Origin of the sequence: Candidatus Mycobacterium wuenschmannii, from assembly GCF_030252325.1 — a bacterium.
GTDB classification, from domain to species: Bacteria; Actinomycetota; Actinomycetes; order Mycobacteriales; family Mycobacteriaceae; genus Mycobacterium; species Mycobacterium wuenschmannii.
The window spans coordinates 567,309-681,599 of record NZ_CP126981.1 but is presented as its reverse complement, the minus strand read 5'-3'; the positions used below and the strand labels follow the sequence as shown (position 1 = coordinate 681,599).

General features: G+C 66.7%; 112 protein-coding genes and 4 tRNA genes (2 of these 116 running past the window's edge). 48 read left to right on the top strand and 68 right to left on the bottom strand.

Features of this window, described 5'->3' with window-relative positions:
* The 5 genes from PT015_RS03470 to PT015_RS03450 form a co-directional block, all read right to left on the bottom strand.
* Window positions 1–356, bottom strand: the beginning of a protein-coding gene (locus tag PT015_RS03470; RefSeq protein WP_285190906.1) for a shikimate dehydrogenase. The gene continues 451 nt to the left of window position 1, outside the view; 356 of the gene's 807 nt are visible here — the first part of the coding sequence; the start codon lies at window positions 354–356; the stop codon falls past the left edge of the window.
* On the bottom strand, window positions 346–1,542 hold the full coding sequence (gene mltG / locus PT015_RS03465) for an endolytic transglycosylase MltG (RefSeq protein WP_285190905.1): 1,197 nt from the start codon (window positions 1,540–1,542) through the stop codon (window positions 346–348). The genes PT015_RS03470 and mltG overlap by 11 nt, the downstream gene beginning before the upstream one ends.
* A gap of 148 nt (window positions 1,543–1,690) precedes the next feature.
* Window positions 1,691–2,188 (bottom strand): Holliday junction resolvase RuvX, encoded by a 498-nt coding sequence (gene ruvX, locus PT015_RS03460; RefSeq protein ID WP_285188824.1) that lies wholly within the window; start codon window positions 2,186–2,188, stop codon window positions 1,691–1,693.
* Window positions 2,189–4,891 (bottom strand): alanine--tRNA ligase, encoded by a 2,703-nt coding sequence (gene alaS, locus PT015_RS03455; RefSeq protein ID WP_285188823.1) that lies wholly within the window; start codon window positions 4,889–4,891, stop codon window positions 2,189–2,191. It lies immediately after the preceding gene.
* A gap of 96 nt (window positions 4,892–4,987) precedes the next feature.
* The gene (locus tag PT015_RS03450; RefSeq protein WP_285190904.1) at window positions 4,988–5,377 is read right to left on the bottom strand and encodes a secondary thiamine-phosphate synthase enzyme YjbQ; all 390 of its coding nucleotides are present in this window, start codon (window positions 5,375–5,377) and stop codon (window positions 4,988–4,990) included.
* Window positions 5,378–5,506: 129 nt separating this feature from the next.
* On the opposite strand from PT015_RS03450, the gene PT015_RS03445 reads away from it, so the two are divergent.
* Complete coding sequence (locus PT015_RS03445; protein WP_285188821.1) at window positions 5,507–7,252, top strand: potassium channel family protein; 1,746 nt, start codon at window positions 5,507–5,509, stop codon at window positions 7,250–7,252.
* 66 nt (window positions 7,253–7,318) lie between these two features.
* Window positions 7,319–8,902: a sensor domain-containing protein gene (locus PT015_RS03440; protein ID WP_285188820.1), complete on the top strand. Its 1,584-nt coding sequence runs from the start codon at window positions 7,319–7,321 to the stop codon at window positions 8,900–8,902.
* A 10-nt stretch (window positions 8,903–8,912) separates the two neighbouring features.
* On the opposite strand, the gene PT015_RS03435 is transcribed toward PT015_RS03440, so the two are convergent.
* From PT015_RS03435 to PT015_RS03425, 3 genes are read right to left on the bottom strand one after another with little or no spacing between them, the layout of a single operon-like run.
* Window positions 8,913–9,821, bottom strand: a complete 909-nt coding sequence (locus tag PT015_RS03435; RefSeq protein ID WP_285188818.1) for an HpcH/HpaI aldolase/citrate lyase family protein — start codon at window positions 9,819–9,821, stop codon at window positions 8,913–8,915.
* A gap of 14 nt (window positions 9,822–9,835) precedes the next feature.
* Window positions 9,836–11,020 (bottom strand): CaiB/BaiF CoA transferase family protein, encoded by a 1,185-nt coding sequence (locus PT015_RS03430; RefSeq protein WP_285188817.1) that lies wholly within the window; start codon window positions 11,018–11,020, stop codon window positions 9,836–9,838.
* Window positions 11,020–12,369: an LLM class flavin-dependent oxidoreductase gene (locus PT015_RS03425; protein WP_285188815.1), complete on the bottom strand. Its 1,350-nt coding sequence runs from the start codon at window positions 12,367–12,369 to the stop codon at window positions 11,020–11,022. The genes PT015_RS03430 and PT015_RS03425 overlap by 1 nt, the downstream gene beginning before the upstream one ends.
* Before the next feature lie 233 nt (window positions 12,370–12,602).
* Here PT015_RS03425 and PT015_RS03420 point away from each other — a divergent pair, with 233 nt between their 5' ends.
* On the top strand, window positions 12,603–13,205 hold the full coding sequence (locus PT015_RS03420; RefSeq protein ID WP_285188813.1) for a hypothetical protein: 603 nt from the start codon (window positions 12,603–12,605) through the stop codon (window positions 13,203–13,205).
* A 43-nt stretch (window positions 13,206–13,248) separates the two neighbouring features.
* A complete protein-coding gene (locus tag PT015_RS03415; protein WP_285188812.1) occupies window positions 13,249–13,782 on the top strand; it encodes a hypothetical protein in 534 nt (177 codons plus the stop codon).
* A 21-nt stretch (window positions 13,783–13,803) separates the two neighbouring features.
* Here PT015_RS03415 and PT015_RS03410 read toward each other — a convergent pair whose 3' ends face one another.
* Window positions 13,804–15,138: a replication-associated recombination protein A gene (locus tag PT015_RS03410; protein WP_390887923.1), complete on the bottom strand. Its 1,335-nt coding sequence runs from the start codon at window positions 15,136–15,138 to the stop codon at window positions 13,804–13,806.
* A 96-nt stretch (window positions 15,139–15,234) separates the two neighbouring features.
* A complete protein-coding gene (locus tag PT015_RS03405) occupies window positions 15,235–15,543 on the bottom strand; it encodes a DUF732 domain-containing protein (protein WP_285188809.1) in 309 nt (102 codons plus the stop codon).
* Window positions 15,544–15,726: 183 nt separating this feature from the next.
* On the opposite strand from PT015_RS03405, the gene PT015_RS03400 reads away from it, so the two are divergent.
* A complete protein-coding gene (locus tag PT015_RS03400) occupies window positions 15,727–16,740 on the top strand; it encodes a DUF2189 domain-containing protein (protein WP_285188808.1) in 1,014 nt (337 codons plus the stop codon).
* A 3-nt stretch (window positions 16,741–16,743) separates the two neighbouring features.
* Here the strand turns inward: PT015_RS03400 and PT015_RS03395 are convergent, their stop codons facing one another.
* Together PT015_RS03395 and PT015_RS03390 are read right to left on the bottom strand one after the other, a co-directional pair.
* A complete protein-coding gene (locus PT015_RS03395) occupies window positions 16,744–17,580 on the bottom strand; it encodes a DUF3097 domain-containing protein (RefSeq protein WP_285188807.1) in 837 nt (278 codons plus the stop codon).
* Window positions 17,581–17,646: 66 nt separating this feature from the next.
* Window positions 17,647–18,036 (bottom strand): NINE protein, encoded by a 390-nt coding sequence (locus PT015_RS03390; protein ID WP_285188806.1) that lies wholly within the window; start codon window positions 18,034–18,036, stop codon window positions 17,647–17,649.
* Between the two features lie 105 nt (window positions 18,037–18,141).
* Here PT015_RS03390 and PT015_RS03385 point away from each other — a divergent pair, with 105 nt between their 5' ends.
* Window positions 18,142–21,480 (top strand): transglutaminase family protein, encoded by a 3,339-nt coding sequence (locus PT015_RS03385; RefSeq protein ID WP_285188805.1) that lies wholly within the window; start codon window positions 18,142–18,144, stop codon window positions 21,478–21,480.
* A gap of 14 nt (window positions 21,481–21,494) precedes the next feature.
* Window positions 21,495–24,152: a circularly permuted type 2 ATP-grasp protein gene (locus tag PT015_RS03380; RefSeq protein ID WP_285190903.1), complete on the top strand. Its 2,658-nt coding sequence runs from the start codon at window positions 21,495–21,497 to the stop codon at window positions 24,150–24,152.
* 3 nt (window positions 24,153–24,155) lie between these two features.
* Here the strand turns inward: PT015_RS03380 and PT015_RS03375 are convergent, their stop codons facing one another.
* Window positions 24,156–25,211 carry a zinc-binding metallopeptidase family protein gene (locus PT015_RS03375; protein ID WP_285190902.1) on the bottom strand — a complete coding sequence of 352 codons (1,056 nt, stop codon included), beginning with the start codon at window positions 25,209–25,211 and terminating at the stop codon, window positions 24,156–24,158.
* Window positions 25,204–26,148 (bottom strand): transglutaminase family protein, encoded by a 945-nt coding sequence (locus tag PT015_RS03370; protein ID WP_285188804.1) that lies wholly within the window; start codon window positions 26,146–26,148, stop codon window positions 25,204–25,206. Before PT015_RS03370 ends, PT015_RS03375 begins: the two co-directional genes overlap by 8 nt.
* A gap of 86 nt (window positions 26,149–26,234) precedes the next feature.
* Between PT015_RS03370 and PT015_RS03365 the strand changes: the two genes are divergently transcribed.
* Both PT015_RS03365 and PT015_RS03360 read left to right on the top strand, forming a co-directional pair.
* Entirely contained in the window at window positions 26,235–26,624 is a 390-nt protein-coding gene (locus PT015_RS03365; protein ID WP_285188803.1) for an MmcQ/YjbR family DNA-binding protein, read from the top strand.
* A gap of 315 nt (window positions 26,625–26,939) precedes the next feature.
* Complete coding sequence (locus tag PT015_RS03360) at window positions 26,940–27,296, top strand: transglycosylase family protein (RefSeq protein WP_313825878.1); 357 nt, start codon at window positions 26,940–26,942, stop codon at window positions 27,294–27,296.
* A 99-nt stretch (window positions 27,297–27,395) separates the two neighbouring features.
* Here the strand turns inward: PT015_RS03360 and PT015_RS03355 are convergent, their stop codons facing one another.
* Together PT015_RS03355 and aspS are read right to left on the bottom strand one after the other, a co-directional pair.
* Complete coding sequence (locus PT015_RS03355) at window positions 27,396–27,833, bottom strand: nitroreductase family deazaflavin-dependent oxidoreductase (protein WP_285188802.1); 438 nt, start codon at window positions 27,831–27,833, stop codon at window positions 27,396–27,398.
* 50 nt (window positions 27,834–27,883) lie between these two features.
* Entirely contained in the window at window positions 27,884–29,668 is a 1,785-nt protein-coding gene (aspS, locus tag PT015_RS03350) for an aspartate--tRNA ligase (protein ID WP_285188800.1), read from the bottom strand.
* Between the two features lie 65 nt (window positions 29,669–29,733).
* Between aspS and PT015_RS03345 the strand changes: the two genes are divergently transcribed.
* Window positions 29,734–30,615 (top strand): oxidoreductase, encoded by an 882-nt coding sequence (locus PT015_RS03345; protein ID WP_285188798.1) that lies wholly within the window; start codon window positions 29,734–29,736, stop codon window positions 30,613–30,615.
* A 23-nt stretch (window positions 30,616–30,638) separates the two neighbouring features.
* Here PT015_RS03345 and PT015_RS03340 read toward each other — a convergent pair whose 3' ends face one another.
* Window positions 30,639–32,177, bottom strand: a complete 1,539-nt coding sequence (locus tag PT015_RS03340; protein ID WP_390887922.1) for a carboxylesterase/lipase family protein — start codon at window positions 32,175–32,177, stop codon at window positions 30,639–30,641.
* A gap of 19 nt (window positions 32,178–32,196) precedes the next feature.
* On the opposite strand from PT015_RS03340, the gene ypfJ reads away from it, so the two are divergent.
* Window positions 32,197–33,081 carry a KPN_02809 family neutral zinc metallopeptidase gene (gene ypfJ / locus PT015_RS03335; protein ID WP_285188795.1) on the top strand — a complete coding sequence of 295 codons (885 nt, stop codon included), beginning with the start codon at window positions 32,197–32,199 and terminating at the stop codon, window positions 33,079–33,081.
* A 1-nt stretch (window position 33,082) separates the two neighbouring features.
* On the opposite strand, the gene PT015_RS03330 is transcribed toward ypfJ, so the two are convergent.
* Window positions 33,083–34,093 carry an Rv2578c family radical SAM protein gene (locus PT015_RS03330; RefSeq protein ID WP_285188792.1) on the bottom strand — a complete coding sequence of 337 codons (1,011 nt, stop codon included), beginning with the start codon at window positions 34,091–34,093 and terminating at the stop codon, window positions 33,083–33,085.
* Window positions 34,094–34,219: 126 nt separating this feature from the next.
* Between PT015_RS03330 and PT015_RS03325 the strand changes: the two genes are divergently transcribed.
* The gene (locus PT015_RS03325) at window positions 34,220–35,242 is read left to right on the top strand and encodes a hypothetical protein (protein ID WP_285188790.1); all 1,023 of its coding nucleotides are present in this window, start codon (window positions 34,220–34,222) and stop codon (window positions 35,240–35,242) included.
* A 287-nt stretch (window positions 35,243–35,529) separates the two neighbouring features.
* On the opposite strand, the gene PT015_RS03320 is transcribed toward PT015_RS03325, so the two are convergent.
* The 4 genes from PT015_RS03320 to PT015_RS03305 form a co-directional block, all read right to left on the bottom strand.
* Window positions 35,530–35,814 (bottom strand): WXG100 family type VII secretion target, encoded by a 285-nt coding sequence (locus tag PT015_RS03320; RefSeq protein ID WP_285188788.1) that lies wholly within the window; start codon window positions 35,812–35,814, stop codon window positions 35,530–35,532.
* 31 nt (window positions 35,815–35,845) lie between these two features.
* Complete coding sequence (locus PT015_RS03315) at window positions 35,846–36,142, bottom strand: WXG100 family type VII secretion target (RefSeq protein WP_285188787.1); 297 nt, start codon at window positions 36,140–36,142, stop codon at window positions 35,846–35,848.
* 68 nt (window positions 36,143–36,210) lie between these two features.
* Window positions 36,211–37,443, bottom strand: coding sequence for a PPE family protein (locus PT015_RS03310; RefSeq protein WP_285188786.1), 1,233 nt, complete (start codon window positions 37,441–37,443; stop codon window positions 36,211–36,213).
* A gap of 15 nt (window positions 37,444–37,458) precedes the next feature.
* Entirely contained in the window at window positions 37,459–37,758 is a 300-nt protein-coding gene (locus PT015_RS03305) for a PE family protein (RefSeq protein ID WP_285188785.1), read from the bottom strand.
* A 780-nt stretch (window positions 37,759–38,538) separates the two neighbouring features.
* On the opposite strand from PT015_RS03305, the gene PT015_RS03300 reads away from it, so the two are divergent.
* The 3 genes from PT015_RS03300 to PT015_RS03290 all read left to right on the top strand — a co-directional run bounded on the left by PT015_RS03300 (window position 38,539) and on the right by PT015_RS03290 (window position 41,811).
* A complete protein-coding gene (locus PT015_RS03300) occupies window positions 38,539–38,877 on the top strand; it encodes a gamma-glutamylcyclotransferase family protein (protein ID WP_285188784.1) in 339 nt (112 codons plus the stop codon).
* A 41-nt stretch (window positions 38,878–38,918) separates the two neighbouring features.
* Window positions 38,919–40,502 (top strand): purple acid phosphatase family protein, encoded by a 1,584-nt coding sequence (locus PT015_RS03295; protein WP_285188783.1) that lies wholly within the window; start codon window positions 38,919–38,921, stop codon window positions 40,500–40,502.
* A gap of 79 nt (window positions 40,503–40,581) precedes the next feature.
* Window positions 40,582–41,811: an acyl-CoA dehydrogenase family protein gene (locus tag PT015_RS03290; RefSeq protein WP_285188781.1), complete on the top strand. Its 1,230-nt coding sequence runs from the start codon at window positions 40,582–40,584 to the stop codon at window positions 41,809–41,811.
* 16 nt (window positions 41,812–41,827) lie between these two features.
* On the opposite strand, the gene hisS is transcribed toward PT015_RS03290, so the two are convergent.
* Complete coding sequence (gene hisS, locus PT015_RS03285) at window positions 41,828–43,090, bottom strand: histidine--tRNA ligase (RefSeq protein WP_285188780.1); 1,263 nt, start codon at window positions 43,088–43,090, stop codon at window positions 41,828–41,830.
* Window positions 43,087–43,746, bottom strand: a complete 660-nt coding sequence (locus PT015_RS03280) for an MBL fold metallo-hydrolase (protein ID WP_285188777.1) — start codon at window positions 43,744–43,746, stop codon at window positions 43,087–43,089. The genes hisS and PT015_RS03280 overlap by 4 nt, the downstream gene beginning before the upstream one ends.
* Before the next feature lie 166 nt (window positions 43,747–43,912).
* Between PT015_RS03280 and PT015_RS03275 the strand changes: the two genes are divergently transcribed.
* Both PT015_RS03275 and PT015_RS03270 read left to right on the top strand, forming a co-directional pair.
* The gene (locus tag PT015_RS03275) at window positions 43,913–44,779 is read left to right on the top strand and encodes a peptidylprolyl isomerase (protein WP_285188775.1); all 867 of its coding nucleotides are present in this window, start codon (window positions 43,913–43,915) and stop codon (window positions 44,777–44,779) included.
* The gene (locus tag PT015_RS03270; protein WP_285188773.1) at window positions 44,779–45,582 is read left to right on the top strand and encodes a peptidylprolyl isomerase; all 804 of its coding nucleotides are present in this window, start codon (window positions 44,779–44,781) and stop codon (window positions 45,580–45,582) included. The genes PT015_RS03275 and PT015_RS03270 overlap by 1 nt, the downstream gene beginning before the upstream one ends.
* On the opposite strand, the gene PT015_RS03265 is transcribed toward PT015_RS03270, so the two are convergent.
* The 7 genes from PT015_RS03265 to yajC form a co-directional block, all read right to left on the bottom strand.
* Window positions 45,565–46,539, bottom strand: a complete 975-nt coding sequence (locus PT015_RS03265) for an NAD-dependent epimerase/dehydratase family protein (protein ID WP_285190901.1) — start codon at window positions 46,537–46,539, stop codon at window positions 45,565–45,567. The two genes, PT015_RS03270 and PT015_RS03265, sit on opposite strands and share 18 nt — an antisense overlap.
* A gap of 33 nt (window positions 46,540–46,572) precedes the next feature.
* Entirely contained in the window at window positions 46,573–48,945 is a 2,373-nt protein-coding gene (locus PT015_RS03260; RefSeq protein WP_285188771.1) for a RelA/SpoT family protein, read from the bottom strand.
* Between the two features lie 46 nt (window positions 48,946–48,991).
* A complete protein-coding gene (locus tag PT015_RS03255) occupies window positions 48,992–49,528 on the bottom strand; it encodes an adenine phosphoribosyltransferase (RefSeq protein WP_285188769.1) in 537 nt (178 codons plus the stop codon).
* Entirely contained in the window at window positions 49,510–51,174 is a 1,665-nt protein-coding gene (locus PT015_RS03250) for an ABC transporter substrate-binding protein (RefSeq protein WP_285188768.1), read from the bottom strand. The genes PT015_RS03255 and PT015_RS03250 overlap by 19 nt, the downstream gene beginning before the upstream one ends.
* Window positions 51,175–51,178: 4 nt before the next feature.
* A complete protein-coding gene (gene secF, locus PT015_RS03245) occupies window positions 51,179–52,477 on the bottom strand; it encodes a protein translocase subunit SecF (RefSeq protein ID WP_285188766.1) in 1,299 nt (432 codons plus the stop codon).
* A 4-nt stretch (window positions 52,478–52,481) separates the two neighbouring features.
* Complete coding sequence (secD, locus tag PT015_RS03240; RefSeq protein WP_285188762.1) at window positions 52,482–54,473, bottom strand: protein translocase subunit SecD; 1,992 nt, start codon at window positions 54,471–54,473, stop codon at window positions 52,482–52,484.
* A gap of 119 nt (window positions 54,474–54,592) precedes the next feature.
* A complete protein-coding gene (gene yajC / locus PT015_RS03235; RefSeq protein ID WP_285188760.1) occupies window positions 54,593–54,913 on the bottom strand; it encodes a preprotein translocase subunit YajC in 321 nt (106 codons plus the stop codon).
* An 82-nt stretch (window positions 54,914–54,995) separates the two neighbouring features.
* On the opposite strand from yajC, the gene PT015_RS03230 reads away from it, so the two are divergent.
* From PT015_RS03230 to gabT, 3 genes are all read left to right on the top strand, one after another.
* Window positions 54,996–55,667, top strand: coding sequence for a nitroreductase family protein (locus PT015_RS03230; RefSeq protein WP_285188759.1), 672 nt, complete (start codon window positions 54,996–54,998; stop codon window positions 55,665–55,667).
* 72 nt (window positions 55,668–55,739) lie between these two features.
* Window positions 55,740–55,976, top strand: a complete 237-nt coding sequence (locus tag PT015_RS03225; RefSeq protein ID WP_285188758.1) for a hypothetical protein — start codon at window positions 55,740–55,742, stop codon at window positions 55,974–55,976.
* 134 nt (window positions 55,977–56,110) lie between these two features.
* Window positions 56,111–57,451, top strand: coding sequence for a 4-aminobutyrate--2-oxoglutarate transaminase (gene gabT, locus PT015_RS03220; RefSeq protein ID WP_285188756.1), 1,341 nt, complete (start codon window positions 56,111–56,113; stop codon window positions 57,449–57,451).
* A gap of 4 nt (window positions 57,452–57,455) precedes the next feature.
* On the opposite strand, the gene PT015_RS03215 is transcribed toward gabT, so the two are convergent.
* Window positions 57,456–57,950 (bottom strand): hypothetical protein, encoded by a 495-nt coding sequence (locus tag PT015_RS03215; RefSeq protein ID WP_285188753.1) that lies wholly within the window; start codon window positions 57,948–57,950, stop codon window positions 57,456–57,458.
* Between the two features lie 550 nt (window positions 57,951–58,500).
* Between PT015_RS03215 and car the strand changes: the two genes are divergently transcribed.
* Complete coding sequence (gene car, locus PT015_RS03210) at window positions 58,501–61,989, top strand: carboxylic acid reductase (protein ID WP_285188751.1); 3,489 nt, start codon at window positions 58,501–58,503, stop codon at window positions 61,987–61,989.
* Between the two features lie 71 nt (window positions 61,990–62,060).
* Here car and PT015_RS03205 read toward each other — a convergent pair whose 3' ends face one another.
* The 5 genes from PT015_RS03205 to ruvC all read right to left on the bottom strand — a co-directional run bounded on the left by PT015_RS03205 (window position 62,061) and on the right by ruvC (window position 65,757).
* Window positions 62,061–62,684, bottom strand: coding sequence for a hypothetical protein (locus PT015_RS03205; protein WP_285188749.1), 624 nt, complete (start codon window positions 62,682–62,684; stop codon window positions 62,061–62,063).
* Between the two features lie 414 nt (window positions 62,685–63,098).
* Window positions 63,099–63,482, bottom strand: coding sequence for a DUF1304 domain-containing protein (locus PT015_RS03200; RefSeq protein WP_285188747.1), 384 nt, complete (start codon window positions 63,480–63,482; stop codon window positions 63,099–63,101).
* 30 nt (window positions 63,483–63,512) lie between these two features.
* The gene (ruvB, locus tag PT015_RS03195; RefSeq protein WP_285188746.1) at window positions 63,513–64,568 is read right to left on the bottom strand and encodes a Holliday junction branch migration DNA helicase RuvB; all 1,056 of its coding nucleotides are present in this window, start codon (window positions 64,566–64,568) and stop codon (window positions 63,513–63,515) included.
* A complete protein-coding gene (gene ruvA, locus PT015_RS03190) occupies window positions 64,565–65,155 on the bottom strand; it encodes a Holliday junction branch migration protein RuvA (protein WP_285188744.1) in 591 nt (196 codons plus the stop codon). Before ruvA ends, ruvB begins: the two co-directional genes overlap by 4 nt.
* A gap of 47 nt (window positions 65,156–65,202) precedes the next feature.
* Entirely contained in the window at window positions 65,203–65,757 is a 555-nt protein-coding gene (ruvC, locus tag PT015_RS03185) for a crossover junction endodeoxyribonuclease RuvC (protein ID WP_285188743.1), read from the bottom strand.
* Window positions 65,758–66,184: 427 nt separating this feature from the next.
* On the opposite strand from ruvC, the gene PT015_RS03180 reads away from it, so the two are divergent.
* From PT015_RS03180 to PT015_RS03135, 10 genes are all read left to right on the top strand, one after another.
* Window positions 66,185–68,875, top strand: coding sequence for a PGRS repeat-containing protein (locus PT015_RS03180; RefSeq protein WP_285188742.1), 2,691 nt, complete (start codon window positions 66,185–66,187; stop codon window positions 68,873–68,875).
* Window positions 68,876–69,378: 503 nt separating this feature from the next.
* Window positions 69,379–70,188: a sulfotransferase family protein gene (locus PT015_RS03175; RefSeq protein WP_285188741.1), complete on the top strand. Its 810-nt coding sequence runs from the start codon at window positions 69,379–69,381 to the stop codon at window positions 70,186–70,188.
* 60 nt (window positions 70,189–70,248) lie between these two features.
* The gene (locus PT015_RS03170; protein WP_285188740.1) at window positions 70,249–70,785 is read left to right on the top strand and encodes a hypothetical protein; all 537 of its coding nucleotides are present in this window, start codon (window positions 70,249–70,251) and stop codon (window positions 70,783–70,785) included.
* A 51-nt stretch (window positions 70,786–70,836) separates the two neighbouring features.
* Window positions 70,837–72,060 carry a class I SAM-dependent methyltransferase gene (locus tag PT015_RS03165; RefSeq protein ID WP_285190900.1) on the top strand — a complete coding sequence of 408 codons (1,224 nt, stop codon included), beginning with the start codon at window positions 70,837–70,839 and terminating at the stop codon, window positions 72,058–72,060.
* A gap of 117 nt (window positions 72,061–72,177) precedes the next feature.
* Window positions 72,178–72,786: a DUF4178 domain-containing protein gene (locus PT015_RS03160; protein WP_285188739.1), complete on the top strand. Its 609-nt coding sequence runs from the start codon at window positions 72,178–72,180 to the stop codon at window positions 72,784–72,786.
* Between the two features lie 11 nt (window positions 72,787–72,797).
* Entirely contained in the window at window positions 72,798–73,292 is a 495-nt protein-coding gene (locus PT015_RS03155; protein ID WP_285188738.1) for a DUF2617 family protein, read from the top strand.
* A complete protein-coding gene (locus PT015_RS03150) occupies window positions 73,289–73,720 on the top strand; it encodes a DUF4247 domain-containing protein (RefSeq protein ID WP_285188736.1) in 432 nt (143 codons plus the stop codon). The genes PT015_RS03155 and PT015_RS03150 overlap by 4 nt, the downstream gene beginning before the upstream one ends.
* Window positions 73,721–73,742: 22 nt before the next feature.
* The gene (locus PT015_RS03145; protein WP_285188734.1) at window positions 73,743–74,198 is read left to right on the top strand and encodes a DUF350 domain-containing protein; all 456 of its coding nucleotides are present in this window, start codon (window positions 73,743–73,745) and stop codon (window positions 74,196–74,198) included.
* On the top strand, window positions 74,195–75,748 hold the full coding sequence (locus PT015_RS03140) for a polyamine aminopropyltransferase (RefSeq protein WP_285188732.1): 1,554 nt from the start codon (window positions 74,195–74,197) through the stop codon (window positions 75,746–75,748). Before PT015_RS03145 ends, PT015_RS03140 begins: the two co-directional genes overlap by 4 nt.
* A 500-nt stretch (window positions 75,749–76,248) precedes the next feature.
* On the top strand, window positions 76,249–77,088 hold the full coding sequence (locus PT015_RS03135; protein ID WP_285188731.1) for a PE-PPE domain-containing protein: 840 nt from the start codon (window positions 76,249–76,251) through the stop codon (window positions 77,086–77,088).
* Between the two features lie 28 nt (window positions 77,089–77,116).
* Here PT015_RS03135 and PT015_RS03130 read toward each other — a convergent pair whose 3' ends face one another.
* Complete coding sequence (locus tag PT015_RS03130) at window positions 77,117–77,872, bottom strand: YebC/PmpR family DNA-binding transcriptional regulator (protein ID WP_285188730.1); 756 nt, start codon at window positions 77,870–77,872, stop codon at window positions 77,117–77,119.
* 43 nt (window positions 77,873–77,915) lie between these two features.
* A complete protein-coding gene (locus PT015_RS03125) occupies window positions 77,916–78,530 on the bottom strand; it encodes a TetR/AcrR family transcriptional regulator (protein ID WP_285188729.1) in 615 nt (204 codons plus the stop codon).
* Between the two features lie 70 nt (window positions 78,531–78,600).
* On the opposite strand from PT015_RS03125, the gene PT015_RS03120 reads away from it, so the two are divergent.
* The 4 genes from PT015_RS03120 (at window position 78,601) to PT015_RS03105 (ending at window position 81,679) form a co-directional block, all read left to right on the top strand.
* The gene (locus PT015_RS03120; RefSeq protein WP_285188728.1) at window positions 78,601–79,506 is read left to right on the top strand and encodes an FAD-dependent monooxygenase; all 906 of its coding nucleotides are present in this window, start codon (window positions 78,601–78,603) and stop codon (window positions 79,504–79,506) included.
* Window positions 79,407–79,706, top strand: a complete 300-nt coding sequence (locus PT015_RS03115) for an FAD-dependent oxidoreductase (RefSeq protein WP_313825877.1) — start codon at window positions 79,407–79,409, stop codon at window positions 79,704–79,706. Before PT015_RS03120 ends, PT015_RS03115 begins: the two co-directional genes overlap by 100 nt.
* A 47-nt stretch (window positions 79,707–79,753) precedes the next feature.
* Entirely contained in the window at window positions 79,754–80,938 is a 1,185-nt protein-coding gene (locus PT015_RS03110) for an FAD-dependent monooxygenase (RefSeq protein ID WP_285188727.1), read from the top strand.
* Between the two features lie 69 nt (window positions 80,939–81,007).
* Window positions 81,008–81,679 (top strand): sensor domain-containing protein, encoded by a 672-nt coding sequence (locus PT015_RS03105; RefSeq protein WP_285188725.1) that lies wholly within the window; start codon window positions 81,008–81,010, stop codon window positions 81,677–81,679.
* A gap of 9 nt (window positions 81,680–81,688) precedes the next feature.
* On the opposite strand, the gene PT015_RS03100 is transcribed toward PT015_RS03105, so the two are convergent.
* From PT015_RS03100 to PT015_RS03090, 3 genes are all read right to left on the bottom strand, one after another.
* Window positions 81,689–82,246, bottom strand: a complete 558-nt coding sequence (locus PT015_RS03100) for a sensor domain-containing protein (protein ID WP_285188723.1) — start codon at window positions 82,244–82,246, stop codon at window positions 81,689–81,691.
* 248 nt (window positions 82,247–82,494) lie between these two features.
* Window positions 82,495–83,148 carry a sensor domain-containing protein gene (locus PT015_RS03095; RefSeq protein ID WP_285188721.1) on the bottom strand — a complete coding sequence of 218 codons (654 nt, stop codon included), beginning with the start codon at window positions 83,146–83,148 and terminating at the stop codon, window positions 82,495–82,497.
* 45 nt (window positions 83,149–83,193) lie between these two features.
* Window positions 83,194–83,793 carry a class I SAM-dependent methyltransferase gene (locus tag PT015_RS03090; RefSeq protein ID WP_285188719.1) on the bottom strand — a complete coding sequence of 200 codons (600 nt, stop codon included), beginning with the start codon at window positions 83,791–83,793 and terminating at the stop codon, window positions 83,194–83,196.
* A 56-nt stretch (window positions 83,794–83,849) separates the two neighbouring features.
* On the opposite strand from PT015_RS03090, the gene PT015_RS03085 reads away from it, so the two are divergent.
* Window positions 83,850–84,722, top strand: coding sequence for an oxygenase MpaB family protein (locus tag PT015_RS03085; protein WP_285188717.1), 873 nt, complete (start codon window positions 83,850–83,852; stop codon window positions 84,720–84,722).
* Here the strand turns inward: PT015_RS03085 and pdxT are convergent.
* The 11 genes from pdxT to PT015_RS03030 form a co-directional block, all read right to left on the bottom strand.
* Window positions 84,706–85,302 carry a pyridoxal 5'-phosphate synthase glutaminase subunit PdxT gene (pdxT, locus tag PT015_RS03080; protein WP_285188715.1) on the bottom strand — a complete coding sequence of 199 codons (597 nt, stop codon included), beginning with the start codon at window positions 85,300–85,302 and terminating at the stop codon, window positions 84,706–84,708. The genes PT015_RS03085 and pdxT overlap by 17 nt on opposite strands.
* Window positions 85,299–86,132: an acyl-CoA thioesterase II gene (gene tesB, locus PT015_RS03075; RefSeq protein ID WP_285188713.1), complete on the bottom strand. Its 834-nt coding sequence runs from the start codon at window positions 86,130–86,132 to the stop codon at window positions 85,299–85,301. The genes pdxT and tesB overlap by 4 nt, the downstream gene beginning before the upstream one ends.
* Before the next feature lie 9 nt (window positions 86,133–86,141).
* A complete protein-coding gene (gene pdxS, locus PT015_RS03070) occupies window positions 86,142–86,990 on the bottom strand; it encodes a pyridoxal 5'-phosphate synthase lyase subunit PdxS (RefSeq protein ID WP_285190898.1) in 849 nt (282 codons plus the stop codon).
* Between the two features lie 217 nt (window positions 86,991–87,207).
* Complete coding sequence (locus tag PT015_RS03065) at window positions 87,208–88,248, bottom strand: NUDIX hydrolase (protein WP_285188712.1); 1,041 nt, start codon at window positions 88,246–88,248, stop codon at window positions 87,208–87,210.
* Window positions 88,248–89,372, bottom strand: a complete 1,125-nt coding sequence (locus PT015_RS03060) for a glycosyltransferase family 4 protein (RefSeq protein ID WP_285188710.1) — start codon at window positions 89,370–89,372, stop codon at window positions 88,248–88,250. The genes PT015_RS03065 and PT015_RS03060 overlap by 1 nt, the downstream gene beginning before the upstream one ends.
* Window positions 89,372–90,316 (bottom strand): phosphatidylinositol mannoside acyltransferase, encoded by a 945-nt coding sequence (locus PT015_RS03055; RefSeq protein ID WP_390887988.1) that lies wholly within the window; start codon window positions 90,314–90,316, stop codon window positions 89,372–89,374. The genes PT015_RS03060 and PT015_RS03055 overlap by 1 nt, the downstream gene beginning before the upstream one ends.
* Complete coding sequence (gene pgsA, locus PT015_RS03050) at window positions 90,316–90,972, bottom strand: phosphatidylinositol phosphate synthase (RefSeq protein WP_285188709.1); 657 nt, start codon at window positions 90,970–90,972, stop codon at window positions 90,316–90,318. Before pgsA ends, PT015_RS03055 begins: the two co-directional genes overlap by 1 nt.
* On the bottom strand, window positions 90,969–91,517 hold the full coding sequence (locus PT015_RS03045) for an HIT family protein (protein ID WP_285188708.1): 549 nt from the start codon (window positions 91,515–91,517) through the stop codon (window positions 90,969–90,971). The genes pgsA and PT015_RS03045 overlap by 4 nt, the downstream gene beginning before the upstream one ends.
* Window positions 91,510–93,564: a threonine--tRNA ligase gene (gene thrS, locus PT015_RS03040; RefSeq protein WP_285188707.1), complete on the bottom strand. Its 2,055-nt coding sequence runs from the start codon at window positions 93,562–93,564 to the stop codon at window positions 91,510–91,512. The genes PT015_RS03045 and thrS overlap by 8 nt, the downstream gene beginning before the upstream one ends.
* Window positions 93,565–93,645: 81 nt before the next feature.
* Window positions 93,646–94,269 (bottom strand): PaaI family thioesterase, encoded by a 624-nt coding sequence (locus PT015_RS03035; RefSeq protein ID WP_285188706.1) that lies wholly within the window; start codon window positions 94,267–94,269, stop codon window positions 93,646–93,648.
* Window positions 94,270–94,301: 32 nt separating this feature from the next.
* The gene (locus PT015_RS03030; protein WP_285188705.1) at window positions 94,302–95,180 is read right to left on the bottom strand and encodes an aldo/keto reductase; all 879 of its coding nucleotides are present in this window, start codon (window positions 95,178–95,180) and stop codon (window positions 94,302–94,304) included.
* Between the two features lie 59 nt (window positions 95,181–95,239).
* Here PT015_RS03030 and PT015_RS03025 point away from each other — a divergent pair, with 59 nt between their 5' ends.
* A complete protein-coding gene (locus PT015_RS03025) occupies window positions 95,240–95,740 on the top strand; it encodes a DUF1990 domain-containing protein (protein ID WP_285188704.1) in 501 nt (166 codons plus the stop codon).
* On the opposite strand, the gene PT015_RS03020 is transcribed toward PT015_RS03025, so the two are convergent.
* From PT015_RS03020 to pcaC, 3 genes are read right to left on the bottom strand one after another with little or no spacing between them, the layout of a single operon-like run.
* A complete protein-coding gene (locus PT015_RS03020; RefSeq protein ID WP_285188703.1) occupies window positions 95,737–96,696 on the bottom strand; it encodes an NAD(P)H-dependent flavin oxidoreductase in 960 nt (319 codons plus the stop codon). The genes PT015_RS03025 and PT015_RS03020 overlap by 4 nt on opposite strands.
* A 1-nt stretch (window position 96,697) precedes the next feature.
* A complete protein-coding gene (locus PT015_RS03015) occupies window positions 96,698–97,114 on the bottom strand; it encodes a hypothetical protein (protein ID WP_285188701.1) in 417 nt (138 codons plus the stop codon).
* Entirely contained in the window at window positions 97,111–97,506 is a 396-nt protein-coding gene (gene pcaC, locus PT015_RS03010; protein ID WP_285188700.1) for a 4-carboxymuconolactone decarboxylase, read from the bottom strand. The genes PT015_RS03015 and pcaC overlap by 4 nt, the downstream gene beginning before the upstream one ends.
* A gap of 58 nt (window positions 97,507–97,564) precedes the next feature.
* Between pcaC and PT015_RS03005 the strand changes: the two genes are divergently transcribed.
* Window positions 97,565–98,221, top strand: a complete 657-nt coding sequence (locus PT015_RS03005) for a DedA family protein (RefSeq protein ID WP_285188698.1) — start codon at window positions 97,565–97,567, stop codon at window positions 98,219–98,221.
* Window positions 98,222–98,721: 500 nt separating this feature from the next.
* Window positions 98,722–99,162 (top strand): anti-sigma factor antagonist, encoded by a 441-nt coding sequence (locus PT015_RS03000; RefSeq protein ID WP_285188696.1) that lies wholly within the window; start codon window positions 98,722–98,724, stop codon window positions 99,160–99,162.
* Between the two features lie 2 nt (window positions 99,163–99,164).
* On the opposite strand, the gene PT015_RS02995 is transcribed toward PT015_RS03000, so the two are convergent.
* The 8 genes from PT015_RS02995 to PT015_RS02960 form a co-directional block, all read right to left on the bottom strand.
* Window positions 99,165–99,953, bottom strand: a complete 789-nt coding sequence (locus PT015_RS02995) for an SDR family NAD(P)-dependent oxidoreductase (RefSeq protein WP_285188694.1) — start codon at window positions 99,951–99,953, stop codon at window positions 99,165–99,167.
* A 30-nt stretch (window positions 99,954–99,983) separates the two neighbouring features.
* On the bottom strand, window positions 99,984–101,117 hold the full coding sequence (locus PT015_RS02990; protein WP_285190896.1) for an acyl-CoA dehydrogenase family protein: 1,134 nt from the start codon (window positions 101,115–101,117) through the stop codon (window positions 99,984–99,986).
* Between the two features lie 87 nt (window positions 101,118–101,204).
* Complete coding sequence (locus PT015_RS02985) at window positions 101,205–101,576, bottom strand: hypothetical protein (protein WP_285188693.1); 372 nt, start codon at window positions 101,574–101,576, stop codon at window positions 101,205–101,207.
* 104 nt (window positions 101,577–101,680) lie between these two features.
* Window positions 101,681–102,733, bottom strand: a complete 1,053-nt coding sequence (locus tag PT015_RS02980; RefSeq protein WP_390887921.1) for an MAP_0585 family protein — start codon at window positions 102,731–102,733, stop codon at window positions 101,681–101,683.
* 83 nt (window positions 102,734–102,816) lie between these two features.
* Entirely contained in the window at window positions 102,817–103,275 is a 459-nt protein-coding gene (locus PT015_RS02975) for a lipoprotein LpqH (RefSeq protein ID WP_285188690.1), read from the bottom strand.
* 117 nt (window positions 103,276–103,392) lie between these two features.
* Entirely contained in the window at window positions 103,393–103,716 is a 324-nt protein-coding gene (locus PT015_RS02970) for an STAS domain-containing protein (RefSeq protein ID WP_285188689.1), read from the bottom strand.
* The gene (locus PT015_RS02965) at window positions 103,716–106,220 is read right to left on the bottom strand and encodes a SpoIIE family protein phosphatase (protein ID WP_285188688.1); all 2,505 of its coding nucleotides are present in this window, start codon (window positions 106,218–106,220) and stop codon (window positions 103,716–103,718) included. Before PT015_RS02965 ends, PT015_RS02970 begins: the two co-directional genes overlap by 1 nt.
* A gap of 167 nt (window positions 106,221–106,387) precedes the next feature.
* A tRNA-Val gene (locus tag PT015_RS02960) sits at window positions 106,388–106,459 on the bottom strand.
* A gap of 171 nt (window positions 106,460–106,630) precedes the next feature.
* On the opposite strand from PT015_RS02960, the gene PT015_RS02955 reads away from it, so the two are divergent.
* The 5 genes from PT015_RS02955 to PT015_RS02935 all read left to right on the top strand — a co-directional run bounded on the left by PT015_RS02955 (window position 106,631) and on the right by PT015_RS02935 (window position 109,554).
* Window positions 106,631–106,703, top strand: a tRNA-Gly gene (locus PT015_RS02955).
* A 26-nt stretch (window positions 106,704–106,729) separates the two neighbouring features.
* Window positions 106,730–106,803 (top strand) — tRNA-Cys (locus PT015_RS02950).
* A 15-nt stretch (window positions 106,804–106,818) separates the two neighbouring features.
* Window positions 106,819–106,893 (top strand) — tRNA-Val (locus tag PT015_RS02945).
* Window positions 106,894–107,391: 498 nt separating this feature from the next.
* On the top strand, window positions 107,392–108,288 hold the full coding sequence (locus tag PT015_RS02940) for a PE-PPE domain-containing protein (RefSeq protein ID WP_285188686.1): 897 nt from the start codon (window positions 107,392–107,394) through the stop codon (window positions 108,286–108,288).
* Window positions 108,289–108,726: 438 nt separating this feature from the next.
* Window positions 108,727–109,554 carry a PE-PPE domain-containing protein gene (locus tag PT015_RS02935; RefSeq protein WP_285188684.1) on the top strand — a complete coding sequence of 276 codons (828 nt, stop codon included), beginning with the start codon at window positions 108,727–108,729 and terminating at the stop codon, window positions 109,552–109,554.
* 67 nt (window positions 109,555–109,621) lie between these two features.
* On the opposite strand, the gene PT015_RS02930 is transcribed toward PT015_RS02935, so the two are convergent.
* Window positions 109,622–109,918, bottom strand: coding sequence for a hypothetical protein (locus PT015_RS02930; RefSeq protein WP_285188683.1), 297 nt, complete (start codon window positions 109,916–109,918; stop codon window positions 109,622–109,624).
* A 609-nt stretch (window positions 109,919–110,527) separates the two neighbouring features.
* Here PT015_RS02930 and PT015_RS02925 point away from each other — a divergent pair.
* Window positions 110,528–111,505 (top strand): IS481 family transposase, encoded by a 978-nt coding sequence (locus tag PT015_RS02925; protein WP_285187520.1) that lies wholly within the window; start codon window positions 110,528–110,530, stop codon window positions 111,503–111,505.
* An 18-nt stretch (window positions 111,506–111,523) separates the two neighbouring features.
* Here PT015_RS02925 and PT015_RS02920 read toward each other — a convergent pair whose 3' ends face one another.
* The 3 genes from PT015_RS02920 to PT015_RS02910 all read right to left on the bottom strand — a co-directional run bounded on the left by PT015_RS02920 (window position 111,524) and on the right by PT015_RS02910 (window position 112,754).
* The gene (locus PT015_RS02920; protein WP_285188681.1) at window positions 111,524–111,751 is read right to left on the bottom strand and encodes a hypothetical protein; all 228 of its coding nucleotides are present in this window, start codon (window positions 111,749–111,751) and stop codon (window positions 111,524–111,526) included.
* A 182-nt stretch (window positions 111,752–111,933) separates the two neighbouring features.
* Window positions 111,934–112,308 (bottom strand): DUF732 domain-containing protein, encoded by a 375-nt coding sequence (locus PT015_RS02915; protein WP_285188680.1) that lies wholly within the window; start codon window positions 112,306–112,308, stop codon window positions 111,934–111,936.
* The gene (locus PT015_RS02910; protein WP_285188679.1) at window positions 112,308–112,754 is read right to left on the bottom strand and encodes a DUF732 domain-containing protein; all 447 of its coding nucleotides are present in this window, start codon (window positions 112,752–112,754) and stop codon (window positions 112,308–112,310) included. Before PT015_RS02910 ends, PT015_RS02915 begins: the two co-directional genes overlap by 1 nt.
* On the opposite strand from PT015_RS02910, the gene PT015_RS02905 reads away from it, so the two are divergent.
* The 3 genes from PT015_RS02905 to PT015_RS02895 all read left to right on the top strand — a co-directional run.
* Window positions 112,755–113,240 (top strand): SRPBCC family protein, encoded by a 486-nt coding sequence (locus PT015_RS02905; RefSeq protein WP_285188677.1) that lies wholly within the window; start codon window positions 112,755–112,757, stop codon window positions 113,238–113,240. It abuts the gene before it with no gap.
* Window positions 113,241–113,297: 57 nt separating this feature from the next.
* On the top strand, window positions 113,298–114,011 hold the full coding sequence (locus PT015_RS02900; RefSeq protein WP_285188675.1) for a Clp protease N-terminal domain-containing protein: 714 nt from the start codon (window positions 113,298–113,300) through the stop codon (window positions 114,009–114,011).
* A gap of 67 nt (window positions 114,012–114,078) precedes the next feature.
* On the top strand, window positions 114,079–114,291 hold the start of the coding sequence (locus tag PT015_RS02895; RefSeq protein WP_285188672.1) for a hypothetical protein. Its footprint extends 294 nt past the window's final position; only the first 213 of its 507 coding nucleotides appear in the window; it begins with the start codon at window positions 114,079–114,081; its stop codon lies off the right edge, out of view.

Below are 114,291 nucleotides of genomic sequence, written 5' to 3'. Positions count from 1 at the left end.
GTCGCCTCGCCCAAGGCTCCCTTGACGCCGTCGACGTCAGTGTTGTCGGCCCGCCAACCGTGCGGGGTGCGCAGCAGCGTATTGGCCGACCCGACGAGTTCGGCCCGTTCGGTTCGCTCGTCGGCGAAGCGCAGCGCCGCGAACTTGCCGGGCATCGTCACCGAGACGCCCACCCATTCGGGCCCGAATTCGCTTACCACACCGGGTAATTGGTCGGCATTGCACTCGATGCGGTCGTACGTCCAGCCATCCAGGCCCAGCGCGCGATAAGCGGCCAGATGCAACTGCGGGGAGCGCGAATGGGCGATCGGCGAGCCGAGAACCGCAGCTTTCCGGGGAGCCCGGCTACCGTGCACTGTCGAGGACACCGTTGCGCTTGGCCAGCTCGATATTGGCCAGATGCTGTTGATAGTCCCGGGTGAACAACGTCGTGCCCTGGGTGTCGATGGTGACGAAGTACAGCCAGTCGCCCTCTTCCGGATGCTCGGCGGCCTTGAGGGCGTCGACACCGGGCGAGCAGATCGGCGTCGCAGGCATCGCCTCGGAGGCATAGGTGTTCCACGGCGTGGGCTGCGCGCGGTCGCCGTCGGTGGTGGCGACCTCGCGACGGTCCAGCGGATAGTTCACGGTCGAGTCGAATTCCAACTTGCGGTGCTCGGTGAGCCGGTTGTAAATCACCCGAGCCACTTTCGCGAAGTCCTGCGGCTTGGACTCGCGCTGCACCAGCGATGCCACCACCAGAATGTTGTACGGCGACGTGTTCATCGCGGTGGCGGTGTCCTGCAGGCCCGACTTCATGTAGAGCTCGGCGCTGGAGTTGATCAGCGTCGACAGGATCTCCTCCGGCGACGCCGACGGGTTGACGTTCCACGTGCCGGGGGCGATCAGACCCTCGACCCGGCGGTGGTCGTTGCCCATCGCCGTCACCGATGGCACGGCCCAGGGCGGCACCAAAAGCGATGGTATCGAGGTCTTTTCGGCGGCCGCACGAAGATCGGCCGAGCTGACGCAGTGCTTGTTGCCGTCCAACTCGACGCAAGTGGCCTTCTCGATCATCGTGAAGATGCCGGGCGTGGTCTCGTTGGTCTTGACATCTGCGGTGTCGTCGAGTTGCTGACCCTCGGGGATCACCAGCTTGCCGACCCGGCTGCCGGGGGCAACCAGGCGTTGCAACGCCGTGGCCGCCGGCAGCTCGGAGCGCAGCCGGTAGTAGCCGGGCTGGATCGCCGTGATCGCCTGATTGCCTTGTGCCGCTTCGAGAAACGCCTTGACGGTCTTGACAACGTGCTGCGTGTGCAGCGTCTCGCCGATCACGGTCGTCGAATCACCGGCGTGCACCTCGACCACCAGGTCCTGCTTCCCGTCGCCGGCGAAGTCGTTGGCCGATCCACCACGCCACAGTTTCGAGCCGACGAACGCCGCCGCGATGATCACCCCGATGGTCAGGCTGACCAGGATGCCGCGAGTCGTGTTGCGGCGCCGACGGTCCCGCTCGGCGCGGATCCGGTCGGCGCGTGACCGTCCACGACGTGACGAGCCCACCGCCACCGGTCCGGGTCGCTCGCCTGCCGCGCGCGGGCGAACACCGGCTTCGCCGCGCTTGCGAACGCCGCCCGTGTCTAACGGCGCCCCGCTGCGCCCGGCTTCGCCGCGCTTGCGAACGCCGCGGAGACGAGGCCGCTCCGGGCTGTCAGACACCGTTGACCTCCCCGGGCAGCATGGCGCGGCGTTCATCGAGCCAACCCTGCAGGATCGCCACGGCCGCCACCTGGTCGATGACCCTACGCTGACCCTTCGCCCGCACCCCGGCTTGGCGCAGGGAGCGCTGGGCACTGACCGTCGTCAATCGCTCGTCGGCCATCCGCACCGGGACCGGCGCGATCTTGCCGGCCAGCGCGTCCGCCACCTCGATGGCGTCCAGCGCCGCCGGGCCGGTGCGGTCGGCCAGGGTTCGGGGCAGCCCGACCACGACCTCGACGGCCTGGTTCTCCGTCACCAGCTCGACCAGCCGGCGCAGGTGTCTTGTGGTCCGGTCGCGGCGCACCGTCTCAACCGGCGTGGCGAGAATGCCGTCGGGGTCGCTGGCAGCGACGCCGATCCGCACGCTGCCCACGTCGATGCCGAGTCGTCGTCCCGGTCCGGGGTCGTCCCCACCGGGCCGGTCCGGCAGGCGATGCGACGAGTCCACTCAGCCGGCCCTGGAGATCTCGGCCCGCAGCGCGTCGAGCGCGGCATCGATGCCCGCGGCGTCCTTGCCCGAGCCCTGCGCGAGATCGGCCTTGCCGCCACCTCTTCCGTCGACGGCTGCCGCGAGTTGCTTGACCAAGTCGTTGGCGCGCAGGCCGAGATCCTGGGCTGCCGCATTGGCGGCGACGGCGTAGGGGACGCTGCCGCCTTCGGCCTCCGCGATCAGCGCGACGACGGCGGGGTCGTTGCCGAGCTTGCCCCGGATGTCACCCACCAGCGTCCGCAGATCGGCGGCCGTCATGCCGGCCGACATTCGCTGCGCCACCAGACGGACGTTACCGACGTGCTGAGCCCCGGCGGCGGCGTTTGCCGCAGCTGCCCGAGCGTTCGCCAGCCGGTTGCGTTCGATTTCCTTTTCCGCGACCTTCAGTCGCTCGACAAGATTCGCGACCCGGGCCGGCACCTCGTCGGAGGGCACCTTGAGCGACGACGCCAGGCCCGCCATCAGCGCACGCTCCTTGGCCAGGTGCTTGTACGACTCCAGTCCGACGTAGGCCTCCACCCGGCGCACGCCGGAACCCACCGATGACTCGCCGAGAATCGTCACCGGCCCGATCTGCGCCGAGTTGTGCACGTGGGTGCCACCACACAGTTCGAGCGAGAACGGCCCGCCGATCTCGACGACGCGCACCTCGTCCGGGTAGGACTCGCCGAACATGGCCATCGCGCCCATCGCTTTGGCCTTTTCCAGCTTTTCGGTGAAGGTGTGTACCTCGTGGTCGGCCTGCACCGCCTCGTTGGTGACTTCCTCGACCTGGCTGAGTTGCTCGGGGCTCAGCGCGCCCTGGCTGTTGAAGTCGAATCGCAGATAACCCGGCCGGTTCAACGACCCGGCCTGAACGGCATTGGGGCCCAACACCTGTCGCAGCGCAGCGTGCACCATGTGGGTGCCGGAGTGGCCCTGTGTGGCACCTTTGCGCCAGTCGGGGTCCACGGCCGCGACGACCGTGTCACCCTCGACGAACTCCCCCGACTCCACGTTGACGCGATGCACCCACAGGGTTTTCGCGATCTTCTGCACGTCGGTGACGGCGGCGCGGGCGGTCTCGCTGGATCCGGTGCCGTTGATGGTTCCCGCGTCGGCCACCTGCCCACCGGACTCGGCGTAGAGAGGGGTGCGGTCCAGCACGAGTTCGACGCGATCGGACCCAGCCGCCTCTTCGGTACCGTGCGACACGACGGGCACCCGTTTACCGTCGACGAAGATCCCCAGAATCTTTGCCTGCGAGATCAATTCGTCGAAACCGGTGAATTCGGTCGGCCCGGCGTCTACCAGTTCGCGGTAGGCGGTCAGGTCGGCATGGGCATGCTTGCGGGCCGCCGCATCGGCCTTCGCGCGGCGGCGCTGCTCGGACATCAGCTCGCGGAAGCCGAGCTCATCGACCTTCAGATCCGCCTCGGCGGCCATCTCGAGGGTGAGCTCGATCGGGAACCCGTAGGTGTCGTGCAACGTGAAGGCGTCCGACCCGGACAGCACGCTCGCGCCGGCGGCCTTGGTGGCGCCGGCCGCCTCTTCGAAGAGCCGCGAGCCTGATTGCAGCGTCCGGTTGAACGCCGTCTCCTCGGCGACCGCGATGCGTTTGATCCGGTCGAAGTCGGCGACCAGCTCGGGGTAGGACGGGCCCATCGCGTCGCGGACCGTGGCCATCAGCTCGCTGACGATCGGGCCGTCGATCTCGAGCAGTTTGGCCGACCGGATGACGCGCCGCAGCAACCGGCGCAGCACGTAGCCGCGTCCGTCGTTGCCGGGGGTGACGCCGTCGGCAATCAGGATGGCCGCGGTGCGGCTGTGGTCGGCGATGATGCGGTAGCGCACGTCGTCGGCGTGATTGCCGACGTTGTAGCCGCGGGGAGATCGGCTGACAACCACGTCGATGACCGGGCGCAGCAGATCGGTCTCGTAGACGTTGGCCACGTCCTGCAGCAGAAACGCGACCCGCTCGATGCCCATGCCGGTGTCAATGTTCTTGCGCGGCAACGGCCCCAGGATCTCGAAGTCGTCCTTGCTGGTTCCCTCGCCGCGCTCGTTCTGCATGAACACGAGATTCCAGATCTCGATGTAGCGGTCCTCGTTGGCCTCGGGGCCGCCGTCGACGCCGAAATCCGGACCCCGGTCGTAGTAAATCTCCGACGACGGTCCACACGGCCCGGGGATCCCCATCGACCAGTAGTTGTCGGCCATCCCGCGCCGCTGGATGCGCTCGACCGGCAGGCCGGCGATCTCACGCCACAGCTCGATGGCCTCGTCATCGTCGAAATAGACGGTGGCCCAGAGTCTTTCCGGGTCGAAGCCGTAGCCGCCGTCGTCGACCGGATTGGTCAGCAGGCTCCAGGCCAGCTGGATGGCTTCGCGCTTGAAGTAATCGCCGAACGAGAAGTTGCCGGCCATCTGGAAGAAGGTGTTGTGCCGGGTGGTGATCCCGACCTCGTCGATGTCGGGCGTGCGGATGCATTTCTGGATGCTGGTCGCGGTCGCGTACGGCGGCGTGCGCTGGCCGAGGAAGAACGGGACGAACTGCACCATGCCGGCGTTGACGAATAGCAGGTTGGGGTCGTCGAGGATCACCGACGCGCTCGGCACCTCGGTGTGGCCCGCCGTCACGAAATGATCGAGGAACCTCTTCCTGATCTCGTGTGTCTGCACTTCCCAACTTCCTGTTCAGCCTGGCTGTCACCAGCCTCTTTCGACCGCACCACAGTACCGGGCCGGTTCACCGCCTCGGACATCCGACGAGTGCGCCTAGCCCTGTACGAACGACAGCCGGACCGAACGCCGCGGGTTGTCGCGGTTCAGGTCGACCAACACGACGCTCTGCCAGGTGCCCAGCAACGGCTCGCCCGCCTGCACCGGCACCGTGATCGACGGCGCGACGATAGCGGGCATCACATGGTCGGCGCCGTGGCCGAACGACCCGTGTGCGTGCCGGTAGCGGTCGTCGCGGGGCAGTAATCGCTCCAGGGTGTCGATCAGGTCGTCGTCGGATCCCGCGCCCGTCTCGATGATCGCGACCCCGGCCGTCGCGTGCGGGACGAAGATGTTGCACAGCCCGTCGCCGCGTGGAGAACAGAAGGCCCGCACGGAGTCGGTCACGTCGACGATGCGGCGACGCGCGGTGTCCACATCCAGCACATCCGAATTCATTCGACCAGCCTACGGATCTGCGGTTTGACGTGCCGAGTCCAGCAAAGGTCAAGGTACGATCCTCGGCGAAACAGGCGGGGTGACTTCGAGTCCCGGGGTGGAATGGGTGGAGACGCGTTGAGCGCATCGAGCACGAGCGGCCAGGACGCGCCGCCCCGCACGTTTCAACAGAAGATCTTGGCCTTCCTGACCAACCCTCGCTGGTACTGGGTCCTCGCACCGGCCGGCATCCTGGCTTTCCTGCTGGGAATGTGGGGTTACTTCTCCTACGTGCCGGAGGGCGGCGGCCACCATTCGCTGTCGGACGCGATCTACGGCGCCGCCAAGCTGTTCCTGCTGCACGCCGCCCCGCAACCCGAGACGCACGTCGGCTACGCGTTGGACATCGCCCGCTACCTCGCGCCGATCGTCGCGGGGTGGGCGGCGCTGATCGCGCTGATCTCGCTGCTGCACGACCGGGTACAGCAGATGCTCATCCCGTTGCGGCGCAACCACGTCGTGCTGTGCGGGCTGGGTTACGTCGGCTTCGAGTTCCTGCGCCAACTACGACTGGCCGGCTATAAGGCGATCGTGATCGAGGCGGACCCGGACAACCCGCGCATCGAGGCCTGCCGCGATTGGGGCTATCCGGTGATCGTCGGTGACGCGCAATTGAAGTCGACGCTGGAGGCGGCCGGTGTCCAGCGCGCCTCCCGACTGTTGGCCGTCACCCCCGACAGCGTGGTGAACACCGAAATCATCACGCGGGCTCGGCGACTGGTGAACAACAAGCGACGGTTGCAATGCCTGGCACGGGTGAGCGACCCGAGCCTGTGCGTCTTCCTGCGCATCGAGGAGTCCAACCACGGCGACGACCAGACGGCCCTGGACTTCTTCAACACCGACGAGATCGGCGCCCGCCTGCTGCTGGACCGCTACCCCTTCACCACCAGCGCCCGGCCGCACATCCTGGTCGCCCACCTCGACACCCTCGGGTCCGAGCTGATCCTGCACGCGGCCCGGATCTGGAACGACAAGCGCACCGATACCTCGACGCCGCTGCCGGTCACCGTCGTCGGCGAGCACGCCGGCGAGCGGATTGCCGCGCTGCTCGACGACCACCCGGCCCTCGAGCAGGTCTGCACCTTCACCAGCCATTCGCTGTCGGTCCGCGACCTCGCGCGCCTCGGCGGCGAGCCCGTCACCCACGCCTACGTGACCGCGCAACACGACGAGCGGTCGGTCGAGACGGCCCTGAAACTGCGGCACGCGCTCGACCCGGCCGTGCCGGTGGTGGCCGCGCTGTGGCGGGCCTACGGTGTCGCCGACCTGTTCCAGCACTCGACGACGCCGCCCAGCGCCAACCTCGCCGTCGTCAAGATGCTGCAGGAGACCTGCACCGTGGAACTGGTCGAGGGCGGTTCCTTCGAAGCGATCGCGCACGAGATCCACCGCCGCTACCGACTGATGCAGCCCGACGGCGGCGCGTCGGTGCCGTTGTGGTCGGCGCTGAGCGAGTCGCTGAAGAAGTCCAACCGCGCCCAGGCCCGCCACATCGCGGTCAAGCTGCGCAGCATCGGCTGCGAGATCACGCCGCTACGTGATTGGCAGGCAAAGGAATTCACCTTCACCGACGAGGAACTCACCAGGCTGAGCATCATGGAGCACGACCGCTGGGCGCAGGAGAAGATGGACGCCGGGGTCAAGACCGACCCGCATTTCGTCCCGTGGCACGAGTTGCCCGGCGATATCGCCGAATGGGACACCAACTTCGTCCGCGCGATCCCGGCGATGCTGGCCGCGGTCGGTCTGCAGATTGTCGACATCGACGAGACCGCGCCGCGCTACCCAGTGACGTCGAACACACCACATTCCGTGCTTTAACCAGGTGATCAGCGTTACCGGACCTTATACTTCGGAAAATTTTAGGTACGCCCCAGGGAAAAATTCATGCTCTTCGTCAGCTACGCCAGTCAGGACAGGGCGCTCATCGAGCCACTCCTGACATCGCTGCGTCGCGCGCGCCAGCAGGTGTGGTGGGACGACAAGCTGGGCGGCGGCGAGGCGTGGTGGCACGCCATCCTCGAGCAGATCCGCCGCTCCGAGGTGTTCATCGTCGCGGTCTCCAACAACTCCCTGGCATCCAAGCCGTGCCAAGCCGAGTTGAACTACGCCGAGGCACTGCGCCGGCCCATCCTGCCGGTCCAGATCGGTCCGGTCGACAGCCTGCGCGTCACGCCGCTCGCGGCGCGCCAGATCCTCGACTTCCGCCAACCCGACAAGCAGAGCACCCTTCGGCTGCTGTCCTCGGTGCAGCAGCGCCAGTCGCAGATCCCGCCGCTGCCCTGGCCGCAACCCCCCGAGCCGCCCGTGCCGTTCGCCTACCTGATGCGCCTGGCCGCCGCGCTCTCGCGGCCCGAACTCAGCCGGCATCAGCAGACCGAGCTGATCACCGAGCTCAAAGACCGGCTGGACGACGACCGTCACGATCCGACCGCCTTCCGGGACATCACCCAACTGCTGTGCCAACTGCGGGACCGGCCCGACGTGACATGGCGGATCCGAACCGAGATCGATGCCACCCTGGCCGCCATGGAGGCGGGCCCGGCCACGTCGTCGGTCACGGTCCCGTTCAACACCGCGCACACTTCCGGTCCGATGACCGTGCCGACCATGTCGGCTCCGCAGGCGATGGCGACGGCCGATCCGGCTGCGCTGCAATCGGTTCCATCGCTGCCGTCGTTCCCCGCCCAGCCGATGCCGCCGGGGCCGCCCGCTCCCCTACCGCCCGCGCCGGTGCCGCCACCGCCGAGTGGTATGACTCGGCCACCGTCGCGGCGCCGCTGGATCTTCGCCGCGATCGCCGGCGTCGTCGTCGCCGTCGTGGCCGGGGTGGCGCTCAAGGTGGTCCTGACCAAACCGGCGGCCAACCCGCTGGACGCGATGCTGCTCAACGACACCGAGATCAATGCGGTGATGGGCGCCTCGGACATGAAGACCGTCGAGCGCGGCAACCAGGCGATGAAGCAGAGCAGCACGATCGACGTCTCGGCGGCGGACTGCATGGGCGCGCTGTACCCCGGGCTGACAAGCACCTACCAGGACAGCGGTGAACTGGGTCTGGCCTGGCGGACGCTGCAGAAGCCCGGCGGGCTGCCGCGGGCCGGCGAGAGCAAGAACCAGTTCGTCGATCAGGACGTCGCGATCTTCCCGGCGAACTCCGACCAGCCGTTCAACTTCGTTGCCAAGGCCGCCGATCAGTGGAAGGCGTGCAGCGGCAAGACCGCAACCGTCACCTACACCGATCGCCGCAAATACACCTGGACGATCAACTCGCCCACCGGTGAGGCACCGAAGGTCCTGCTGACCTACACCAAGGTCGGCGATCCCGGCTACACCTGCCAGCGGGCGCTGAGCACGGTGTCCAACTACGTGGTCGACGTCAAGGCGTGTGGTTTCGAGATCACCGACCAGGCAAACCGGATCGTCGACCAGATCGTCGGCGCGGTCAAAGACCCGAATGGGACGAAATAGCCCCGGCCAGTTAGCCTTTGGCGATCAGTGCGGCACGCGCCAGCGTGGCTTGCGCCATCTTCACGTGCGCCGCGTCGACCAGCACACCGTTGACTCCGACCGCGCCGAGGCCTTTTTGCTCACCTTCGCGGTAGGCCGCGACGTTGCGCTCGGCCAGCGCGATCTCCTCCTCGGTCGGCGCGTACACCCCGTTGGCCACCTCGATCTGGCTCGGGTGGATGCACCACTTTCCGGTGTAGCCCATCAGCGCGGCCCGTCGCGCGTCGCGCTCGTAGCCCTCCAGATTCCCGTAGTCCGGGTAGGGCGCGTCGATGGCGTCGATGCCGGCGATCCGGGCGGCGACGATCACCTTGTTGCGGGCGTAGGCCCAGAAGTCGCCGGGATACTCGCCGAGTGGATCGAAGTTAGTATCCACCCGGGCACCCTGCGACAGCGAGAAGTCGCCGACGCCGAAGATGACCGCGTCCAGGCGCGGGCTGGCGGCGGCGATCTCCTCGGCGTTGGCCAGGCCCTCGACCTCCTCGATCAACACCTCGAGGCGGATCTGCCGGTCGAGGCCGAGTTTGGCCTCCAGCTGGGAGAGCAACACGTCCACCCACCAAACATCGCGTGCGCGAAGCGCTTTCGGGATGATGATGGTGTCGAGGTTGTTCCGGGCGCCGGTCACGACCTCGACGATGTCGTCGTGGCACCACGGGGTGTCCAGGCCGTTGATCCGGATTGCCCGCGCGGTGCGCCCCCAGTCGAGGTCGTTGAGCGCGGCGATGGCCTTGCCGCGCGCCGCCTCCTTGTGCGCGGGTGCGGTGGCGTCCTCGAGGTCCAGGAAGACCAGATCGGCTTCGGATGCGGCGGCCTTGGCGAACATGTTGTCGTTGGCCGCGGGCACCGCGAGTTCCGAGCGGCGCAGCAGTGACGTCATCTACTGAATTCCTTTCACAGCACGCCGCGGGCGCGCAGGTCGTCAATGTCGTTGGCGCTCAGGCCCAGTAGCTCGCCGTACACCTCGACGTTGTTCGCACCGATCCGCGGGCCGAGATGGCCGACCCGACCGGTCGCGCCGGAGAACCGCGGCACCGGGGCCTGCACCGTCATCGCACCGAGTTCGTCATCGGCGACCTTGACGAAAACCTCCCGGTGCGTGAGCTGCTCGTCGGCGACCAGCTGAGTGATGTCGTATACCGGCGCGGCGGCAACTTCGGCGGCGTCGAGCACGGCCATCGCCTCGTCGAGGGTCTTGGTGGCCACCCAGTCGGCGACCACCTGGTCGACCTCGCGGGCCCGCGCGAGACGACGCTGCGGGTCGGAGAAGTCGGCGTCGTCGACCAGGTCGGCGCGCCCGATCGCACGAAACACCCTCAGCGCCAACGCCGGTGAGCTGCCCGACATTGCCAGCCATTTGCCGTCGGAGGTCTGGTAGGTGTTGCGCGGCGCAGAGATGTCCCAGCGGTTGCCCGCCCTGGTCGGTACCAGCCCGAGTTGGTCGTAGCCGAGAAGTGTCTGCTCGAGCAGTCGAGCCAGCGGGTCGATCAGGTTGATGTCGATCAGTTGGCCCGATGCGCCGTGCACGTCGCGGTGATACAGCGCCATCATCACCGCGTACGCGGCGTTCAGCGACGCCACCCCGTCGGCAAGCATGAACGGCGGCAACGTCGGCGGGCCGCCCTCCGCACCGGTGATGTTGGCGAACCCACTCATCGCCTCACCGAGCGTGCCGAAGCCCGGCCGTTCACTTTTCGGCCCGGACAGCCCGTAGCCGGTGATGTGCAGCATCACGATCTTGTCGTTGACCGCCCGCAGCGCCTCGTAGTCCACACCCCACTTGCGCAGGGTCGCCGGCCGGGTGTTGACGATCACCACGTCGGCGTGTGCGGCCAACCGGCGCAGCAGCGCCTGACCCTCCGGAACCCGTAGGTTGAGGGTTATCGAACTCTTGTTGCGCGACAACGACTTCCACATCAGGCCGACACCGTCGACCTGATTGCCCCAGGTGCGGATGGGGTCGCCGCCGTCCGGTTGCTCGACCTTGATGACCTCGGCGCCGAATTCGCCGAGGTAGGTGGCGGCCAGGGGCGCGGCGGCGAGCGTCGCGACGTCGAGAACCCGGATCCCCTCGAGCATCATGCGTAGGCGGGCGCGCCGACCGGCCGTGGCAGTCCGAGATGGTCGCGCAGCGTCGACCCTTCATAGGAATCGCGGAACAACCCGCGGCGCTGCAGTTCCGGCACCACCATGCGCACCACGTCTTCGAATGCACCCGGCAGATGCGTTGCGGCCAAGACGAATCCGTCGCAGGCTCCGCCGTGGAACCACTCCTCCATCTGGTCGGCGACCTGCTTGCCGGTGCCGACGAAGCGCGGGCCCTGCAACAGGGTCGCGCGGTGGCCGGCCAGGTCACGCAGGGTGATCGTGTCGCCGATATGGGCGCGCAGGTTCTGCACCAGACCGCGGATTCCGGACACGTTCGCGATCAGCTCGTCGGTGATCGGGTCGTCGAGGTCGTGCTGGGCGAAGTCGTAGTTCATCAACTCCGACAGCAGGGTCAGCGAGGCCATCGGGTGCACCAGCTCATTGAGGAACACCTGTTCGCGTTCCTTGGCGTGATCCTCGGTCTCACCGACCACTGCATAAGCCATCGGACAGAGCTTAACCGACTCCGGGTCGCGACCCGCGGCGCCGATGCGCGCCTTCTGGTCGGCGTAGTGATCACGGGCAACCTCGATGCCCGGGTCGCCGGTGAAGATCAAATCAGCCCAGCGCGAAGCGAATTCACGTCCGCGGCCCGACGAGCCGGCCTGGATCAGCACCGGGCGGCCCTGTGGCGTACGCGGCACGGTGAGTGGCCCGCGAACGGAGAAGTACTCGCCGTTGTGGTGTAGCTCGTGCACCTTGTCCGGGTCGGCGTAGATGCCGTTGACCCGGTCGTGCAGGATCGCGTCGTCCTCCCAGGTCTCCCACAATCCGACGGTGGCCTCGAGGAATTCCTCGGCGCGGTCGTAGCGGGCGTCGTGGCCCAAATGCGTTTCCAGGCCGAAGTTTTGCGCCTCGCTGTCGTTGACCGACGTGACGATGTTCCAGGCCGCGCGGCCGCGAGAGAGGTGGTCGAGGGTGGCGAAGGTCCGGGCGATGTGGAACGGCGTGTAGTAGGTAGTCGACCCGGTCGCGCCCAGCCCGATGTGCGAGGTGGCCTGCGCGAGCACGCCCAACACAATGGACAGGTCCAGCTTGACCGGCCGCGCGCCGTACTTGACGGCGTCGGCGACCGAGCCGCCGTAGATGCCGGGCATGGCCAGCCGGTCGTCGAAGAACATCAGGTCGAAGCAGCCCTCTTCGAGGGTCCGGCCGATCTTGGCGTAGTACGAGGCGTCGAGGTAGCCGTGTTCGGTTGCCGGGTGCCGCCAGGAGCCTGCGTACACCGACGTGCTGCCAGCTTGCATGAAGGCGACGAGCGCCATCTTTCGGGAAGTCATCATTGATGTCTAACATCTGATATATCAGATTTCAAGCCCACCGACCCGAGTTGCCTGATGTCGACGCATGGCTTCCAATAACGGTGACGACGTTCGGCGTGCCGGCAACTCAGCCGCCAACATGCCTCGCCATGCGTGAAGTCTCGGCGATGCTTACGACAGGCGAGCCTGCGGCGAGACCCGAAAAATAGCGTTCTAGCCCCGGCTGCGTGTGCCCTATCGTCGTATCCGATATGAATCTGACTACGGCAGAGCGCTTTCGGCTTAGCTGGCGGCCAAGGCTGATCCTCGCAATTGTCGCTGCTGTCTCGATGTTGAGTGGACCGGTCCTCGCCGCACCCGTGGCGTCGGCGATGTCGTGCGAGCAGGCGCTGGCAAACGCCAATGACTGGAAGGCGCGGGTGGATCAGCATAATGCCAACCCGCCCAACGCATCTGACGTGGCTGCGGTCAACGCCTACAACGCTGAAGCCGAGGCGCAGAACGCCGAGAAGGCGACGATCATCGCCAATCTGAAGTCATGTCAGAAGGGACCGCCCGAAATCCGCCCGGTCACGGTGCGAGACCCGGTGACCGGTGAGGATCTTCCGGGCGTGCCACCCGGCGCACCGGGGACGCGGGCAAAAAGCGGCAAGGGATGGAATTACCCGATCCAGGGCGCGCCAGGCCTGGACCCACGCGTGGAGACCATTCGGGTCATGGAGCCGGTTACCGGCGGCCCCTATCCGCAACCCACCGGCTATGCGAGCTACCAAAATATTTCGGGCCAGGCCGTGAATCCCCATACCGGGCAGACTGTTAAGCCGAGCGACCCGTATTGGCACATCCCGTTGTGACGTCAGATCTCGCGATCGTCATGGCCGCTGAAAGGATTGGGACGTGGGTTCCTACTCGATCGACCAGCTCTACCACTTCACGCCCGACGTCGCATCGCGACAGACGGACCAAGCGAATCCGCTGATCGAATCGGATTCCTTGAACGAGGCCGAGCTGGTCGACATCCGCCTGTCTGCCCAGCGAGGTCGCGTCGGCCTGCTGCTAGACCTGCGCGGCGCGCTCGGTTTTCCCGAGTACAACACAGCTCTGGCCGTTCTCACCGGCGTGGCCAGTGTCGACTGGTCGGACGACGGCGGCCGTCAACTCGGCTCGACCGATTGGAAAGCCCGATGGGGAGACTGGGAGCCACGATTCAGCGACGGCGCCTACACATTGCGGACCGCCGGCGGTACCCACGCTGCCACGATCGTCGCGGCCCGAGCCGAGCTGTATCTGGGCAACGTCGACGCACTCGGCGATGGCCCTATTCCGGACTTCACGACCGACTCGGTGGCCGACATCATCGCCGGTTTCCCACAATGGTCGTCAACAATGCTGGTGGCTGAGCATCACCAGTACCCCGGAAGGCCGGACTGAGTAAGCGGAATCGCCTGCTGGTCAACGGCGTTCGCGGCGGATGATCGCCCGTAGCTTCTCCAGTCGCGTTCCAATGTCGCGCTCGGCGCCCCGTCCGGTCGGGCGATAATAGTCGACACCGACCAGCTCGTCGGGCGGATACTGTTGTGGCACAACCCCATCGGGGTCGTCATGGGAGTACTTGTAGCCTTGGGCGTTGCCCAGGGTCGCCGCACCCGAATAATGCCCGTCGCGCAGGTGCGGTGGCACCAGGCCCGCCTTACCCGCACTGATGTCCCCCATCGCCGCCCCAATAGCCGACGTAACGGCGTTCGACTTCGGCGCCGTCGCGAGATAGATGGTGGCATGCGCCAGCGTCAGCTTGGCTTCGGGCATCCCGATCAGCGCGACCGTCTGCGCCGCGGCAACCGCGGTCTGCAACGCCAGCGGATCGGCCATGCCGATGTCCTCACTGGCCAGGATCATCAGCCGGCGCGCGACGAAGCGCGGATCTTCGCCGGCGACCAGCATGCGGGCCAGGTAATGCAGGGCGGCGTCCACGTCGCTGCCTCGTACGGATTTGATGAACGCACTGATCACGTCGTAGTGCTGATCGCCATCGCGGTCGTAGCGAACCGCGGCCTTGTCCAGCGACTGTTCGATGACGTCGACGGTGACGTGCTCCCCCGCCTCGGCCGCGACCTCCAACGCGGTCAGCGCCCGCCGGGCGTCCCCCGCCGCCAGCCGAACCAGTAGATCGACGGCCTCGGGCGTCACCTGCACCCGACCGCCGAGCCCGCGCGGATCGTCGATCGCGCGCTGGACAACCACGCGCACCGCATCGGAGGTCAACGGATGCAGCTGCAGGATCAGCGATCGCGACAACAGCGGCGCCACAACGGAAAACGACGGATTCTCAGTGGTCGCCGCGACCAACAGCACGACCCGATTCTCGACGGCGGCGAGCAACGCGTCCTGCTGGGTCTTGGAGAACCGGTGCACCTCGTCGATGAACAGGACCGTCTGTTCGCCGTGCGCGGCCGCGCGCCGCGCGGTGTCGATGACGGCGCGGACCTCCTTGACGCCGGCCGACAGCGCAGACAGTGCCTCGAAGCGGCGCCCAGTGGCCTGGGACACCAGCGATGCCAAGGTCGTCTTCCCACTGCCGGGCGGGCCGTAGAGGATGGCCGATGCCATCCCCGAGCCCTCGACGAGCCGTCGCAAGGGCGATCCGGGTTGCAGCAGGTGATCTTGGCCCACGACCTCTTCGAGACTGGCGGGCCGCATTCGCACCGCGAGTGGCGCACCCGCCGAACCGCCGAGTGTCGGCCCGCCGAGATCGTCCCCGTCGGGCACGTCGAACAGACTCTCTGGCACGTTTCCAGGCATACCACGCCGGCGGCACGGGGCGGGGCGGGTCCGGACAGCCGCGACCGGTCGCCAAACCCGAGCCGACGCGCGGCCCCTAATCGATCAGTTACCGACCTTCAACGCCACGGGAGGGCACAACGCGGTTGTCGCAGCGGTGACGAAATCGGCTACCTCGCCGGGGTTCCAGTCAGGGTGGTTGGTGCGAACCTGATTGGAGGCAGCGTCCGGTTGCGACTCCTCGGCGCATACCTGCTGTGCTTCGGTCTTGGCCGCGCTGTCCGTGATCGGCACCGCCGTGACATGCAGAATGCCGAGGAAGTCCTGATCGTCGTTGGGGTCCGCAGTTGCGGCGGGGGTCCCGGCCACCAGTGCCGCGGTGGCGGCACATGCAAGGCTCAGCAAGATCTTCATCGCGCCAGTATTTCACCGAAGTTCCGGCCGGCCCGACACATTCTGACCAGCTGGATGTTTGCGCGAAGCACCAGCATGGATCCTGATTGACGGGGTATGGCGGTCGCGCCCGCGGGAGCGAATACTTGCTAAGTTCTCGACAGCGCACGCCTGATAACTTCCGACGACAAGGCAGGAGCGGCAATGAGCCAACCTCCGGAGCACCCTGGCAATCCCAGCGAGCCGTACGGAGGTAACCCCAACCCGGGTGCCTATCCGCCGCCTCCGGGCTACGGACCGCCTCCTGGGCCGCCGCCCGGGTACGGACCACCGCCGGGATACGGACCGCCGCCCGGATATGGCGCTCCCCCACCACCTCCCGGCTACGGTCCGCCGCCGCAACAGGGTTACGGTCCGCCGCCGGGTTATCCGCCGCCGCCGCCCGGGTACGGACCGCCGCCGGGGTACTCCGGTGTGCCGGGTTACGGTCCGACGCCGGGGTCCGGGTTCAACATCGGCGACGCGTTCAGCTGGGCCTGGGCGAACTTCGCAAAAAACATCGGCCCGATGCTGCTCGCCTCGGTGGTGTACTTCGCGGTCATCGCGATCTTCGACGTCCTGATCTTCGCGGTGGCGGGTGGCGCCACCGCCGAGGGCCCCGCCGTCGGCAGTGATTTCGGCGGGTCGTTCGCGGTCGGCTTGGGACCCGTTGGCTCGCTGGTCTTTTCCATCGTGTCGGTCGTCGTGTTCGTCTTCGTGCAGGCCGCGTTCCTGTCCGGCGGACTCGACCTGGCCGACGGCCGGCCGGTCAACGTCGCGTCATTTCTCAAGCCCCGCAACTTCGGCAACGTGGTGCTGGCCGGCGCACTGATCGGCGCGATCGATGCCGCGCTGAACCTGATCTCGTTGGCCGGCTTGCTCGGCGCGCTGTTGTCTTTTGTGGCGCTCCTGGTGTTCGGCTTTCTCTCGGTGTTCACCATCGCATTCGCCCTCGATCGGGCGCTGCCGCCGATCGACGCGCTCAAGGCCAGTATCGACACCGTCCGCGCGCACATCGGCGAAACGCTGCTGTCGTTGGTGGTACAGGGTCTGGTGTACGTGGTCGGCATACTCGCTTGCGGCGTAGGACTTTTGGTGGCCTTCCCGGTGGCCGGCCTGATCTTGACCTACACCTATCGGCAACTGTCCGGCGGTCCGATCGCCCAACCCGCTCCGTAGCCGCTACGGCTGGGTGACGAAGTCGATCAGCTCTTCCACCCGGCCGATCAGTGCCGCATCGAGGTCGGTCCAGTCGCGAACCGTGCCGCGGATGCGGCGCCACGCGGTGGCGATGTCGGCCTGGTCGGCGTGCGGCCAGCCCAGCGCTTCGCAGATCCCGTGCTTCCATTCGGTTCCGCGCGGGATCACCGGCCACTGCGACAACCCGAGCCGCCCCGGCTTGACCGCCTGCCAGATGTCGACGAACGGGTGACCGACGACCAGCGTGTGCGCGCCGCCGGGACCGCGGTGCACGGCGTCGGCAAGCCGGGATTCCTTCGAGCCGGCCACCAGATGGTCGACGAGCACCCCGAGTCGGCGCTGCGGGCCCGGCCGGAACTTCCCGACGATGTCGACGAGATCGTCGACGCCGCCAAGGTATTCGACCACCACACCCTCGATCCGCAGGTCGTCGCCCCACACCTGCTCGACGAGTTCGGCGTCGTGCCGACCCTCCACATAGATGCGGCCGGTCCGCGCCACGCGGGCCCGCGCGCCGGTCACCGCCACCGATCCAGATGCCGTGCGGGATGCGGTCGTGGGCGCCGGGCCACGCGGCGCGGTCAGGATCACCGGCTTGCCGTCGACCAGATATCCCGGGCCGACCGGGAACGGCTTGCGCCGACCGTGCCGGTCCTCGAGTTGCATCCGGCCGTATTCGACGCCGACCACGGCGCCGACGTAGCCCGTCTGCGCGTCTTCCACGACCATGCCGAGTTCGATGGGCAGGTCGGTGGACCGGGGTTTGCGCGCGTTGTGCGGGTCTCGCGCGAGAACATCTGAACCGTAACGATCATCCACCCGAGCGATCCTAGGAACGGTCGAGGCGGATTTCGGGTTACGCCACTCCGCCGAGACGAAGCCGTGTCAATCGCGCAGCGTTCGACCCTCGGCATCGGTCACTTTGCCGGTGAGAATCAGGATCGCGTCGATCAGCGGCCAGATCCAGCCGGCAAAGCCCAACGTGAAGACGGTGATCGCGATTTGCGCGAAACCGATACCGATGTAGCCGAGGTAGAAGCGCCCGACCCCGATGCCGCCGAGGAACAACTGCAGGAGCCCGGCCACCAGCTTGCTCTTGTCCGACAACGGCCGACCGTAGGGATCAACACCGAAGTAGCCGGCACCAACGCCGTACGGCGCCGGGGGCGCGGGCGGGGCAGGGGGTAACTCGAGCCACTGCCGCCCGTCCCAATACTTCTGTCCCGGTGCCCCGCTCGGATCCGGATACCACCCTGCGGCGGGTTGTTGAGACATCGCTTCGTTCGCTCTCTGTGTGGCGGCTGTCGTGACCGTCGCGCGACGGCTTTCCCAAGCTACCTGCACTGCGCTCCGGTGGCCGGTGTGATGAGATTTTCGGTTATGACCATCAAAGTGGCGCTGGAGCACCGCACCAGCTACACCTTTGACCGGCCGGTCCGGGTGTTCCCCCACGTCGTCCGGCTGCGCCCGGCCCCGCATTCGCGCACGCCGATCGAGGCCTACTCGTTGCGCGTCGAACCGTCCGACCACTTCGTCAATTGGCAGCAGGACGCGGTCGGCAATTTCATCTATCGGCTGACCTTCCCGAATCCGACCAGCCACCTGCGGATCACCGTCGGCCTCATCGCCGACCTCAAGGTGATCAACCCGTTCGACTTCTTCATCGAAGACTGGGCCGAGACCTGGCCCGACGGCGGTTTCCGCTACCCGGAGCCGCTGGCCGACGAACTGAAGCCCTACCTGCAGCCCGTCGACGAGGACGGCACCGGCGCCGGTCCCGGCGAGCTGGCGCGGGCCTGGGCGGACGGCTTCGCGATGCCGCCGGGCACCCGCACGATCAATTACCTCGTCGAACTCAACCGGCGCATCAACGCCGACCTCGGCTACAGCGTGCGCATGGAACATGGCGTTCAGACACCGGATTTCACGCTCCGCACCAAGGTGGGTTCGTGCCGCGACTTCGCCTGGCTGCTGGTGTCGATCGCGCGGCAGATGGGTCTGGCCGCGCGATTCGTCTCCGGCTACCTCGTGCAGCTGACCTCCGACGTCAAGGCGCTCGACGGCCCGTCCGGACCGGCGGCCGACTTCACCGATCTGCACGCCTGGGCCGAGGTCTTCATCCCCGGAGCAGGCTGGATTGGACTAGACCCCACATCGGGGCTGTTCGCCGGCGAGGGCCACATCCCGCTGGCCGCCACACCGAGCCCGGCCAGCGCGGCGCCGATCACCGGCGGTGTCGAGCCATGCGAGTCGACGCTGGAATTCACCAACACCGTCACCCGTATTCACGAGGACCCACGCGTCACACTCCCCTACAGCGACCAGGCGTGGGCGACCATCCAGGACGTAGCCCGCGGCGTCGATGACCGGTTGGCGGCCGGTGACGTCCGGCTGACGATGGGCGGCGAGCCCACCTTCGTCTCCGTCGACAACCAGGTCGACGACGAGTGGACCACCGACGCCGACGGTCCGCACAAGCGCCGGCTCGCCTCGGAACTGACCGCCCGGCTCAAGGCGCAGTGGGCGCCACACGGGCTGGTGCACCGCGGGCAGGGCCGGTGGTATCCCGGTGAACCGTTGCCCCGCTGGCAGATTGGGCTGCACTGGCGCACCGACGGTGAACCGCTGTGGCCCGACGAGACCTTGCTTGCCGACCCCTGGGCTCCCGCGTCGACCGATCCGCCGGCGAACTCCTCGACGGCGCGGGACCTGCTGACCGCCGTCGCCGGCGAACTGGGCCTGCCCGAATCCCAAGTGCGACCGGCATACGAAGACCCGCTGTCCCAGCTGTCCGCAAAAACGCGGTTACCCCAGGGCGATCCGGTGCCATCAGGTGACGACCTGGACCCGGAGAGCGGCCGCGATACGCCGGCCGAGCGGGCCGAACTGGTCACCCGACTCGACGAGTCCACCGCCACGCCAACAGCATTCGTACTTCCGCTGCATTGGCGGGAGGACGACCTGGGCTGGGCCAGCGCCAACTGGCGGCTGCGCCGCGGACGCGTGGTACTGGTCGCGGGCGACTCGCCGGCTGGTCTGCGATTGCCGCTGGACTCGATCAGCTGGAAGCCGCCACGTCCATCGTTCGCCAGCGACCCGACAACCGTCGACGACCAATTGACGGCCACGGACGGCACTGCTGTGGTGGACGACGACGAAGACGCCCCGACGACCGCGATGGTGGCCGAGGCACGCGACGGCTTGCTGTACGTCTTCCTGCCGCCTGCCGAAGCCCTCGATCACTTCGTCGATCTGATCGGCCGGGTGCACGCCGCCGCGGCCACGCTCGGCCAACGGGTGGTCATCGAAGGCTATGCCCCGCCGGCAGACCCGCGACTGACCTCCACGACGATCACGCCCGACCCCGGCGTGATCGAGGTCAACGTCGCACCGACTGCCAGCTTCGCCGAACAGACCCGCCAGCTCGAAACCCTGTACGAGCAGGCGCGTTTGGCTCGTCTTTCCACGGAGTCGTTCGACGTCGACGGCAGCCACGGCGGTACCGGCGGTGGCAATCACATCACCCTGGGCGGCGTCACGCCGAAGAACTCGCCGCTGCTGCGTCGGCCCGACCTGTTGGTATCGCTGCTGACCTACTGGCAACGACACCCATCGTTGTCCTATCTGTTCGCCGGCCGGTTTGTCGGCACCACCTCGCAGGCGCCACGGGTGGACGAGGGCCGCAGCGAGGCGCTGTACGAACTCGAGATCGCGTTCGCCGAAATCGACCGGCTCACTTCGGCTTCCGGTGACCACGCGCCTCGGCCGTGGATCATCGACCGCGCTCTGCGGCATCTGCTCACCGACATCACCGGCAACACCCACCGCGCCGAATTCTGCATCGACAAGTTGTACAACCCGTACAGCCTCCGTGGTCGACTCGGCCTGCTAGAGCTGCGCGGCTTCGAGATGCCGCCGCATCTGCGGATGGCGATGGTGCAGTCGCTGCTGGTGCGATCGCTGGTGTCCTGGTTCTGGGACGAACCGCTGCGGGCACCGCTGATCCGGCATGGTGAGAACCTGCATGGTCGATACCTGTTGCCGCACTTCCTAATTCACGACATTGCCGACGTCGCCGCGGACTTGCGGGCGCAGGGCATCGCGTTCGAGACGAGCTGGCTGGACCCGTTCACCGAATTCCGGTTCCCGCGCATCGGTACGGCGGTGTTCGACGGTGTCGAGATCGAGTTGCGCGGCGCGATCGAGCCGTGGAACACCCTCGGCGAGGAGTCGACGGCCACCGGCACCGCCCGCTACGTCGACTCGTCAGTAGAGCGCCTGCAGGTCCGCATCATCGGCGCCGACCGACACCGGTATCTGGTGACCTGCAACGGCTATCCGGTTCCGCTGCTGGCCACCGACAACCCCGACGTGCATGTCGGTGGCGTGCGTTTCCGGGCCTGGCAGCCGCCCAGCGCGCTGCACCCGAGCATCACCGTCGACGGGCCGCTGCAGTTCGAACTGATCGACCTGACCACCTCGACGTCCCGCGGTGGCTGCACATACCACGTCGCCCACCCGGGCGGTCGTGCGTACGACGAACCGCCCGTCAACGCCGTCGAAGCCGAGTCGCGGCGTGCCCGTCGATTCGAGGCCACCGGGTTCACCCCGGGCAAGTTGAATCTCTCCGAGATCAAGGAGATGCAGGCGCGAATTGCCACCGACATCGGCGCGCCGGGCATCCTCGATCTGCGGCGCGTGCGTACCGTCCTGAGGTAATGGCTTCGGCAGACATGGCATTGCACCCCGACGACTCGGCGACCGCTTTCCGAGATCGACCCGATGTCGACCGGCTGCTGGCCGGGTACCGGGCCGCGCGTGCGCAGGAGACGCTGTTCGACCCGCGTCCGCCCGGCATGCAGGGGCCGGTGATCGGCTACGACGAATTCCTCGACGAGACCGGCAACGTGCGCCCGGCATGGGCCGATCTCGCCGACGCGGTCGGTGACCGCGGCCGGGCGGGCGTGAGCCGCCTGCGCTCGGCGGTGCGGCAACTCGTGGACAACGACGACATCACCTACACCGTCGTCGATCCCGACAAGGGGACCGTCGACGGCGGACCCGGTGAGCCGCGGCCGTGGCGACTGGATCCGCTGCCACTCGTCGTGTCAGCACCCGACTGGGAGGTCCTGGAGACCGGGCTGGTGCAACGGTCGCGGGTGCTGAACGCCGTCCTGGCCGACCTGTACGGCAACAGGCGCTCGCTCACCGACGGCGTCCTGCCGCCGGAACTGCTGTTCGCTCATCCCGGTTACGTCCGCGCCGCCAACGGAATCGAGGTGCCGGGACACCACCAGCTCTTCATGCACGCCTGCGACGTCAGCCGACTCGCGGACGGCGCTTTTCAGGTCAACGCCGACTGGACTCAGGCTCCCTCCGGCGCCGGTTACGCGCTGGCCGACCGTCGGGTGCTGGCGCAGGCGCTGCCCGATCTCTACGAGAAGGTCGGGCCGCGGCCGACCACGCCGTTCGCGCAGGCGCTGCGGCTTGCCCTGATCGACGCGGCACCCGACGGCGTCCAGGATCCGGTGGTGGTCGTCCTCAGCCCGGGTATCTACTCCGAGACGTCGTTCGATCAGGCGTATCTCGCGACGCTGCTGGGCTTTCCGTTGGTCGAGAGCGCCGATCTGGTGGTGCGTGACGGCAAGCTGTGGATGCGATCTCTGGGCACGCTCAAACGTGTCGACGTGGTGTTCCGGCGCGTCGACGCCACCTATACCGATCCCCTCGATCTGCGCGCGGACTCGCGACTCGGTGTCGCCGGCCTGGTGGAGGCGCAGCGCCGCGGCACAGTGACGGTGGTCAACACCGTCGGCAGCGGCATACTGGAAAGCGCTGGGCTGCAACGGTTCCTGCCGCAGCTGGCAACACGATTGCTGGGCGAGTCCCCGCTGCTTGCCAGCGCGCCCAGCTACTGGGGCGGCATCGACAGCGAACTCTCCCATCTACTGGCCAACCTCTCGTCGCTGTTGATCCGGCCCACCATCGGCGGCCAGACACTGGTCGGCCCGACCCTGTCGTCGGAGCGGCTGGCCGACCTGGCCGCCGCCATCACCGCGATGCCCTGGCAGTGGGTCGGCCAGGAGTTGCCGCAGTTCTCGTCGGCACCGACCAGTTACGCCAATGAATTGTCGGCAGGCGGCGTGGGAATGCGACTGTTCACCGTGGCCCAGCGCGGCGGCTACGCGCCGATGCTCGGTGGGCTCGGCTATGTGCTGAGCCAGGGCCCGTCCGCCTACACGCTGAAAATGCTTGCGGCGAAGGATGTCTGGGTTCAGCCCACCGACCGGTCACGAGCCGAGACGGTCACCCTGCCGGCCCCGGAGACCCCGTCGAAGGCGGGCGCGGGAACACTGGGCGTCAGCTCGCCGCGCGTGCTGTCCGACCTGTTCTGGATGGGACGCTACGGCGAGCGCGCCGAGAACATGGCGCGGCTGCTGATCGCCGCCCGCCGTCGCTACTACGAGTTCCGGCATCGTCAGGAGATCTCCGAAAGTCAGTGCGTGCCAGTCCTGATGGCCGCGCTGGGCCGCATCACCGGAACCGACCCCGGACCGGACGACCAGGCCGAAACGATCGCGATCGCCCCATCAACGCTGTGGTCACTGACCATGGACCGCGACCGGCCGGGCTCGCTGGTGCACTCGGTCGACCGACTGGCGCTGGCCGCCAGGGCGGTCCGCGACCAATTGTCCAGCGACACATGGGCGGTGCTGGCCGGCGTCGAGCGCGCCCTGGCCCACGACGCCGAACCGCCAGACTCACTGGCCGAGGGCGATGCCGTGCTGGAGACGGCCCAATCGCAGACCCTGATCGGCATGCTGACGCTGGCCGGCGTCGCCTCGGAGTCGATGGTCCAGGACGTCGGCTGGACGATGATGGACATCGGCAAGCGCATCGAACGAGCACTGGGCCTCACCGCTTTGTTGAACGCCACTCTGACCACCGTGCTGGCCCCGGCCGCTGAGCGCACCGTCATCGAATCAGCGCTCATCGCAATGGAATCCGCGGTGATCTACCGCCGCCGAACCGCGGGCCAGGTCAGTGTCGCCGCCCTCGCCGAACTGATGCTGTTCGATACGACCAACCCGCGCTCGCTGATCTATCAGCTCGAGCGGGTGCGCGTCGACCTCGGCGACCTGCCCGGCGCGTCGGGATCGTCGCGGCCGCAACGGATGGTCGCCGAGATCAGCACGCTACTGCGACGCTCGCATCCCGCCGAACTGGAATCGGTCTCCGCCGATGGGCGCCGCGAGCGCCTCAGCGAACTGCTCACCGCGATCCACGCCGCGTTGCGCGACCTGGCCGAGCTCATCACCGCGACACAGTTGGCGCTGCCGGGCGGCACGCAACCGCTGTGGGGCGGTGACGAGCGGCGGACGATGCCGTGACTCTCAGGCGCTGACCGGGTCACGCCTTCCCGAGACCGCGGTGATCTCGTCGATCACGTTGTGAATGAACTTCATCTTCTCCAGCACCGCGATCGGTAACACGAACGGATACAGGTCGTCGTGACCCATCGAGCGGTTGACCATGTTCAGCGACCACGACACCGGCAACCACATGTCGATAATGGTCATGAACGCGCTCGGACCCAGCACCGGCCGGTCGAAAGTCGCTGTCGCCGGGGCGAAGCCCGACCACGCCGCGGTGTCAAGGGTGTCGCGGATGTGCAGGTAGTGCGCGAACGTCTCGGCCCAGTCCTCGGCCGGATGCATGGTCGCGTACGACGAGACGTAGGTGGCTTCCCACCCCGCGGGGGCACCCTCGTTGTAGTGCCGGTCCAGCGCCGCCTGGTAATCAGCGTCTGGGTCACCGAACAGCTCGTTGAACCGCGCCAGGTAGTCAGCGGAAGGAGCGATCAGCCGGTAGTAGTAGTAATGGCCGACCTCATGGCGAAAGTGCCCGAGCAGGGTCCGGTACGGCTCGTCCATCTCGACCCTCAACTGCTCGCGATGCACATCGTTACCCTCGGCCAAATCCAGTGTGATGACGCCGTTTTGATGTCCGGTCATCACCTTCTCGTGTGCGCTGGACAGCAGCCGGTAGGCCAGCCCGTAGTCGGCATCTTGGTCGCGGCCGATGATCGGCAGCTTCAACTCCTGCAACTCGGCGACCAGCCTGCGCTTGGCCGCCTCGGCCCGGGCGAACTCGACCAGGCCCGCGCTGTCCGTGTCGTTGGGCCGCTCGATGGTGAGCACGCACGACGGGCACAACCACGTCGGCGTCCGGATCGGGACGAGCCAATTGCACTTCGCGAGATGACGATTGGCGCATAACTCGTACTCGCTGGCGCTCACGAAGCCCGCACGATCGGCGTCGTCACCGGTGGTGATCACCAGCAACGCCATCTCGTCGAGCGAGAATCCCAGCGCGCTGCCACAGGCCAGGCAGGCGGAGTTCTCGAAGGTCAGGCGCTGCCCGCAGTTGGGGCAGTGGAAGTCACGCATAAAGCTCGTCACCTTCGTACGGTGCAACGTCGACCGCGACGTCTATGACGCTGGTCTTGGAATTGGTGTAGATGATGCCGCGCAACGGCGGCACGTCGGCGTAATCGCGACCCCGCCCGACGATCACGTAACGCTCGTCGACCATCTGGTCGTTGGTGGGATCCAGCCCCAGCCACTCGAATTGGCCGGGCGGCTGCGGCGTCCAGACCGCGGCCCAGGCGTGGGTCGCGTCGATTCCGATCATGCGTTCCTTCCCTGGCGGGGGGTTGGTGGCCAAGTAGCCGGACACGTAGCTGGCAGCCAAACCGTTGGCGCGCAGACAGGCGATTGCGAGCCGCGCGAAGTCCTGACATACCCCCTCGCGCGCCTTCAGAACCTCGTTGACTCCGGTGGATACCGTTGTCGAGCCGGAGCGATAGGTGAAATCGGTGTAGATGCGTGTCGTGAGGTCGCGCAGCACCTCACCGAGTGGTCGTCCCGGCGCAAAGCTCGGTGCGGCGTATTCGCGGACACTGTCGGTGATCTCGGGTGGATTGAGGTCGAGTGCGAACTCGGTCGCCAGCGCGCCGCGAACGCCGACGGGGCGGGCCTGCTCCCACGGCGCCAGCGCCGGTCCACCGCCCCAGCGTTCCGGCGGCGACGGGTAGACCTCCACGACCGACTCGCTAGTGACGGTCAGCGTCTGGTGCGGCTCGGTGACATGGAAATACGAACTGATGTTGCCGAAGGTGTCCGGGCTCGTCGAGCTGTCCGCGGGCGTCGGCGAGATCTGCAGCTCATGGAACAAGCAGCGCTGCCGCAGCAGGTCGCGTGGGGTGAGGAAGCCGCGGCCGTAGGAACTGGTCACCACATCGGAGTAGCTGTATTCGGTGCGATGGGTGATCCGGTACCGCGCCCCGACACCCGGCGAGTCGCCGGCCGGGCTCAACGACGTCACGCTGCAACACTAGTGACGCCCACCGCCGCTCGCAGCGGCGCAGCCTGATCCGCCCCCTGGCAGCCGTGTCGGGAGCACAATGGGTCATGGCCACCTGGGACGACGTCGCCGGGGTCGTCGGCGAGTTGCAACTCACCGAGGAGCGCTCCCCGCACGAATGGCGGGTCGGCAAGAAGCTGATCGCGTGGGAACGCCCGCTGCGCGCTTCGGATCGGGAGGCCCTGTCCGCGCGTGGTGTCGAGGCGCCGGATGGCGACATCCTCGGTGTGCGGGTGGCCGACGAGGGCGTCAAGTTCGCGTTGATCGCCGACGAACCCGCGGTGTACTTCACAACGCCGCACTTCGACGGCTATCCGGCGGTGTTGGTCCGGTTGGCGACGATCGACCGGCGCGGCCTGCGGGAGCTGATCGTGGACGCCTGGCTCACGCAAGCGCCAAAACGCCTGGTCCAGGAGTTTTTGGGGCAAGCCCGATAGCCCTCGTGGTGGCACCTTCTGTCACTTGAGTAACAGAAGCATCACACGTCACTCTAATTTACTCCATCACGGCAAGATAACTTGTTACTCATATAACTCAGTAGTTATAAAGTGCACCAATATGCTCACTGATTGACACCAATTCCCAATAGCAACACAAATAGCGTTATTAAACTTTAATCTCATTAATTACTAAAGCCCCACTCATTGACTCCTTTAACGCCTGCTTGTTAGACCTGTTAAATGAGTCATTTAGGTGGGCTTCTGAGCACGATGTGCAAGCACCTGGTGATAGCCGCACTGGTCGTCCTGGGTATGACGCTGCTGGTCAATCCGACCACCGGCGTGGCCTACGCGGACGGGATGAACTGGGACGCCGTCGCGCAGTGCGAATCGGGTGGCAACTGGCACGCCAATACCGGCAACGGCTTCTACGGCGGTCTGCAATTCAAGCCGTCTACCTGGGCCGCGAACGGTGGCATCGGCGATCCGGCGATGGCCTCGCGCGAGCAACAGATCGCGGTGGCCAATCGCGTGCTGGCCACGCAGGGGCCCGGCGCGTGGCCCAAGTGCGGCGGCAACGGTCAGCTGTTCCCGATCCAGATCGTGAACATCTTCCTGCACCCGGTGCGGGGCACGCTGCAGACGATCATGTCGTTGGTTCCGCACTAGGTCACCGCCGGCGGCGTGACCGGCCTGTGATCGGTGCCGTGATAGCCCCGTGACCGTGTGTTTCGAGGGGTCGGTTGACGGGCTAACTATCCGGTGGGGCTAACCGGTCGGTTGCAGCTCGAAGAGTGGGATGACCCGGGATGTCTTCGCCTGGTACTCGGCGAACCCGGAGGCAACGGCTGTGATCTTCGGAAACAGCTCGTCTCGCTCGGCGGCCGGCAACTCGCGGGCGACGACGTCGCTGGTTTCGGCTCCGACCTCGATGCGGGCCGACGGGTTGGCGCGCAGGTTGTGTACCCACGCGGGGTCGACGTCGGCGCCGGCGAACGAGCCGATGACGACCAGCTTTCCGTCGATGCGGAAGTACGCCAGGGGTGACACCCGCGGCTGACCGGACTTGGCGCCCGTCGTGGTCAGCAGCAGCAGGTTGGCGCCCTCGAACTGGCCGCCGACCTTGCCGTCGTTGGCGCGGAACTCGTCGGCGATGCTCTGGTTGAACGTCTTGATCGACTCGTTGTCAGGAAATCCCTCAGGCATTTGCGCCGCTCCTCCTCATCGCTTCGCTTGCATCGTCGCGGCGCGCAGAATCACTGCCCTGGTTGCGGTTTCGCGGCCTCGGGTTTGGCGTCGATGCCCGATTCCTTGCGCTGCTGAGCGGTGATCGGCGCCGGAGCGTCGGTCAGCGGGTCGACGCCGCCGCCGGACTTCGGGAACGCGATCACCTCGCGGATGGAGTCCAGCCCGGCGAGCAGCGCGACGATGCGGTCCCAGCCGAGCGCGAGCCCACCGTGCGGCGGTGCGCCGAAAGCGAACGCGTCCAACAGGAATCCGAACTTCTCCTGAGCCTCGGCGGCGCCGATGCCCATCATCGCGAAGACGCGCTCCTGGACATCGCGGCGGTGAATACGAATCGAGCCCCCGCCGATCTCGTTGCCGTTGCAGACGATGTCGTAGGCGTCGGCCAGCGCGCGACCGGGGTCGGTGTCGAAGGTCGCCTCCGACTCGGCCTTGGGCGAGGTGAAGGCGTGGTGCACCGCGGTCCACGCGCCGCTGCCCACCGCGACGTCGCCCGCGGCGGTGGCGTCGTCGGCCGGTTCGAACAGCGGAAAGTCGACGACCCAGGTGAAGGCCCAGGTGGTCGGGTCGATCAGGTCGAGACGCTTGGCGATCTCGATGCGCGTGGCACCGAGAAGGGCGCGCGCCTGCTTCGCCGGACCCGCCGCGAAGAAGATGCAGTCGCCGGGTTGCGCGCCGACGTGCGCGGTCAGGCCGTCGCGTTCGGCATCGGAGAGATTCTTGGCGACCGGCCCGCCCAGCGTGCCGTCCTCACCGACCAGGACATAGGCCAGGCCCTTGTGGCCGCGTTGCTTCGCGAACTCCTGCCAGCCATCCAGGGTGCGACGCGGCTGCGACGCACCGCCGGACATCACCACGGCCCCGACATAGGGCGCCTGGAACACGCGAAATGTGGTGTCGGAGAACAGCTCCGTGCACTCGACGAGCTCGACTCCGAACCGCAGGTCCGGCTTGTCCGAGCCGAAGCGGCGCAGCGCCTCGTCATAGCTGATGCGTGGCAGCGGCGTCGGCACGTCGTAGCCGATCAGCTTCCAGATCGCGGTCAGGAGTTCCTCAGTTAGCGCGATGACGTCGTCCTGATCGACGAAGCTCATCTCCAGGTCGAGCTGGGTGAATTCCGGCTGACGGTCCGCGCGGAAGTCCTCGTCCCGGTAACAGCGGGCGATTTGGTAGTACCTCTCCATGCCGGCCACCATCAGCAGCTGCTTGAACAGCTGCGGGCTCTGTGGCAGGGCGTAGAACGTGCCGGGCCGCAGGCGGGCGGGTATCAGGAAGTCACGCGCGCCCTCGGGCGTCGACCGCGTCATCGTCGGCGTCTCGATCTCGACGAAGTCGTGCCGGTCCAGCACCGCGCGGGCAGCGGCATTCACCTTCGAGCGCAACCGAATTGCGTTACCCGGACCCTCGCGGCGTAGATCCAGGTAGCGGTACTTCAGGCGGGCTTCCTCGCCGGCCGTCTCGTCGAGCTGGAACGGCAGCGGCGCGCTCTCGTTGAGCACCGTCAGGGTGGTCGCGTTGACCTCGATCTCGCCGGTCGCGATGTCGGTGTTGGCGTTGCCCTCTGGGCGGATTTCGACCACGCCTTCGACGGCGACACAGAACTCGGCGCGCAGCCGGTGGGCCTGCTCGAGCACATCGTCGGCACGGAACACCACCTGCGAGACCCCGGTGGCGTCGCGCAGGTCGATGAAGATCACCCCGCCGTGGTCGCGCCGGCGCGCGACCCAACCGGCCAGGGTCACCCGTTGACCGGCGTCGGTGGCCCGCAATGAACCAGCGGCGTGACTGCGCAGCACAAATACTCCTCGCGAACGGTGGGAACGACAGCCCAGTCTAGAGGCGGGTAATTTCGGGGACTGCTATGGATATTGCAGTGGTCGGCCCCGGCGCTGTTGGCACGACGGTCGCCGCCTACCTGTCCGCCGCCGGGCACGCGGTGCAGGTATGCGGCCGGACCCCGCGATCGCGGATCGAGGTGCGACCCGACGGGGCCGAGCCGATCACGGTGCCGGGCCCGGTCTGCACCGATCCGGCCGACATCACCGGCCCGGCCGGCGTCGTGCTGCTGGCGGTCAAGGCGACGCAGAATCCGGCGGCAGGACGGTGGCTCGGGCCGTTGTGCGACGAGAACACGATCGTCGTGGTGCTGCAGAACGGCGTCGAGCAGGTCGAGCAGGTGCAGCCGCTCTGCGCGATGGCGGCCGTCATTCCCGGCATCGTCTGGTTCTCGGCCGAAACGCAGCCCGACGGCTGGGTCCGGCTGCGCACCGCCGCGCGGCTGACGCTGCCGACCGGGACGGCCGCGACCACCTTCGCCGACCTGTGGCGGGCCGCCGGCGGTGAGGCCGACTGCGATCCCGACTTCGTCACCGCCGCGTGGCGCAAGCTGTTGGTGAACGCCGTCGCCGGGCTGATGGTGCTGACCGGCCGGCGAGCCGGGATGTTTCGTCGCAACGACCTGGCCGACTTCGCCACCCGCTACGCGCGCGAGTGCCTTGCCGTCGCACGCGCCGAGGGTGCGCAACTGGGCGACGACGTCGCGGACGGGACGGTCGAGATGTTCCAGCAGGCGCCGACCGACATGGGCACCTCGATGCTCGCCGACCGCGAGGCCGGCCGTCCGCAGGAATGGGACATCCGCAACGGCGTGATCGTCCGCAAGGCCCGGGTCCACGGCATCGCGACACCGATCAGCGACATCCTGGTGCCGCTGCTGGCCGCGACCAGCGACGGCCCGGGCTGATCGGCCAGAGGCCGACGGCGAGGTCAGCCGATGCCCTGCCACGCGGCGCGGCGCGGCCCGTCCGGGTCGTCGACCACGGCGTCCGCCGTCGTGCGAAAGACTCGAGTTGCCCGCCTGCCGGGGTCATACCGTGGCCAGTCGCCCGACCACAGGGGCACCTCTCCCCCGGCCGTCGCGAACTCGAGCCAGGCCCGCTGCATCCGACGCCCCACCGGGGGCGTCAGCCATGCGCCCAGCGGGTGCAACCGTCTGACCAGGTGTGAATCGTAAGTTCGCAGTATGTGGACGATTTCGCTACCGTGCACCGCGCCCAGCCCGGTCATCCGCAGGGTGGCAGGCGCGTGGTCGAAGCGGTAAGCGTAGGTCGGGGCCACTGCGCTGTGGGCGTCGGCGAACGCCCACGTGTCGGCGACGAACATCGCGTCGGCGCCGATCGTCTCCAGCGTGCGGCGGCGCGGATATCCCGGGTACGCGGCCAGCAGCCTCGCGCGCGCCTGGGGGCCATACCGGCTCAAATAGCGATCGACGGTGTCCGGCGTGGTTGGCAGCATCGGCGGCTTGTCGCGCGCGAACAGTGCCGCCTCCCGCCGGTTGCTTCCGATGATCAGCGGGATCCGGGCCGTCGCACCGGCTCTCGCCGCCTCGACCGGGTGGCGTGGCAGCAGATCAACTCCGTAGGTCAGACCATGCGCCAGGGTGGGCGACGACACCACACTGGCAAGCTGCAATTGTCCTGCGGCGCGGCGCAATTCACGCTGCGGCAGGGCCTTCACCTCAGCCGGCGTCGTCCCGAGATGATCGAGAAAGCGGGCCGCCTGCTCGGCCCTGGCGTTGCGGTCGGCCATCAACGGCAGCGCCGGGCTCTGGGCTATCGCGCGGGCAAACAGGCCCGTGGCGGCCGGGCTGGCCATCAGAGCCAAAACCGAAGTGGCACCTGCGGATTCGCTGAAAACGGTGACCCGGTCGGCGTCGCCGCCGAATGCCGCGATGTGGTCGCGGACCCAGTTCAGTGCCGCGATCTGATCACGCAGGCACAGGTTGTCGTCGAACCCGTCACCGAGGGAGCCGAGTTCGAAACCACCGAAAACCCCCACCCGGTACGTGACGTTGACGACGACGACGTTGCCGTTGGCGGACAGCCGTGAGCCGTTGTAGAGCTGAAGTTGTCCGGCGCCGTTGAGGAATGCGCCGCCGGGAATCCACACCATCACCGGCAGCGAAGCCGATGGGTCCGGCGACCAGATCGTCACCGTCAGGCAGGCCTCGTCGCGAATCTTCGGGTCGTTCCGGTCGCCTGCGACCATCGATCGGCTCTGCGGCGGGAGGGGGGCGTGCGTGACGGCCTCGCGCACACCGGTCCACGGCCGCACCGTCGCGGGCGCGGCGAATCGCCGGTCGCCGACGGGTTGTTCCGCGTATGGCACCCCGCGCCACACCGCGACACCGCCCTCCACCGTGCCGCGCAGATCGCCGAGTGCGGTACGCGCGAGGGTGAGAACTTCGGCAACCCCGGGCACGCCCGAATCGTAGTGTGCAAAGCTGATCTCGTCGGGCCAGGCCATAACCGCAACGGAGAATGCGATGACCTTCAACGAGGGTATGCAGATCGACACCAGCACGACGGCGTCATCCGGTGGCGGCGGAGGGCGCGGCATTGCGATCGGCGGCGGTTTGGGCGGGCTGTTGTTCCTCGTGGTCGCATTGCTCCTCGGTGTCGACCCCGGCAAGGTCGCAACCCAGCTGCCGCAGCCGAGCGCAAGCCAGGACGTCGCCCCCGGCTTCGACCTGAGCAAGTGCAAGACCGGAGCCGACGCCAATCAGTACGTGCAATGCCGGGTCGTCGCGACCGGTAACTCCGTCGACGCGGTGTGGAAGCAGTTGATGCGCGGCTACACCCGGCCGAGGGTCCGGCTTTTCAGCGGTCAGGTCGACACCGGTTGCGGCGCGGCCACCACGGAGGTCGGTCCGTTCTACTGCCCGGTCGACAAGACCGCCTACTTCGACACCGGATTCTTCGACGTGCTGCGCACGCAATTCGGTTCCAGCGGTGGGCCGTTGGCGCAGGAGTATGTGGTGGCCCACGAGTTCGGGCACCACGTCCAGGATCTACAGGGTTCACTCGGTCGCGCCCAGCAGGGCGCCCAGGGCGCCGGCGGCAACGGCGTGCGTACCGAGTTGCAGGCCGATTGCTACGCCGGGGTGTGGGCGCACTACGCATCCACCACGAAGCAGGAGAGCACCGGCGTTCCCTTCCTCGAGCCGTTGAGCGACAATGACATTCGCGACGCATTGTCCGCGGCGTCATCGGTCGGCGACGACCGCATCCAGAAGGCGTCGACGGGCCGCGTCAACCCGGAGTCGTGGACGCACGGCTCCTCGGAGCAACGCCAGCACTGGTTCACCGTCGGCTACCAAAGCGGTGACCCCAACCAGTGCGACACCTACCACGCGCCCGACCTGAATTAGGTCAGAACAGCGTCGGCTGGACCGCCGCGGCAGCCGGCCGCGGCGGCGCCGGTTCGGTCCGACGCTGATCGCGGGCCAGCCCGTACCTGGCGATCAGCGGCGCCGCCCTGGCCCGCAACTCCTCGCGGTACGCCGGGGGCAGATACGCTCCGCGCCCGTACAATTCGCGATAGCGCCGCACCAGGTGCGGGTACGACTGTGCCAGCCATGACATGAACCAGCCGCGCGTCGATCCCCGTAGATGCAGGCCGAACACCGTGACACCAGTGGCCCCGGCCGCTGCGATCTCGCGCAGTAGGTAGTCGAGGTGCTCGGTCGAGTCCGTCAGATGCGGCAGCACCGGTGCGACCATCACGTGGCAGTCCAGACCGGCCGCGCGGATCGCGGCGATGAGGCCCAGTCGCGCCTGCGGCGTCGGCGTGCCCGGTTCGACTCGACGGTGCATCTCCGGGTCGCCGACGGCCAGCGACACCGAGACACCGACCGGCACCTGCTCGGCGGCCGTGGCGATCAGCGGCAGATCCCGGTGCAGCAACGTCCCTTTGGTCAGGATCGACAGCGGAGTGCCCGACTCGGCGAGGGCGCCGATGATGCCCGGCATCAATGCGTAGCGGCCCTCGGCGCGTTGGTAGGGATCGGTGTTGGTGCCCAGTGCGACCGTCTCGCGAGACCATGACCGGCGGCCGAGTTCACGGCGCAGCACATCGACGATGTTGGTCTTCACGATCACCTGAGTGTCAAAGTCGTTGCCGCAGTCCAAGTCCAGATACTCGTGCGTGGGCCGAGCGAAGCAGTAGCGACAGGCGTGCGAACAGCCGCGGTATCCGTTGACGGTGTACTGGAACGGCAACGCGGTGGCGTGCGGGACCTTGTTCAACGCCGACTTGCACAGCACCTCGTGAAAGGTGATGCCGTCGAACTGCGGCGTCCGCACACTGCGAACGAATCCGATGCGCTCCAACCCGGGTAGCGCGCCGTCGTCGACACGCACGTTCTGGTCGTCCCATCGCATACCATATTCGAACGCATGTTCGACGATACGTCAACCCTGTTAGCGTCCTGAGAAAGGATGCGTTCGCGGTCGCGCCGGATGCCAAAACCACTGCGGTAACGGGCTTGTCATTTAAGCTAATCCACCGTGACGTCTAATACTGACGGCCCAAAAGACAACAAAAATCTGAAATGGGCCATGGGTGGGGTGGCCGCGGTTGCCGTGTTGGCAACGATCGTCGCGGCCGTATTGCTATTCGGGGACGGGGGTTCCGGAGGACCGAAAGACGGGTCCGATAACGGGCCGGGCCAGGAGACCGCCGCCGTCGCCAGCGCGAAAGACACCGGGCCGGTGGCAGTGATTACCGACGACCCGAGTTGCACGGCGTGGGCATCGATCAACAACGAACTCGCGAACAGCGGACAGGGGCTGTGGAACGACCGCGACCGCTCCGTGCCGGCGTCGGCGTGGAACCCGAAGCAGCGTGCGCAGTTCATCGCTGCCGCGCAGTCGATGCGCAGCGCGGCCGCACAGGCAGTGGGTCTGGTCAAGTTGACGCCGCACCGCGTGATGCGCGAGCTTTATCAACAGTTCATCGCCTACGCGCGCGCGTACGCGGAACGGATCCCGAAATACACACCGGCAGACAACAATCTGGCCGGCGCGGCGAACAGCGCATCGTCCGCACTTGGGGCGATATGCGCGGCCATCGCCGACGGTCCGGCCGCCGCACGGGGACCGTTGGTGACACCGTCGGCGCCGCCATCCGACATCGCCCCGGTGGGCAATCTCGCCAGCCCGGCCCCATTTCTAACCTCGGACAACAATGTGTGCCCGGAGTGGAAGTCGGCGCTCGACGCATTCGGTCAGCAGACCGCGGAGTGGCAGCAGATGGATCCCAACGTTCCGTCGATCTACTGGAACAAGGAGCAGAAGGCCGTCAACTACGCGGTCGGTCCCGTGATGAATTCATTCGCCGGCAAGCTGGAATCACTTGGCAAGCAGAGCGATAACGCCATCTGGCAGGACCTGGCCGATCTCTCGGCTCAGTACCGCCGCGCTTTCGTCACCGCGCTGCCGACCTACACCCCGACGGATAACCACCTTGCGAATGCGGCCAATTTCGCGTCGACCACGATCCTCGGTGGTTGTGCAGCGGTGGCGGAGTAGCCGCTCCACGACTCAGCACCGTCGAAGGCGTCGACTCTGTTCTCGAACGCCAACTGAGAGCAGCCTGAAAAGTACGCGAAATGCGCGACCTAATTCCCGGGCAACCGGATCCCCGATCCGAGGTTTGGAGGTCCGATACGCGGCCGCGCGCCCCAGATTCGAACACGCGTGGGCCGCAGCACCCTACGACTGAGTACTCAACGACCACAGCAGAATTCAGCACCCATAACAAAACGCACCGGACATTCGATGTCCGGTGCGTTCCGACCCCGAAGGGGTGAAGAGCGTCAGGCCCAGCTGGACCCAACAGCCGAGTCGGTGCTCGACATGTTGTTGCCGGCGCTCTGCACCTTCTGGCCGTGGCTGTTCGCCTGCTCGTAGATGACCTGGAAGTTGCGACCCAACTGGGTGATGAACTCCTGGCACGCTACGGAACCCGAGCCGCCCCAGAAGTCACCGGCAGCCAGCACATCGCGGACGATGGCCTGGTGCTCGGCCTCCAGGGAAGCGGCCTGGGCGCGGATCAGCGCGCCGTGGGCATCCACGTCACCGAACTGGTAACTGATCGACATGACTGTTCTCCTAAGTAGTTTCGGTGATCGACTAGCTTGACAGGATCTGCTGCGAGGCCTGCTCTTGGCTCTCGTAGTGGTTGGCGTCGCGGATCAGTCCGTCACGGACCCCGTGCAACATGTTCACGATGTTGCGGAAGGCCGTGTTCATCTGGCCCATGGTGTCGTAGGACGTGGCCTGAGCGGTACCGCTCCAGCCGGCGCCGGCGATGTTGGTGCTCGACGCCCACATCTTGCGGGCCTCGTCCTCAACGGTCTGCGCGTGCACGTCGAAACGGCCCGCCATTGCCCGCATCTCGTGCGGGTCAGTCATAAAACGCGTAGGCATATCTATCTCCTTAGTTAGCTGACATGTCTTGGGTTAGTGCGTCCTGCAGCAAAGGCATCCCCCACTTCTCATCCGCCGGCCGGCGTGCGAGTCTCAACTTTCACGGACGCCGTCTTGGCGGCCTGCGTGCCCATGCCGCGCCCGTTGAGGGCACCCATGAGCGCTTGGGTGTACGGACTGGTCGGCGTTTGCGCCAACGACGCCACCGGCGCGGCGACGCTGTTGGCCGGCAGGATCGGTGCGGCGCGCACCATCTCCGGGGCGGACTGCGCCCAACCGTTCGGGACCGACAGCCCACCGAGCTTGCTGGCACCCGCCAGCTGCGCGGTGATCTGCGACCCGAAGCCGCGCATCTGACCCGAGATGCTCGCCAGCATCGCCTTCAACTTGGTGTCCATCAGCGTCTGGACCTCGGCAAGCATCGCCTGCTGGCCCGCCTGCATGGCCTCGCTGGCGCTCATCGAGTTGGCCAGGCTCATCAACATCTTGACGGGCATGCTCGCGAACGTGGTCAGGTAATACACGCCCTGGATGGGCAGCAGTGCACCGGCGGTCGAGGTAGCGACCGGCGCGCCCGCCGCCGCGGTGCCGGCCGTGCCCGCGCTCTGGGCGCCGGCCGGGGCGGCCGCCGTGCTGAGAAGACCGTTCGACGACGCGGTGTTGCTGGTCAGCGACGGGAACATGTTCTGCAGCGCGGTCACCAGGTTGGTGCTCGAATTGGTCAACGACTGTGCGGTCGACTGCGCGGCCGCGGCCGCGTTGGCCGAAGTGCCGCCGTCGCTGGGCGAGGGTGCCGGACTCTGCTGCGGCAGCACGACGGCCTGCTGCGCGGTCGTCGCGTAGGTGTCCATCGTCAGGCCGTCCTGGAACCACATCTCCATGTAGTGCGCTTCGGTGGCCATGATCGCCGGCGTGTTGATCCCCAGGAAGTTCGTCGCGACCAGCGCCGCCAGCAGTGCACGGTTGGCCGCGATCACCGCCGGCGGGACCGTGGCGGCAAACGCGCCCTCGTACGCCGCGGCGGCAAACGAGGCCTGAGCCGAAGTCTGCGCGGCCTGGCCGGCGGTGAGCGCCAGCCAGTCGACGTACGGCGCCGTCGCCGCGGCCATCCGAGCCGAGGACGGGCCCAACCAGCTGGCACCGGTCAGCTGTCCCAGCACCGCCTGATAGGAGGCGGCGGTGGACTCTAGATCCGCGGCCAGCTCACTCCACGCCGAGGCGGCCGCCATCAGCGGCCCCGACCCCGCGCCGCTGTACATCAACGCCGAGTTGAACTCCGGCGGAAACACCATGAAACTCATCGACCCAGGCCCCCCTTAGTCGGCAGCAGCTGCATTCGCCGCCTCGGTCAGCGCATACGCTCCCGCCCCGGAACGCAACGCGGCTACTACTTGCTCGTGCACCAGCGCCGCTTGCGCGGCAATCTGCTGATAGGCGGCGCCGTGCTTACCGAACTGCGCCGCGGTCATCGCGGAAACAATATCCGAAGCGGCCGGTGCCAGACCGGTAGTTGGCGTAGCCGCAGCGGCGTTTCGCGCCGCCATCGCATCGCCGATCCCCGCCAGACCGCCCGCGGCACCGGACAGATCTTCCGGTTGCGCAGTGACAAACGACACCGATCCTCCTTCAGACTGATGTCAGACCCTTGGCCGGCCGGCGATGAGTTAATGCAATTAACTAAACGTGAAGCGGGCGTGTGAGAGGTCTGACAGTTGCGCAATCTTAAATCACAAAAGCGCATCTTGTGCTGAGAAAAGCCAAAGAGACATTGCGCGGGCGACAATTTTTCCGGGCCTGCATACAGCGGGTTCCCAGGGACGATCGGTGGCTAGGAAACCACCCGGGCCCGAGGTGGCTATTGGGCGTCGACCAGTAGCTTGTTTTCCGCACTGGCCCCGACCGCGCGCGAACCGCATCGCGATCGTCCTCGGATGCGAATTCCCCCGCACGCCGGCAAAGCACGTCGCGCGGCTCCGGCTAACCGTCGGGCCTGCCGGACCGGCCGTAATGGCCTCGCCATCTTCATAATTGAGCTACCCGAGTCAGACCCGAGGGTCCGCGCCCCGGACTGGCCGCCACCTCGGCGCGGCGCGTGGGCGCGCTCCGTTCCACCCCTTCGCACCCGTCCCCCGTCACCGCCGACGACGCCGTCCCGAAGCCCCGCGCACCGGCAGTTCGCGGCCGTCAGAGAAAGGCGCGCCGACTATTGTGCGGATGTCGAGGATTGCAAACAGTTCGCGTCGTTATTAGGCAACTGACAGTGATCATGATTGGAATCTCGGGCGCATCTCAAAGCTGAGAAATAGCTGAAAAAAAGCGGCCTTTACCGCGCTTTCCGCGTGCCGTTCGGTGTCGCTGCGGTGGCGAACCGCGGCACGGGATGTTAGGTACCGTCAGTGACCCAGCTGCTGTTCTCCTATGGAACGCTCCGCCAACACGACGTCCAACGTGCCATATTCGGCCGCGAATTGGCCGGCTACCCCGACGCGGTCGTCGGCTACGAACTCCGGCACCTGACAATCACAGACCCGCAGGTCATCGCCGCGAGCGGCAGCGATCGGCATCCGATCCTGCGGCCGTCCAGCCGGCCGGACGCCCATATCGACGGAACCGTCTTCACGATCACTGGCGCGGATTTGGCCGCGGCCGACGCCTACGAGGTCGACGACTACCGCCGGATTTCGGTCCCGCTGCGGTCGGGTCCGCAGGCGTGGGTTTACGTATTCGCGGTCTAGCGTTCATCGGCCCTCAGCACAGCGAAAGGTAAGAAAGAAGCATGGTCGACGAGTCCCCACGGCAGGACACCTCGCCGCCGCGCATCACCCGCCGCACACTGTTGACGACGGGCGCGGCGACGACGCTCCTCGGCGCCGGCCTCGGCGCCGGCGGCGTCGCGCTGCTCGGGACGCCCGGTCGCGCTCCGAGCCTGTGGTCCCAGCCGACTCGCAGCGGCGCCCAGCCGGTGGGCGGCCTGCATCTGCAATTCGGCCGCGATGCGTCCTCGGAGGTCGTCGTCTCGTGGCACACGACCGACGCCGTCAGCAATCCGCGCGTCATGGCCGGGACCTCGACGGGCGGATTCGGCCGCACGGTGACCGCCGAAACGCGCACCTACCGGGACGCGAAATCGAAAACCGAGGTCCGGGTGCATCACGCCAGGCTCGACAACCTCGCCCCGGACACCGACTATGTGTACGCCGCGGTGCACGACGGCACCAACCCTGAGCTCGGCACCGTACGGACCGCCCCGTCCGGGCGAAGTCCGTTGCGATTCACGAGCTTTGGCGATCAGGCCACCCCGACGCTGGGCCGGCTGAACAAGAAGAGCTACGTCAGCGACAACCTGGGCTCGCCGGCGGCCGGCGATATCACTACCGCAATCGAGAAGCTCGGCCCGCTGTTCAACCTGGTCAACGGCGACCTCTGCTACGCCAACCTCGCACACGACCGCATCCGCACCTGGTCGGACTGGTTCGACAACAACACTCGCTCCGCGCGCTATCGCCCGTGGATGCCCGCGGCGGGCAACCACGAGAACGAATTGGGTAACGGCCCCATCGGATTCGCCGCCTACCAGACCTATTTCGCCCTGCCCGACTCGCGCTCCGACGGCGAGCTTCGCGGTCTGTGGTACTCCTTCACGGCCGGCTCGGTACGCATCATCAGCCTCAACAACGACGACATCTGCTATCAGGACGGCGGCAACACCTACGTGCACGGCTATTCCGGGGGCGCGCAAAAGCGTTGGCTGGAAACCGAACTCGCGAGCGCGCGTGCCGACAAGCGGGTCGACTGGGTGATCGTGTGCATGCACCAGACCGCGGTGTCGACGGCCGATCACACCAACGGCGCCGACCTGGGCATCCGGCAGGAATGGCTGCCGCTGTTCGACCGCTATCAGGTCGACCTCGTGGTCTGCGGTCACGAGCACCATTACGAGCGCACCCATCCACTGCGCGGCACCCAGGACACCGAGGCCAGGACGCCGATTCCGGTGTCCGACCACGGCGATGTCATCGACACGACCAAAGGGACCGTTCACGTGGTCATCGGTGGAGGCGGCACATCGTCACCGTCGAACGGCCTGTTCTTCCCGGAACCGCGCTGTCGGGTGGTCACCGGGCTGGGCTCCGACCTCGACTCGATCGGGCGCAAGAAGCCCGTTTACGTGGTCGAAGACGCGCCCTGGTCGGCATTCAGGGACGGCGAGCACCCCTACGGCTTCGTCGCGTTCGACGTCGACCCCGGATCGCCGGGTGGCAATACGACGATCAAGGCCACCCACTACGCCGTCACCGGGCCCTACGGCGCGATCAGCGAGGTCGAGCACTTCACCCTGACACGGCCCCGCGGCGGCTGAGCGGTACCCGAGCAAAGGCCCCCGACCTGCTGATAATGTCATTACCGCTTTTGGTTAATGAAACTCTCGGAGGCAGCTCATGACGGAGTCGGTGGCGGAGTTCGCCCAGCGGGCCCGGGTGTGGCTTGCCGACAACATGCCGCGCATCGCCGACCCGGGCAACCCGCCCTACGCCGATCGCGGCGAGGCCGACTCCTGGGAACACGTCCGCCGATTGCAGCGACGCCTGCACGACGGCGGGTTCGCCGGGATCTGTTTCCCGACCGAATACGGCGGCCTCGGTCTCGACATCGCCTACCAGAAGGCGTTCGACGACGAGAGCATCGACTACGAGATGCCGCTGATCCTCAACACGCCGACCTTCACCATCTGTTGCGCAACGATTCTCGACACCGGCAGCGAAGAGCAGAAGCGGCAACACATTTCGGGGGCCCTACGCGGTGACGAGGTGCTGGTCCAGTTGCTCTCCGAACCCAGCGGCGGCTCGGACCTCGCTGGGGTGATCACCCGCGCCGAGCGCCGCGGCGACAAGTGGATCATCAACGGCGCTAAGACCTGGAGCACCGGCGCCTTCGCCGCCGACTACGGCCTGTTGCTCGCCCGGACCAACTGGGACGTGCCCAAGCACGAGGGCCTGACGATGTTCCTGGCACCGCTGGACAGCCCGGGCATCACGCTGCGCCGCATCACACAGGTCAACGGCTCCACCGAATTCTGCGAGGAGTTCTTCGACGACCTCGAACTCGGCGACGACGCGGTGGTCGGTGAGGTCGACAAGGGCTGGGAGGTGGCCTCGCGTCAGCTCTACCACGAGCGCCGTGCGGTGGGCGGCGGCTCGGAATTCGCCAGTGGCAGCGGCGCCGAGAACAACCAGGAACAGGCGCCCGATTACCACGCGATGATTCGGGCGTCCGGTCTCGCCGACAACGAGCGGGTCCGCGAGCTGGCCGGTCGCGCGCTCACCCGACGGGCGGTGTGGGAGCAGCTGATCGACCACGTCTACCACGGCGTGCTGGACGGGTCACTGCCCGCGACCGGGGGCTCGCTGATCCGGCTGTTCCAGGCCGAGGAGGTACAGCTCGAGATCGACACCGCATTGGGCATCGCCGGCAGCGCCGGCGTCGTCGACGAGCCGGCCGATCTGATGTCGATCGGCGAACGCTACCTGTCGCGACAGACCGCGGCGCTCGGGGGCGGCACAACGGAGATGGCGCGCAACGTGATTGGCGAGCGCATCCTCGGCTTCCCCCGTGAATTCGCCGCCGACCGCGGGGTGCCGTTCAATCAGGTCAAACACGGCCGATCCTGATCACGAACCGGGCGTTCTAACGGTCGAGCCGCGACAACACCTCGGCCACAACGGCATCGGCCGCCACGTCGACCTGCTCCCCGGTCGTCAGGTCCTTGATGCCGATCGTCCCCGCCTCGATGTCGCGGTCGCCCGCCACCAGCGCCACCCGGGCGCCGGACCGGTCCGCCGCGCGCATCGCGCCTTTGAGGCCACGGTCGCCGTAGGCCAGGTCGACCCGCACCCCGGCCGCGCGCAGTTGCCCGGCCAGCACCGCCAGCCGCAACTTCGCCAATTCACCGAGCGGAGCCCCGAAGACGTCACACCGCGCCGTCGGACCGACGTCCTTGCCTTCGGCGCGCAGCGCCAGCAGCGCCCGGTCGACCCCGAGCCCAAACCCGATGCCGGACAAGTCTTGTCCGCCGAGTTGCCGCATCAATCCGTCGTAGCGACCGCCGCCGCCGATACCGGACTGCGCGCCCAGCCCGTCATGGACGAACTCGAAGGTGGTCTTGGTGTAGTAGTCAAGCCCGCGAACCATCCGCGGGTTGATGACATACGGCACGCCGAGCCCGTCGAGGTGGGCCAGCACGGTGTCGAAGTGTTGCTTGGCCGCGTCGGAGAGGTGGTCGAGCATCACGGGTGCATCGGCTGTCATCGCCTTGACCTCGGGCCGCTTGTCGTCGAGCACCCGCAGCGGATTGATCTCGGCGCGCTTACGCGTCTCTTCGTCGAGATCGAGATGAAAGAGGAAGTCCTGCAACAGTTCCCGGTATTGCGGCCGGCAGGTGTCGTCTCCCAGCGACGTGATCTCGAGGCGGAACCCGTCGAGGCCCAGCGAGCGGAACCCGGCGTCGGCGACGGCGATCACCTCCGCGTCGAGCGCGGGGTCGTCGACGCCGATGGCCTCTACGCCGACCTGCTGCAACTGGCGGTAGCGGCCCGCCTGCGGACGTTCGTAGCGGAAGAACGGGCCGGAGTAACAGAGCTTGACCGGCAGCGCGCCGCGGTCGAGGCCGTGCTCGATCACCGCTCGCACCACGCCGGCGGTGCCCTCCGGCCGCAGCGTCACCGAACGGTCGCCGCGGTCGGCGAAGGTGTACATCTCCTTCGACACCACATCCGTCGACTCCCCCACGCCACGGGCGAACAGCGCGGTGTCCTCGAAGATCGGCAGCTCGATGTCGCTGTAGCCGGCCAGACGTGCGGCGTTCAGCAGGCCGGACCGGACGGCGACGAACTGCGCCGACTCCGGCGGAACATAATCCGGGACGCCCTTGGGTGCGCTGAATTCACTCATCCAAGCCCCTCGATGAACGGGTTGAAGCGTCGCTCATCGCCGATGGTGGTGGCATTGCCGTGGCCCGGCAGCACCACGGTGGCGTCATCGAGCACCAGCAGCTTGTCGACGATCGAGCGCAGCAGGTCGCGGCCGCTGCCGCCGAACAGGTCGGTGCGCCCGACCGACCGCTGGAACAGCGTGTCGCCGGTGAACACCATTTCTTTGTCGCCACTGACCCGGAACGTCACCGAGCCGCGGGTGTGGCCCGGCGTGTGGTCCACGGTGACGCCGATCCCGGCCAGGTCGATCTTGTCGCCGTCGCGGTCGAGTTCGACGACCTGCTTGGGCTCGCGGAAGATCGCGGACATGAAGAGTTGCGCCAGCTTGGGCCCGAAGTCCTTGATCGGGTCGGTCAGCATGAAGCGGTCTTCGGGATGGATGTAGGTCGGGCAGCCGAATGTGTCGGAGACTTTCTGCGCCGACCAGATGTGGTCGATGTGGCCGTGGGTGAGCAGCACGGCGGCAGGTGTCAGCCGATTCGTGTCCAGGACGCGCCGCAATTGACCCATGGCCCGTTGGCCGGGGTCAACGACGATGGCGTCCGCCCCGGGGTGCGGTGCCAGCACGTAGCAGTTGCACTGCAGCAACCCGGCGGGGAATCCGGTGATCAACACGCTGTCCAGTTTCCCATCCAGGCGCGCCCGACGACGATGCGGCCTGCGGAGAGCGGGGCGCTGCGAAGTCGGGCCGTCGAACCCGACGACGGGTCGCGCCACCCTGATAGAGCGTGAACTGGCACACTCGTCGTGACCCAAGCCCGAGATCACGGAGGGACAGTCGGTGCCGAGCAACGAACAGCGACGAGCGTCAGCCAAGCGCAAATTGGAACGGCAGCTCGAACGCCGCGCCCAGCAAGCCCGTCGCCGCCGGACCCTGGCCATCATCGGAGGATCGGTCGCCGTGGTGATCGTGGCCGCCGCGGTCGGTGTCGTCGTCTTCAAGTCGAGCAATGACGACAAGAAGGCCTCGGCCGGCGCCGACACTTCGGCCACCTCCGCACCGAGCGTGACAGGTCCGCCGCTGCCGCCCTTCAAGGCGAACCCCGACATCGGCGCCAACTGCCAGTACCCGGCGGCCCAGCAGGCGGCCAAGGAGGTCAAGCCGCCGCGGACCGGCAAGGTTCCTACCGATCCCGCCCAGGTCAGTGTCAGCATGGTGACCAGCGAGGGCCACATCGGACTGCTGCTCGCGAACAACGAATCACCATGCACCGTCAACAGTTTCGCGAGCCTGGCGCAGCAGAAGTTCTTCGACGACACCAAGTGCCACCGGCTGACCACGGCACCGTCACTCGGGGTGCTGCAGTGCGGTGACCCCAGCGCCGACGGCACCGGCGGGCCCGGTTACCAATTCGCCAACGAATACCCGACCGACCAGTACCCACCGGGCGATCCGGCGTTGCAGCAGCCGGTCATCTACCCGCGGGGAACCATCGCGATGGCGAACAGCGGCCCGAACACCAACGGCAGCCAATTCTTCTTGGTGTACAAGGACTCTCAGCTGCCGCCGAACTACACAGTGTTCGGCAAGATCCAGCAGGACGGACTGTCCACCCTGGACAAGATCGCCAAGGGCGGCGTCGCCGGCGGCGGGTCGGACGGACCGCCGGCCACCGAAGTCACCATCAAGTCGGTGCTGCTGGACTGATGACGATGACCCTGAACCGCATCGCCGCGACGTTCGGCATCGTCGCCGTCGCCGTGACGCTCGCATCGTGCACCCACCACAAGTCCGGGTCCGCGCCCGCCGCCAGTTCGGCCAGCACCGCGGCGACCTCGACCAAGTCGTTGCCGCCGGCCGCGCCGGTGACGGGTCCGAAGCTGCCGCCGTTCTACCCCGGTCCTGCCGTGGGAGCGAACTGTCAGTACCCGCGGACCAGCGAGCCCGCCGGCAAGCAGGCTGCGCCGCCACCCGCCGGCAAGGCGTCGACCGAACCGGCGCAGATCGGCCTGACCATCGTCACCGACCGCGGCCGGATCGGATTGCAGCTCGCCAACAACGAATCACCCTGCACGGTCAGTAGTTTCGTGAGCCTGGCACAGCAGGCCTACTTCGACAACACCGAATGCCATCGACTCACCACGGCGAGGGCGTTGTCGGTGCTGCAGTGCGGCGACCCCAAGGGCGACGGTACCGGAGCCCCGGGCTACGAATTCGCCAACGAATACCCGACCATCCAGTACCCCCCGGGCGAACCGGCGCTGCAGCAGCCCGTCGTGTATCCGCGGGGCACCTTGGCGATGGCCAACGCCGGACCCGGGACCAACGGCAGCCAGTTCTTCATGGTCTATCGGGATTCGCTGCTGCCGCCCAACTACACGATTTTCGGCACCATCACCCCGGCCGGGCTGGCCATCATCGACAAGGTCGCGGCGGACGGTGTGGCCGGCGGCGGCGACGACGGCAAGCCGGCCACCGAGGTCGCGATCACCTCAGCCCGCCGGGACTGATCCCACGTAGTGGTGCGCCGCGCGCCGGATCGAGTCCTCGGTCGGCGCCGGATGCCAGCCGAGTTCGCGGGTCGCCTTGGCGTGACTGGCCGGCGAGGTCAGCTCCACCAGCCGGGCGCTTTGCCGGCTCATCGGAAAGTCCTTGCGCAGCAACGCCCCCAGCGCGTCGTTGACCCAGCCGAGGCCGTACATCAGCGCCATCGGGACGCCCAGGCGCGGCGGGCGGGCGCCGACCGCCCGCGCGGCGACCGTCACCAGTTCGCGCTGCGACATGTAGCGCTCGGAGAGGATGTAGCGTTCACCGATCCGGCCGCGCTGGCCGGCCAGCAGCATCCCCTCGGCCGCGTCGTCGATGCCGACCACCTCTGATCCGACGTCGCGCACGTAGAACGGCAGCTTGCCCTGCGCCGCCAGCTTGACGAACATCCCCTGTCGCGGTTGCAAATCCGGCGGTCCGTAGGGGTTGGAGACGTTGGTCACCACGGCGGGCAACCCGTGCTCGGTGGCGTAGGACAGCACCAAATGCTCGGCGGCACGGCGTGATTCGACATAACTGCCGGCTTTGTCGGCCCAGTTGAATGGCGTGTCCTCGTCGACGGTTTCGCCGTTGAGTCCGACGGCGATGGTGCCGATGGTGCTCAGAAACACAAAGCGCTGCAGCTTCGCCCGCACCGCGACGTCGAGCACATGGCGCAGCGCCTCGACATTGGTCGCGAACAGCGGTGCGGGATCGCGCAACTCCGCACGGGTGTCGACGACGCAGTAGTAGACCACCTCGCGGTCCGCCATCGCGGCGGCAACGGCCGCGGCGTCGACCAGGTCGCCGTAATGGCGTTCGATGTCGAGGCCGTCGATCCCTGTGGTGGAACTCGATTTTCGCAGCAGCACCCGGACGTCGGCTCCGCCGGCGGCGAGGTGGCGGGTCACGCAGGCACCGACGTTGCCGCTGGCACCCATGACCAGCGCCCGCTGCCCGGCTACCGTCACGTGTCAGGCCGCTGACGTCACGCGGTAGACGTCGTACACGCCTTCTACATTGCGGACGACGTCGAGCAGATGCCCCAGGTGTTTGGGGTCGCCCATCTCAAAAGTGAAGCGGCTGATCGCGACTCGGTCACCCGCGGAAGTGGTCACCGACGCCGACAGAATGTTGACCCGTTCGTCGGCCAGCACACGAGTGACGTCGGACAGCAGTCGGTGCCGGTCGAGCGCCTCGACCTGTATGGCCACCAGGAACACCGACGAGGGCGACGGCGCCCAGTGCACCTCGATGATGCGCTCGGACTGCTGCTGCAACGAGGTGGCATTGGTGCAGTCGGTCCGGTGCACGCTGACTCCCCCTCCGCGCGTGACGAATCCGAGGATCTCGTCGCCGGGCACCGGTGTGCAGCACTTTGCCAGCTTCGTCAGCACTCCCGGGGCGCCGGGCACCGACACCCCGACATCGTCACTGCGCGGCCGGCGCGGGATGGTCGTCAGCGTCGAGCGCTCGGCCAGATCCTCCTCGGCCTGGTCGATGCCGCCGAGTTCGACGAGCAGGCGCTGCACAACATGCTTGGCCGAGATATGACCCTCGCCCACCGCCGTGTAGAGCGCCGAGACATCCGCGTAGTGCAACTCGTTGGCCACCGCGGACATCGATCCACCGCTGACCAAGCGCTGCAACGGAAGTCCGCCGCGGCGCACTTCCCGGGTGATCGCGTCCTTGCCGGTCTCGAGCGCCTCTTCGCGACGCTCCTTGGCGAACCACTGCCGGATCTTGGTCTTGGCGCGCGGCGAGACCACGAACTGCTGCCAGTCACGCGACGGGCCGGCGCTGGCCGCCTTGGAGGTGAATACCTCGACCACTTCGCCGTTTTCGAGCTGACGTTCCAGCGCCACCAAGCGGCCGTTGACGCGGGCGCCGATACAACGGTGGCCCACCTCGGTGTGCACCGCGTAGGCGAAGTCCACCGGCGTGGATCCGGCGGGCAGCGTGATGACGTCACCCTTGGGGGTGAAGACGAAGATCTCCTGCACCGCAAGGTCGTAACGCAGCGACTCGAGGAATTCGCCGGGGTCGGCGGCTTCCCGCTGCCAGTCGAGCAGCTGGCGCATCCAGGCCATGTCGTCGATCTCGGCCGACGCCGTCAGGTGCGGAACCCCGTTGCGGCCCTTGGTTTCCTTGTAGCGCCAGTGCGCAGCGATGCCGTACTCCGCGGTGCGGTGCATGTCGCGGGTGCGGATCTGCACCTCTAGCGGCTTACCCTCGGGCCCGACGACAGTGGTGTGCAACGACTGGTAGACCCCGTAGCGCGGCTGGGCGATGTAGTCCTTGAACCGGCCGGCCATCGGCTGCCACAGCGAATGCACCACGCCGACAGCGGCATAGCAGTCGCGGATCTCCTCGCACAGGATGCGTAGGCCGACCAGGTCGTGGATGTCGTCGAAGTCGCGGCCTTTGACGATCATCTTCTGGTAAATCGACCAGTAATGCTTGGGCCGGCCCTCGACCACCGCGTTGATCTTGGATCCGGTGAGCGTGGCGATGATCTCGGCGCGGACCTTGGCCAGGTATGTGTCGCGCGACGGCGCCCGGCCGGCGACGAGTCGCACGATCTCCTCGTACTTCTTCGGGTGCAGGATTGCGAAGGACAGATCCTCCAACTCCCACTTCACCGTGGCCATCCCGAGCCGATGTGCCAGCGGCGCAATGACTTCCAGCGTCTCGCGCGCCTTACGGGCCTGCTTCTCCGGCGGCAGGAAACGCATGGTCCGCATGTTGTGCAGCCGGTCGGCCACCTTGATCACCAGCACCCGCGGGTCGCGGGCCATCGCGGTGATCATCTTGCGGATGGTCTCGCCCTCCGCGGCGCTGCCCAGCACGACCTTGTCCAGCTTGGTCACCCCGTCAACGAGGTGGCCGACCTCGTCGCCGAAGTCCGTCGACAGCGCCTCCAGGGTGTAGCCGGTGTCTTCGACGGTGTCGTGCAGCAGGGCGGCCACCAATGTGGTGGTATCCATGCCCAATTCGGCGAGGATGTTGGCGACCGCCAGCGGGTGGGTGATGTAGGGATCGCCGGAGTGCCGCAACTGGTCGGCGTGTCGCCGTTCGGCCACCTCGAAGGCCCGCTGCAACAACGCCAGGTCGGCCTTGGGGTAGATCTCGCGGTGGACCGCGACGAGCGGTTCGAGGACGGGGCTGACCGCGCTGCGCTGTGCGGTCATGCGACGCGCCAGCCGGGCACGGACCCGGCGGGACGCGCTGCTGGGGGCCTTGAGACCGATGCCCTGCTCGTTCGCCGCAGGCGCGGCGGACGGAAGATCGGCAAGCTTCAGCGGTTCGGTGGGCGGCTGTATCGCCGTTCCCTTGTCCTCTGCCACGCTGCTCACCTCCGAGGCTCCAGGATAACGTCCGTCGCGGAGGTCGCTAGAGAATCGCGACGCTGTGCACGGGCAACGGGGCGACCCGGTCGCGGCCGCCCAGACCGGCGAGTTCGATCACCACCACGGCCGTCGTCACCCGCGCACCCGCCTTTTCGAGCAGCCGATGGGCCGCGACCACGGTGCCGCCGGTGGCCAGCACGTCGTCCACGAGCACCACCGTGCGACCGGTCAACTCGATCCCGTCGGCCGGCAGCTCGAGGTTCGCGCTGCCGTACTCGAGCTGATAGCTCTCGGCGAGCACTGGCGGTGGCAGCTTGCCGCCCTTACGAATCGCCAGCACGCCGGTGCCGAGCCGGATGGCCAACGCCCCGCCCAGCAGAAATCCACGCGCGTCGATACCGGCAACCAGGTCGGCGCCGGCGGCGACCTCGGCAAATTCGTCGGTGATCGCGGCCAGGCTGCGCGCATCGGCGAGCACCGGCGTCAGGTCCTTGAATTGGATTCCCGCCGAAGGGAAGTCGGCGACCTGCCGGGTGAGCGCGGCGACCAGGTCGGCTGCCGTCACCGCACCAGGACCCATCGGTCCATGTTCCAGCCGGCGCCCCAGCGGCTCGGGTTGGCGCCGACGGCGTACATCTTCTTCGACGTCAGCAGGGTGCGCTGCTGGCGGTACAGCGGCAGCGTCGGCATGCCGGCCCACAGCACGGGCGCGCTCTCGCTCAACAGCCGGACGAGGTCGGCGGGGTCGGCCGAGACCGCGAGCGAAGCAATGATCCCGTCGATCTGTCCGTTGGTGTAGCCGGATGCGTTGTTGCCGTTGCCGGTGTGCAGGTCGTAGGCGTCCATGGCCGACGAACCGGTCGATCCGCTACCGGTGGCGCCGCCGGTGCTGGCCAGCAGCACATCGATCTTGCCCTCCTTGAGCGCCTGCGGGCCGACCGAGTCGGACGTGACGTCGGAGACCGTGATGCCGGCCGGACCGCAGGCCTTGGCGATCGCGCCGACGATGGCCGCCAGCCGCGCGTTGGGGCCCCGGTAGCCGATGCGCACGGGCAGCGGCTTGTTCTTCAGTTCGGCGCGCGCCGCCACCGGGTCGGCCTTCACGAAAGGGGCTGCCTGCGGGACGTTCTCGGCCTGGCCGATGGCGTCGTCGGCGGCGGTGTGCAGCCGCGCGTTGGCGATCGGCGCCTGCGCGTCGCGGGCGATCACGTCGCGCGGCGTGCACAGTGCGACCGCCCGGCGGGCCGCGATGTCGGCAAGCGGGCCGCTCGGCGCGAAGATCAATTGCTCGATGCCGTCGGACGCGGCGTCGGTGCGCCGAAAGGTGTCGGGGGTCGCGAGGGCCCCCGAGGATCCGGCGGCGACGTCGACCACGTCGGCGCTCTTGGCGTTCACCCGGTCCTGGATGTCGGCCTTCTGCGGCCACACCGTGACCCGCTTGGTCATCGGCTTTGCGCCCCACCATTTGTCGTTGGCGACCAGAACCACCGCGCCACCGTCCAGCACCGATTCGACCTTGTACGGCCCCGATGACGGGAAGTGTTTGGCGATGATGCCGGATTCGATGCCCGACTTCAGGTTCCAGGTGGTGTTCCACGTCTGCGCGATACGCGCAACGACCGGCTGGTTGTTGCCCAGCAGCGCGGCGGTGACGTCAACGCCGAGCTCCTCGGCGATGACGTGCGACGGCAGGATCGAGGTCGCAGTGAACAGCTGGTTGTAGTCGACGATGTTGCGGTCGGGCGCGAACGACACCCGCGCCTTCTTCTGCCCCGGTTGGCAGTCGATCGAGGTGACGTCGACGTAGCCGGCCTGGCTGGCCGCGTCGAAGCCGGGAAACCGGCCCGACTGTGCGGCCCACGTCAGCACCAGGTCGTCGCAGGTGACCGGCTTGCCGTCGGAATACACGGCGTTGTCGGCGATTTGATAATCCAGCACCAACGGCGAGCCGCCGACCATCGAGATCGAGCCGAAGTCGTGGTCGGCGACGACCTGACCGTCGGGCCCGTGGTAGCCGAACCCGGTCAGCGTGCGGGCAAAGGCCTGCGCGCCCGCGGACGCCGCGCCGCCGACGGTGTTGGTGTTGTAGGAGTCCAGCGCGCCGTCGACGATGTAGTCGACCTGTCCCGCGGCGCTTCCCGAGCACGCCGTCAACAATCCCGGCGCGGCGGCGGCAAACACGACCACCAGACAGCTGGCGGCCGCCCGCCGACGCCAGGCCTTCATCGGGTCAGCGCTTGTTCTGCTTGCCGGTCGGGCGCGAATGACGGCCCGCGGAATGCCGTGCCGGACGCGCGCCGGGAACAGGCTTGCTCGGCGCCGGCGTGCCGCTGTCGACCGCGGACGCGCGATCGTCGTCGCCCGACTCGGCGCGCACCCGGACCCGCTCCGGAGCCTTCGCTCCCTTGTCGGCGGCCTTGCCGCCCGAATCCGGTCCGCGTCGCCGCAGTACCCGCCGCGTGTGCGTCTGTACCAGTTCGGTGCGCTCACGCAACGTGACCAGCAGCGGCGTCGCGAAGAAGATCGACGAGTAGGTACCGACGATGATGCCGACCAGCTGCACCAGGGCCAGGTCCTTCAGCGTGCCGACGCCCAGCAGCCAGACCGCGACCACCATCAGCGCCAACACCGGCAGCGTCGAGATCAGGCTGGTGTTGATCGATCGCATGAACGTCTGGTTGACGGCGAGGTTGGCCTCCTCGGCGAAGGTGCGCCGAGTCGTGTGCTGGAAACCGTGGGTGTTCTCCTCGACCTTGTCGAACACAATGACCGTGTCGTACAGCGAGAAGCCCAGGATCGTCAGCAGACCGATCACCGTGGCCGGCGTGACTTCGAATCCGACCAGCGAATAGATGCCGGCGGTGACGGCCAGGTCGAACACCATCGTTATCAGGGCTGAGATCGCCATGAAACGCTCGTAGCGCACGGTGATGTAGAGGCTGACCAGCGCCAGGAACACCACCAGCGCGATGACCGCCTTCTTGGTGATCTGCCCGCCCCATGTCGACGACACCGCCGAATCCGAAATGGCCTTCTTGCTCGGCTGCCCGTCAGAACCCTTGGGGTGGTACTTGTCGAACAGCGCGTTGCGCAGCTTCTCGGTCTTGTCGTTGGACAGCGCCTCCGACCGAATCTGCACGGTCGCCGCCGACCCGCTGCCCACGACCACCACGGTCTCCGGGTCGTGGCCCAGCGCCTCGCGGAACACCTCCTCGACCTGGCTCACGGTCGCGGTCCCGCGCGGGAACGACACCGTGGTACCACCCTTGAAGTCGATCCCGAAGGTGAAGCCGCGCACCAGAATGCTCAGAATCGCGACGGCGACGATCGCCCCGCTGACCGCGTACCAGAGCTTCCGCCGCCCGACGACCTCGAACGCACCGGTACCGGTGTAGAGGCGAGACAGGAAGCTGTGGTGCGGCAAGGTTGCGGCGTCGCTGCCGCTCGCCCGGACCGGCCGCGCGGTCTCTTTGCTGAGCTCGACGGCCGTCGTGTCGTCAGTGCCGGTGGTGTCCGCGTTCGACGCCATCTCGCTACCCCCGCCCCGTCGCGTTGGCCCCGGCGGTCGCGGCACGCCGCTCCCGCGCGATCTGCTGGACCGCGCCCAGGCCGTTGAATGCCGGCTTCGCCAGCGTCTTGGAATTGCCGGCCAGCGAGACCAGCGGCCAGGTCACCAGGAACACCACGACGGTGTCGAGTGCGGTGGTGAGCCCGAGTGTGAACGCGAAGCCCTTGACCTGACCGATCGCCAGGAAGTACAGCACTGCGGCGGCGAGGAAGGTGACGGCGTTGCCCGACAGAATCGTCTTGCGGGCCCGCCCCCAGCCGCGCGGGATCGCCGACCGGAACGACTTGCCTTCGCGCATCTCGTCTTTGATGCGCTCGAAGAACACCACGAACGAGTCGGCCGTCGTCCCGATACCGATGATCAGACCCGCGATGCCGGCCAGGTCGAGTGTGTAGTTGATGTATCTGCCGAGCAGCACGAGTATGGCGAAAATCATTGCGCCAGAAGCCAACAGCGACACCGCGGTCAGCACTCCGAGGGCCCGGTAGTACAGCAGCGAGTACAGCAACACCAGCGCGAGGCCGATCGCACCGGCGATCAGACCCGCCCGCAACGACGTCAATCCCAGTGTCGCCGAAACGGTTTGGGCTTCCGATGCCTCGAACGACAGCGGCAGCGAGCCGTACTTGAGGACGTTGGCCAGCTCCTTGGCCGAGCTCGCCGTGAACGGCGGGTCACCCCCGTTGATCTGGGTGCGTCCACCTGGGATGGCCTCCCGGATCTGCGGCGCGCTGACCACCTGCGAGTCCAGCGTGAACGCGGTTTGCGTGCCGATGTGCGCGGCGGTGAAGTCGGCCCAGGTGTTGGCCGCTCCGCTCTTGAACTGCACGTCGACGATGTAACCGCCGCTGCGCTGATCCATCCCCGAACTGGCGTTGTCGATCTGGTCGCCGCTGATGATCGACGGCGCCAGCAGATAGGCCTGCTTGTGCTCCTTGTCGCAGGTCACCAGGGGCAGGTTCGGGTCGTCATTGCCGGCCAGGATGTCTTCCTGGAAGCACCGGGTGGCCTCGAACTGCAGCGCCAGGAACTGCACGCCCTTGTTCGAGCTCTGCCGCCACTCCCGCTCCTTGGCGATGCGTTCGGCGAGGTCCTTGCGCGGGTCCGGCGGACCCGGCTGAATCGGCGGCAGCAGCGGCGGCGCGGGCTCTGCGGGCGGCGCGGGCGCCGGTCCCGATGCCGGAGACTGCTGTCCGGTCGGTGAGACCGCGGGCGTGGGCGGCGTCGGAGTAGGCGTGGAGGGCGCGTCCACCGGGTAGGGCCGGGGCTGCGCCGGGACGCCGCCGGTGTCGGGCAGCAGCGGCAGATCGCCCGGGAAGCCCGAGCCGAAGCCGGGGTCCAGCGCGGGCCCGGGTGCCGGAACTCCACCGGGCCCGGGAGCGCCGGGTGCGGGGGCACCGGGCGGAATCAGACCCGGCTGGCCGCCGGGAACACCGGGCCGGGCCCCGGGTGCGGGCGCGCCGGGGATCGCGCCGGGCGGCGGTCCACCCGGTGCACCGGGTACCTGACCGCGTGGCCCCATCGGACCGCGCGGCGGCTGGGGCAGCCGGGGACCACCCTGCTGGGCGACGCTCTCCACGGGCAGGGCGTTGATGACGGGACGGATATAGAGGCGGGCCGTCTGGCCGAGGTTGCGCGCCTCGTTGCCATCGGTGCCGGGAACGGTGATGACGAGGTTGTCGCCGTCGACAATGACCTCGGAACCAGATACCCCCAGGCCATTGACGCGGGCGCCGATGATCTGCTGCGCCTGCGAGAGCGCTTCGCGGGTCGGCCGAGAGCCGTCCGGCGTACGTGCGGTCAGCGTGACCCGGGTGCCGCCCTGCAGATCGATGCCGAGCTTCGGGTCGGCCAGCTTGTTGCCGGTGAGGAACACCAGGAGGTAGGCGCCGATGAGCAGGACCAAGAAGACCGCGAGATAGCGGCTAGGGTGCACCGGCGTCGATGGCGATGCCACGTGTTGAGTCTCCTCCGCTCATGCGCGATGCGCTCGTGTGCAGATCGTCCCCCGCCGTTCGCTTTCGCGCCCCGATCAGTTCGACTGCACCGAAAAGGGTACGTGGCGGGCGGTCGACCTCAGTCGTTGGGCAGTCGGCCCGGGTCGTCGGCCAGATCGTCGGCGTCGGCGTCGAGGATTTCGGGTTCGACGCGACTCGCAATCGCGAGCTTGACCCAGGTCGTGATGATGCCGGGGGCGATTTCGAGGTCGACCGTGTCGTCGGTGATGAGGGCGATGGTGCCGTGCAAACCCGAGGTGGTCTGCACCCGGTCGCCGATCGTCAGCGATTCGTGCAGGTCGATGGTGGCTTGCAGCGCGCGCTTCTGGCGGCGCGACGCGAAGAACATGAACGCCCCCAAGACGATCAGCATCGGCAGGAAGACAACCGTTTGATTCATGAGGGCAGAGATCTCTTTCGTCGAGGTCGGATGACGGTCACCAGTGTGCCATCAGGCCGACTCGATACTCGATCATTGACCGATGGACCTCACTGAAGCGTTGCGCACGACCGGGGCTGTGCGCGACTTCACCGATCGATCGGTCGACGACGCCGTGCTGGCGCGGGTGCTGGACAACGCACGCTTCGCGCCAAGCGGAAGTAACGCACAAGCGTGGCGTGTGGTGGTGGTCAAAGACCCGGACAACCGCCGCCGGCTGCGGGAGTGCTACCTGCAGGGCTCGCGGGAATACCTGGCGCTCGCGGCGGCCGGCCTGCGACCTTGGTCGCCGACCAACGACCGCGAGGCGGAGGCGCGCGCATTGGCCACCGAAAACACCGCCGCGCCACAGGGTTTCGCGCAGCAATTCGACGAGACACCGGTGCTACTGGCGCTGTTCGCCGACCTGTCGATGCTGGCCGCCATCGACCGCGACGCCGATCGCTATACGTTCGCCGCGGGGGCGTCGATCTATCCGTTCGCCTGGAACGTTCTGCTGGCGGCGCGGGAAGAGGGTCTGGGCGGGGTGATCACCACGATCGCGATTCGGCGGGAGGCTCAGGTGAAAGACATTCTGGGAGCGGCGGACCCGTTGGCGCTCGCCGCGATCATTGCGCTGGGCTATCCGGTCCGGCAGCCTCGCCGACTTCGCCGCGAACCCGTGACCTCCTTTGTTACGGTCGATTCGATCGACGGCCCGGTCTTCGAGGTTTAGACCGAGTCGGAACGTGGCAAGAGTGTTGGACTGTTTTCAGTGCATTCACAGTGGCTATCGAGGAGGTCCGAAGTGAAGAACCTTATTGGGCGGTTGGCGAGCGCGGTCGCGCTTGTCGGGGCGGCCGTGGCGTTCGCAGCACCGGCCGTGGCTGACCCGCCGAATTGCGAGGCCGGTCAGTACTTTGACGGCTACCGAAACACATGTCAGCCGATCGGCGTGGGTCCGGCGAAGAACTGTCCTCCGGGGCAGTGGTGGGACCCCAACGGCGACGTCTGCCGCGAGCTCGGACACACCGCGGCCGGCTGATCCACCCCTCGTCACCGGCGTTCGGCGCGGCCGCGGGTTCACCCGCTCGACATGCCCCCTCGCCGCGGTGCGGCTGGGAGGTGCCCCCACGTCGAGCCTCGCGGCCCGCGTCGTCGCCGGGCTAGTCTTTGGGCGTGTCTGCCATCGAACAGAGCCGCCATCTGGTCACCGAAATCCCCGGTCCGGCTTCGCTCGAACTAGCCAAACGCCGCGCCGCAGCGGTGTCGGCCGGCGTCGGTCAGACCATGCCGGTGTTCGCTGCGCGTGCTGCGGGCGGCATCGTCGAGGATGTCGACGGCAACCGGCTGATCGACCTGGGTTCAGGTATCGCCGTCACCACCATCGGCAATTCCTCTCCTCGGGTGGTCGACGCGGTGAGCGCGCAGGTCGCCGACTTCACCCACACCTGCTTCATGGTGACGCCGTACGAGGAGTACGTGGCCGTCGCCGAACGCCTGAACCAGCTCGCACCCGGGTCGGGCGAAAAGCGTTCGGTGCTCTTCAACTCCGGGTCCGAGGCGGTGGAAAACGCCGTCAAGATCGCCCGCTCGCACACCAAGAAATCCGCGGTGGTGGCCTTCGACCACGCCTACCACGGGCGCACCAACATGACCATGGCGCTGACTGCGAAGTCGATGCCGTACAAGAGCGGTTTCGGCCCTTTCGCTCCGGAGATCTACCGGGCTCCGATGTCGTATCCGTTCCGCGATGGGCTGATCGACAAGGAGATCGCCACCGACGGTGAATTGGCCGCCCGCCGGGCGATCGACATCATCGCCAAGCAAGTGGGCGCCGACAACCTCGCCGCGATCATCATCGAACCCATCCAGGGCGAGGGCGGATTCATCGTGCCGGCCGACGGCTTCTTGCCGACCCTGCTGCGGTGGTGTCGCGAGAACAACGTCGTCTTCATCGCCGACGAGGTGCAGACCGGGATCGCCCGCACCGGCGCGATGTTCGCCTGTGAGCACGAGGGCATCGAGCCCGACCTCATCTGCATCGCGAAGGGCGTCGCGGACGGGCTTCCGCTGTCCGCGGTCACAGGCCGCGCGGAAATCATGGATGCCCCACACACCAGCGGCCTGGGCGGCACTTACGGCGGCAACCCGGTGGCCTGCGCGGCGGCGCTGGCGACGCTGGCCACCATCGAGGCCGATGGGCTGGTCGAACGCGCCCGCGAGATCGAACGACTCATGAAAGACCGGTTGCAGGCTTTACAGGCGTCCGACGATCGCATCGGCGACGTGCGCGGCCGCGGCGCGATGATCGCCGTCGAGTTCGTCGACCCCGACACCGCCGAGCCCGACGCCAAACTGACCAACGCGCTCGCGGCCGGCGCGCATGCGGCCGGCGTAATCGTGCTCACCGCAGGCACATTCGGCAATGTGATCCGCTTCCTGCCGCCCCTGACGATCAGCGACGAGTTACTCAATGAGGGCCTCGACGTGTTGACCGACCTGCTGGCGAAGCTGTAGCGGCCTACGGCTGGTCGGTCGGCACCGCCCCGAACACCATCAGCAGCGCTTCTGGGTTATCTTGCAGCGCTTGGTGAATCGAAACCATCGACACGTCGGTCCGGTCTGTTGAGACGACGAGAACCGATGCGTTCTGATAACGATCGATGGCGTCACGCACCGTGACCAGCGCGATCGGCGGCGCGATCAGCTTCTCGGGCATATCCGCGGTGAACGGCATCCGTAGCGTGCCGGGTAATGGCTCCAGCCAACCGAATTCGACCAGCAGACTGACCCAGCCGTTGTCGCCGAGCTTGTAATACTCGGCGACCTGGCGAAGCTCTTCGGAGTTAGGAAAGCTGTCGTCGAAGCCGCGACCGGTGCCGCTCGGCTCGCCGTAGTAACTCGCCCGCGTCAGGCCACACGCCCTGCGCATCTCCTCGATGGTCACGTCGGCGCCGGCGATCTCGGCCTGCAGGAAGGCTTTGAGCGGCCGGCCACGCCTGTCTGTGCGGGTCATAACCGGACACCGTATTTCACGCCGGGAACCGGCAAATGAGCTGCTATTTCCCTAAAATCCGTCCGGTTTCCAGAACTTATTCGGCGGTAAAATCGTTGTCTGCCAACGGCTGCCGTGGCAGGAAATCTCAAAACTATGCGGGCAGTACACATTTGCACCCACCTCCAGAGTTGCGAAAGTGCAGCTGCGCGACAGACCGGGACTTCGAGACGGTCCGGCCTGGGCTGAGGTAACCCGAACATGGCTAGCGGGTCGACGCGCCCAATCGACACGGCGCGTGGAACACGCTTCGCGCGTTCCTGCGGGCGAGTCACACCTCGAAGCCCATGCCGAAAGGGCTTTATGTGCGTGGAACGACCGTTCTCCACGAATACCCGGCAGCTCCGGATTCCACGCGGACGGATCACCACCCCGCGACCCCGTGCAACACGTCACACATAACGCTGGATCGGCTACTCGTGGAATATCGTTACCTTTGCTAACGTAGTACTCAATACGTGCAGCGTCGCACCGATAGATTTCCCCGTTCGTAAAGTTGTGAGGTTCTGATATGTCGATCGAGACCCAGGAAGACCAGGAACGTCGCGCAGCAGAGTTCGCCGTCAACGACCCCGAGTTCGCCGCCGCACGGCCCGACGAGAACGTCAGCGCAGCCATCGAAGCGGCCGGCACCCGGTTCCCCGCCGTCGTCGAGGCCGTGCTCGACGGTTACGCGGACCGGCCCGCACTGGCGCAGCGCGCATTTGAATTGGTCAAGGATCCGCAGACCGGCCGGACGACCGCCGCACTGCTCCCCTGGTTCGACAAGATCACCTACGCCGAACTCGCCGACCGCGTGGGCCAGGTGTCGCGCGCCCTGGCAGACGGCGTAGTCGAACACGGCGACCGGGTCTGCGTGCTGGGTTTCACCAGCGTCGACTACACCACCATCGACGTGGCCCTGGGCACCGTCGGCGCTGTCTCGGTCCCACTGCAGACCAGCGCGGCGATCGCGCAGCTGCAGCCGATCGTGATCGAGACCGAGCCGACCGTGTTCGCCGCCAGCGTTGACTACCTCTCCGACGCCGTCGACGTTATCCTCGCCGGCACCGAGGCCGGCCACACCCCAGACCGACTGGTGGTCTTCGACTACCGCACCGAACTCGACGACAATCGCGACGCCCTCCAAGCCGCCCGCGAACGGCTGGCCAGCCTCGACGTGACCGTCGAGACGCTGGACGAACTGCGCGAGCGCGGAGCGAAATCGCCTGTGGTACAGGCTGTTCAGAACGACGACGATCCGTTGGCGTTGCTGATCTACACCTCGGGTAGCACCGGCGCCCCCAAAGGCGCGATGTACCCGCAGAGCAACGTGGCCAAGATGTGGAACCGGTCGACCAAGAACTGGTTCGGGCCGAGCGCCGCGTCGATCAGCCTCAACTTCATGCCGATGAGCCACGTGATGGGTCGCGGAACCCTGTACGGCACGCTCGGCAACGGTGGCACGGTGTACTTCGCCGCCAAGAGCGATCTGTCGACACTGCTCGAGGATCTGCGCCTGGTGCGGCCCACCGAACTGAACTTCGTTCCGCGCATCTGGGAGATGCTGTTCAGCGAGTACCAGAGCGAGACCGGCCGACGCACCGCCGAGGGCGTCGACCAGGAGACCGCCGAATCACAGGTGCTGACCGAGTTGCGCCAGGACCTCCTCGGCGGTCGCTTCATCTTCGCGATGACCGGGTCCGCCCCGATCTCCCCCGAGCTCCGGCGCTGGGTCGAGGCCCTGCTGGAGATCCACCTGGTGGACGGCTACGGCTCCACCGAAGCGGGAATGGTGTTGCTGGACGGCGAGATTCAGCGCCCCCCAGTCGACGACTACAAGCTGGTCGACGTTCCGGATCTGGGGTACTACGCCACGGACCGGCCGTATCCCCGGGGCGAGTTGCTGCTCAAGACGCCGAACATGTTCCCCGGCTACTACAAGCGGGCCGAGACCACGGCCGGTGTGTTCGACGAGCACGGCTATTACCGGACCGGCGACGTCTTCGCCGAGATCTCCCCGGACCACTTGGTCTACGTCGACCGCCGCAACAACGTGCTCAAGCTGGCGCAGGGCGAGTTCGTCACGCTGGCCAAGCTCGAGGCGGAGTTCGGCAACAGCCCGCTGGTCCGCCAGATCTACATCTACGGCAACAGCGCCCAGCCGTACCTGCTCGCGGTCGTCGTTCCGACCGACGAGAACGTATCGAAGTCCGCGATCGCCGAGTCGCTGCAGAACGTCGCGAAAACCGTTGGGCTGCAGTCCTACGAGGTGCCGCGTGACTTCATCGTCGAGACCACGCCGTTCAGCCTGGAGAACGGCCTGCTGACCGGGATCCGCAAGCTGGCCTGGCCGAAGCTCAAGCAGCACTACGGCGAGCGCCTGGAACAGCTCTACGCCGACCTCGCCCAGGGTCAGGCCAACGAGCTGTCCGAGTTGCGACGCACGGGCGCGGACGTGCCGGTGCTGGAGACCGTCAGCCGGGCCGCCGCGGCGTTGCTGGGCGCGGCGAAGTCCGACCTGACACCGGATGCCCACTTCACCGACCTCGGTGGAGACTCATTGTCCGCGTTGACATTCGGCAACCTGCTGCACGAGATCTTCGAGGTCGATGTGCCGGTCGGGGTGATCGTGAGCCCGGCCAACGACCTGCAGGCCATCGCCGACTACATCGAGGGTGAGCGCCAGGGCAGCAAGCGACCCAGCTTCGCGTCGGTGCACGGCCGCGACGCCACCGAGGTGCACGCCGCCGACCTGACGTTGGACAAATTCATCGACGAAGCGACGCTGGCCGCGGCGCCCGGCCTGCCGCAGGCCGGCAGCGAGGTGCGGACGGTGCTGCTGACCGGCGCGACCGGGTTCCTCGGTCGCTACCTGGCGCTGGACTGGCTCGAGCGGATGAGCCTGGTCGACGGCAAGGTGATCGCCCTGGTGCGCGCGAAGTCGGACGACGACGCGCGAGCGCGCCTGGACAAGACATTCGACAGCGGTGATCCAAAGCTGTTGGCGCACTACCAGAAATTGGCGGCCGACCACCTGGAGGTCATCGCCGGCGACAAGGGCGAGGCCAACCTCGGCCTGGATGCCGAGACCTGGCAGCGACTTGCCGACACCGTCGACCTGATCGTCGACCCGGCCGCCCTGGTCAACCATGTGCTGCCCTACAGCGAGCTGTTCGGCCCCAACGCGTTGGGAACCGCCGAACTGCTGCGGATAGCGCTGACTACAAAGCTGAAGGCATTCACCTACGTGTCGACGATCGGCGTGGGCGATCAGATCCAGCCCGGAAAGTTCGTCGAGGAAGCCGATATTCGTGACATCAGCGCTACGCGGCAGATTCACGACGGGTACGCCAACGGCTACGGCAACAGCAAGTGGGCCGGTGAGGTACTACTGCGCGAGGCCAACGATCTGTGCGGTCTGCCGGTCGCGGTGTTCCGCTGCGACATGATCCTGGCCGACACCACCTACGCGGGCCAGTTGAACCTGCCCGACATGTTCACCCGACTGATGCTCAGCGTGGTCGCCACCGGTATCGCGCCCGGATCGTTCTACGAACTCGATGCGGAGGGCAATCGGCAACGCGCGCACTATGACGGTCTGCCAGTCGAATTCATCGCCGAGGCGATCTCGAGTTTGGGCGCACAGCACGAGACCGGGTTCCACACGTACCACGTGATGAACCCCTACGACGACGGCATCGGCCTCGACGAGTACGTCGACTGGTTGATCGGCGCCGGGTATTCCGTTCAGCGGGTCGGGGACTACGCGGCCTGGCTGCAGCGGTTCGAGATGACGCTGCGCGGTTTGCCGGATCGCCAGCGGCAGTACAGCCTGTTGCCGCTGCTGCACAACTACCAGAAGCCGTCGGCTCCGCTCAACGGGTCGATGGCGCCGACGGACAAGTTCCGCGCCGCCGTGCAAGAGGCGAAAATCGGCCCGGACAAAGACATTCCGCATGTCTCGCAGCCGGTGATCGTCAAGTACATCACCGACCTGCAGCTGCTCGGACTGCTCTGAACCCAACACGAAACAGAAGCCTGGGTCGTGGATCTCGAAGGATCACGACCCAGGCTTCTGTCTGACGTCTGCTAGTGACTTGCCGCGCCGGCGCTGCTCCGACGGAACAGCCCGTTGCTCTCCTCGCGCCGGTGCCGACGCGGTGCCGGAGTCAGCACCTCGGTGCGGGCCGACTCCGAGAATGCGTTGAAAGTGTCTGACTCGACCGGAGTTTCGGCCATCTGCTGGGCCAGTTCGACGTCGCGTGCGGTCCGGATCGTGACCCTGGCCAACACCGCGCCGCCGACGAAGACGATCAACGCGCCAAGCCCAGAGAAGGAGGCGATCTCGATCGCGGCGCGCTTGGCGTCCGTTGCGGCGATGGGGTGGCCGACGTCGCCGAGGCGCAGCGTCGATGACAGGGTGCGACCGACGACGAACCAGGCGCCGGCGATCACGGCGAGCCAGCCGCCGAACATGGCGGTCACCCGGTTCCCGGAGATCAGCAGCAGGAATCCACCGGCCACAGTGACGACTCCCGGGAACACCTCGAGCCATGCCCGCGCCGTGCTCCAAACCCAGGGCTCGCCGGGGGTGTACGCGAAATGGAAGTACGGTCCGATGAAGGGGATCAACGCTCCCCACGCACCGAGCGCCAGTAAGAGCAGTCCACTGACAGCGCCTCGGCTGCGCGGCATGTGCAAGGTGCCATTCATTTTTTCGAGTTCTCCTCAAACAGTGGACACCGGAGTGTCAAGAGCGTGCTGAGTACCCCTACGCCCCGGCTTTGCCACTTGGTGCCGTCAACGTGCGCGTCACGGTAATGCCCGCGCCTTAGACAGGCCTCAGAGCCGACTCATTAATCCACAGCTGGGCAACGATGAGGACCGACGGGAAAACGCATTTACCGAGGTCTATGCGACAGGTGGTCAAGGTCAGCAATTGCCGGGTTTATTCAGGATCGCGTCGACCGACGCGCCCGATGGTGACCAGACGAGGTAGGGAAATTCGCTACAGCGGCGATCACACCGCGTGTTCGGGTCAGCGCACAGGGAGCGGAGTTACATCCGAACGACCGGCCTGCGCCCCAAGCCGGCAAGCATCATCGTGAGCTTCCAGCTCACCAAGAACTAGTGCAGGCCGGCGACCAGTAACACCACCGCGATCGCCGGAAAGAGGCCCTGGGTCAATGCCGCCCGTGCCTTGTCCGGTGCAGACGCCAGCAGCACGACGGCCGCCGCGGCCATCGAGCCGACGCCGGCGAAGATCAGTGCCGCGCCAATGTCCGTGTGCCCCAATTCGATTGCCACAATGCCGACAGCGCCGACAATGGCGAGAAACAGGTTGTAGAACCCCTGGTTGAACGCGAGGAGTTTGGTGGTCTCCGCCTCCTCGGCGGTGGTACCGAACGCGGCCCGGGTGCGCTTGCTGGTCCATGTCAGCGACTCCATCGTGAAGATGTAGACGTGCAGCAGCGCGGCCAGCCCGGCGAATACCAGTGCGGCAGTGATCATTACGACCTCCAAATCTTCGGCGGCGACCCGCTACTCGAACAGTCCCGTCTGCCCCAAACCGCTGGCGCGCGGGGGTGGTGTCATCCCTAAGTGCGTCCACGCCTGCGGGGTTGCGACCCTGCCGCGCGGTGTGCGGGCAATCATGCCCGCCCGCACCAGGAAAGGCTCGCACACCTCTTCGACCGTGGTGGCTTCTTCGCCCACAGCCACCGCGAGCGTCGACACCCCGACCGGGCCGCCACCGAAGCTGCGGGTCAGCGCCGACAGCACCGCGCGGTCCAGCCGGTCGAGGCCGAGCTCGTCGACGTCGTAGACCGCCAACGCCGCCTTGGCGACGTCGCGAGTGATCACGCCGTCGGCCCGCACCTCGGCGTAGTCGCGCACCCGGCGCAGCAGCCGGTTGGCGATGCGTGGGGTCCCCCGCGAACGGCGTGCGATCTCCGCGCCCGCCTCGCGACCCAACTCGATGCCCAGGATTCTCGCGGAGCGGCTCAACACCCGCTCCAACTCGGCCGGTTCGTAGAAGTCCATGTGCGCGGTGAAGCCGAACCTGTCCCGCAGCGGACCGGTCAGCGCGCCCGACCGGGTGGTCGCCCCGACCAGAGTGAACGGCGCGACTTCGAGCGGAATCGACGTTGCCCCAGGGCCTTTGCCTACAACGACGTCGACCCGGAAATCCTCCATCGCCAGATACAGCATCTCTTCGGCGGGCCGGGCGATGCGGTGGATCTCGTCGATGAATAGCACGTCGTTCTCGACGAGGTTGGAGAGCATCGCCGCCAGATCGCCGGCGCGCTCCAGCGCCGGCCCCGACGTCACCCGCAGCGAGGACCCGAGCTCGGCGGCGATGATCATCGCCAGCGACGTCTTGCCCAGCCCCGGCGGGCCCGACAGCAGGATGTGATCCGGTGTGCCGCCGCGGTTCTTGGCCCCTTCGATAACCAGCTGCAACTGCTCGCGCACCCGCGGTTGACCGATGAACTCCCCGAGCGATCGCGGGCGCAGGCTGGCGTCGACGTCGCCCTCGCCGACGGTCAGCGCCGCGGAGACCTCCCGGTCTTCGGGTTCGTCGTCGTCGGGGCTCATTTCGTCTTCCCGAGCAACGACAGCGCCGACCGCAGCGCCGTTGAGGTGGTGGCCTCCTCGTCGGCGGCGAGTACCTTGTCGGTGGCCTCCTCGGCCTGCTTGATCGCAAAGCCAAGTCCGACAAGCGCTTCCACCACCGGGCCGCGAACGCTGTGTCCGTTGACGGCGACCCCGGCAGACGGCGAAATCGGGCCGATCTTGTCGCGCAACTCGAGCACCATCCGCTCGGCGCTGCGCTTGCCGATACCCGGCACCCGGGTGAGAGCGGTGACGTCACCGTCGGCGAGCGCCTGCCGTAAAGCGTTGGCGTCGTAGACGGCGAGGGTGGCCAACGCAATTTTCGGGCCGATGCCGGACACGCCGAGCAGCGTCAGGAACAGGTCTCGTGCGTCGCCGTCGGGAAAGCCGTAGAGCGTCATCGAGTCTTCGCGAACGATCATGGCGGTGATCAGGCGCGCCTCGCTGCCGCGCCGCAACGTGGCCAACGTCGACGGCGAAGCCATCAGCTTGTATCCGACACCCGCGGCCTCGATCACCACATGGTCGAGAGCGATGTCGATCACCTCGCCGCGGACCGACGCGATCATTTAGCGCCGCTCCTTCTCATCGCTTCGCTCTGCATCGTCGCCGGCGGTCACTGGGCCGCCTTCAGCTTGGCCTGGTAGTTGCGGCGCTGCTCGGCCGCCATCGCCTCGGCGGCGGCCATCCGGGCGATCATCGGCGCGCGCCAGCAGTGGCAGATCGCCAGCGCGAGGGCGTCGGCGGCGTCGGCTGGTGTCGGCTTCGTTTGCAGCGCAAGGATTTTGGTGACCATCGCGGTGACCTGAGCCTTGTCCGCCCGGCCGTTGCCGGTGACCGCCGCCTTGACCTCACTGGGCGTATGGAAGTGCACATCGATGTTGCGCTTGGCGGCTGCGAGCGCGATCACGCCGCCTGCCTGCGCGGTGCCCATTGCGGTGTTGGCGTTCTGATTGGCGAACACCCGCTCGATCGCGATCACGTCCGGCAGATGGGTGTCCATCCAGTGATCGACGGTGTCGCTGATCGTCAGGAGCCGCCGCTCCAGCGGCTCGTCGGACGGCGTGCGCACCACGTCGACGTCGAGCGCGATGACCTGGCGGCCACGCCCGCTTTCGATGACGGACAGCCCGCAGCGCGTCAAGCCGGGGTCGACGCCCATCACGCGCATAGTGGGTCTCCTACCTTGCGAACGCTTGTTCGATGAAGAGTAACCAAGATCCGCATGGTGACGACGGTGGACACGCGGGTGCGACGCCGCTGAAAGCGGCGCCGGTTGCCGATAGGCTGAGCGAAACCGAGGGGACGCAGCGGTTCCCCAAGGAGACCAAGCAGGTCGACCATCGCGAACCCACTCGGCCGATCAGCGCGATATTCGCCCGTTCCTTGCGGCCGGAAATTTAATTAGCGCCGTTCACCACGGATGGAAAACAGCTAATTCGTAAACCTTCGGAATCTGCCTTTGAGCTGCGGCGATAGAATTCCAAGATCAAATTCGAAGATTATTCAAGATCTTTTTCCCAAACTCTTCCCATCGTTGGCCCTGAGGTCTAACTTAGCGAACGCTGAGAAAAACTTATCCTGGGGGAAGGTCCGTCATGGCTGGTCAACATCGTTCGAAGAAGAACAAGAGCAAGGCCCGCCGGCGTAGGGGCGCAATCGGCCTCGGTGGCGGCGCGAGCGCGTTCCTGGCACTGGGCCTCGGACCGCTGGCCGCCGCGCCGGCAGCGCACGCCGACGACTTCGGGCTGGACGCGATCTTCGATCCGATCGTGGCCTCGTTCACGACTATCGACCCGGCATTCGGCGCGAGCCTGGGCACGTGGTTCGACAGCATCGACACCGCGCTGAGCGCGTGGTTCGTCGCCGACCCCACGTCGGGCCTGGACTCCGCCTTGGGTGCGGCGTCGACCCTCGACGCCTCGGGTTCAACAGATCCATTCACCGCGTACCTCCAGGACCTGGGCCAGCAATGGATGGACAGTCCGTTCGGACAGAGCGTCGACACGATGCTCAACCAGTGGTACGAGGCGGCCAGCCCCGCGAACTCGGTTTCTGACTCCTGCGGATTCATCTGCAACGGCATCGATGGAACCGCGGCCAACCCCGACGGCCAAGACGGCGGAATGTTCTTCGGCAACGGTGGTGACGGCTACACATTCACCACCGGCGCGCTTGCGCAGAACGGTGGTGACGGCGGTGACGCCGGGATGTTCGGCAACGGCGGTGACGGTGGTGCCGGATACCTCGGCGGCAACGGCGGCGACGGCGGCCTCGGCGGACTGTATGGAGGCAACGGTGGTCTCGGTGGCGACGGCAGCGGCCTCGGCATCGGCGGCAACGGCGGCGACACCGGTCTGTACGCCTTCTACGGCTCCGGAGGCAATGGCGGCGACGGCTTCAAGGGCGGCAACGGCGGCGACGGCGCAACCTACGGCTCGTTCGGCAATGGTGGCGCGGGCGGCAACGGTAGCGACGCGACCGCGACTCAAGAAGCGGGTTCGGGCGGTAACGGCGGTAACGGCGGCCAGTTCTCGTTCCTGGGCTCCGGCGGCACCGGCGGCAGCGGTGGTGCCGGCTTGACCGGTACCGCAGGCTCGTTCACCACTGGCGACGGCACCGGCGGCAACGGAGGCGACGGCGGCCTCGGCGGTAACGGCGGCGCAGCCGGGCTGTTCGGCTTCGGCGGCAGCGGCGGCGCCGGCGGCGTTGGCGGTAACGGCGGCGTCGGCGCGGCCGGCGACTTCGACAATGCGGTCTCGCAAGGCTTCGGTGGCACCGGTGGCATCGGCGGCACGGGTGGTGATCACGGCCTAGCGGGCGGCGCGGGCACATCATCCGGTTTCGCCGGCGCAAGTGGGTTCGACGGCAACGGTGGCTCGGGCGGCGCCGGCGGTGTCGGCGACTCGAGCGCGGTGGCCGGCACGACTGCCACCGGCGGTGCCGGTGGGGCCGGCGGTGCGGGCGGCGTCGGAACCGCGGATGCGGCCGGCCAGGGCGGCGGCGGCGGCGGTGGCGGCGGCTTCGCCTCGACCGAAATCAACAACAGCGGACTCATCGGCGGCACCTCCACCGCGACCGGCGGTGCGGGTGGCGTCGGCGGCGCCGGATCCACTAGCGCGGAAGGCGGCAGTGGTGGCCAGGGCGGCTACGCGCAGCTCAACGCCAACGGCGGGTCGATCATCAGCGGCAAGGCGGTCGGCGGTATCGGCGGCGCCGGCGGCACGAACGGCGGCACCGGCGGTGACGGTGGCTACGCTCTGATCGATTCCAACGGTGCCGGTAGCACCGCGACCGGCTCTGCCACCGGCGGGGCGGGCGGCGCCGGCATCGACGGCGGCCAGGGTGGCAACGGCGGCTTCGGCAACCTCAGCGGCGGATTCGGAAACGACTCTGCCGATCCGGCCCACAGCGGCACCGTCAGCGGTTCCGCCACTGGCGGGCCGGCGGCAGCGGCACCGGAGAAAACAGCGTCGGGGGCGACGGCGGCCGCGGTCGTATCGCAGCTTCTGCCGGTAGCTTCGCCGGATTCTCCGGACCCGGCTTCGCGAGCGGCACCGCCACCGGCGGCGCCGGCGGCGCGGCCCTCAACGGCGGCGTCGGTGGCACGGGCGGCGCGGGTGTGCTTTCGGGTGGCATTGGCGAAAACGTCACCGGTGGTGTGGTCGTCAACGGCACGGCGACGGGCGGCGCTGGTGGCGTTGGTCAGGCTGCCGGCGCGATGGGCGGCAACGGCGGTGACGGCAAGGTCTTCGCCGAGTACGCCAACAGCGTCGTCAACAACGGCACCGCGGTCGGCGGGGCCGGCGGTGCCAGCGGCACCGGCACGGGTGCCGGAGACGGCGGCAAGGGCGGCCTCGGGTACTCGTTCACCAGCGGTACCGCCACTGGCGGGGCGGGCGGCGCCGGCGGTGCCGGCGGCACAAATGGTGCGGAGGGCGGTACCGGTGGGGCCGGCGGCGAGGCCCGCACCAACTTCGGTACCGGCAATGCCACCGCTGGTGCGGGTGGCGCAGGCGGCGCGGGCGGCTCCGCTGCTGGAGCCAACGGTGGAGCCGGTGGAGCCGGCGGCTTCGCGAACGCCAATGCCGGTAGCGGCTCGGCAATCGGCGGCGTCGGCGGGCCGGCGGCGCGGGCAGCTCGGCAGCGGCCGGCGGCGCCGGCGGAGACGGCGGTATCGGCAACTTGGCCAACACCGGCACCACGGCCATCACCGCGACCGGCGGCGCAGGCGGGGCCGGCGGGGCCGGTGGCAGCGCGGCCGGAACCTTTGGCGGCGATGGTGGTGACGGCGGCCTCGGAACTGCCACGACCGCCAATGGCACGGGCGGGGCCGGCGGAGCGGGCGGAGCCGGCGGTACCGGCGTTACCGCATTCGGCGGCAACGGCGGCAACGGCGGCGATGGCACTAGCGCGGGCGCCAACGCCGGCACAGGTGGAGCCGGTGGAGCTGGCGGCAAGGGCGGCGCCACGATCGCCGGCCTTCCCGGGACCGACGGCGGCGATGGTGTCGGCGTAACCGGTACGGCTGGCACCCCAGGGACCAACGGGTAGGCCGGGCCGGCAGATCCTCGCGAAACGCGAGAACGGCAACCGCGGCCCGGTCCAAAGACTCGGCCGCGGTTGTCGTTTCGGCGGCGGGGTGCTGTACGGACATGTTCATCTGTCTCGCAACGGGTTTCGTCGTTGCCAGTCGAAATGACACGCGCGTGCGGGCTGCGTGATTAGAGTTGCCACTGTGGCTCCATCGCACGGGCATCACCGAGGAACAGACGTCGAGAAAGAAGCGAAGATGACCGCCATCCACTTCATCTCGGGTCTACCGCGCTCCGGGTCGACACTGCTGGCCGCACTGCTGCGGCAGAATCCGCGCTTCGAGGCCGGCATGTCCGGTCCACTCGCCGGCCTGTTCGGCGCACTGCTGGGTGAGATGAGCGCCCGCAGCGAATACTCGGTCTTCATCGATGACGCCAAGCGCCAGCGAATCTTGCGCGGCCTGTTCGACAACTACTATGCCCACAGTCCGGCAGAAGTGATCTTCGATACCAACCGGGCCTGGTGCGCGTGGATGCCGGCCATCGTCCGGCTGTTCCCCGACGCCAAAGTCATTGCGTGCGTGCGGGATATGCCGTGGGTGATCGACAGCATCGAACGGTTGGTGCAACGCAACGTCTTCAGCCCATCGTCGATCTTCAACTACAGTGCCGGCGGCACCGTGTACACCCGCGCCAACGTCGTCGCATCGGCCGACGGACTGGTGGGCGGGCCGTACGACGCGCTCAAACAAGCGTGTTTCGGCGCGCAGAAGCACCGCCTGCTGCTCGTTCAATACGAGACTCTGACCGCCGACCCGGCCAAGACCATGCACGCCATCTACGACTTCGTCGGCGAACCGGCATTCGAGCACGACTTCGAGCACGTCGACTACGACGTCACCGAGTTCGACGAGCGGGCCGGCACACCGGGCCTGCATACCGTGGGCAAGACCGTGAGGGCCGTGGAGCGCGAAAGCCTGCTGCCACCAGATCTGTTCAATCGCTTTGTCAACGACGCATTTTGGCGCGACGCGGGCGGCCTCCCCGAGGGACTGCGGATGGTGTGAGCTCGCAAGCTACCTCGGCAATGACGCCACAAATGCGGATGGGCGCGATACCCTCGGCCAATGCCTGACGAACCACTCGCCGAATCCGCAACAGTGGCAAGCCCTGCGGGAACGCCACCCACTCCGGAACACTCGCGCAGTTTCGCCCAACTGGCGAACTACGCGGCGCTGGCCCTCGCCGTCGTCGCCGTTGCCCTGGCCGCGCTGGCCTATTTCCACCCGGCACACCACGGCGCCGCCGCTCCGGTCCAACAGAGCGGTGACGCAAAGGCAAACGTGTGCGGGGCTTTTGGCGCGGTTCGGAAAGCTGTGGTGCTCAACACCCATCTGCAGACCCCCGAGAACAATCCGATCGGCGAGCTCGCGGTGGCCGGCAATGCCCGATTGGCTCTCGTCGGCGGAGGCGCCTACCTGCAGCGCACGCTCGCCGCCAACACGGCCGCCCCGGCCGATCTCACGAAGACCGTCAGTGCGTTCGCCGATACGATCGGACAGCTCGGAATCGGCTACCTGGCGGGAGGAACTCCCGACACCTTGCAGCCGTTGCGGCACAACCTCGACAGCCAAATCAGCGACGCCGCGAAGGCCTGCTCCTGACGGTGGTGTGAGACGCCGGCAGTCGTCGATGCCGGCCGCAAGGGGGCCTGAATCGCTGTGAACGATCCGAAAGCCGATGTCGTCTCCCGCCAATATGAGCGGTGGAGATACCCGGAGCCGATTCAGGATCTCGAAGCGTGGCTGCGCCACAACTGGCAGTGGCTCGACCCTAGCCACTCCCATCGGGTCTTCTGGCCCGACCGTGAACACCGGCCAGACCTCGACATTCTCATCGCCGGATGTGGCACCAACCAGGCCGCCGTGCTCGCACACACAAATCCCGAGGCGAGAGTGGTCGCGGTCGATATCAGCCAGCCGTCACTCGATCACGAGCAATACCTCAAAGAAAGGCACGGATTACACAACCTGGAACTGCATCTGCTGCCCATCGAGGAGTTGGCCTCGCTGGGCAGCGATTTCGATCTCGTCCTGTCGACCGGGGTTCTGCACCACATGGCCGACCCGCTGGAGGGAATGAAAGCACTGGCCGCGTGCCTGAAGCCCGACGGCGTCATCGCGGTCATGCTGTACGCGAAGTACGGTCGGCTCGGCGTCGAGGTCATGGAATCGGTGTTCCGCGACCTGCGCCTCGGACAGGACGAAGTGTCGGTGCAGGTGGTCAAAGAGGCCATCTCGTTGCTGCCGCCCGATCACCCGGTCCGCGGCTATCTGAAGACCGCCGATGAAGTGCGCCACGACGCCGCGCTGGTGGACACGTTCCTGCATGGGCGCGCCAAACACTATTCGGTCGACGACTGCCTCGATCTGGTGCATAAAGCAGATCTGGCGTTCCAAGGATGGTTCCTCAAAGCGCCGTACTACCACCATGAAATGCTCTCGGCCGCCGGAAAATTCACGCAGTACCTCACCGACCTACCGGAACAGAAGCAGTGGTCTGTGATGGAACGGATGCGTACCACAAACGGACGTCACTTCCTGCTGGCCTGCCATCCCGGTCGGCCGAAAGAGAGCTACTCGATTGACTTTTCGTCACTCACCTCGCTCGACTATGTCCCGCTGCTGCGCATGCGCTGCGGGCTGGCCGACGCCGAGATCTACCGACCAGACTGGCGCATGCGGTTGACTCAGGACCAACTGTCATACGTGCAACACGTCGACGGCCACCGCACGATCCGCGAGATCGCCGCGATCGTCGCGGAAAGCCAAGGGCCGCAACGCGGTAGCGTCACCAACATTGAGAAGTTCGGCCGTAAGCTGTTCGAGGCGCTGTGGCGTCTCGACTTTCTGGCCATCGCCGTGGCTCCGGCCAGGTAGGTCCGGCCCGAGCGGGGGCGAAACCGGTCGCCCGGCGGTAACTGAATTAACGCCATGGAGCCTCGAAGAAAGCTGCTACCTTCACCTTCGGGGGCTTGACGGTATGAAAGGCCTGAAGTGGGCTCAGTGTTGCTGGTGTTCGCCGCGGCGTTCTTCATCGCGGCGATCTTCGTTTTCATCGCGGCCCTGCGCCGCCCGAAGCGGCCGCCCGCCGGCCGACAGGATCCGCTCGCGTTCGCCTCGGCGGCACCGCAATTCGGACCCCGACAGCTCGGGCCAGGCGCGATCGTCAGCCACGGCGGCGTCGACTACGTGGTGCGTGGGTCGGTCACCTTTCGCGAAGGCCCGTTCGTGTGGTGGGAGCACCTGCTGGAGGGCGGCGAGCAGCCGATTTGGTTCAGCGTCGAGGACGACGACGGGCGGCTCGAATTGGTAATGTGGAGCAGCCGCAAGGATCTTCAACTGCAGCCCGGCGGCCAGCACGTCATAGAGGGCATCACCTACCGCGAAACGGAACGCGGCCACGCCGGCTACACCACCGAAGGCACGACGGGTTTACCGGCCGGTGGCGAGATGGACTTCGTCGACTACACCAGCCCCGATGAGAGCGCGCTGCTGTCCTTCGAGCGCTGGGCACCGGACATGCCGTGGGAGGTATCGACGGGCAGACCGGTGCTGACCGGCGAGCTGACCGTGTATCCCGCCCCGCCGCCGGAACCCGCGTAGAGGCCGCGTCCGTGCCCCTTCACCGACTGTCGGTCACCCCTGTCGACGTCCGCGGTTCCGAACTCGGGTTGGCGCTGAACCTGCCGGTCCCACTCCCCCTGGCCATCTATCGCGTCGATCATCCCAACGGCGGCGCACTGATGCTCGGCGTTCTGGGCGCCTCACACGTCGTCACCGTCGAACACCCGAATACGACGTTCTCCGAACAGATTTCGTGCGATCTCGCGGGTGCACTCCCGGAGCAGACGCACGCTCCGGGTTACCAGCTCGAGTCACGAACCGACCTCCTGGGCGAAGCGGAGTTCCGCCGGCTCGCCGAATGGCTGCGCGAGCGCTGCGGGAATGAAACCGGTTGGCTTGGTGGAACTTTCCCGGGCGATGACGCGGCGCTGACCGCGCTCGCGGCCGAGCCCGCCGGCGCCGGTTGGCGGTGGCAGACCTGGCACCTGTACCCGGCCGAGGCCGGTGGCACCGTCGTCTACACCAGCAGCCGGTGGCGTCCATGAGTCGCAGCCACTTGTTCGCGATCTCCGTCATCCTGGCCGCGTGGTCCGTGTTGTGCCTCATTCTAGCAATATCGCTGCAGCACAAAGATATTCGCTCATACATCGCATCGCACTACCAGGCTTACTCGCATGACGCCGGTGGCACCCGCTACCTGTGCACGGGATCGCCCGCCCAGGTGGCCGACACGTTGAACAACTACCAGAATCCCGCCGCCCGCGCCTCCAGCGGGGGCACCCAGTATCTGCGCTACGACGACGCCATCGTGTCGGTCGGCGTCGACGGCACCCATCCGTGCAGCATCAGGGTCGAGGACCTGTCCGCCGGTTACAGCCACGGATCGTTCATCTACCTCGGCCCCGGCTTCTACCCCGGCTCCCCTTCCCGTGGTTCGGGTGGCAGCACCGGTGGCCCGGGCGGAACGAAATGACCGGCAGAAGAAGGAGATAGTCATGTATCTAGCCATTGAATTGGGATCGATCGACCTCGACCCGGTCCTGCAAGGCGCCCTGGCCACCATCTCGTACTTTTTGGTCGGCACCGCCGTGCTGGTCCTCGGCTTCGCCGTCGTCGACGTGCTGACACCCGGAAAGCTGAGGGAACTGGTGTTCGTCGACCGCCGCCCCAACGCCGTGATCCTGGCCTGCGCCAACTACATCGCGGTGGCCGCTGTCGTCATCTGCGCGATCACCAGCAGCTACCGCCAACTCGGGCAAGGACTCATCGGGGTCGCCGTGTACGGCCTCATCGGCGTTCTGCTGCAGGGGGTTGCGATCCTGGCCATGCACTGGGTGATACCGGGCAAGTTCCACGAGCACATCGGCGAGCCCGAGTTGCACCCGGCCGCCTTTGCCACCGCCGTCATGTTGTTGGCCGTGGGAGGAGTGACCGCTGCCGCGCTGTCATGACCGCGACACCGGCTGAGCTGTCGACGACGCGCTGGCGCGCGGTGCTGCTCGCCGCGGTCGCGGCATGCGCGGCGTGCGGCATCGTGTACGAGCTGGCGCTGCTGACCCTGTCGACGAGCCTGAACGGCGGCGGCATCGTCGCCACCTCGCTGATCGTCTCGGGCTACATCGCCGCCCTGGGTGCCGGCGCTCTGCTGATCAAGCCGCTGTTACCGAGGGCGGCAATCACTTTCGTCGCGGTCGAGGCGCTGCTGGCCATCGTGGGCGGGCTCTCGGCCGCCGCGCTGTATGTGCTGTTCTCGTTTGTCGGCGGATCGCTGCTGATGCTGGCGCTGGGCACCGCGCTGATCGGCGCGCTGGTGGGCGCCGAGGTGCCACTGCTGATGACGCTGCTGCAGACGGGGCGATCCGCCTCCGAAGATGTGGCCACCGACACCGGCCGGACGCTGGCCAACCTGAACGCCGCCGATTATCTCGGAGCACTGCTCGGCGGGCTGGCATGGCCGTTCGTCCTGCTGCCGCACCTCGGCATGATCCGCGGCGCCGCGGCCACCGGCATTGTCAATCTCATTGCCGCAGCGGTCGTGTCGATCTTTCTGCTGCGCAGAGTGGTCGGTACGAAGTGGCTGTTGGCCGCGCTGGGCGCGCTCGGGCTGGCGCTGGTACTGCTCGCGGTGCTACTGATACGCGCCGAGGACATCGAAACCACGAGCCGGCAGCGGCTTTACGCGGACCCGATCATCGCGTTCCGGCAGTCGGCGTATCAGGAGATCGTGGTCACCCGCCGCGGCAACGACATGCGGCTGTACCTCGACGGGGGCCTGCAGTTCTCCACCCGCGACGAGTACCGCTACACCGAGAGCCTGGTCTACCCCGCGCTCGGCGCCGGCGCCCGGTCGGTGCTGGTGCTGGGCGGCGGCGACGGCCTGGCGGCGCGTGAACTGCTGCGCGCACCCGGCGTCGACAATATCGTGCAGATCGAACTCGATCCGGCGATGATCGAATTGGCCCGCAGCACAATGCGTTCCGCCAACGCGGGAGCGCTGGACAATCCGCGCGTGCACATCGTGACCGGCGACGCGATGACGTGGCTGCGTCACACCGCTCAGCCCACCTTCGACGCCGTGATCGTCGATCTCCCCGACCCCGACACTCCCGCGCTCGGCCGGCTGTACTCCACCGAGTTCTACGCGCTGATCTCGCGGGTGCTCAGGCCTGGTGGGTTGATAGTGGTGCAGTCAGGTAGCCCGTACTCGACCCAGACCGCTTTTTGGCGAACGGTTTCGACGATCAGTTCGGCGGGCTACGCCGTCACGCCGTATCACGTGTACGTGCCGACGTTCGGCGACTGGGGCTTCACACTGGCCCGTCGCGGCGATACTCCCCCGACACCGACCGTGCCTCGCGATGCGCCGCCGTTGCGGTTTCTCGACAAATCCGTGCTCGACGCGGCGACGGTATTTGCTACCGACGTACGACCGCGCCGATTGGAGCCGTCGACGCTGGAACATCCGCGCATTGTCGAGGACATGCGCCACGGCTACGACTAGCGTCTCGCTGCCACCAACAATGGCGGAACGGAACCGAGCCACCGCAATCGGTCAGCGGAGTTCGTAGTGGCCCGCGCAACCCCGCTGAGACAAATGCAATCCTTATTAGGTGAATATCTAATTCATATCTTCCGGCTCGGTGCAGGCACGCATCGGAATCTCCCTGACGACATCCGCGCTGGCGCGGCGTCCGAGAAGACGGTCCTTCGTTCCAAACCTCCGGATGGTGATTTCGCCCGTGCAGGCGATGGGAGAAACGAATAACGCCACTGAATGCAGGAGAAGTACCCTCGAATATGCCAAAAATCCTCCTTTGGTCACCAAATCTGAGGTCAAAAAAGTCCTAAAGTTTGCCACCATTCGGATGGCCCATTTGAATGTCGGGCGATAGCTTAATGACGGCTGAGAAATTCTCATCTCACGCCAACCGGGGGAATTAAACAGCGCGACGACTTGCCGACGACTCGGCTTCGCGCTGATTGTGCGACAAGGGGGAACCAATGAAGAAGATGTTTTTCGCCGCGGCGCTATGCGGCGCCGCGTTGGCTTTTGCCGGCCCGGCCAACGCCGATTCCGACAGTGACTTCTGGGCCGCTGGCGCGAGCGCGATTCAGGACTGGCTGCTCGGGGGGGTCAGTCACGGCGTGGATCCGTGGACCGGACCACCGCTCAGCGACGTACTGGATGACTCGACCCATGCCCTCATATTGGGCTCGACGGGTATAGCGACGCCGGGTGCCGGCTACATCAGCAATGCATTCAACCTCTACCTCGAGCCGAACGGTTACGACGGCGACCTCTCGTCGGTGCTGCCGCTGACCACACCCAATACCTTCAGCTTCCTGCAGAGCGTTCAGCAGGGCCAGCAGGACCTGATCAACGGCATCCTCGCCGACTTCAAGGCCGGTGAGATGGATTGCAACGCCCTCGGCGTCTGTAGCGACCCAATGACCATCTTCACGTACTCACAGAGCAGCGCCGTGGCTGCCCTTGCCGAACAGCAACTCTTCGCCGACAAAATCCCGACGGACGCTCTGCATTTTGTGATGCTCGGCGCCAATCCCGACGGCGTTCCCGACTCGTTCTTCCCAACCGACATTTACAACATCGATGGCGACCTCTGGGCGGAGCCCCTGTCAATCGACTGGAGCGACTGGAACGCCGTCGTGGTGGGGGCAATGACCCACTTGGTTTACCTCGGGTTGTCGTCCGACCAGATCGCCTCAGCCACAACGGTCGTCGATGGACTGACAACGATTCACGAAATTCCGGCGCTCACCGTGCCGGAGTTATGGGACGCACTGATCAACGTGTGGGCAGGCGGCGCGCTCGTCGGTTGAGCCGCCGGCCGGGGCCGGCCGCCCTCGACTATTCGGAGTCGAGGGCGGCTAGCACCTCGTCGGACAGGTCGACGTTGGTCCACACGTTCTGCACGTCGTCGCTGTCTTCCAGCGCGTCAACAAGTTTGAACACCTTGCGCGCGCCGTCGACGTCGACCGGCACGCTGACCGACGGCTGGAAGCTGGCCTCTGCCGAGTCGTAGTCGATGCCGGCGCACTGGAGCGCGGTCCGCACCGCGACGAGATCGGTTGGCTCGGAGACAATTTCGAAGCTCTCACCGAGATCGCTGACATCCTCTGCGCCGGCGTCCAGCACGGCCGCAAGTACGTCGTCCTCGGTCAGGCTGTTCTTCTCGAGCGTGACCACGCCCTTGCGGGTGAACAGGTAGGACACCGAGCCCGGGTCGGCCATATTGCCGCCGTTGCGAGTCATTGCGACGCGGACCTCGCCGGCCGCCCGGTTGCGGTTGTCGGTCAGGCACTCGATCAGCACGGCAACGCCGTTGGGGCCGTAGCCCTCGTACATGATGGTCTGGTAGTCGGCGCCGCCGGCTTCTTCACCCGCGCCGCGCTTGCGGGCGCGCTCGATGTTGTCGTTGGGCACCGATGTCTTTTTGGCCTTTTGAATGGCGTCGTACAGCGTCGGGTTGCCCGTCGGGTCGCCGCCGCCAGTGCGCGCAGCGACCTCGATGTTCTTGATCAGCCGCGCGAATTCCTTGCCACGACGCGCATCTTTGACGGCCTTCTGGTGCTTGGTGGTGGCCCACTTGGAATGGCCGCTCATCGGCTGCTACCTCTTCTGTCGCTCCCGGTTTCGCCTGACGAGTCTACGTGGGCCTTTGATCGTCGGCGCCCAGCCTGACCAGCGGCAAGAAAATGCCGTCGACGATCTCCTCGATGACCTCGTCGGCGACCGGTTGCAGGGTCATCAACAACTCGTGGCGGAACAGGTCGATAGGCAGCCGGGCCACCCGGCCGCTGATCTGGCCGGGCTCGACTTCACCCCGCTCGACGGCCCGACCGATCAATTCGTCGGTCACCGCGTTGCGTCCACCCAATACATAGGCGCTCAACTCGGCGAGGTTGGTGCTCGCATCGGCGTAGAAACCGCCCAGCCGTGTGAGTAGTTGTGCCACCAACCGGGGTCGCACCTTGTTCGCCTCGTGCATCACAGCGATGACGTCGCCGCGCAGGCTGCCGGTGTCGGGTATCGCCACCGGCTCCGCCCTGGCCTGGTGGACCAGGGCGGCCAACATCAGCTCGTGTTTGCCCGGCCAACGGCGATACAGCACTGCCCGGCTCGTCCCGGCGCGAGTAGCCACCGCGTCGATGGTGAGGTCGTCGTAACCACGCTCGGCCAGCTCCGCCCACGCGGCATCGAGCAACGCGGTTTCCAGCGCTGCGCCGCGCCGGCGCTGTGGAACCTCGCCCTTTAGAGACATTGCGTTTCCTATCGACCTCCGCTACCGTCCGTAAGGAACAGATCGTATCTTATCTAGGGAGGGAATGGGCATGCGGATTCTGATAACCGGCGGTGGCATGGCAGGGCTCAGCACAGGCATCACGCTCGGCGCCACCGGCCACGACGTCACGATCGTCGAGCGCGCCGATCATCTTCGGGTCAACGGCTCCCCGATCGACATCCGCGGCGCTGCGATCGACGTCGCCGAGAAGATGGGCGTGCTCGACGCAATCGGGGCCCGCCGGGTGGACATGAGTGAACGCCTGCTGTTCGTCGACGCCGACGGCGAGCCTCTCGCCGAACTGCCCGACACCGAGTTCAACGACCGGCCCGACGACGTCGAGATCCCCCGCGAGGATCTGGCCCAGGTGCTACGCGGGGCGCTGAAGCCCTCTGCCACCCTGCATTTCGGTCAGTCGGTTGCCGAACTTCACGACGCCGACGACGGCGTCGAGGTGTGCTTCGCCTCTGGTGAGACGCAGCGTTTCGACATCGTGGTCGGCGCCGACGGTATGCACTCGGGCACACGGCGCCTCATGTTCGGGTCCGAAGACCAGTTTCTTCGGCACCTAGGCCTCTATGTCGCTCTCGCGCAATTGCCCGGCTCCACGCAGCCCGAGCGCCGCAACCCGATCTACAACACCCCGGGGCGCATGGCGGGCATCGCGGCCTACCGCGATAAAGCGTTGGCGGTGTTCATGTTCGCTCACCGTGGATCGACTACGACTACCACGATCTGGGCGCACAGAAGCAGATCCTGCGCGACGCGTTCGCCGGGCACAGCGGGTGGCGAATTCGCGAACTTCTCGATGCCGCCGACGCCGACGCCGAGCTCTACTTCGACTCGGTCAGCCAGATTCACCTGCCGAGTTGGCATCGCGGTCGGGTCGTCCTTGTCGGCGACTCGGCGTACTGCGCGTCACCACTGTCCGGCCGGGGAACGAGTCTGGCGATGACCGGCGCATGGCTGCTGGCCCGGGCGCTGACCGAGCACCCTGATGACATCACTGCGGCATTCAATCAGTATGAGCGCGACCAACTTCCGCACGTCACGTACGCGCAGGCCACCGCGGGACCGGGCGGCGACGTCCTCGTTCCACCCGCGCAGTCGGACATCGATGCTCGGAATATCCGCCTCGCCGCACTGGCCGGGTGAGTGGAGCTTCAGGTTTCGCCGCGCGCCGTCGGTGTTATGTAGAGCAGGTGAATCGCCATGCCGTCATCTCCGGCGCCGGAATCGCCGGACCCGCGCTCGCCCACCAACTCGCCCAGACGGGTTGGCAGACCACCGTCGTCGAGCGGTTCGACCGCCAACGCGACGAAGGACACAACGTCGACGTGCGCGGCGCCGCGCGCGAGGTCGTTCGCCGGATGGGCATCGAAGACGAGATCCGTGCCGCTAACACCACCGAAATAGGCATGCGCTTCGTCCGGTCTGACGGGTCCCCGGCAGCGTCGTTTCCGATGGCCGAATCCGGCGGCGACGGCCCGACCGCCGAATTGGAGATTCTGCGCGGCGAGCTATCCCGCATTCTGATCGAGCACACCACTTCCACCACCGACTACCGTTTCGGCACACAGATCGTGGATCTGATCGACCACGGCGACCGGGTCACCGCGGCACTCAACGACGGCGAATCACTGGACGCCGACCTGATCGTCATCGCCGAGGGTCTGCGCTCGCGCACTCGCGACCTGGTGCTGCCCACCGCCCCAACCGATCTGGGGATGTACATCGCGTATCTGACCATTGCCCGCGACGAGTCCGACGACCGCTGGTGGAATTGGCGGCACGTCCCCGGTTCGCGCGCAATACATCTGCGTCCTGACAACATCGGGAGCACCCGCGCGATGCTGTCATTCATGTCGGATGTCAAGGGCCTGGAAGACCTCGACCGAGGCGACCAGATCGCGATCCTGCGTCGCACCTTCGCCGACGCGGGCGGAGTCGCACAGCGCATTCTGGCCCAAATAGAGCATGCACCAATGTATTTCGATGCGCTCGGACAAATTCGCGCGCCGCAGTGGAGTGCGGGCCGGATCGCCCTGTTGGGCGATGCCGCCTTTTGCCCGTCACCGGTCGGCGGCGGGGGCAGCAGCCTGGCGCTGATCGGCGCCTATGTGCTGGCCGGCGAGCTGTCGCGCCACGGCGAGGTGAGCACCGCGCTGGCCGGCTACGAGCGATTCATGCGGCCGCATGTCGACGCCGCGCAACGTGTCCGGCCGGCGGTGTTACGGGTGGCCAACCCCAGAACCCGGTCCGGTATCCGAGGGCTGCACGCGGCGGCCCGCCTGATCGCAAGCCCACCCGTGCGCACCGCTATGGGATTGGCCGGCAAGACCTTCGGCGGTATTGCAGCGGAGAAGATCACACTGCCCCGGTACTGACTCCTCGAGCGGACATCGACGCCTGAAATCAGCGCCCGTGCAGCACCGCAGGCTCGATATGATCGACCGGTGCGCCTGATCCCTCAGACAGTCACCATCGCCGCCGTCGTCGTCGCGGCGCTGTGGACGCAGTCGCCGCTCGCAGGGGCCAGCAATGTTCCTCCGGGCCGCATCGTGTCGCTGATCCCGTCCGACGACGAGGTGAGCCAATACGTCGGCCTCCAAGTACGGCACGACGTCGACCCGCTCCCGGCGCGGCCCTGGCAACCGGAACCGCTGAGTCAGCGTGACGACTGCAGAAAACTTTTTGCCACCAACGACGTCGACGCCTGGGGTTCGGACTATTCGGCATTTCGCACTCAGACCTGGACCGTCCCGGGTGACCCCACCCAGATCTTTGTTGGTCAGTCGGTCGGCATATTCGCCGATGCCGGTAGCACCCGCAACCGCTTCGACGCCGCTTACAACCCGAATTTCTTCCGGAGCTGTGACCACGCCATCATGCAGGGCGGGCCTGTACCAGAGGGATTCTCCTGGGAACTGTATGACTTCAAGACCAACGACGACGTCATGATCTGGACGATCGCCGCGAGGAACTGGGGCGAGTACACCGGATACAACTGTGTAGCCGTCGCGTTCCGGCTGGGCAACGTCATGTCGATCTCGAGCGTGGGTCAGATGGGTAATCCCAGTCAAGCGGTCAAGCGCCTCACCGACTACATTCTCAGCCGGGCTATCTGACGGTCTCGATCAGGAGTCCGGGAACCACACCGTCATCCGGTCGGCCAGCTGGCCGGCTGCCGCGGCGCCGCCATCGCCGTGCTCGCACACCGAGGTGTACAGCAGCACATTGCTTTTCACCCGAGCCTCGTAGGCGCAACCCCAATCCGTCGGCTGGCCGCCGTTGAGTTGGGTGCGAGTCCACCGTGCACTGGCGCCGTCGACACTGGAAACATCGAAGCGCCAGGTGATTTGGGGGTTTTTGTCGCGCGGATTGTTGACCGCGACTCCATCGCATTCGGTCAAGGCCGGCGGGAAGGCCGCCGTGAACGCACGCCGCGCGGTGTCGGTGTCCGCGTAGGACCCGGCACCCTGACCGACGACGTGGTCCGCGTTGTCCTCAGCGTTCTTCTGCTGCGCGCCCTTGTACGCGGTCCACTCTCTGCCGTAATCGTGGACCGTCGGGCCGAAAAGCACCGCACACGAGGACTTCCCACCCAAGTCAATCGACGGGGCGGGTTGGTTGAACAATTTTTCAAATCCCAGCGGCGAACCGACGATCGGGCCAGACACGTCCGGCGGAACCACCAGCGTGCGCAGTCTGTCGGGCGTAACCACCGGTGGCGGAACGGGTTTCGCCTCAGCGCTGGCCGACGGCGGGCCACTTGGCGCGACCGCGTCTGAAGTCTGCCCTTTCAGACTGTCGCTGGGCGCCGGAACGTGCATCGGCCCCGTTTCGGGTTCAGGCTGCGGATGCGAGCAGCCCACAGCCAGCATGGCCGCACAGCCTAATCCTCCGAGACCGGCCAATATCCGTCGCGTGCGATCAACGTCCGTCATGACGGGATCCGGTTGGCAATAAGGTTGGCCATCTGCGCCACCAACGGGCCCCCGTTTCCGTACTGACATTCAAACTCCATGAACATCGCATTGCCCTTTTGCCGAATCTCATTCGCGCACCGCCAGGTGGTGTCCTGACCGTCCTGCAGGTTCGCAAGCATCCAGCTCGCGTGATTCCCGGTAATCGAAACCTTGTCGATGCGCCAGGACGCGTTGGAGGTGTCGGTCAACGTCACCGAGCCACAGCGGCCGACCATGTCGGGTGCGAACGCGCGCCGGAAGGTACCGGCGGCGGTCATCGCGTTGGGGTACAACGCGACGGATTGAGTGACCGCGAACTGAGGTGTTTCGGGATCGTCCCGCTGCTGAACGCGCCGGAAAGCGGTGAACTCCGCGGTCCACAGGCTGACGTCAGACTGCACGAACGATCGACAGTCGTCCCGATCCGGGAGAGGACCCGCTTGTCCGGGTTTCGGACGAATATCCCCGACTCGACGAAGTGGAAGCCCGACGATCGAGCTGACGTCATCGTCGGATAGCAACAGCGCGTCGATCTTGCTCTGCGCCACAACCGGAATGGCCGCCGCGGGCGACGCGACGAGGACGCCCGCCGCAGTCAGCAGCGCCGCAAAGCCGTGGACGAGTCGCACGCCCGGAAGCCTAACGGACTCCCACGGCCACCGGCGGCACTAATTTCAGCCCGGCTTGATCCACCGCCACTGCATCGATTCCCACGAGCGTGCGTCGGGTAAGGCGTCGTGCACCGCCGACACCACGCCCGGCCACCAGTCGGCTTCGTAGTCGTCGCCGGACAACCAACCGCCCGGCTGTACCTTGGGCGCCCACGCGTCGACGTCGGCGATGACGGAGTCGTAGTCGTGACTGGCGTCGATGTGCACCCAGGCGAACGATTCGTCGGGGAACAGCGATGCGGCAGCAACGGAATCACTGATCACCAACTGGACCGTGTCAGCCAGACCGCAGTCAATGATGTTGCGGTGCAACAGCCCTGCGAACGTACCGCCACCATGCTCGACAGCGGGCCCGTGCGCGTCGGTCTCGCTGACGCCCTCGGGTCCGCTGCCCCGCGCGGTATCGACGCCGACAATCCGATTCGCCAGGCCCGCCGCCCGCACGACTTCGCCCAGCGAGCAGATGCTGCGGCCCAGATAGCAGCCGACTTCGGCGAACCGGCTGCCGTCCGGGAAATGCGCAACCGCTTCCTCCTGATGGTGGCGCCACTGGAACCAACCGGGAATGTCGTGCCAGGACTGCACCCGCTTGTCGAAATCCATTCGACAGGCATTACACCGTGGCGCCGGAATTCAAACGCTGCATTACCGTGGAGGCCATGACCACGCAAAACCCTCTACAGGCGGTACGGGACGCGTTGGGAAGCAGCTTGTTCGAAATGGTCGCGGGGCCGGACGGTCCAGCGGAGCGCGAGCGCATCCACGAGACGCCGGGACCTCGCTGGTTCGCCGACGACCGACCCATCCGCCGGGTGCATGCCGACGCGTCGATGTTCGTCGGCGGTCTCCGCGCCCTGCTGCTGCAGTCGCTGCACCCGTTGGCGATGGCCGGCGTGGCCGAGCACTCCAATTACCGCGAGGACCCGTGGGGCCGGCTGCAGCGCACCAGCACCTTCCTGGCCGAGACGACATTCGGATCTGCAGTGGACGCGCAGCGCGCGGTGGACCGGGTGCGCGGAATTCACCGGCGCGTGCACGGTGTCGCCGCCGACGGTCGCGCCTACACCGCGACCGACCCGCACCTGCTGGAGTGGGTACACATCGCCGAGGCCGACAGCTTTCTGCGCGCCCACCAGTTGTACGGCGCGGCTCCGCTGGACCAAGCCGGCCGGGACGGCTATGTCGCCGACATGGCCGAGATCGCCGCCAAGCTGGGTGTGGCGGATCCTCCGCGAACGGAAGGCGAACTGGCGCAACGGCTCAACGATTACCGGCCGGAGTTGCGCAGCACCGCCGCGGCCCGAGATGCGGCCCGATTCCTGCTGTTGACGCCGCCGTTGTCGCTGGCGGCGCGGGCACCCTATGGCGTGCTGTCCGCGACCGCGGTATCCATGCTGCCGCTGTGGGCTCGAATCCCGTTGCTGTTGCCGTACTTTCCACCCGTGGAGGTCACGGTGGTGCGCAGCATCGGCCGCGTTCTGGTCGGCGGTTTGCGGTGGGCGCTGCCGGCACCTGTCAGCGTCGCCCGCTGACGATGTCGACGAACAACTGGTGGATGCGCCGGTCGGTGGTCACCTCGGGGTGAAACGCGGTCGCCAGCACGGGACCTTGTCGCACCGCAACCGGATGGTCGGCCGCGCGCGCCAACACCTGCACTCCGTCCCCGACTCGCTCCACCCACGGCGCGCGGATGAACACCGCGTGCACCGGAGCATCGAACCCGTCGAAGTCGACGTCACCCTCGAATGAGTCGACCTGACGGCCGAAAGCGTTGCGCCGCACGGTGATATCGATCGCCGACAGCGGCAGCGCCTCGCGCCCGGCCGTCCCGGCGTCGCGAATCTCGCTGGCCAGCATGATCATTCCCGCACACGCGCCGTAGGCGGGTAGGCCGTCGGCCAGCCTCGCCCGCAGCGGTTCCAGCAGATCGAGCTCGCGCAGCAGGTGACTGATCGCGGTGGACTCGCCGCCGGGAATCACCAACCCAGCCACGGATTCGAGTTCGTCGCGGCGCCGCACACTGATCGCCTCGGCCCCCGCTTCCCGCAGCGCCGCCACATGCTCGCGGACGTCGCCCTGTAGCGCCAACACCCCGATGCGCACGGCGCTCAACGCTGATCGGTGGAGAAGCGCGTCAGACCCTCCTGCATGACGGCGGCGACCATCTCGCCGTACTGGTTGAAGATCTTGCCCTGACACAGGGCCCGCCCACCGGTGGCCGACGGCGAGGACTGGTCGTAGAGCAGCCACTCGTCGGCGCGGAACACCCGCATGAACCACATCGCGTGGTCCAGCGACGCGACCTGCAGGTGCTCGCGTTCGTCGAGGTGGGTGACCTGCGCCGAGCCCAGCAGGGTCAGGTCGCTCATGTAGGCCAACGCGCAGATGTGCAGCACCGGATCGTCGGGCAGCGGGTCGCGGTGCTTGAACCAGACCTGTTGCTGCGCAGCCTTGCCCTGCACCTGGTGCACCTGGTCGCGCGGGACGATGCGGATGTCCCACTCCTGAAACTGCTTGAAGCCCTCGTCGTCAAACACCTTCATCGACTTGAGGCCGGGCAGGTCGTCCGGTGGCGGCGCCGAGGGCATCACATCCTGGTGGTGGATGCCCTCCTGGTCGGTCTGAAATGACGCCGACATCGAGAAGATCGTCTTGCCGTGCTGAATGGCGTTGACCCGACGCGTGCAGAACGAGCCGCCGTCGCGCAGTCGCTCGACGATGAAAATCGTTGGCGCTGAGGAGTCTCCGGGGCGGATGAAGTATCCGTGCAACGAGTGCACCAGAAAATGCGGGTCGACCGTGCGCACCGCGGATACCAGCGACTGGCCTGCCACCTGACCGCCGAACGTGCGCTGGAAGTTGCCCTGTTCGGGGCTGAACACGCTGCCCCGGTAGATGTCGACCTCGAGCTGCTCGAGATCGAGGATCTTTTCGATCGACACGGACTGTTTTTACCAGCCGCGCTGCGCGAGGCGATGGGGCTCCGGGACTTGCTCCACGTTAATGCCGACCATCGCCTCCCCCAGCCCGCGAGACACCTTGGCCAGCACGTCCGGGTCGTCGAAGAAGGTAGTGGCCTTGACGATGGCCGCCGCCCGCTGCGCGGGGTCGCCGGACTTGAAGATCCCGGAGCCGACGAATACGCCCTCGGCGCCGAGTTGCATCATCATCGCCGCGTCGGCCGGGGTAGCGATGCCGCCGGCGGTGAACAACGTGACGGGCAGCTTCCCGGCCCGCGCCACCTCCACGACCAGGTCGTAGGGGGCCTGCAATTCCTTTGCGGCAACGAATAATTCGTCCTCGGACAGCGAACCGAGGCGGCGGATCTCCCCCCCGATGGACCGCATGTGGGTGGTCGCGTTGGACACGTCGCCGGTGCCCGCCTCGCCCTTGGAGCGGATCATCGCCGCGCCCTCGTTGATCCGCCGCAGCGCCTCACCCAGATTGGTGGCGCCGCAGACGAACGGCACGGTGAACTTCCACTTGTCGATGTGGTGGGTGTAATCGGCGGGGGTCAGCACCTCGGACTCGTCGACGTAGTCCACCCCAAGGCTCTGCAGAATCTGGGCTTCGACGAAGTGGCCGATGCGGGCCTTGGCCATTACCGGGATGGTGACGGCGGAGATGATGCCCTCGATCATGTCGGGGTCGCTCATCCGCGACACCCCGCCCTGGGCGCGGATGTCGGCGGGGACCCGCTCCAGCGCCATGACCGCGACGGCGCCGGCGCCCTCGGCGATGCGGGCCTGCTCCGGCGTGACGACGTCCATGATGACGCCGCCCTTGAGCATCTCGGCCATGCCGCGCTTGACTCGCGCGGTTCCCGTCCGCGCGGTGCCATTCGGCTGGGCGCTATCCACTGCTGATCTCCTTATAGCTGGGTGTCACCCAATTCTAGGGGTGGATGCCAAATCGTATTTTCCAGGCGGCACCACGGCTCACGCCGAAAGCCGGAGCGAACGCGCCACTAGCGGAGCGCTCGGCGTCGAGTGTGCGGCCAGCGGAGCGCTCGACGGCTCAGCGGATGGATTGCAGCTGACGGGGCCGATCCGGCGCACCTGCCAGCGCCGCTGCCTCGGCAAGCAGTTCGGAGAGCTGCAGCGGGTAGACCGTCTCGCCGGCGTCGGCCAGCGCGACGATGTCGGCAGGCTCACACCATCGGTGGCCGTGGATGTAGCGGTTCTCCAGTTCGGTGCGGCCCGCCGCCGACGGTTCGAAGCGCGGGATGCGGTACACGAAGAAGAATTCCTCGCTGTCGATCTCGGCGCCGTTGAAGTCGAACACCGCGTCGCGCCGCCAGATCGGCCCGATCATATCGACGGGGTCGACGCGCAGACCCGTCTCCTCGCCCAGCTCACGCGCGGCGGCCTGGGCAAGCGATTCGCCGTCGGCGACCTGGCCGCCGACGGTGAACCACCACCGGGATGCGGGCCCGATGGCCGCGGGGTCGGACCCGCACAACAGCAGGACCGCGCCGGTCTCGTCGAGCAGCACCACCCGCGCCGACGTACGCCGGTCAGCGGCCGGGTGGTCGGCGTGCCGCAGTGCGTGCGACCGCTCGGCGATCTCGAAATAGGTTGGCAGCTTTGCTGTTCCAGCCAATCGGAACCACCGGACCAGACGTCGCTCACGCAGCGCGAGCGTGTCGCGGACCGCGTCGTTGTGGAATCGCCTGGCCAGTACCACCCGGGCCTCGGCATCGGACAGTTCGGCGATCACACCCGCCGGCACCGACGCCGGATCGACCATCGCGAGCGCGGCGGCCAGCTTGTTCTCACAACCCTCGCGCTCCCGGCGCCCAGCGCTTTCGGCGGCGTCGGCGCGCGTCACCAACTCCCTGGCCTCAGCGTCGGAATGGCCGCCCAGCGCATTCGCCGCGACCGCGCGGGCCACCACGGCCCGGCGGGCCAGAGCGGCATCGAGTGCCTGCCAGGACAGGTCGTAACGCACATGCAAGCGGTCGAGCCGGTTGGCCATTCGGTACGCCCACACGCCGAACCCGAGCAACACCGACACCAGCGCGACCACGGCCGCAACCAGCGCGATCGTCCACCACATCAGCTCGCCGCCTGGACTTTGCTGCCGCGGACGGCCACCGTCTCATAGACCCGCATGATCTGGTTGGCCACTACCGACCAGTCGTACCGCTGTACCGCCTTCGAGCCGGCCTCGGCGTAGCGGGTGGCCAGCGCCTCGTCCTCCAGCACCGCGATCAGGCCGTCGGCGAGTGCGGCGCTGTCGTCGGCCTTGACCAGCAGGCCGGCCTCGCCATCGCGCAACACCTGCCGGAACGCGTGCAGGTCGCTGGCGACCACCGGCGTGCCCGCGGCCATCGCCTCGACGAGCACGATGCCGAAGCTCTCGCCACCCAGATGCGGCGCGCAGTAGACATCGGCACTGCGCATCGCCGAGGCCTTCGCGGCGTCGTCGACCAGCCCGAGAAATCGCAGGTGGCCGGCCAATCCGCCGACCTTCTCCCGCAACTCGTCCTCGTCGCCGCGGCCGACGATCAGCACTTGCAGTCCGGGGAATCGCTCGACCAACGTCGGGAGCGCTTCGAGCAGCACCGCCATGCCTTTGCGCGGTTCGTCGTAGCGGCCGAGGAACAAGACGGTTTTGGCGGGTCGCGGATACCCGTCGAGCAGGGGCGCGCCGGCCATCGCAGCGACGTCGACGCCGTTGGGGATCTCGACCGCGTCGGACCCCAGGGCCTCCATCTGCCAGCGTCGGGCCAGGTCGGAGACGGCGATGCGGCCGATGATCTTCTCGTGCATGGGTTGCAGCAGGCCGCCGAACATCGACAGCATCAGCGACTTGGTGGTCGAGGTGTGAAAGGTGGCGACGATCGGGCCCTCGGCGATGCGCAGCGCCCACATGGACACGCTCGGCGCATTCGGCTCATGCAGGTGCAGGACGTCGAATTCGCCCTCGGTCAGCCAGCGGCGGACCTTTCCGCTGACCGCGGGGCTGATCTGCAGCCGGGCCACCGAACCGTTGTACGGAATCGGGACGGCGCGGCCGGCGGACACGACGTAGTCGGGCAACTGCACATGCGGAGACGAGGGTGCCAGCACGCTGACGTCCTGCCCCCGCCTCCGCATCACCTCGGCAAGCTGCAGGACGTGCGACTGCACACCGCCCGGCACGTCGAACGAGTACGGACACACCATCCCGATGCGCACTAGCTGTCCGCCAATCGGGCCCGTCGTTCCTCGGACAGATCGGCGAGCCACTGCGGCTGCAACATGTGCCAGTCCGCGGGGTGCTCGGCGATGTTGCGGGCGAAGACGTCGGCCAGTGCCTGCGTGACGACGCGGACATCCCCGCTGGAGGTGTCCAACGCGGGGTCGATGTCGACGCGGCAGATCTCGCCGTCGTACCAGCTGTGGGTGGGGAGCAGCGCGGCTCCGGTAGTGATCGCCAGCTTGGCCGGGCCGGCGGGCATGCGGGTTGGCTCGCCGAAGAAGTCGACCTCGACGCCGGCGCGGCTGAGGTCCCGCTCAGCCATCAGGCATACGACTTTGTTGGCTTTGAGCCGCTCGCCGAGCAACGGGAACGGCGGCTGCTCGCCCCCGGAGAGCGGAATCACCTCGAAGCCAAGGCTTTCCCGATAGTCAAGGAAGCGTTGATAAAGCGACTCCGGCTTGAGTCGTTCCGCAACGGTGGTGAAGCGACCGTAGTTCTGGGCCATCCACACCCCGGCCAGGTCCCAGTTCCCGCTGTGCGGCAGTGCCAGCACCGCGCCGTTGCCCTTCGCGAGTGCCGCATCGACATGCTCTGCGCCCAACGATGTTTCGGCCATCGCGCGCCCGATCGCCTCGAGGTCCATCGACGGCAGCCGGAAGGCTTCACGCCAGTACCGCGCGTAGGAAGCCAGCGCCGCCCGAATCAGGCTGCCGGGCACCTCCTTCGGCTCGACCCCGGTCACGCGGGCCAGGTTCTTGCGCAGTTGGTCCGGTCCCCCGCCGCGTGACGCATACAGCGCTCCAGCATCGAAGATGTTGCGTGCGGCGAACTCCGGGATGGTCCGCACCGTCAACCAGCCGGTCGCGTACCCCCAGTCGGCCAGTCGGCTGCCCAGCGAAAGATCGCTCAGGCCAGGCAGTTTCAGACCATCGGGAACGATCACGGCTCAGCCTCGCCCGACTTCCCCGGCGGCGGCAGCGGAGTCGCGGCGCCACTCGAGTGCCGCACGGTGTGTAACCGCTGGGCACAGGTGGCCATGCTGGCCGCGGCCAGGGCCCACGCCGCGATCGGCAACGCCCACGGCAGCGGGAAGAACGGCAGATCGGAGAGACCCGCTCCGACCAAGACGATGATCAGGCGTTCCGGTCGTTCGATGAGGCCACCGTCGCCGCGTAGCCCACTGGCCTCGGCGCGCGCTTTGATGTACGAGATCACCTGCGATGTCACCAGACAGATCAACAACGCCACCACCAGCGGCCGGCTTCCTAGACCGAAGGCGGCCCACCACGCCAGCCCGCAGAACACCGCGCCGTCGCTGATCCGGTCGCAGGTCGCGTCGAGGACCGCGCCAAATCGCGTGCCACCGCCGCTTTCTCGCGCCATCGCACCGTCGACCATGTCGAACATGACGAAGAACCAGATCACCATGGTCCCGGCGAACAGCCGCCCGATGGGGAACAGAGTCAGCGCGGCCAGCACCGCCGCCGCTGTCGCGATGATCGTCACGCCGTCCGCTGTGAAACCCGCGCGCAGGAACGCCCGCGCCACCGGGCCGGTGGCCCGTGCGACGCCCTCGCGGGACAACAGTCTGCTCACGACTGCTTGGCCCACTCCGTCGCCAGCAACTGGCGGGTGTCGCGCAACAGCTGCGGAATCACTTTCGAGTCGCCGATGATCGTAATGAAGTTGGCGTCGCCGCCCCACCGCGGCACCACGTGCACGTGCAGGTGTTCCGCCAACGAACCGCCCGCCGAGTGCCCCAGGTTGACTCCGACGTTGAAACCATGCGGCCGCGAGACGTTCTTGATGACGCGAATTGCCTTCTGGATGAACGCCATCAGCTCGGCGCTCTCCGCTTCGGTCAGGTCTTCGATTTCGGAGAAGCGTCGATACGGCACCACCATCAGGTGGCCGGGGTTGTACGGGTACAGGTTCAGCACCGCGTAGACCAGTTCGCCGCGGGCAACGACCAGACCGTCCTCGTCCGACAGTTGCGGGATGTCGGTGAAGGGTTGTTCCTTGTTGTCGTTGTCCTGCTTGAGCGGACCCTCGGCGAGGTAGCTCATCCGGTACGGGGTCCACAGCCGCTGCAGGTGATCGGCCTCGCCGGCGCCCCGGTCGACGATCGAGTCGTCAGCCATGAGAACTCACCTTGACCAAATCGGCTGTGGGAACGTCGTTTTCGCGATCGGCGATCCACCGCTTGATGACGGCCACCGCCTCGTCGCGGGGAACGCCGTTGATCTGGGTGCGGTCGCCGAACCGGAAGCTGACCGCCCCGGCCTCCACGTCACGGTCGCCTGCCAGCAGCATGAACGGCACCCGCTGGTTGGTGTGGTTGACGATCTTCTTGGCCATCCGGTCGTCGCTGGCATCCACGTCGGCCCGGATACCCTGCGACTTCAGCTGTGCGGCAATGTCTTCCAGGTAAGGAACGTGACCGTCGGCGACGGGGATGCCGACCACCTGCACCGGCGCCAGCCACGCCGGGAAGGCACCGGCGTAGTGCTCGGTGAGGATGCCGAAGAACCGCTCGATCGACCCGAACAGCGCGCGGTGGATCAGCACCGGACGTTGCCGGGAGCCGTCGGCTGCGGTGTACTCCAGCTCGAACCGGTCGGGCATGTTGAAGTCGAGCTGAATGGTCGACATCTGCCAGCTGCGGCCCAGGGCATCCTTGACCTGCACCGAGATCTTCGGCCCGTAGAACGCGGCGCCGCCCGGGTCGGGCACCAGTTGCAGCCCGGAGGCCTCGCCGACCTCGCGCAGGATGTCGGTCGCCTCATCCCAGAGTTCGTCTGAGCCGACGTACTTCTCGGGATCCTTGGTGGACAGCTCCAGGTAATAGTCGTTGAGCCCGTAGTCGGCCAACAGGTCGAGCACGAACTTCAGCACGGAGGTGAGCTCCTCGCGCATCTGCTCGCGGGTGCAGTAGATGTGCGCGTCGTCCTGGGTCATGCCGCGCACCCGGGTCAGGCCGTGGATCACACCGGACTTCTCGTAGCGGTAGACGCTGCCGAACTCGAAGAGCCGCAACGGAAGTTCGCGATACGACCGTCCCCGCGACCGGTAGATCAGGTGATGCATCGGGCAGTTCATCGGCTTCAGGTAGTAATCCTGGCCGGGCTTACGCACGGTGCCGTCTTCGTTGAACTCCGCGTCGAGATGCATCGGCGGATACATGCCGTCGGCGTACCACTCGAGGTGGCCCGACGTGACGTACAGATGTTCCTTGGTGATGTGCGGGGTGTTGACGAACTCGTAGCCGGCCTGCTCGTGCTTGCGCCGCGAGTACTCCTCCAGCTCACGCCGGATGATGCCGCCCTTGGGATGGAAAACCGCCAGGCCCGAACCGATTTCGTCGGGAAAGCTGAACAGGTCCAGCTCGACACCCAGCTTGCGGTGGTCGCGCTTCTGGGCCTCCGCCAGCAATTCCAGGTGGCGGTCCAGTGCCTCCTGCGATTCCCACGCGGTGCCGTAGATGCGCTGCAGGCTGGCATTGTTCTGGTCGCCCCGCCAGTACGCGGCCGAGCTGCGAGTGAGCTTGAATGCCGGGATGTGCTTGGTGGTCGGGATGTGCGGTCCGCGGCACAGGTCACCCCACACCCGTTCGCGGGTACGGGGATTCAGGTTGTCGTAGGCGGTGAGCTCGTCGCCGCCGACTTCCATTACGTCGGGGTCGCCGGACTTGTCGTCGACCAGTTCGAGCTTGAACGGCTCCCCCGCCAACTCGGCGCGCGCCGCGTCCTTCGACTCGTAGACCCGCCGGTCGAACAGCTGCCCCTCCTTGACGATCTGGCGCATCCGCTTTTCCAGCTTGTCGAGATCCTTTGGGGTGAACGGCTCTTCGACCGCGAAGTCGTAATAGAAGCCGTCGGTGATCGGCGGGCCGATGCCGAGCTTGGCGTGCGGATACAGATCCTGCACGGCCTGAGCCAGCACATGGGCAGCCGAGTGCCGGATCACGCTGCGCCCGTCGTCGGTGTCGGCGGCGACCGGGATGACGTCGGCATCGGTGTCGGGAGCCCAGCTCAAGTCACGCAGGGCGCCGTCGGCGTCGCGCACCACCACGATCGCGTCGGCCGCACCACGGCCCGGCAGCCCGGCCTCGCGGACCGCGGCCGCCGCGGTCGTCCCGGCAGCCACCCGGATCGGGGGTGCCGGAACGGGGTGTGCGAGGGCGGTCATCGACGCGGTCTCCATGGCTTTCGGGTCTACAAACGGACCCGACCATGCTATCGGGAGGGGTATCGCCCGAGGGTTGCAGCCTTAAGGCTGACCCGGTTTCAGAAGGACGAACAACGCCTCGGCGTCAGTGAGAACGGTCTCGCCGTCGCACAGGCGCCCGGAGACGAAGACCTTGCGACCCTCCACCCTGTCGACCCGCGCATCTATCTGCAGCTTCTTTTCGATCGGCACGATCTGGCGATAGTTGATGTGCAGATAGGCGGTGCGTTGCCGCGGCCCACCGGTGAGCACAGACGACGTCAGCCCCAGCACGGTGTCGAACAGCATGCCGAGGCAGCCGCCGTGTACGGCGCCATTGCGGCCCAGGTGAAACCGCGCGAACCGCGCCCACCCCTCGATGCGGCCGTCGTCGGTCTTGTGGGCGTTCATCGGGACGGTCAGGATGTTGCCGCGCACCGGCAGGTCCATCCGCCGGCCCGACGGCGAACTCCACTCGTCGGCGTCGAACGGGGTGAGCAGCGCCGACAGCTTGTCGAGCAGGTCGGCGGCCTCGGTGATCACCTGATCGGGCGCGTCGACCGCGCGGGCGTGGTCCTGCAGCGTGCGAACGCCATCGATGAAGCGTCCGTAATCCGGTCCGCCTTGCGTGCTGGGGTCGGGCGGGTTGAACCCGCCGCCGGGATGCCACGCGTCACGAGGTGCCACCCGAACACCGTATTGCGCGGCGTCGACGGGCCTTAGGCGGCGTTCCCCTTGCCGAGTTCACTGAGCTTGTCGAACTCCGCATCGGTCAGTTCGATCTCGGCGGCGGCAACGTTCTCCTCCAAGTGCTCGACGCTCGACGTGCCCGGGATCGGAAGCACCACCGGCGACCGCTTCAGCAGCCAGGCCAGCGCCAGCTGCGACGGCTTCGCGTGGCCGTGCTCGGCGCCCATCCGCGCCAGCGGGCCGTCGGCGGCGGCGAGCGGGCCGGCGGCCAGCGGAAACCACGGGATGAAGCCGATCCCCTGCTTGGTCGACTCGTCGAGCAGCTCCTCGGCGTTGCGGGTGTTCAGGTTGTACAGGTTCTGCACCGAGACGATGGTCGCGACCTTCTGCGCGGCGTGCAGCTGATCGACGTCGATCTCGGACAGCCCGATATGCCGGATCTTGCCCTCTTCCTGCAGCTTGACCAGCTCACCGACCTGATCCTCGAGCGGGAACTTGTCGTCGATGCGGTGCAGCTGGAACAGATCGATGGTGTCGACGCCGAGTCGGCGCAGGCTGAGCTCGCACTCCTGACGCAGGTACGACGGGAAGCCCAGCGGGATCCACACGTCCGGCCCGGTGCGCAGCAGCCCCGCCTTCGTGGCGATCACCAAGCCGTCGTAGGGATGCAGGGCCTCACGGATGATCTCCTCGGCGAAATACGGGCCGTAGGAGTTCGCGGTGTCGATGAAGTTGACGCCCAACTCGGCCGCGCGGCGCAGCACGCGGATGGCTTCGTCGCGGTCAGCAGGCGGGCCCCACACGCCCTTACCGGTGAGGCGCATCGCGCCGTAGCCGAGGCGGTTGATCGCGAGATCGCCGCCGAGAGTGAATGTTCCGGATGCCTGAGCGGGGGCTTGGGTAGTCACTCCGCCGACCGTACGCCTGCCCGCACAACCCGGCCACGTCCGCGTGGCAAGCTGAGTCGGTGGATTTGCAGACGATTGCGCAGTTGCCATTCACCTATCCAGAAGTCGGCGCGACCGCAGGGCCCTTTCCCCCGGGCTACAAGCACATGGGCTACTCCGCCCACATCGGCATGGGTCAGCTCCGCTTCGAAGAGGCCGCCGACGCGGTGATGCACTGGGGCATGCAGCGCGGTTCCGGGCTGGGCGTCGAGACGAGCAGCGAACGCATCGAGGCAGGCACGCTCGTGGTGGTGAAACTTTTCCGGCTCTTCAAAGCCCCGTGCCGGGTTGTCTACGTCGTCGACGAACCGCACGTCCGCGGATTCGCCTACGGCACGTTGCCCGGTCATCCCGAGGTCGGCGAGGAGCGCTTTGTCGTGCGTCATGACCCCGTCACGTCCGCGGTGTTCGCCGAGGTCTCGGCGTTCTCCCGGCCGGGTACCTGGTGGGCTAGAGCCGGCGGGCCGTTCACGTCGTTGCTGCAGCGGGTGATGAACAAGCGCTACGTGCGGGCGGTCTAGCCCCAGCCCGCGAGCAGGTCGCGCGCGCCGGTGCACAGTCGGTCGATGACCTCGCCGACGGGTGTCACCTCGGTGACCATCCCCACACCCTGGCCCGCGTCGACGGCGGCCACGCGACGGTCGTCGGCGGCGATCGCCGTGTTGAGTTCGGCTTCGGCGTCGGGGTCGGCGGCCAGCGCCTCCTCACGCCCGGTCCAGCGGGCGACGAAGTCGTTGCGCAGCACGCGTGACGGAAAGCGTTCGGCCCATGGCAGGTGCCGGACGATGTCGTAGACCCGGGTGCTTTCGGTGTCGGTCTCGCGGGCCCTGATCAGCGCGTCACGCCCGGCGTCACTGGTCAGTGCTTCGACCGACGCCGACAGGCAGGTGCCTAGCCAGGCGCCGCTGGCCCCGGCCGCGAGCACCGCGGCGAGGCTGCGCGCCGACGCGATTCCACCCGCAGCCAGCACCGGCACCGTCACGGCGTCGAGCACCGCGTCGAGCAACGGCAGCGTGCCGATCGTGGCGTCGCCGTGACCGCCGCCCTCGCTACCGCGTGCCACCAGCAGATCGACGCCGGCGTCCTGCGCCCGACGGGCCTCGTCACTGTTGTAAACCTGTGTGGCAGCGACGGTTCCGGCGTCATGAACCCGGCTCACCCAGGACAGATCGGTGCCGAAGCTGACCGAGATCAGCACCGGTTTCGCGGCCAGGGCGGCCTCGAAGAGACCGGCCTCTTTGCGCATCACCCAGTCAACCAGGCCAATTCCGAAAACCCCTGTCACATGGGGCAGTTCGGCGTGCAGCAGCGACGTCGACCCGGCCGTCCCCATGCCCACCATGCCCAGCCCGCCGGCAGCGCTGACGCCCGCGGCCAACCGCCCGCCGGCGACTCCGCCCATGGGCGCGTTGACGATCGGCACCCGCAACCCCATCGCCGTGGACCAGGGCGTCGACAATGAGCTGGAATTCGTCATCTCAGCGCCATAGTAGAAGAGCCCCGCCCGTGATCAATCCGAGCGACTTGATCACCTCGAGGGCCACGTACACCAGATGCCCGTGTGAGCGCGGGGCATCGAGTCCGGCCAGCACCTGATCGGAGCGGCGGGTCAGCCGGGGCCGCACACCCATGATCTGGACGGCGAGGATCACGATCGCACCGGTCAGCGCCGCCGTCACACAAGGTGATGGCCGACCGCCGATCAGGGTCGCCGCGATGACGATCGCGAACACGACCTCGACGATGTTCAGCGCACGGAACACCAGCCGCCCGATGCCCAGGCCGATCGGCAGCGTGACGCCGGGCGCACGGAACTTCAACGGCGCCTCCAGAAACGAGATCGCCAGCACCATACCGAGCCAGACGAAGACGACCGCCACGGCCACGGCGCTCATGGCGTCGAATCTCGTTGCTGCTCAACCTCAGTGAGTACATCCTGCGCAACCCGGAATGCAGCATTCGCGGCCGGGACCCCACAGTAGACCGCCGCCTGCAGCAAGACTTCCTTGATCTCATCGGGGGTTAGCCCGTTGTTCAGAGCGCCCCGCAGATGCAGGGCAAGCTCGTCGTGATGGCCGCGCGCGATCAGCGCGGTCAGGGTGACGATCGAGCGACTCCGCCGATCCAAGCCCGGTCGCGTCCAGACTGTGCCCCAAGCGAATTCGGTGATGATCCGCTGAAAGTCGCGGGTGAATTCGTTGGTCTTGGCGCTGGCGAGGTCGACATAACTGTCGCCGAGCACTTCGCGCCGCACCGCCATGCCCTCGTCGTAACGATCTACGGTCATGTTGGGCAAAGTTACCTGCGGTGGCCCATCCGGCGAAGGTGTCGGGCATTCTTTACCCATGACGGTCGATGCGCTGCTGCAGTCGGTCCCCCCGCTGGCCGTGTACGGCATGGTCGGCGCGGTCGTCGGAGTCGAGAGCCTGGGCATTCCGCTACCCGGTGAGATCGTTCTGGTCAGCGCCGCGCTGCTGTCGTCGCGGCACGAGCTTGCGGTCAATCCGGTCGGTGTGGGCGGGGCCGCGGTGGTCGGGGCGGTGATCGGTGACTCGATCGGCTACGCGATCGGCCGGCGCCTCGGCCTGCCGCTGTTCGACCGGCTGGGTCGCCGATTCCCGAACCATTTCGGCCACGGGCATGTTCTCTACGCCGAACGACTCTTCGAGCGCTGGGGCGCGCGAGCGGTGTTCTTCGGCCGGTTCATCGCGCTACTACGTATTTTCGCCGGACCGCTGGCCGGGGCCCTGAAGATGCGGTACGCCAGATTTTTGCTCGCCAACGTCTCCGGTGCGCTGTGCTGGGCCGGCGGCACCACCGCGCTGGTCTATTACGCGGGCATCGCCGCGGAACGATGGCTGACGCGGTTTTCCTGGGTGGCGTTGCTCGTTGCCCTCGTGGGCGGCGTCACGGCCGCAATAGTGCTGCGCGAGCGGACATCTCGCGCGATCGCTGATCTTGAAGCCGAGCACGCCCAGGAAACCGATCCTTCCACGGCGTAAAAATAGTTAGCAACGCCAACATTTTCCGGCTTTTTGACGGGTGTCGAGGCTGGTCGGAGCGCTTATCAAAGAATTGTTGATTTTTTCCACAATCCGTCAAAAATATTCCAGACATTGCCGGACCGTCAGTTTCGTGGTTTGCCGCAAATCGATCCGCCGGAACCGAAACCCGCCGTAGCCGTACCGGCACCTGCGCGGCAGGCCCCCGGCCTGCTGTGAAATGTATTGCGCGGGGATGCATTTGACGCCGACCCGCGCACTGTTCGCACCACGCCGGACGCCGACGCCGCTCGGGAATTACGATCGCGTGATTCGCCGGCAAAGTTCGCTTCAAAAATTGACGCTTATCCGCATTCCACACGCAATTCTCAGGCGGTACTGGATGGACATCATCGATATCCGACTGTTATAAAGGTTATATCCACTAATCGAGGTCGGTCTTAAGCTTACAGGGCGGGCATCCATATCGAGGCGTTCAGCGCCTATGGATCAGGAGCACCATGAGCACTTTTCTGATGGCCGACCCATCTTTTCATCCTTTGATGCTGAGTAGCCGGCTGATTTCCTCGTTGGCTCAAGCCCGCAGCACGCTGCGAGCGACGACCGAGCGCTACGGCTCCGCTGTGATCGTCAACGCCGGAGGGGAGCTGGATGCGTCCAACGACGCGACCTGGCGCCGCCTGCTGAGCGAGGCTTCCGCGGCCGCGGGTCCGCCGGGGCCGCTCGTGATCGACACCAGCGGGCTGGACTTCATGGGCTGTTGCGCCTACGCCGCCCTGGCTGAAGAGGCGGAGCGCTCGCGGGAACGCGGCGTCGAGATGCGCTTGGTGAGCAACCAGCCGGTCGTGGCTCGGATCGTGCGCGCTTGCGGACTGGGCGATCTGTTGCCGGTGGACGCCAGCGTGGACGCCGCGTTGTCGGCCGCCATGGACATCGACTGACCTCAGGTCGGCAGACCGAATAGTCGAACCACGCCATGGTCACGGCCCGCGGTGTACCCACCGTCGACGGCGATCGCCTGACCGCTGACGAATGACGCGTCGGGCGACACCAGGAAAGCGGCCATCGCCGCGACTTCCTCCGCGTGGCCCATCCGCTGCAGCGCGTGCTCCTCGGTGATCGATGAGCGCGGCCCTTCCATCCCGGGCAAGCCGAAAACACTTTCGGTCAAGGGTGTTTCGATGAATCCAGGGCAGAGCGCGTTCGCCCGGATCCCGCTGGGCCCGTAGTCGAGTGCGATGTTCTTGGTCAGCAACACGACTCCGCCTTTCGTGGCGTTGTACACGCTGCCTCCCGCGGTCCCCTCGATTCCTTCGACGCTGGCGAGCGTCACGAGCGACCCTCGCTCGCCGTCGACGCGAGGTTGGTCGATCATCCGGGTGAGGGCCGCCTTGGCGACGAGAAAGGTGCCCGTCAGGTTGATCGCGATCACCCGCTCCCACTCGGTGCGTTCGAGCAGGTGAACCGGTCCCCCGCCCGCCACGCCCGCGGCGTGGACGACGCCGTCGAGCCGATCCGGGACGGCGGCCAGCACCGCCTCGATCGCGGCTTCGTCCGTGACATCGGCTGTCACGAAACGAAATTCGGATCCCAGGTGGGGCGGGTCGACCACATCGGCGCCGACGACGGTGCCGCCTTCGGCGAGCAGGCGCTCGGCCGTGGCCAGGCCGATACCCGACGCGACACCCGTCACGAGGAACGTCCGGGATCGAGCACGGTCGATGTTCACCATCGCGGTCCTCTCAATTCGGTTGCCGCGCAGTCAGAGTCCGAACTGATCGTCGATGAGACCCAGCCAGATCTGCGCGACGTCCATCGCCACCTTCTCGCTGATGAACGCATGCTGCGTGCCGGTGTAGATGTCACGGAACGCCCGCTTGAGGCGGGTACCTTCGCGAATCGCGGTGGTGCCGGCCGCCAGGTGCGCCCACTCCGCGGCCGCGCGGGCCGTGTCCGTGGCGTAGACCGCAGCCACCCGCATATCGGCCCGCAGCCGGGGCGTCAGGTCATCGCCGGCATCGACGGCGGACTCGGCGGCGGTGAAGGCGTCGAGCACCAGCAGGCGGGCCGCCCGCCAAGCGGCCACGTGGTGGGCCAGCCCCTTCTGGAAGGTCTGCCGACTGGCCAGCGCCGCCATGTCGCTCATCCGTACCTTGGTCGCGGCCAGCTCCTCGACATCGTCGAGCATGCTCTTGGCGACGCCCAGCGCGAAGGAGGCGTGACCGGCAGCCGTGACAGCCATCAGTCCCATCCGGCTCGCAGGCGAACTTCCCCGCACGGGCTCGCGGACGAACAGTGGAATGGTTCGGCACTCAGGCACGAAGACATCGGTGATGGAGTAGTCATACGAGCCAGTTCCCTTGAGTCCCTGGACATGCCAACCATCGGCGAAGACGACCTCGTCGCGCGGCACGAACGCCACCCGCATGTCCGGAACGCCTTCGCTGACCCAGCGCATTTCACCGTCGTCCATCGGGAAGAAGCCCGCACCGATGTACGCCGAATGACCGGTGCCGGACCCGAAGTTCCATGCACCGCTCAGCCGGAAACCGCCGTCGACGGTGACGCCCTGCCCGTTCGGAAAATACTGTCCGCCGATAGTGACCCGATTGTCGTTGCCGGTGAAAATCTCGGCGAAGCCGTCGTCGGGCAGATAGGTCGCGGCGGCGAAGGTCGATGGCAGGTTGGCGATTCCTATCCAACCGAAAGACCCATCCTGCCAAGCCATTTCGATCCAGGTATCGATCATCTCCGGAAACGACGGCTCGACACCTCCGGCCGCCTTCGGATTGAACGCCGGCATCAGATCGCGGACCCACATCTCGTCGATGATGGCCGGGGACAGCGTCCGCAGTCGCTCGGATTCGGCAGCCTCGGCACGGACCAGATCGCGCATCCCACGGGCTCGGTCGATCACCAACACCTCAGCCACCGGCGCTCCTCTCGGTCCGCTCACATCATCGACGATGCGGACCGATTCGCGTCACTGATTGGCTTCGGGCCATACCTCGCTGGTCGGAAAGACGCCCTGATTGCGCCCCGACCAGTGCTTCACCCGTGCCTTTTCCTCGGCTCGCGCTTTGGCTTCCGCTTTCTTGCGCGATTCGTAACTGGTCGGGTCTTCGTCGTCGTCCTCGTCGGGATTGTCGTCGACCTCGAAGAGCACCTCGTACCACCGCTTGTGGGGTTGCACCCGCGTCTCGACGTCACCCGTCGGGGTCGCGCGCTTGATCTGGATGTTCTCCAGGCTCGGATCGCGTCGGGAAATGAATAGTGCGAGCGCTTCCCCGAGGTCGCGTCCACTCAGATTGATGTCGGCGAGCGCCCTGCCCTGGAACATAGCCACGTCGGCCATCTTGCAACGGAATCGGAACAGACGCCACACCGGCACCGCGTCGAACACGACCGACCTCCCGCCGGGTTCCAGACGGGAGGTCGGTCGGGCCGTTCGATCTCAGGTCAGTACAGCGGGATCCAGATGCCGAAGAACCAGAATCCCCAGCCGCCAAAGACCGGGTTGAAGACCGGTATGGCGTTGTACCCGTTGTAGTTGAACCTTCCGAAATCGCGCTGCGCCCGGCCTATGTCGCGCGCCGGGCCGTCCCAGCGAGGGTTCCAGCCCCCAGGCGGCGGCGGTCCGTTCCAACCACCGGGAGGCGGCGGGCCGTCCCAATTAGGTGGCGGTGCCCCGGGCGGAGGTCCGCCGTTCCAACCGAAGCCGCGCTGCAGCGGTGGCGGCGGTGCACCGTGACCGGGCGCGCTGAATCCGTGCGGTGCGTCCCGCGGGCCGCCCCACTGCGGGCCTCCTCGGTCGTAGTAGCCGCGAGGTACGTACGGCTGGGGCGGCGGTCCGCCGGGGCCACCCGGTCCCGGTCCGCGTCCACCGGGGCCGCCCGGCCCACCGGGTCCTCCAGGACCACCGTTGGGTCCGCCCGGACCACCAGGACCACCAGGACCAGCGTTGGGGCCACCCGGACCGCGCCCACCCGGACCACCATTGGGTCCACCAGGACCACCATTGGGTCCACCAGGACCGCCCGGGCCTTGCGCACCGGGACCGCCAGGTCCGCGCCCACCAGGACCGCCGTTGGGTCCACCAGGACCGCCCGGGCCTTGCGCACCGGGACCACTGGGACCCCCGGGGCCACCCGGACCGCGCCCACCCGGACCACCATTGGGTCCACCAGGACCACCATTGGGTCCACCAGGACCGCCGGGGCCCTGCGCGCCGGGACCGCCAGGGCCGCCACCAGCGCCGGGCCCACCGCGGCCGCCGCCGCCACCGGGTCCACCGGGACCTTGCCCGCCTTGCCCGCCGCCACCACCGGGTCCCCCGGGTCCGGGTCCGGGTCCACCCGGACCGCCGGGCCCGCCGGGACCATGCGGATCGTCAGCGAACGGCCCGCAGTGGATGCATGCCGGATCGGTCTTGAATGGTGTGGCGCCGGCAAGTCCTGCGCCGATCGTCACGCCGGATATGCCGAGGGCCGCCGCGAAGGCCGCGCCTGCCATCCGCTTCACGTACATACCTGTCGGTTCCTTCCGAACTTGTTGCGCGATGACTCCTGGCCGGTGCCTCGTCGGCCGCCAAAGTCTCAAGGGCAAGTCACGTCCATCTCGAACGGCTTACTGACGGCCTGGTCTGGATTGGCCGCGTCGGCGCCCGTCGCGGTGCCCTTGATCGTGTACGAGTTACCACTCTTGGTGGCTTGGACATTTCCCTGATCCGGCGCGCCGGCCGAGTAGCCCAACGTGGCGCCGTTCAGGTTGCCCAGCCCGACGGCCTGAACGACAGGCGGGTCAGCGTTGCTGACCACCGCGCCCACACCGGTCGACGGGTCGCCGAACCCGATGCTGGTATTGCCGTTCACCTGGGTGCAGCTGATCGGCCCGGCGACGTTTTGGGCCTGGCCGTCGACGACGACCTTGTTTCCGACGGGACCCGGCGCGCTACTACTCGCGCCGGTGCTGGACTTGTCGCCCGAACACCCGGCCAGGCCGATTGTCACGGTGGCCGCCGCAGCCACGATGCCAAGCACGATCCGCTTTGCCACTGCATGTCCTCCGCATGTCGCCGATGGAATGGCCGCGAGGCCAGTACTGACGCCCGCCGCGCTGACCTGTGAGCTACCCACGACCGCCCGAGTCAAACGTGAGCGGCGAGGCCTGAGTCAACCGGGATTGCGGGCAGTGGGGCCCTGGACGGTCGCCAGCTCGCTGAAGCCGCTGATGTCGAATACGCGCACCAGGAAGGGGTGGGCGATGACGCGGATGTGATCGGCGTGGGGAAACATGACGTTGACTCCGGCGCTGTCCAGATATTCGACGGCGCTCAGATCGACGACGAGTACGCCGTCGGTGGCCGTTTCGGCAACGGCCGCGTTGAGTGCCCGAGCGAATGGTTCGACGGTGCTCAGGTCGATCTCTCCCGTCGCGGTCAGTACCAGCTCGCCGGCACCGGACCGCGTGGTTTTCAGGGTCAGCGACGTCGCCATCAGTCAATCCTTGCAGTCAAATGTGTTGTGGTTCCGCCATTTTCAGGATTTATCACCACGTCGTCGACCAGCGCGCGCATCAGCGCGATTCCGCGACCGCGATGGGCCTTCGCATCCGGCTCGGGCGGTTTCCAGGAACCCGAATCAACAACCGTTATCTTCACGTCGGTAGCGCCGACCGTCGCATTCAAGGTGACCGGCCCCATCGGGTGATCGCGGTGGCCGTGTTCGATCGCGTTGGCAACGGCTTCGCCGGCGGCGACCAGCACGGCGTGAATCTGGTCGGGACCCAGTCCGGCCTGGCGCAGCCAATCACGCAGTGCACCACGAACTTCGGCGAGCCGATTCGCGTCGGCCGGGAATTCGAGCGCCAGCGGTGCCGGATGCCGGTACAGCAGGAGTGCGACGTCATCTTGGTAGCCACCGCTCGGCGTCAGGCTGGACATCACCTGGTTCGCCAGCTGCTCCAATTCGCCCGTGCGACCCTCACTCAAGATGTCGCAGACTCTGGCGATGCCGTCATCCAGGGCAAAGTGACGACGCTCCACCAAACCGTCGGTGTAGAGCAGCAGGAGGCCGCGCGGCGGCAACGTCACTCGAGCCTCGGGCCGGGCACGATCGGGTCGCACCCCTACCGGTATCGTGCGGCCGTCCTCGAGAACCTGTGTCGTGCCATCGGCACACATCACGATCGGGGGCGGATGTCCCGCAACTGAATACACCAACTCGCCGGTCTGCGGATTCAGCACCGCGCACACCGCCGTGGTGCACCGAGCCCCCGGTAATCGTGCGGCGAACCGATCCAGTCCCGCCAAAGCGACACGGGGACTGGGGCGTTCGAGGAGCAGGGCGCGGCATGCGCTGCGCAGCTGACCCATCACGGTCGCCGCGGCGAGACCGTGGCCGACGCAGTCGCCGACGATCAATCCGATGCGACCGTCGTCGAGGTCGACGATGTCGTACCAATCGCCGCCGACCTGCAAGGGCCGGCTCGCCGCCTGATAGCGCACGGCGAAACCCTGCGGAAGGTGGGCCGGGCCCAGAATGGCGTGCTGGAGCGCCAATGCCGTTTCTCGTTGCTGGTCGACTTGATGCACTCGCTGCAAGCCCTGCCCGAGACGACCGGCTTGCATGGTCAACAGGGTCTGGTCCTCGAGGGTGAAAGGTCGTTGCTCGACCAGGTCGATCCAGACAGCGAGCACCCCGCTGGGGTGTTGCACGGCGATGCCGGCCGAACCCGGCTCGGAGATGTACGGCCGCAGCAGGTCGCCGTCGCGGAGCGAACGGAGATTGTCGCGCAGCCGAAGCGGCAGTTCATCCCAGCGAGCGGCCTCGCCGACCGACAACAATTGTGGTTCTTCCCCGGCGTATTCGGAGCTCCCGCGGCGCGGGAACGTCGCCGTGAGGACGCGGCGGGCACGCCACAACCGACGCAGCTCCTCCGCCGCCCCACGAAGGGCATCGTCGACCGTATCTGCTTGTGCGAGTTGACGATTGAGCGAATGCTCGCGACCTGCGGCCAGCGCCAACGCAATTGCCGCGTGGCTGGCGAAGTCGCTGACCAGCTCGAGATAGTCGGTGCTGAAGGGCGGCTGCTGGGGGTTTCGTGCGACCGCGATGACACCGAGCGCAGCTTCGTCGGCAATCAGCGGGATGACTATCGCCGGACGCTCGCCGACATCGGTGAAGCCTTCGATCGGATATTGGAAGGAGTCGGTGATGAGCGGTATACCGCTCCTGACAACACTTCCCGTGGTCGAGCGCTTCATCGGAACCTGCTGACCAATGACCTGCGAGGTATACCGACCTGCCGCGGCGGCGACCACCAACGTGTCGATCTGTTCGACGGGAAGATCGGACTCCCCCGGCACCAGCAGAATGGCCTGCTCGGCCTCCGCCAGCTCGAGGGCTCTGTTCACGATCAGTTGCAGCGGGCCCGTCTGCGGATCGCCAGACAGCAGCGCGGTGGTGATCTCGCGACTCGCCGTCGTCCACTTGGCGGTTTCACGCTCGCGTTCGAAGAGGCGGGCATTGTCGATGGCGACGGCGGCGGCCGACGCCAGTGCCCGAGCGGCGCGGTCCTGCGCATCGGAGAAGACGTGTCCGAGCCGGTCGTCGGCCAGGAAGAGGGTGCCGAAATCGTCGGCGCGGACGGTGATCGGGATCGCGAGCAAGGCTCTTACGCGCAAGGCTCCCGCTTCCACTTCGATCGCCTGGGCATGCGCCCCGAGGTCATCGATCCGGAGCCCGTCGCCGATCGGGAGCCGACCGAATCGTCGGGCCAAGTCGGCGTCGATGCCCGCGTTGATGAATGACGCGAAACCGGCGTCCGCCCCGCGGATGCCAAGGACGCCGGAAGTCGCTCCGGTCAGCTCGATCGCGGCCTTCACGATTCGTTCCAGCGTCCCGTGCAGGTCGAGATCGGACCCGATCTCGACGATGGCCTGAACGAGCTGTTCAATCTGGTCGCGAGCAACCTGCAGCTCGTCGCTCCGATCAGGCATTCGACTCACCAGCCGGCGTCATCAACGTAGTAAACGCGGATCTGCAAGGTCGATGATCATTTTGCCAACCCCCAAGCTTCGGCAATTGTCATCGCCGTGGCTGCTGACGGCGCTGGTAACGCATCCCCCGCCGACATCGTCTCAATTAATGCGGTGGGAGGGTGGAGTGGTCCCGGCTGGGTTCGAACCAGCGACCTCCCGCGTGTGAGGCGGGCGCTCTTCCACTGAGCTACGAGACCGGGTGCCGAGAGGCGAACGACGTCAGAGGTTAACACGAGACTGCGCCCGGGCAGAACGCGCAGCACGCGGTCAAATCGCGGCGCGCCCATCGCCACTGAGGAATTTGTGCGGTCCCGCTCAGGTGGACTATCGTCGTGCTTCGCACCGGGCGACGATCTCGTCCGTGGCGTGCGGATGTAGCGCAGTTGGTAGCGCATCACCTTGCCAAGGTGAGGGTCGCGGGTTCGAATCCCGTCATCCGCTCGAAGGTGCAAAGGCATCAATCCAGCGGTGGAGTGGCCGAGTGGTGAGGCAACGGCCTGCAAAGCCGTGCACACGGGTTCGATTCCCGTCTCCACCTCCAGATGTATTTTCCCCGGCGCGATTAGCTCAGCGGGAGAGCGCTTCCCTGACACGGAAGAGGTCACTGGTTCAATCCCAGTATCGCGCACCAAGCTTTTCGCAAGACGAGGCCCGGTAATCCCGGGCTTTTCTTATTTCTGCGCCCGCGGCGTCCTATGGTCACGGACCTTGACGGCTCGTCTGACTTCGGAGCGGAGTTTCGCCGCGATCGATTGCTCGGCAGATATTTGGGATTTCGCCCTGTGCGCGGCGCGCACTTGTGTGGTGGAGACCGATGGCACGCGCAGGCTCCATGAGAAGAAGTCTGACTCGCGGGAGTACCGCTCCGGCGGGTCAGACTTGGCGGATCTGCAAACAGGGAAATTCCCCGTTACAGCCCCCTAAATGGTTCTTTTGGCATCGAATATGGTTAAAAATAAGCCCGGAAGTTTATTTGAGTTGCACATGCGAAAAGTGTCCACACGCTATATAACTAGGCGACGCCTGAGAATGCCTGTCTTAACTTGGGGGACTTGTTCGGACAACAGCGGCATCCGCTGGGCAAACCCTCTGCTCTCGTCACATGCGACTTCACAACAGGGGGAAACGGATGAAAAAGACGATTTTGGCCGCCGCGCTTTGCGGCGTTGCCATTGCTTTTTCCGGCACCGCGAAAGCCGACAGCAGCAACGATTGGTTGTCCGGTTTGACCGCCATTGACAACTGGTTCGCCGAGATGGCTGCTGCGAGTAGTACCAACAACTGGTTGACGGCTCTGATTGGTCTCGAAAATCTTTTCAATCCAGGTAACGGATCGCTGCCAGATCCGGTTGGCGGCGGCGACGGTGCCGAATTCCTGTCGGGTTCGACCCACGCACTGGTCCTCGGTGCCACCGGCGTATCGACACCGAGCGCCAACTATGTCAGCGACGCATTGAACCTCTATCTCGAGCCCAACGGGTACGACGGAAATTTCGATTCGGCGTTGGCGCTGACCACCCCGGAAACCTTCAGCTTCGATTCGAGCGTGTCCCAAGGTGAGCAGATCCTGATCAATACCATTGTCGCCGACTACAACGCAGGTGACATGGGCTGTAACGCCGCCGGCATCTGCAGCGATCCGCTGACAATTTTCACCTACTCGCAGAGCAGCCTGATCGCGTCTCTTGCGGAGCAGCAACTTTCTGCCGACAAAATCCCCGACGACGCGCTCCGGTTCGTGATGCTCGGGGCCAACCCGCTCGGCGCTCCGAATGACCTCTTCCCGACGATGATCTACGACATCAACGGCGATACCTGGGCCCAACCCGGCTCACTGGGCACAAGCTGGCAGGACCTGCTCACGGGAATGGTCTTGCACGAGGTTTACCTGGGGCTGACTCCGTCCGAAATTGCTTCGGCCTCTACCGTCACCGATGGAATGACGATCCTTCACGAGCTTCCAACGCTTACCGGAACGGCATTCTGGGACGCGCTGATCGGCGCCTTCGGCGCGGGGGCCAGCTAGAGCGCGGATTCTGTGCCAATGGCCTGACGAACGATCCACGACATGCCGGGGCCGACCGGCATCGAGTTGCAGGATGCGCAGCGCGGCCCCTGGCCGCCAGGGTTTCGCCGACCGACGATTGGACCTCGTTCCGGGCGCAATCAATAAAACCGTGAGTGCAGCGTCGTGTCTCTGCAACGCGTCGCCGGATATCCGTTCACCCACAAGCGGCGATAAGGGTGCGCGCAAGCGGCCGAAATCCTTCTCGCGGTCTCAATAACGGCTCAAAAAAGGCATATAAGTTTCATTGAATTCCCATATCTCGGACAAACTTTGAGCGCTACCTTAATCGCGGCTGAGAGATTCTCATCCCAGCCACCGGGGGAAGACAGCGCAGTTGCCAGCCGAACCTTAGGGCTCGACAACTACAGCTCTGATCATCACATCAAGGGGGAATCAATGAAAAAAACCATTCTCGGTGCCGCATTGTGCGGCGCCGCCATAGCCTTTGCCAGTCCGGCCAATGCCGATTCCAACAGCGACTTCTGGGCCACAGCGTCCAGTGTCATCGACTGGCTGCTCGGTCCGAGCGCCGGCGTCTCTAGCAGCGTTTCGGTGCCAGGGCCGTCCGACACCGATTTCCTGGAGGGGTCAACCAACGCACTCATTCTCGGTGCGACCGGAATGCCGACGCCGACCGCCTCCTATATGACCGAGGCGGCAAGCCTGTACCTCGATCCCAATGGCTACGAAGGCAACTACGCGTCGCTGGTGGCGTTGACAACGCCGGAGACCTTCAGCTTCCTGCCGAGCGTGCAGCAGGGTCAAGAAGATCTCGTCAACGCGATCGTCTCCCAGTACGAGGCTGGGGACATGGGCTGCAACGCGGCGGGCTTCTGCAGCGACCCGCTGACGATTTTCACGTATTCACAGAGCAGCGCAATCGCCGCTCTGGCTGAACGCGAACTCTCTGCTGACCACATCCCCACCGACGCCTTGCGATTCATCATGCTCGGCGCCAACCCAACCGGCGTCCCCGACAACCTGTTCCCGACCGAGGTGTACAACATCGACGGCGACGTCTGGGCGCAGCCGACCACCATTGGCTCGACGTGGCAGGAGATCCTGCTCGGCCTGGGCCTTCACGAGGCATATCTCGGACTGACACAAGACCAACTCAGTTCGGCCACCTCGGTCGTCGACGGGCTGACGACGATTCACGACATCCCGACTCTCACCATTCCGGAATTGTGGGACGCGTTGATCAACGTGTGGTTCGGGCAGTAACAACGGGCTGCGAATGTGTCGCGCGGGCGGTCGAGAATCGGCCGCCCGCGCACACACTAAGTAGCACTCAGCCGGCGATCTGCGCCTGAGCCATCGCGTTCGAGGCCTGGTCGGGGCAGTGCTCACGAATTGTGTTGCCGGTCAGGACTCCCGCGTTGGTCGCGTTGTATCCGCGGGATTCAAGGGTGGTTTCGATGGCGGCGAGACCGGTGCCGCCACGCAGCGCGGCACAGATGTCGTAGCGGGAATCAATTGCGGCACCCTGGGCGGGGGCGGCGAGTGTCAGGGCTGCAATCACAGCGGCCCCGCCGGCCAGAAGAGATGTGCGAATCATGCCGTGCCCGTTGGTATTCGTGCGACTCATGTCACCCTCGCTGGTGTCGAGGTCACCTTCTTGTTTAGTGGCCGTTGTCGTCTACCAACGCCCGGACTACCCGAAGGCTGCCCGATTCGGACCTAAGGTGACTGAGCTCACGGAAAGCAGGCGAATCGGCCATCGCGGCAGGCATCTCTGCATAAGCTGGACCACGCCCACCGAGGGCGCCGGATCTCCTAGGGAAGCCTGCGATGACGACGATTTTCTGCCGGTCGATGACGATCATCGCGACGGTCTCGATCCCGCTTACCGTCACGGCACTCGCGACTTCGCCAGTGAGCTCAGCGGGCTGCGACCCAAATTGGGCAAGGAACGTCAGGACCGGTGAGTGTCATCCGCAACCGGCTCCGCCCGACTGGTATGTGGTGCGGCCCGCGTACGCGCCGCCTTACGCGCCGGTCGATGTTCCGCCGCCGCCTTCCCCACCCTGGTGGGCACAGCAACAACACCCGGTCTGGGACCAAGGCTCGCAGAATTGGGTCTGGGTCAGGTTCTAGCTGTACTCGGCGGACACGTTGGTGACGGTTGTTGATTGAGAGGAGGACCTCCGGGCTTAGTGGAGATATCTGACGTCTTCACGACCACACGGAGGTCCTCGTGTCCCACGCTAATGCCCGTTTGACCGTTCACGGCCGCGCTTTGCTCGTCGATCGAATCATCGGTGGTCGACGACCGGTTGCCCATGTCGCGGCCGAACTGGGTGTTTCACGACAGTGCGCGCATCGCTGGGTGCGGCGTTTCCGCGAGCTCGGATCGGCGGGTTTGGCGGATCGATCGTCACGGCCGCAGCGGTGCCCGCGCCGTACGGCACCCGAGATCGAAGCTCAGGTGATCGCCCTGCGTCTGCGCGAGCGCCGCGGCCAAGACTGGATCGGGGCCGAGCTTGGAGTCTCGCCGCGCACCGTCAGTACGATCCTGCGACGCCACCAGGTGCCGTATCTGCGTGACTGTGATCCGCTCACCGGCACACCAATCCGCGCATCGAAAACCACCGCGGTCCGCTATGAACGAGCACGACCTGGCGAGCTAATCCATATGGACGTCAAAAAGATTGGCCGCATCCCGGCCGGCGGTGGATGGAAGGCCAACGGCCGGGCTGCCGGAGATACCTACGCCCACAAGGTCGCCGGCACCGGATTCGATTACGTGCACTCAGCTGTCGATGACCACTCCCGTTTGGCGTATTCCGAGATCCTTGCTGACGAGAAAGGCCAAACGTGCGCGGCGTTTCTCACCCGGGCCGCCACGTATTTCGCGGCGTACGGCGTCACCAGCATCGAGCGCGTCATCACCGACAACCACTTCAGTTACCGGCGATCAGCCGCCGTGGCCGACGTGATCGCCTCGCTCAATGCCACGCACAAATTCATCCGTCCGCATTGCCCTTGGCAGAACGGCAAAGTCGAGCGCTTCAACCGAACCCTGCAAACCGAATGGGCCTACCGCCAGATCTTCACCACCAATGACGCCCGCAGCGCAGCCCTTGCCCCCTGGCTTGACCACTACAACAATCAACGACGCCACACAGCACTCGGAGGCCAACCCCCGATCAGCCGACTGACAACAACGTCTTAGCCGAGTACATCTAGCCGTTCAGAAGCGCTGCGCGCGGCGACGGACCTCGATCCGCCCCGGCGCCCGGTAGGCGTACTGGCCGTGGCGGCGGCCCTGCCAGGCGCCGTCGCGCGGCACCAGATGCTGGACGGCGAGCGCGGCTTCGGCCTGACTCGGCGCCACCACGGCGTCGACGAATTGGCCCTGCGGCGTGGTCAGGTACCACACATCGCCAGTCTGCTTCTTGAGAATGTGAGTCATCGGCACGCAATCACCTCGCGATACTGAAGGAATAGAGGAAATCGCGTGCGTTCTGAGCGACTGCGCAGTACTACCCCGGTCACGCACTTCTAAACGCTCACCGCAAAGCCATTGCATGACAATGTCATTCGACGCTGGAGCTTGTGAACGCGGCGCATCACCTGCGCGAACCCCCGCCGGCCGTCGAGCTACTGCTGCGCGCCGCCCGATGCTCCCACTCCGCCGTCCGGCTGCCGAGACGGGCCGCCGCCGTCTTTGAGCCGCTGCAGGTATTGCGGGCAGTAAGCGCTCGACGCGATGGCAGTGAACTTGGCGGCGTTGACAGTCGTGACTCGCGAATTCTGTTGCATCACAAGCTGAACCACGTCGAACTGTGACTTGCCCTCGTCCATCAACGCACACGCCGACTTCGCCGCCTCGACGGCATTCTTGGGGTCGTTGAAGCCGATGCCGGCCTTGGTCAGCGCGTCGACAAAGCTGGCGTCGACACCGGGGTCGGCGCCCACCGGGATCGCCAGACTCAGCGCCACTGCGACGCCGAGCCCGGCCAGAAGACTTCGCATCAGCCCGCCGGCATCGGCGACGGAGGGGACGGCGAGTCGGCGGCACGCCGGAGGTGCTGCGGGCAGTACGCGCTGGCGGCGATTGCCGTGAACTGAGCCGCCCTGGTCGTATCCAGACCCGGATTCTGCCTCGTCACGAGCTGGACGACATCGATTTCCGGGCGACCCTGGTCCATCATTCCGCAGGCGGACTTCCCGGCCTTGATCGCGCCGGTTTCGCTCTTGATCGTGATGCCCGCCTTGGTCAGGGCGTCCAGGAAGCTCGCGTCAAGACCCGGGTCCGCACCCGCCGAGGTGACCGGCCCGAGCGCGACCAGGCCCAGCGCGGCAACCCCCAGCACCCGCACCGTCAGATGTGTCATCGGTCCATCGTCGCGCACCTCGACGTCTTTGTCGCGATCACCGAAGCGCCACATCGACTCCGCAGTGCTGCCAAGATCGGACAAATGGCCGACAGAATCGAAGTCCAGCGCACGATCGCCGCCCCGCCCGCCGACATCTTCGCCGTCCTCTGCGATCCGCAAGGGCACGTCGCCATCGACTCCTCCGGCATGCTGCAGGATGCCGACGGCGCATCGGTGGCAGCGGCCGGGGACAGCTTCGTCGTGCACATGGACCGTGAGGCACTCAACGACTTTCCCGAGCTCGGCAGGTACGACGTCACCGTCACCATCGAGGATTTCGAGCAGGACCAGCTGATCGCCTGGACGGTGCTGGGCCAGATCCGGCCGCAGATCGGCCATGTGTACGGCTATCGGCTGGAGCCCGACGCACAGGGCGACGGTACCCGCGTCACCTCTTTTTACGACTGGTCGAACATCGACGAAAAGTGGCGCGAGGCAAAGATTTTCCCGGTGATCTCCGAAGGCGCACTGCGGGCGTCACTGGGCATCCTGGACCGCACGGTGCGGCGCGGATATCCGAAAGCCTGACCCACCCGCGTCAACGTCAAGTTGACGTCGCTGCTGCGTCAACCTAATGTTGACGATATGGCGCAACCTCAGCCCGTCCGCCTCGACGAGATGATCAACACGATCAAGACCGTGCACACCGACGTGCTCGACCAACTCAGCGACGCGGTGCTGGCGGCGGAACATCTCGGCGAAGTCGCCGACCACCTGATAGGCCATTTCGTCGACCAGGCCCGGCGCTCGGGCGCCTCCTGGACCGACATCGGCAAGAGCATGGGCGTGACCAAGCAGGCCGCCCAGAAGCGCTTCGTGCTGCGCGCCGAGACTACGACGCTCGACCCGAACGGCGGCTTCGAGCGCTTCACACCTCGCGCCCGCCAATCCGTGATCGCCGCGCAGAAGTCGGCTCACGAGGCCGGCAACGATGAAATCACACCTGACCACCTGATTCTCGGCGCACTGAGTGACCCCGAGGCACTGGTCACCAAGCTGCTGCGCGCGCAGCGCGTCGACCCCGAGTCACTGCGCACGTCGATCACCTTGCCTCCCGCCGCCGCGAAAATGCCCGCCCTCATCCCGTTCAGCGGCTCCGCCCGCAAAGCGCTCGAGCTGACGTTTCGGGAAGCACTTCGCTTGGGGCACAACTACATCGGCACGGAGCATCTGCTGCTCGCGTTGCTCGAACTCGAAGACGGCAGCGGTCTGCTGCACCAGGCGGGCGTCGACAAGACCCGGGTCGAGACCGATCTGGCCGCCGTGCTGGCCTCGCTGGCCGCCGGCAAGAAACGCTGAGCGTTGCACAACCCGGCAACGTGCGAGGCACGGTGTGCCATCATGCGATGACCGCTGAGGAGGAAAGATGCACCGCTACCTGGTTGCCGTGATTGCCGTCATCGCGGCCACATTCATCGCGGTCCCCCGCGCGTCCGCCGGCGACGCACCGATCGGCCACCTCGGCGACACGTTGCGCGTCGACACCGGCAAGATGATCGCCGACGTCACGGTGACCAGCGTGCAGCCCGTCGACCCGCCCCCCGGTTTCGGCTACAACCGCGTGGGCGTCCCGGTCAAG

Bases quoted from the DNA above. Each gene is read 5' to 3' on its own strand.
- PT015_RS03440 (WP_285188820.1), top strand. From the start codon at position 7,319: ATGCTCTTCGTCAGCTACGCCAGTCAGGACAGGGCGCTCATCGAGCCA.
- PT015_RS03435 (WP_285188818.1), bottom strand. From the start codon at position 9,821: ATGACGTCACTGCTGCGCCGCTCGGAACTCGCGGTGCCCGCGGCCAAC.
- PT015_RS03430 (WP_285188817.1), bottom strand. From the start codon at position 11,020: ATGCTCGAGGGGATCCGGGTTCTCGACGTCGCGACGCTCGCCGCCGCG.
- PT015_RS03425 (WP_285188815.1), bottom strand. From the start codon at position 12,369: ATGACTTCCCGAAAGATGGCGCTCGTCGCCTTCATGCAAGCTGGCAGC.
- PT015_RS03420 (WP_285188813.1), top strand. From the start codon at position 12,603: ATGAATCTGACTACGGCAGAGCGCTTTCGGCTTAGCTGGCGGCCAAGG.
- PT015_RS03405 (WP_285188809.1), bottom strand. From the start codon at position 15,543: ATGAAGATCTTGCTGAGCCTTGCATGTGCCGCCACCGCGGCACTGGTG.
- PT015_RS03400 (WP_285188808.1), top strand. From the start codon at position 15,727: ATGAGCCAACCTCCGGAGCACCCTGGCAATCCCAGCGAGCCGTACGGA.
- PT015_RS03390 (WP_285188806.1), bottom strand. From the start codon at position 18,036: ATGTCTCAACAACCCGCCGCAGGGTGGTATCCGGATCCGAGCGGGGCA.
- PT015_RS03385 (WP_285188805.1), top strand. From the start codon at position 18,142: ATGACCATCAAAGTGGCGCTGGAGCACCGCACCAGCTACACCTTTGAC.
- PT015_RS03380 (WP_285190903.1), top strand. From the start codon at position 21,495: ATGGCATTGCACCCCGACGACTCGGCGACCGCTTTCCGAGATCGACCC.
- PT015_RS03375 (WP_285190902.1), bottom strand. From the start codon at position 25,211: ATGCGTGACTTCCACTGCCCCAACTGCGGGCAGCGCCTGACCTTCGAG.
- PT015_RS03365 (WP_285188803.1), top strand. From the start codon at position 26,235: ATGGCCACCTGGGACGACGTCGCCGGGGTCGTCGGCGAGTTGCAACTC.
- PT015_RS03360 (WP_313825878.1), top strand. From the start codon at position 26,940: ATGACGCTGCTGGTCAATCCGACCACCGGCGTGGCCTACGCGGACGGG.
- PT015_RS03355 (WP_285188802.1), bottom strand. From the start codon at position 27,833: ATGCCTGAGGGATTTCCTGACAACGAGTCGATCAAGACGTTCAACCAG.
- PT015_RS03345 (WP_285188798.1), top strand. From the start codon at position 29,734: ATGGATATTGCAGTGGTCGGCCCCGGCGCTGTTGGCACGACGGTCGCC.
- PT015_RS03340 (WP_390887922.1), bottom strand. From the start codon at position 32,177: ATGGCCTGGCCCGACGAGATCAGCTTTGCACACTACGATTCGGGCGTG.
- ypfJ (WP_285188795.1), top strand. From the start codon at position 32,197: ATGACCTTCAACGAGGGTATGCAGATCGACACCAGCACGACGGCGTCA.
- PT015_RS03330 (WP_285188792.1), bottom strand. From the start codon at position 34,093: ATGCGATGGGACGACCAGAACGTGCGTGTCGACGACGGCGCGCTACCC.
- PT015_RS03320 (WP_285188788.1), bottom strand. From the start codon at position 35,814: ATGTCGATCAGTTACCAGTTCGGTGACGTGGATGCCCACGGCGCGCTG.
- PT015_RS03315 (WP_285188787.1), bottom strand. From the start codon at position 36,142: ATGCCTACGCGTTTTATGACTGACCCGCACGAGATGCGGGCAATGGCG.
- PT015_RS03310 (WP_285188786.1), bottom strand. From the start codon at position 37,443: ATGAGTTTCATGGTGTTTCCGCCGGAGTTCAACTCGGCGTTGATGTAC.
- PT015_RS03295 (WP_285188783.1), top strand. From the start codon at position 38,919: ATGGTCGACGAGTCCCCACGGCAGGACACCTCGCCGCCGCGCATCACC.
- PT015_RS03290 (WP_285188781.1), top strand. From the start codon at position 40,582: ATGACGGAGTCGGTGGCGGAGTTCGCCCAGCGGGCCCGGGTGTGGCTT.
- hisS (WP_285188780.1), bottom strand. From the start codon at position 43,090: ATGAGTGAATTCAGCGCACCCAAGGGCGTCCCGGATTATGTTCCGCCG.
- PT015_RS03270 (WP_285188773.1), top strand. From the start codon at position 44,779: ATGACGATGACCCTGAACCGCATCGCCGCGACGTTCGGCATCGTCGCC.
- PT015_RS03265 (WP_285190901.1), bottom strand. From the start codon at position 46,539: ATGGGTGCCAGCGGCAACGTCGGTGCCTGCGTGACCCGCCACCTCGCC.
- PT015_RS03255 (WP_285188769.1), bottom strand. From the start codon at position 49,528: ATGGGTCCTGGTGCGGTGACGGCAGCCGACCTGGTCGCCGCGCTCACC.
- PT015_RS03250 (WP_285188768.1), bottom strand. From the start codon at position 51,174: ATGAAGGCCTGGCGTCGGCGGGCGGCCGCCAGCTGTCTGGTGGTCGTG.
- secF (WP_285188766.1), bottom strand. From the start codon at position 52,477: ATGGCGTCGAACGCGGACACCACCGGCACTGACGACACGACGGCCGTC.
- yajC (WP_285188760.1), bottom strand. From the start codon at position 54,913: ATGAATCAAACGGTTGTCTTCCTGCCGATGCTGATCGTCTTGGGGGCG.
- PT015_RS03230 (WP_285188759.1), top strand. From the start codon at position 54,996: ATGGACCTCACTGAAGCGTTGCGCACGACCGGGGCTGTGCGCGACTTC.
- PT015_RS03215 (WP_285188753.1), bottom strand. From the start codon at position 57,950: ATGACCCGCACAGACAGGCGTGGCCGGCCGCTCAAAGCCTTCCTGCAG.
- car (WP_285188751.1), top strand. From the start codon at position 58,501: ATGTCGATCGAGACCCAGGAAGACCAGGAACGTCGCGCAGCAGAGTTC.
- PT015_RS03205 (WP_285188749.1), bottom strand. From the start codon at position 62,684: ATGAATGGCACCTTGCACATGCCGCGCAGCCGAGGCGCTGTCAGTGGA.
- PT015_RS03200 (WP_285188747.1), bottom strand. From the start codon at position 63,482: ATGATCACTGCCGCACTGGTATTCGCCGGGCTGGCCGCGCTGCTGCAC.
- ruvB (WP_285188746.1), bottom strand. From the start codon at position 64,568: ATGAGCCCCGACGACGACGAACCCGAAGACCGGGAGGTCTCCGCGGCG.
- ruvA (WP_285188744.1), bottom strand. From the start codon at position 65,155: ATGATCGCGTCGGTCCGCGGCGAGGTGATCGACATCGCTCTCGACCAT.
- ruvC (WP_285188743.1), bottom strand. From the start codon at position 65,757: ATGCGCGTGATGGGCGTCGACCCCGGCTTGACGCGCTGCGGGCTGTCC.
- PT015_RS03180 (WP_285188742.1), top strand. From the start codon at position 66,185: ATGGCTGGTCAACATCGTTCGAAGAAGAACAAGAGCAAGGCCCGCCGG.
- PT015_RS03175 (WP_285188741.1), top strand. From the start codon at position 69,379: ATGACCGCCATCCACTTCATCTCGGGTCTACCGCGCTCCGGGTCGACA.
- PT015_RS03170 (WP_285188740.1), top strand. From the start codon at position 70,249: ATGCCTGACGAACCACTCGCCGAATCCGCAACAGTGGCAAGCCCTGCG.
- PT015_RS03150 (WP_285188736.1), top strand. From the start codon at position 73,289: ATGAGTCGCAGCCACTTGTTCGCGATCTCCGTCATCCTGGCCGCGTGG.
- PT015_RS03145 (WP_285188734.1), top strand. From the start codon at position 73,743: ATGTATCTAGCCATTGAATTGGGATCGATCGACCTCGACCCGGTCCTG.
- PT015_RS03140 (WP_285188732.1), top strand. From the start codon at position 74,195: ATGACCGCGACACCGGCTGAGCTGTCGACGACGCGCTGGCGCGCGGTG.
- PT015_RS03135 (WP_285188731.1), top strand. From the start codon at position 76,249: ATGAAGAAGATGTTTTTCGCCGCGGCGCTATGCGGCGCCGCGTTGGCT.
- PT015_RS03130 (WP_285188730.1), bottom strand. From the start codon at position 77,872: ATGAGCGGCCATTCCAAGTGGGCCACCACCAAGCACCAGAAGGCCGTC.
- PT015_RS03125 (WP_285188729.1), bottom strand. From the start codon at position 78,530: ATGTCTCTAAAGGGCGAGGTTCCACAGCGCCGGCGCGGCGCAGCGCTG.
- PT015_RS03120 (WP_285188728.1), top strand. From the start codon at position 78,601: ATGCGGATTCTGATAACCGGCGGTGGCATGGCAGGGCTCAGCACAGGC.
- PT015_RS03090 (WP_285188719.1), bottom strand. From the start codon at position 83,793: ATGGATTTCGACAAGCGGGTGCAGTCCTGGCACGACATTCCCGGTTGG.
- PT015_RS03085 (WP_285188717.1), top strand. From the start codon at position 83,850: ATGACCACGCAAAACCCTCTACAGGCGGTACGGGACGCGTTGGGAAGC.
- pdxS (WP_285190898.1), bottom strand. From the start codon at position 86,990: ATGGCCGAGATGCTCAAGGGCGGCGTCATCATGGACGTCGTCACGCCG.
- PT015_RS03065 (WP_285188712.1), bottom strand. From the start codon at position 88,248: ATGTGGTGGACGATCGCGCTGGTTGCGGCCGTGGTCGCGCTGGTGTCG.
- PT015_RS03045 (WP_285188708.1), bottom strand. From the start codon at position 91,517: ATGGCTGACGACTCGATCGTCGACCGGGGCGCCGGCGAGGCCGATCAC.
- thrS (WP_285188707.1), bottom strand. From the start codon at position 93,564: ATGACCGCCCTCGCACACCCCGTTCCGGCACCCCCGATCCGGGTGGCT.
- PT015_RS03020 (WP_285188703.1), bottom strand. From the start codon at position 96,696: ATGACGAATTCCAGCTCATTGTCGACGCCCTGGTCCACGGCGATGGGG.
- PT015_RS03015 (WP_285188701.1), bottom strand. From the start codon at position 97,114: ATGAGCGCCGTGGCCGTGGCGGTCGTCTTCGTCTGGCTCGGTATGGTG.
- pcaC (WP_285188700.1), bottom strand. From the start codon at position 97,506: ATGACCGTAGATCGTTACGACGAGGGCATGGCGGTGCGGCGCGAAGTG.
- PT015_RS03005 (WP_285188698.1), top strand. From the start codon at position 97,565: ATGACGGTCGATGCGCTGCTGCAGTCGGTCCCCCCGCTGGCCGTGTAC.
- PT015_RS03000 (WP_285188696.1), top strand. From the start codon at position 98,722: ATGAGCACTTTTCTGATGGCCGACCCATCTTTTCATCCTTTGATGCTG.
- PT015_RS02995 (WP_285188694.1), bottom strand. From the start codon at position 99,953: ATGGTGAACATCGACCGTGCTCGATCCCGGACGTTCCTCGTGACGGGT.
- PT015_RS02990 (WP_285190896.1), bottom strand. From the start codon at position 101,117: ATGCGCGATCTGGTCCGTGCCGAGGCTGCCGAATCCGAGCGACTGCGG.
- PT015_RS02985 (WP_285188693.1), bottom strand. From the start codon at position 101,576: ATGGCCGACGTGGCTATGTTCCAGGGCAGGGCGCTCGCCGACATCAAT.
- PT015_RS02980 (WP_390887921.1), bottom strand. From the start codon at position 102,733: ATGGCAGGCGCGGCCTTCGCGGCGGCCCTCGGCATATCCGGCGTGACG.
- PT015_RS02970 (WP_285188689.1), bottom strand. From the start codon at position 103,716: ATGGCGACGTCGCTGACCCTGAAAACCACGCGGTCCGGTGCCGGCGAG.
- PT015_RS02965 (WP_285188688.1), bottom strand. From the start codon at position 106,220: ATGCCTGATCGGAGCGACGAGCTGCAGGTTGCTCGCGACCAGATTGAA.
- PT015_RS02940 (WP_285188686.1), top strand. From the start codon at position 107,392: ATGAAAAAGACGATTTTGGCCGCCGCGCTTTGCGGCGTTGCCATTGCT.
- PT015_RS02935 (WP_285188684.1), top strand. From the start codon at position 108,727: ATGAAAAAAACCATTCTCGGTGCCGCATTGTGCGGCGCCGCCATAGCC.
- PT015_RS02930 (WP_285188683.1), bottom strand. From the start codon at position 109,918: ATGAGTCGCACGAATACCAACGGGCACGGCATGATTCGCACATCTCTT.
- PT015_RS02915 (WP_285188680.1), bottom strand. From the start codon at position 112,308: ATGCGAAGTCTTCTGGCCGGGCTCGGCGTCGCAGTGGCGCTGAGTCTG.
- PT015_RS02905 (WP_285188677.1), top strand. From the start codon at position 112,755: ATGGCCGACAGAATCGAAGTCCAGCGCACGATCGCCGCCCCGCCCGCC.
- PT015_RS02900 (WP_285188675.1), top strand. From the start codon at position 113,298: ATGGCGCAACCTCAGCCCGTCCGCCTCGACGAGATGATCAACACGATC.